The 106404-nt window shown below is 66.4% G+C and carries 123 protein-coding genes and 3 pseudogenes (2 of these 126 cut by a window edge); 54 read left to right on the forward strand and 72 right to left on the reverse strand.

The annotated features are described in order from the left end of the window. From ACUTAF_RS01395 to ACUTAF_RS01420, 6 genes are all read left to right on the forward strand, one after another. Positions 1-329, forward strand: partial view of an IclR family transcriptional regulator gene (locus tag ACUTAF_RS01395; protein ID WP_445578290.1) — the final stretch only. 448 nt of this gene lie to the left of the window's left edge; the window shows 329 of its 777 coding nt (coding positions 449-777); its start codon lies beyond the left edge, outside the window; the stop codon is at positions 327-329. 235 nt (positions 330-564) lie between these two features. Then, positions 565-1614, forward strand: coding sequence for a Gfo/Idh/MocA family protein (locus ACUTAF_RS01400; protein ID WP_445578291.1), 1050 nt, complete (start codon positions 565-567; stop codon positions 1612-1614). Between the two features lie 13 nt (positions 1615-1627). Beyond that, entirely contained in the window at positions 1628-2443 is an 816-nt protein-coding gene (locus ACUTAF_RS01405) for a sugar phosphate isomerase/epimerase family protein (RefSeq protein WP_445578292.1), read from the forward strand. A 128-nt stretch (positions 2444-2571) separates the two neighbouring features. Further along, positions 2572-3447 (forward strand): DMT family transporter, encoded by an 876-nt coding sequence (locus ACUTAF_RS01410; RefSeq protein WP_445578293.1) that lies wholly within the window; start codon positions 2572-2574, stop codon positions 3445-3447. 293 nt (positions 3448-3740) lie between these two features. Beyond that, positions 3741-5648, forward strand: coding sequence for a 3-dehydroshikimate dehydratase QuiC (quiC, locus tag ACUTAF_RS01415; protein ID WP_445578294.1), 1908 nt, complete (start codon positions 3741-3743; stop codon positions 5646-5648). Between the two features lie 77 nt (positions 5649-5725). Beyond that, on the forward strand, positions 5726-6397 hold the full coding sequence (locus ACUTAF_RS01420) for a TetR family transcriptional regulator (RefSeq protein WP_445578295.1): 672 nt from the start codon (positions 5726-5728) through the stop codon (positions 6395-6397). A 220-nt stretch (positions 6398-6617) separates the two neighbouring features. On the opposite strand, the gene ACUTAF_RS01425 is transcribed toward ACUTAF_RS01420, so the two are convergent. Continuing rightward, positions 6618-7469: a shikimate dehydrogenase gene (locus tag ACUTAF_RS01425; RefSeq protein ID WP_445578296.1), complete on the reverse strand. Its 852-nt coding sequence runs from the start codon at positions 7467-7469 to the stop codon at positions 6618-6620. Between the two features lie 4 nt (positions 7470-7473). After that, positions 7474-7914, reverse strand: coding sequence for a type II 3-dehydroquinate dehydratase (gene aroQ, locus ACUTAF_RS01430; protein ID WP_445578297.1), 441 nt, complete (start codon positions 7912-7914; stop codon positions 7474-7476). A gap of 445 nt (positions 7915-8359) precedes the next feature. Here aroQ and ACUTAF_RS01435 point away from each other — a divergent pair, with 445 nt between their 5' ends. The 14 genes from ACUTAF_RS01435 to ACUTAF_RS01500 all read left to right on the forward strand — a co-directional run bounded on the left by ACUTAF_RS01435 (position 8360) and on the right by ACUTAF_RS01500 (position 15601). Further along, positions 8360-9607, forward strand: coding sequence for a tyrosine-type recombinase/integrase (locus ACUTAF_RS01435; protein ID WP_445578298.1), 1248 nt, complete (start codon positions 8360-8362; stop codon positions 9605-9607). Positions 9608-9687: 80 nt separating this feature from the next. Continuing rightward, positions 9688-9924 carry a hypothetical protein gene (locus ACUTAF_RS01440; RefSeq protein WP_445578299.1) on the forward strand — a complete coding sequence of 79 codons (237 nt, stop codon included), beginning with the start codon at positions 9688-9690 and terminating at the stop codon, positions 9922-9924. A gap of 18 nt (positions 9925-9942) precedes the next feature. Then, a complete protein-coding gene (locus ACUTAF_RS01445) occupies positions 9943-10206 on the forward strand; it encodes a hypothetical protein (RefSeq protein WP_445578300.1) in 264 nt (87 codons plus the stop codon). 56 nt (positions 10207-10262) lie between these two features. Next, positions 10263-10673, forward strand: coding sequence for a hypothetical protein (locus ACUTAF_RS01450; protein ID WP_445578301.1), 411 nt, complete (start codon positions 10263-10265; stop codon positions 10671-10673). Between the two features lie 78 nt (positions 10674-10751). Then, positions 10752-10943, forward strand: a complete 192-nt coding sequence (locus ACUTAF_RS01455; protein ID WP_445578302.1) for an AlpA family phage regulatory protein — start codon at positions 10752-10754, stop codon at positions 10941-10943. A 191-nt stretch (positions 10944-11134) separates the two neighbouring features. Next, positions 11135-11419 (forward strand): virulence-associated protein E, encoded by a 285-nt coding sequence (locus ACUTAF_RS01460; RefSeq protein ID WP_445578303.1) that lies wholly within the window; start codon positions 11135-11137, stop codon positions 11417-11419. Continuing rightward, complete coding sequence (locus tag ACUTAF_RS01465; protein WP_445578304.1) at positions 11403-12635, forward strand: AAA family ATPase; 1233 nt, start codon at positions 11403-11405, stop codon at positions 12633-12635. Before ACUTAF_RS01460 ends, ACUTAF_RS01465 begins: the two co-directional genes overlap by 17 nt. Continuing rightward, positions 12635-12928 carry a hypothetical protein gene (locus ACUTAF_RS01470; RefSeq protein WP_445578305.1) on the forward strand — a complete coding sequence of 98 codons (294 nt, stop codon included), beginning with the start codon at positions 12635-12637 and terminating at the stop codon, positions 12926-12928. The genes ACUTAF_RS01465 and ACUTAF_RS01470 overlap by 1 nt, the downstream gene beginning before the upstream one ends. Beyond that, a complete protein-coding gene (locus tag ACUTAF_RS01475; protein ID WP_445578306.1) occupies positions 12925-13176 on the forward strand; it encodes a hypothetical protein in 252 nt (83 codons plus the stop codon). The genes ACUTAF_RS01470 and ACUTAF_RS01475 overlap by 4 nt, the downstream gene beginning before the upstream one ends. A gap of 85 nt (positions 13177-13261) precedes the next feature. Beyond that, entirely contained in the window at positions 13262-14212 is a 951-nt protein-coding gene (locus ACUTAF_RS01480; RefSeq protein WP_445578307.1) for a phage major capsid protein, read from the forward strand. Between the two features lie 5 nt (positions 14213-14217). After that, positions 14218-14499 (forward strand): hypothetical protein, encoded by a 282-nt coding sequence (locus ACUTAF_RS01485; RefSeq protein WP_445578308.1) that lies wholly within the window; start codon positions 14218-14220, stop codon positions 14497-14499. Then, on the forward strand, positions 14496-14726 hold the full coding sequence (locus ACUTAF_RS01490; RefSeq protein WP_445578309.1) for a hypothetical protein: 231 nt from the start codon (positions 14496-14498) through the stop codon (positions 14724-14726). Before ACUTAF_RS01485 ends, ACUTAF_RS01490 begins: the two co-directional genes overlap by 4 nt. Further along, the gene (locus ACUTAF_RS01495) at positions 14723-14968 is read left to right on the forward strand and encodes a hypothetical protein (RefSeq protein WP_445578310.1); all 246 of its coding nucleotides are present in this window, start codon (positions 14723-14725) and stop codon (positions 14966-14968) included. The genes ACUTAF_RS01490 and ACUTAF_RS01495 overlap by 4 nt, the downstream gene beginning before the upstream one ends. Before the next feature lie 384 nt (positions 14969-15352). Further along, positions 15353-15601: an HNH endonuclease gene (locus tag ACUTAF_RS01500; RefSeq protein ID WP_445582380.1), complete on the forward strand. Its 249-nt coding sequence runs from the start codon at positions 15353-15355 to the stop codon at positions 15599-15601. A 680-nt stretch (positions 15602-16281) separates the two neighbouring features. Here the strand turns inward: ACUTAF_RS01500 and ACUTAF_RS01505 are convergent. From ACUTAF_RS01505 to ACUTAF_RS01515, 3 genes are all read right to left on the reverse strand, one after another. After that, positions 16282-16674 (reverse strand): hypothetical protein, encoded by a 393-nt coding sequence (locus tag ACUTAF_RS01505; RefSeq protein WP_445578311.1) that lies wholly within the window; start codon positions 16672-16674, stop codon positions 16282-16284. A 391-nt stretch (positions 16675-17065) separates the two neighbouring features. Further along, a complete protein-coding gene (gene ppa / locus ACUTAF_RS01510; RefSeq protein ID WP_013717208.1) occupies positions 17066-17593 on the reverse strand; it encodes an inorganic diphosphatase in 528 nt (175 codons plus the stop codon). Positions 17594-17670: 77 nt separating this feature from the next. Beyond that, positions 17671-18498, reverse strand: a complete 828-nt coding sequence (locus ACUTAF_RS01515; protein WP_445578312.1) for a M90 family metallopeptidase — start codon at positions 18496-18498, stop codon at positions 17671-17673. 115 nt (positions 18499-18613) lie between these two features. On the opposite strand from ACUTAF_RS01515, the gene ACUTAF_RS01520 reads away from it, so the two are divergent. Continuing rightward, positions 18614-20206 carry a protein kinase gene (locus ACUTAF_RS01520; RefSeq protein WP_445578313.1) on the forward strand — a complete coding sequence of 531 codons (1593 nt, stop codon included), beginning with the start codon at positions 18614-18616 and terminating at the stop codon, positions 20204-20206. Positions 20207-20212: 6 nt separating this feature from the next. Here the strand turns inward: ACUTAF_RS01520 and ACUTAF_RS01525 are convergent, their stop codons facing one another. Beyond that, on the reverse strand, positions 20213-20668 hold the full coding sequence (locus ACUTAF_RS01525; RefSeq protein ID WP_445578314.1) for a GNAT family N-acetyltransferase: 456 nt from the start codon (positions 20666-20668) through the stop codon (positions 20213-20215). Positions 20669-20910: 242 nt separating this feature from the next. Here ACUTAF_RS01525 and mpl point away from each other — a divergent pair, with 242 nt between their 5' ends. Genes mpl through ACUTAF_RS01540 form a run of 3 tightly spaced genes read left to right on the forward strand, consistent with a single transcriptional unit; the run spans position 20911 to position 23185 of the window. Then, positions 20911-22266: a UDP-N-acetylmuramate:L-alanyl-gamma-D-glutamyl-meso-diaminopimelate ligase gene (gene mpl / locus ACUTAF_RS01530; protein ID WP_445578315.1), complete on the forward strand. Its 1356-nt coding sequence runs from the start codon at positions 20911-20913 to the stop codon at positions 22264-22266. Continuing rightward, complete coding sequence (gene ubiX / locus ACUTAF_RS01535; protein WP_445578316.1) at positions 22267-22896, forward strand: flavin prenyltransferase UbiX; 630 nt, start codon at positions 22267-22269, stop codon at positions 22894-22896. It begins immediately after the preceding gene. Next, positions 22889-23185, forward strand: coding sequence for a YceK/YidQ family lipoprotein (locus ACUTAF_RS01540; protein WP_445578317.1), 297 nt, complete (start codon positions 22889-22891; stop codon positions 23183-23185). The genes ubiX and ACUTAF_RS01540 overlap by 8 nt, the downstream gene beginning before the upstream one ends. An 81-nt stretch (positions 23186-23266) precedes the next feature. Here ACUTAF_RS01540 and ACUTAF_RS01545 read toward each other — a convergent pair whose 3' ends face one another. The 5 genes from ACUTAF_RS01545 to ACUTAF_RS01565 form a co-directional block, all read right to left on the reverse strand. Beyond that, a complete protein-coding gene (locus ACUTAF_RS01545) occupies positions 23267-24133 on the reverse strand; it encodes an MBL fold metallo-hydrolase (RefSeq protein WP_445578318.1) in 867 nt (288 codons plus the stop codon). Between the two features lie 89 nt (positions 24134-24222). Continuing rightward, the gene (locus ACUTAF_RS01550) at positions 24223-25401 is read right to left on the reverse strand and encodes an acetyl-CoA C-acetyltransferase (protein ID WP_445578319.1); all 1179 of its coding nucleotides are present in this window, start codon (positions 25399-25401) and stop codon (positions 24223-24225) included. Between the two features lie 131 nt (positions 25402-25532). Beyond that, positions 25533-27305 (reverse strand): acyl-CoA dehydrogenase C-terminal domain-containing protein, encoded by a 1773-nt coding sequence (locus ACUTAF_RS01555; protein WP_445578320.1) that lies wholly within the window; start codon positions 27303-27305, stop codon positions 25533-25535. Between the two features lie 57 nt (positions 27306-27362). Further along, the gene (locus tag ACUTAF_RS01560) at positions 27363-28736 is read right to left on the reverse strand and encodes a xanthine/uracil/vitamin C permease (RefSeq protein WP_445578321.1); all 1374 of its coding nucleotides are present in this window, start codon (positions 28734-28736) and stop codon (positions 27363-27365) included. Positions 28737-28836: 100 nt separating this feature from the next. Continuing rightward, positions 28837-30456, reverse strand: a complete 1620-nt coding sequence (locus tag ACUTAF_RS01565) for an acyl-CoA synthetase (protein ID WP_445578322.1) — start codon at positions 30454-30456, stop codon at positions 28837-28839. A 141-nt stretch (positions 30457-30597) separates the two neighbouring features. On the opposite strand from ACUTAF_RS01565, the gene ACUTAF_RS01570 reads away from it, so the two are divergent. Both ACUTAF_RS01570 and ACUTAF_RS01575 read left to right on the forward strand, forming a co-directional pair. Next, a complete protein-coding gene (locus tag ACUTAF_RS01570; RefSeq protein ID WP_445578323.1) occupies positions 30598-32526 on the forward strand; it encodes a sensor histidine kinase in 1929 nt (642 codons plus the stop codon). A gap of 30 nt (positions 32527-32556) precedes the next feature. Beyond that, positions 32557-33195 carry a response regulator transcription factor gene (locus ACUTAF_RS01575; protein WP_445578324.1) on the forward strand — a complete coding sequence of 213 codons (639 nt, stop codon included), beginning with the start codon at positions 32557-32559 and terminating at the stop codon, positions 33193-33195. 4 nt (positions 33196-33199) lie between these two features. Here ACUTAF_RS01575 and ACUTAF_RS01580 read toward each other — a convergent pair whose 3' ends face one another. The 6 genes from ACUTAF_RS01580 to ACUTAF_RS01605 form a co-directional block, all read right to left on the reverse strand. Beyond that, positions 33200-35806, reverse strand: a complete 2607-nt coding sequence (locus tag ACUTAF_RS01580; RefSeq protein WP_445578325.1) for an EAL domain-containing protein — start codon at positions 35804-35806, stop codon at positions 33200-33202. Between the two features lie 99 nt (positions 35807-35905). After that, on the reverse strand, positions 35906-36517 hold the full coding sequence (locus ACUTAF_RS01585) for a class I SAM-dependent methyltransferase (RefSeq protein ID WP_445578326.1): 612 nt from the start codon (positions 36515-36517) through the stop codon (positions 35906-35908). A 3-nt stretch (positions 36518-36520) separates the two neighbouring features. Further along, complete coding sequence (locus ACUTAF_RS01590) at positions 36521-36862, reverse strand: DUF5629 family protein (RefSeq protein WP_445578327.1); 342 nt, start codon at positions 36860-36862, stop codon at positions 36521-36523. Positions 36863-36878: 16 nt separating this feature from the next. Then, positions 36879-37520: an oxidoreductase gene (locus ACUTAF_RS01595; RefSeq protein ID WP_445578328.1), complete on the reverse strand. Its 642-nt coding sequence runs from the start codon at positions 37518-37520 to the stop codon at positions 36879-36881. Positions 37521-37569: 49 nt separating this feature from the next. Next, positions 37570-39294, reverse strand: a complete 1725-nt coding sequence (locus tag ACUTAF_RS01600) for a C13 family peptidase (protein ID WP_445578329.1) — start codon at positions 39292-39294, stop codon at positions 37570-37572. A gap of 77 nt (positions 39295-39371) precedes the next feature. Continuing rightward, positions 39372-39827 carry a MaoC family dehydratase gene (locus ACUTAF_RS01605; protein WP_445578330.1) on the reverse strand — a complete coding sequence of 152 codons (456 nt, stop codon included), beginning with the start codon at positions 39825-39827 and terminating at the stop codon, positions 39372-39374. Positions 39828-40066: 239 nt separating this feature from the next. Here ACUTAF_RS01605 and ACUTAF_RS01610 point away from each other — a divergent pair, with 239 nt between their 5' ends. From ACUTAF_RS01610 to lipA, 4 genes are all read left to right on the forward strand, one after another. Continuing rightward, positions 40067-40426: a CidA/LrgA family protein gene (locus ACUTAF_RS01610; RefSeq protein WP_445578331.1), complete on the forward strand. Its 360-nt coding sequence runs from the start codon at positions 40067-40069 to the stop codon at positions 40424-40426. Further along, entirely contained in the window at positions 40423-41139 is a 717-nt protein-coding gene (locus ACUTAF_RS01615) for an LrgB family protein (protein ID WP_445578332.1), read from the forward strand. The genes ACUTAF_RS01610 and ACUTAF_RS01615 overlap by 4 nt, the downstream gene beginning before the upstream one ends. Before the next feature lie 7 nt (positions 41140-41146). Then, the gene (locus ACUTAF_RS01620; protein WP_445578333.1) at positions 41147-41734 is read left to right on the forward strand and encodes an LON peptidase substrate-binding domain-containing protein; all 588 of its coding nucleotides are present in this window, start codon (positions 41147-41149) and stop codon (positions 41732-41734) included. A 214-nt stretch (positions 41735-41948) separates the two neighbouring features. Beyond that, the gene (gene lipA, locus ACUTAF_RS01625) at positions 41949-43001 is read left to right on the forward strand and encodes a lipoyl synthase (protein ID WP_445578334.1); all 1053 of its coding nucleotides are present in this window, start codon (positions 41949-41951) and stop codon (positions 42999-43001) included. 201 nt (positions 43002-43202) lie between these two features. Here lipA and lipB read toward each other — a convergent pair whose 3' ends face one another. From lipB to ACUTAF_RS01680, 11 genes are all read right to left on the reverse strand, one after another. Beyond that, positions 43203-43820 carry a lipoyl(octanoyl) transferase LipB gene (gene lipB, locus ACUTAF_RS01630; protein WP_445578335.1) on the reverse strand — a complete coding sequence of 206 codons (618 nt, stop codon included), beginning with the start codon at positions 43818-43820 and terminating at the stop codon, positions 43203-43205. A 5-nt stretch (positions 43821-43825) separates the two neighbouring features. Then, positions 43826-44104: a DUF493 domain-containing protein gene (locus ACUTAF_RS01635; protein WP_445578336.1), complete on the reverse strand. Its 279-nt coding sequence runs from the start codon at positions 44102-44104 to the stop codon at positions 43826-43828. A gap of 54 nt (positions 44105-44158) precedes the next feature. After that, entirely contained in the window at positions 44159-45319 is a 1161-nt protein-coding gene (locus ACUTAF_RS01640) for a D-alanyl-D-alanine carboxypeptidase family protein (protein ID WP_445578337.1), read from the reverse strand. Between the two features lie 115 nt (positions 45320-45434). Next, complete coding sequence (locus ACUTAF_RS01645) at positions 45435-46448, reverse strand: septal ring lytic transglycosylase RlpA family protein (RefSeq protein ID WP_445578338.1); 1014 nt, start codon at positions 46446-46448, stop codon at positions 45435-45437. After that, positions 46445-47449, reverse strand: coding sequence for a lytic murein transglycosylase B (gene mltB / locus ACUTAF_RS01650; protein WP_445578339.1), 1005 nt, complete (start codon positions 47447-47449; stop codon positions 46445-46447). Before mltB ends, ACUTAF_RS01645 begins: the two co-directional genes overlap by 4 nt. Positions 47450-47466: 17 nt before the next feature. Beyond that, on the reverse strand, positions 47467-48570 hold the full coding sequence (gene rodA / locus ACUTAF_RS01655) for a rod shape-determining protein RodA (RefSeq protein WP_445582381.1): 1104 nt from the start codon (positions 48568-48570) through the stop codon (positions 47467-47469). Between the two features lie 38 nt (positions 48571-48608). Next, complete coding sequence (gene mrdA / locus ACUTAF_RS01660; protein ID WP_445578340.1) at positions 48609-50498, reverse strand: penicillin-binding protein 2; 1890 nt, start codon at positions 50496-50498, stop codon at positions 48609-48611. A 13-nt stretch (positions 50499-50511) separates the two neighbouring features. Next, entirely contained in the window at positions 50512-50979 is a 468-nt protein-coding gene (rlmH, locus tag ACUTAF_RS01665) for a 23S rRNA (pseudouridine(1915)-N(3))-methyltransferase RlmH (protein WP_445578341.1), read from the reverse strand. 9 nt (positions 50980-50988) lie between these two features. Beyond that, on the reverse strand, positions 50989-51342 hold the full coding sequence (rsfS, locus tag ACUTAF_RS01670; RefSeq protein WP_445582382.1) for a ribosome silencing factor: 354 nt from the start codon (positions 51340-51342) through the stop codon (positions 50989-50991). A 67-nt stretch (positions 51343-51409) separates the two neighbouring features. Next, positions 51410-52087 (reverse strand): nicotinate-nucleotide adenylyltransferase, encoded by a 678-nt coding sequence (gene nadD / locus ACUTAF_RS01675; protein WP_445578342.1) that lies wholly within the window; start codon positions 52085-52087, stop codon positions 51410-51412. After that, positions 52087-53352, reverse strand: coding sequence for a glutamate-5-semialdehyde dehydrogenase (locus ACUTAF_RS01680; protein ID WP_445578343.1), 1266 nt, complete (start codon positions 53350-53352; stop codon positions 52087-52089). The genes nadD and ACUTAF_RS01680 overlap by 1 nt, the downstream gene beginning before the upstream one ends. Positions 53353-53929: 577 nt before the next feature. Here ACUTAF_RS01680 and ACUTAF_RS01685 point away from each other — a divergent pair. After that, positions 53930-55159, forward strand: a complete 1230-nt coding sequence (locus ACUTAF_RS01685) for an alpha/beta fold hydrolase (RefSeq protein ID WP_445578344.1) — start codon at positions 53930-53932, stop codon at positions 55157-55159. 83 nt (positions 55160-55242) lie between these two features. On the opposite strand, the gene dauA is transcribed toward ACUTAF_RS01685, so the two are convergent. Beyond that, positions 55243-56970 carry a C4-dicarboxylic acid transporter DauA gene (gene dauA, locus ACUTAF_RS01690; RefSeq protein WP_445578345.1) on the reverse strand — a complete coding sequence of 576 codons (1728 nt, stop codon included), beginning with the start codon at positions 56968-56970 and terminating at the stop codon, positions 55243-55245. Positions 56971-57143: 173 nt separating this feature from the next. Between dauA and ACUTAF_RS01695 the strand changes: the two genes are divergently transcribed. Continuing rightward, on the forward strand, positions 57144-57431 hold the full coding sequence (locus ACUTAF_RS01695) for a PA4642 family protein (RefSeq protein WP_445578346.1): 288 nt from the start codon (positions 57144-57146) through the stop codon (positions 57429-57431). Positions 57432-57659: 228 nt separating this feature from the next. Here ACUTAF_RS01695 and yjeH read toward each other — a convergent pair whose 3' ends face one another. Beyond that, positions 57660-58922, reverse strand: a complete 1263-nt coding sequence (yjeH, locus tag ACUTAF_RS01700) for an L-methionine/branched-chain amino acid transporter (RefSeq protein ID WP_445578347.1) — start codon at positions 58920-58922, stop codon at positions 57660-57662. 124 nt (positions 58923-59046) lie between these two features. Here yjeH and ACUTAF_RS01705 point away from each other — a divergent pair, with 124 nt between their 5' ends. The 7 genes from ACUTAF_RS01705 (at position 59047) to ACUTAF_RS01735 (ending at position 67698) form a co-directional block, all read left to right on the forward strand. Then, positions 59047-59466, forward strand: coding sequence for an Lrp/AsnC family transcriptional regulator (locus ACUTAF_RS01705; protein WP_445578348.1), 420 nt, complete (start codon positions 59047-59049; stop codon positions 59464-59466). 2 nt (positions 59467-59468) lie between these two features. Then, a complete protein-coding gene (gene sbcD, locus ACUTAF_RS01710; protein WP_445582383.1) occupies positions 59469-60683 on the forward strand; it encodes an exonuclease subunit SbcD in 1215 nt (404 codons plus the stop codon). A gap of 162 nt (positions 60684-60845) precedes the next feature. Further along, entirely contained in the window at positions 60846-61205 is a 360-nt protein-coding gene (locus ACUTAF_RS01715) for a hypothetical protein (RefSeq protein WP_021444210.1), read from the forward strand. Between the two features lie 167 nt (positions 61206-61372). Then, the gene (locus ACUTAF_RS01720) at positions 61373-64807 is read left to right on the forward strand and encodes an AAA family ATPase (protein WP_445578349.1); all 3435 of its coding nucleotides are present in this window, start codon (positions 61373-61375) and stop codon (positions 64805-64807) included. A 2-nt stretch (positions 64808-64809) separates the two neighbouring features. Next, positions 64810-65352 (forward strand): isochorismatase family protein, encoded by a 543-nt coding sequence (locus ACUTAF_RS01725; RefSeq protein WP_445578350.1) that lies wholly within the window; start codon positions 64810-64812, stop codon positions 65350-65352. A 301-nt stretch (positions 65353-65653) separates the two neighbouring features. Continuing rightward, positions 65654-66367, forward strand: coding sequence for a type 1 glutamine amidotransferase domain-containing protein (locus ACUTAF_RS01730; protein ID WP_445578351.1), 714 nt, complete (start codon positions 65654-65656; stop codon positions 66365-66367). Between the two features lie 86 nt (positions 66368-66453). After that, positions 66454-67698, forward strand: coding sequence for an SLC13 family permease (locus tag ACUTAF_RS01735; RefSeq protein WP_445578352.1), 1245 nt, complete (start codon positions 66454-66456; stop codon positions 67696-67698). Positions 67699-67780: 82 nt separating this feature from the next. Here ACUTAF_RS01735 and rlmF read toward each other — a convergent pair whose 3' ends face one another. The 8 genes from rlmF to ACUTAF_RS01775 form a co-directional block, all read right to left on the reverse strand. Further along, entirely contained in the window at positions 67781-68782 is a 1002-nt protein-coding gene (gene rlmF, locus ACUTAF_RS01740) for a 23S rRNA (adenine(1618)-N(6))-methyltransferase RlmF (RefSeq protein ID WP_445578353.1), read from the reverse strand. Positions 68783-69070: 288 nt separating this feature from the next. Then, positions 69071-70900: an SLC13 family permease gene (locus ACUTAF_RS01745; RefSeq protein ID WP_445578354.1), complete on the reverse strand. Its 1830-nt coding sequence runs from the start codon at positions 70898-70900 to the stop codon at positions 69071-69073. A 30-nt stretch (positions 70901-70930) separates the two neighbouring features. Next, positions 70931-71227 (reverse strand): winged helix-turn-helix domain-containing protein, encoded by a 297-nt coding sequence (locus tag ACUTAF_RS01750; protein WP_445578355.1) that lies wholly within the window; start codon positions 71225-71227, stop codon positions 70931-70933. A gap of 38 nt (positions 71228-71265) precedes the next feature. Continuing rightward, positions 71266-72642, reverse strand: coding sequence for a sodium:proton antiporter NhaD (gene nhaD, locus ACUTAF_RS01755; protein ID WP_445578356.1), 1377 nt, complete (start codon positions 72640-72642; stop codon positions 71266-71268). Positions 72643-72950: 308 nt separating this feature from the next. Beyond that, positions 72951-75782 (reverse strand): valine--tRNA ligase, encoded by a 2832-nt coding sequence (locus ACUTAF_RS01760; RefSeq protein WP_445578357.1) that lies wholly within the window; start codon positions 75780-75782, stop codon positions 72951-72953. Positions 75783-75956: 174 nt separating this feature from the next. Then, positions 75957-76391, reverse strand: coding sequence for a DNA polymerase III subunit chi (locus ACUTAF_RS01765; protein WP_445578358.1), 435 nt, complete (start codon positions 76389-76391; stop codon positions 75957-75959). A gap of 61 nt (positions 76392-76452) precedes the next feature. Continuing rightward, positions 76453-76872 (reverse strand): DNA polymerase III subunit chi, encoded by a 420-nt coding sequence (locus ACUTAF_RS01770; RefSeq protein ID WP_445578359.1) that lies wholly within the window; start codon positions 76870-76872, stop codon positions 76453-76455. 64 nt (positions 76873-76936) lie between these two features. Next, positions 76937-78424 (reverse strand): leucyl aminopeptidase, encoded by a 1488-nt coding sequence (locus tag ACUTAF_RS01775; RefSeq protein ID WP_445578360.1) that lies wholly within the window; start codon positions 78422-78424, stop codon positions 76937-76939. A 142-nt stretch (positions 78425-78566) separates the two neighbouring features. On the opposite strand from ACUTAF_RS01775, the gene lptF reads away from it, so the two are divergent. Then, positions 78567-79688, forward strand: a complete 1122-nt coding sequence (gene lptF, locus ACUTAF_RS01780; RefSeq protein WP_445578361.1) for an LPS export ABC transporter permease LptF — start codon at positions 78567-78569, stop codon at positions 79686-79688. Then, positions 79681-80745, forward strand: a complete 1065-nt coding sequence (gene lptG / locus ACUTAF_RS01785) for an LPS export ABC transporter permease LptG (RefSeq protein ID WP_445578362.1) — start codon at positions 79681-79683, stop codon at positions 80743-80745. The genes lptF and lptG overlap by 8 nt, the downstream gene beginning before the upstream one ends. A 60-nt stretch (positions 80746-80805) precedes the next feature. Here lptG and ACUTAF_RS01790 read toward each other — a convergent pair whose 3' ends face one another. The 33 genes and pseudogenes from ACUTAF_RS01790 to ACUTAF_RS01950 all read right to left on the reverse strand — a co-directional run bounded on the left by ACUTAF_RS01790 (position 80806) and on the right by ACUTAF_RS01950 (position 98448). Then, positions 80806-81303 carry an RDD family protein gene (locus ACUTAF_RS01790; protein ID WP_445578363.1) on the reverse strand — a complete coding sequence of 166 codons (498 nt, stop codon included), beginning with the start codon at positions 81301-81303 and terminating at the stop codon, positions 80806-80808. A 105-nt stretch (positions 81304-81408) separates the two neighbouring features. After that, on the reverse strand, positions 81409-81621 hold the full coding sequence (locus tag ACUTAF_RS01795) for a cold-shock protein (protein ID WP_003246255.1): 213 nt from the start codon (positions 81619-81621) through the stop codon (positions 81409-81411). Between the two features lie 430 nt (positions 81622-82051). Further along, entirely contained in the window at positions 82052-82249 is a 198-nt protein-coding gene (locus ACUTAF_RS01800) for a hypothetical protein (RefSeq protein ID WP_445582503.1), read from the reverse strand. Between the two features lie 46 nt (positions 82250-82295). Further along, positions 82296-82595: pseudogene (locus ACUTAF_RS01805) on the reverse strand (DUF4406 domain-containing protein); the annotation flags it as partial. After that, positions 82592-82765: a ribosome modulation factor gene (locus ACUTAF_RS01810; protein ID WP_445578364.1), complete on the reverse strand. Its 174-nt coding sequence runs from the start codon at positions 82763-82765 to the stop codon at positions 82592-82594. The gene ACUTAF_RS01810 and the pseudogene ACUTAF_RS01805, both read right to left, overlap by 4 nt. Further along, positions 82762-82995, reverse strand: a complete 234-nt coding sequence (locus tag ACUTAF_RS01815) for a hypothetical protein (protein ID WP_445578365.1) — start codon at positions 82993-82995, stop codon at positions 82762-82764. Before ACUTAF_RS01815 ends, ACUTAF_RS01810 begins: the two co-directional genes overlap by 4 nt. Further along, positions 82985-83149, reverse strand: coding sequence for a hypothetical protein (locus tag ACUTAF_RS01820; RefSeq protein WP_445578366.1), 165 nt, complete (start codon positions 83147-83149; stop codon positions 82985-82987). Before ACUTAF_RS01820 ends, ACUTAF_RS01815 begins: the two co-directional genes overlap by 11 nt. Continuing rightward, positions 83146-83553 (reverse strand): hypothetical protein, encoded by a 408-nt coding sequence (locus ACUTAF_RS01825; RefSeq protein ID WP_445578367.1) that lies wholly within the window; start codon positions 83551-83553, stop codon positions 83146-83148. The genes ACUTAF_RS01820 and ACUTAF_RS01825 overlap by 4 nt, the downstream gene beginning before the upstream one ends. Continuing rightward, entirely contained in the window at positions 83550-83906 is a 357-nt protein-coding gene (locus ACUTAF_RS01830; RefSeq protein WP_445578368.1) for a hypothetical protein, read from the reverse strand. The genes ACUTAF_RS01825 and ACUTAF_RS01830 overlap by 4 nt, the downstream gene beginning before the upstream one ends. 3 nt (positions 83907-83909) lie before the next feature. Beyond that, complete coding sequence (locus tag ACUTAF_RS01835) at positions 83910-84563, reverse strand: hypothetical protein (RefSeq protein WP_445578369.1); 654 nt, start codon at positions 84561-84563, stop codon at positions 83910-83912. Positions 84564-84641: 78 nt separating this feature from the next. Next, positions 84642-85094: a hypothetical protein gene (locus ACUTAF_RS01840; protein WP_445578370.1), complete on the reverse strand. Its 453-nt coding sequence runs from the start codon at positions 85092-85094 to the stop codon at positions 84642-84644. A 91-nt stretch (positions 85095-85185) separates the two neighbouring features. Then, positions 85186-85650 carry a hypothetical protein gene (locus tag ACUTAF_RS01845; protein WP_445578371.1) on the reverse strand — a complete coding sequence of 155 codons (465 nt, stop codon included), beginning with the start codon at positions 85648-85650 and terminating at the stop codon, positions 85186-85188. Beyond that, positions 85647-87455, reverse strand: a complete 1809-nt coding sequence (locus ACUTAF_RS01850; RefSeq protein WP_445578372.1) for a DNA cytosine methyltransferase — start codon at positions 87453-87455, stop codon at positions 85647-85649. The genes ACUTAF_RS01845 and ACUTAF_RS01850 overlap by 4 nt, the downstream gene beginning before the upstream one ends. Before the next feature lie 9 nt (positions 87456-87464). After that, positions 87465-88691 (reverse strand): phosphoadenosine phosphosulfate reductase domain-containing protein, encoded by a 1227-nt coding sequence (locus tag ACUTAF_RS01855; protein WP_445578373.1) that lies wholly within the window; start codon positions 88689-88691, stop codon positions 87465-87467. Further along, entirely contained in the window at positions 88688-88945 is a 258-nt protein-coding gene (locus ACUTAF_RS01860; RefSeq protein WP_445578374.1) for a hypothetical protein, read from the reverse strand. Before ACUTAF_RS01860 ends, ACUTAF_RS01855 begins: the two co-directional genes overlap by 4 nt. Next, entirely contained in the window at positions 88942-89190 is a 249-nt protein-coding gene (locus tag ACUTAF_RS01865; RefSeq protein WP_445578375.1) for a hypothetical protein, read from the reverse strand. The genes ACUTAF_RS01860 and ACUTAF_RS01865 overlap by 4 nt, the downstream gene beginning before the upstream one ends. Beyond that, on the reverse strand, positions 89184-89561 hold the full coding sequence (locus ACUTAF_RS01870) for an Arc family DNA-binding protein (protein WP_445578376.1): 378 nt from the start codon (positions 89559-89561) through the stop codon (positions 89184-89186). The genes ACUTAF_RS01865 and ACUTAF_RS01870 overlap by 7 nt, the downstream gene beginning before the upstream one ends. Next, a pseudogene (locus ACUTAF_RS01875) lies at positions 89554-89754 on the reverse strand (DNA translocase FtsK); the annotation flags it as partial. The gene ACUTAF_RS01870 and the pseudogene ACUTAF_RS01875, both read right to left, overlap by 8 nt. A 120-nt stretch (positions 89755-89874) precedes the next feature. Further along, a pseudogene (gene rdgC, locus ACUTAF_RS01880) lies at positions 89875-90789 on the reverse strand (recombination-associated protein RdgC); the annotation flags it as partial. 10 nt (positions 90790-90799) lie between these two features. Beyond that, a complete protein-coding gene (locus tag ACUTAF_RS01885; protein ID WP_445578377.1) occupies positions 90800-91426 on the reverse strand; it encodes a hypothetical protein in 627 nt (208 codons plus the stop codon). Between the two features lie 13 nt (positions 91427-91439). Beyond that, positions 91440-91955 (reverse strand): hypothetical protein, encoded by a 516-nt coding sequence (locus ACUTAF_RS01890; protein ID WP_445578378.1) that lies wholly within the window; start codon positions 91953-91955, stop codon positions 91440-91442. Between the two features lie 347 nt (positions 91956-92302). Next, positions 92303-93070: a lambda exonuclease family protein gene (locus ACUTAF_RS01895; protein WP_445578379.1), complete on the reverse strand. Its 768-nt coding sequence runs from the start codon at positions 93068-93070 to the stop codon at positions 92303-92305. Then, positions 93057-93827: an ERF family protein gene (locus ACUTAF_RS01900; protein WP_445578380.1), complete on the reverse strand. Its 771-nt coding sequence runs from the start codon at positions 93825-93827 to the stop codon at positions 93057-93059. Before ACUTAF_RS01900 ends, ACUTAF_RS01895 begins: the two co-directional genes overlap by 14 nt. Before the next feature lie 8 nt (positions 93828-93835). After that, positions 93836-94903, reverse strand: coding sequence for a coiled-coil domain-containing protein (locus tag ACUTAF_RS01905; RefSeq protein WP_445578381.1), 1068 nt, complete (start codon positions 94901-94903; stop codon positions 93836-93838). Between the two features lie 22 nt (positions 94904-94925). Then, positions 94926-95153, reverse strand: coding sequence for a helix-turn-helix transcriptional regulator (locus ACUTAF_RS01910; protein WP_445578382.1), 228 nt, complete (start codon positions 95151-95153; stop codon positions 94926-94928). Positions 95154-95265: 112 nt separating this feature from the next. After that, the gene (locus ACUTAF_RS01915) at positions 95266-95451 is read right to left on the reverse strand and encodes a hypothetical protein (protein WP_445578383.1); all 186 of its coding nucleotides are present in this window, start codon (positions 95449-95451) and stop codon (positions 95266-95268) included. Beyond that, positions 95448-95756, reverse strand: coding sequence for a hypothetical protein (locus ACUTAF_RS01920; RefSeq protein ID WP_445578384.1), 309 nt, complete (start codon positions 95754-95756; stop codon positions 95448-95450). Before ACUTAF_RS01920 ends, ACUTAF_RS01915 begins: the two co-directional genes overlap by 4 nt. After that, complete coding sequence (locus ACUTAF_RS01925) at positions 95753-95893, reverse strand: hypothetical protein (protein WP_445578385.1); 141 nt, start codon at positions 95891-95893, stop codon at positions 95753-95755. Before ACUTAF_RS01925 ends, ACUTAF_RS01920 begins: the two co-directional genes overlap by 4 nt. After that, on the reverse strand, positions 95886-96137 hold the full coding sequence (locus ACUTAF_RS01930; RefSeq protein ID WP_445578386.1) for a hypothetical protein: 252 nt from the start codon (positions 96135-96137) through the stop codon (positions 95886-95888). Before ACUTAF_RS01930 ends, ACUTAF_RS01925 begins: the two co-directional genes overlap by 8 nt. Then, positions 96130-96282 carry a hypothetical protein gene (locus tag ACUTAF_RS01935; RefSeq protein WP_445578387.1) on the reverse strand — a complete coding sequence of 51 codons (153 nt, stop codon included), beginning with the start codon at positions 96280-96282 and terminating at the stop codon, positions 96130-96132. Before ACUTAF_RS01935 ends, ACUTAF_RS01930 begins: the two co-directional genes overlap by 8 nt. Then, complete coding sequence (locus ACUTAF_RS01940) at positions 96279-96638, reverse strand: hypothetical protein (RefSeq protein ID WP_445578388.1); 360 nt, start codon at positions 96636-96638, stop codon at positions 96279-96281. The genes ACUTAF_RS01935 and ACUTAF_RS01940 overlap by 4 nt, the downstream gene beginning before the upstream one ends. Before the next feature lie 159 nt (positions 96639-96797). After that, entirely contained in the window at positions 96798-97355 is a 558-nt protein-coding gene (locus ACUTAF_RS01945) for a hypothetical protein (RefSeq protein WP_445578389.1), read from the reverse strand. Positions 97356-97719: 364 nt separating this feature from the next. Then, on the reverse strand, positions 97720-98448 hold the full coding sequence (locus ACUTAF_RS01950; protein WP_445582384.1) for a S24 family peptidase: 729 nt from the start codon (positions 98446-98448) through the stop codon (positions 97720-97722). A 117-nt stretch (positions 98449-98565) separates the two neighbouring features. Here ACUTAF_RS01950 and ACUTAF_RS01955 point away from each other — a divergent pair, with 117 nt between their 5' ends. Then, a complete protein-coding gene (locus ACUTAF_RS01955; protein ID WP_445578390.1) occupies positions 98566-98760 on the forward strand; it encodes a Cro/CI family transcriptional regulator in 195 nt (64 codons plus the stop codon). Here the strand turns inward: ACUTAF_RS01955 and ACUTAF_RS01960 are convergent. Beyond that, positions 98699-98956, reverse strand: a complete 258-nt coding sequence (locus ACUTAF_RS01960) for a hypothetical protein (RefSeq protein ID WP_445582504.1) — start codon at positions 98954-98956, stop codon at positions 98699-98701. The two genes, ACUTAF_RS01955 and ACUTAF_RS01960, sit on opposite strands and share 62 nt — an antisense overlap. 62 nt (positions 98957-99018) lie before the next feature. Between ACUTAF_RS01960 and ACUTAF_RS01965 the strand changes: the two genes are divergently transcribed. From ACUTAF_RS01965 to ACUTAF_RS02020, 12 genes are all read left to right on the forward strand, one after another. Continuing rightward, positions 99019-99636: a hypothetical protein gene (locus ACUTAF_RS01965; protein WP_445578391.1), complete on the forward strand. Its 618-nt coding sequence runs from the start codon at positions 99019-99021 to the stop codon at positions 99634-99636. 4 nt (positions 99637-99640) lie between these two features. Further along, positions 99641-100570, forward strand: coding sequence for a helix-turn-helix domain-containing protein (locus tag ACUTAF_RS01970; RefSeq protein WP_445578392.1), 930 nt, complete (start codon positions 99641-99643; stop codon positions 100568-100570). Then, positions 100560-101357 (forward strand): hypothetical protein, encoded by a 798-nt coding sequence (locus tag ACUTAF_RS01975; RefSeq protein ID WP_445578393.1) that lies wholly within the window; start codon positions 100560-100562, stop codon positions 101355-101357. The genes ACUTAF_RS01970 and ACUTAF_RS01975 overlap by 11 nt, the downstream gene beginning before the upstream one ends. After that, positions 101341-101733, forward strand: a complete 393-nt coding sequence (locus ACUTAF_RS01980; protein ID WP_445578394.1) for a phage protein NinX family protein — start codon at positions 101341-101343, stop codon at positions 101731-101733. The genes ACUTAF_RS01975 and ACUTAF_RS01980 overlap by 17 nt, the downstream gene beginning before the upstream one ends. Further along, complete coding sequence (locus ACUTAF_RS01985; RefSeq protein ID WP_445578395.1) at positions 101730-102077, forward strand: hypothetical protein; 348 nt, start codon at positions 101730-101732, stop codon at positions 102075-102077. Before ACUTAF_RS01980 ends, ACUTAF_RS01985 begins: the two co-directional genes overlap by 4 nt. Continuing rightward, on the forward strand, positions 102070-102492 hold the full coding sequence (locus tag ACUTAF_RS01990; protein WP_445578396.1) for a hypothetical protein: 423 nt from the start codon (positions 102070-102072) through the stop codon (positions 102490-102492). The genes ACUTAF_RS01985 and ACUTAF_RS01990 overlap by 8 nt, the downstream gene beginning before the upstream one ends. Beyond that, positions 102485-102922, forward strand: coding sequence for a hypothetical protein (locus tag ACUTAF_RS01995; protein ID WP_445578397.1), 438 nt, complete (start codon positions 102485-102487; stop codon positions 102920-102922). Before ACUTAF_RS01990 ends, ACUTAF_RS01995 begins: the two co-directional genes overlap by 8 nt. Next, on the forward strand, positions 102915-103502 hold the full coding sequence (locus ACUTAF_RS02000) for a DUF1367 family protein (RefSeq protein WP_445578398.1): 588 nt from the start codon (positions 102915-102917) through the stop codon (positions 103500-103502). Before ACUTAF_RS01995 ends, ACUTAF_RS02000 begins: the two co-directional genes overlap by 8 nt. After that, a complete protein-coding gene (locus ACUTAF_RS02005) occupies positions 103499-104245 on the forward strand; it encodes a metallophosphoesterase (protein WP_445578399.1) in 747 nt (248 codons plus the stop codon). The genes ACUTAF_RS02000 and ACUTAF_RS02005 overlap by 4 nt, the downstream gene beginning before the upstream one ends. Then, complete coding sequence (locus tag ACUTAF_RS02010; protein WP_445578400.1) at positions 104242-104838, forward strand: recombination protein NinG; 597 nt, start codon at positions 104242-104244, stop codon at positions 104836-104838. The genes ACUTAF_RS02005 and ACUTAF_RS02010 overlap by 4 nt, the downstream gene beginning before the upstream one ends. Next, positions 104835-105521, forward strand: a complete 687-nt coding sequence (locus ACUTAF_RS02015; RefSeq protein WP_445578401.1) for a hypothetical protein — start codon at positions 104835-104837, stop codon at positions 105519-105521. The genes ACUTAF_RS02010 and ACUTAF_RS02015 overlap by 4 nt, the downstream gene beginning before the upstream one ends. 539 nt (positions 105522-106060) lie before the next feature. Beyond that, positions 106061-106404 carry the beginning of a hypothetical protein gene (locus ACUTAF_RS02020; protein ID WP_445578402.1) on the forward strand. Its footprint extends 418 nt past the window's final position, so the window shows 344 of its 762 coding nt (coding positions 1-344); it begins with the start codon at positions 106061-106063; its stop codon lies off the right edge, out of view.

Consider the following 106404-nt stretch of genomic DNA (forward strand, 5'->3'; position numbering starts at 1 on the left):
AGGCGCTGGCGCTGGTGGCGCGCCAGGGTATCGCCGACCCGGCCGAGTTCGGCCCCAATGCGCCGCGCAGCGAAGGGGAGCTGCTCGAACGGCTGTCCCTGGCCCGCGAGCTGGGTTACGCCTGGGTGGTGGAGAGCGCCTCGCTGGGCACCTCGGCGCTGGCCGCGGTGGTGCGCCATCCGCTGGACGGCCGGGTGATCGGCGTGCTCAGCATCGCCGGGCCCAGCGCGCGCCTGCCGCTGGCGCGCATCCACCAGCTGGCGCCCGAGCTGCTGGCCGCCGCGGCGGAGCTGTCCGCCGCCAGCCCGGCTTCCGAATTGTTCGTCTGAGCGGGTAGCTCGGTATCGCTGGTGCGCACGGCGCACCCTACGCGGTGTCCGGCTGTAGGGTGCGCCGTGCGCACCAATTGCCAACCCGTATCCTCGCTTACTGCCTCGCTAACTTCGGAGCGACGGCAATCCATTGGCGCGATTTTCGTCTTGCGTAATTTTTGGAACTGAGTTCTAAATTAAAAAAGAGGTCAGCTCGGCCTCCCGCTTCGACGACGAAAAGAGGATCGCCCGCGTGACTTCACCCCTGCGTATCGCCCTGATCGGCGCCGGCGTCATGGGCCGCCAGCATCTGCAGCACCTGCGCCAGCTGCCTGAGGCGCAGCTGTGCGCCATCGCCGACCCCGGCCCGCAGGCTGGCGATTTCGCCGCGCAGTGCGGCGTGGCGCATTTCGCCGAGTACCGGCGGATGCTGGCCGAAGTGCGTCCCGAGGCGGTGATAGTCGCCAACCCCAATGCCCTGCACGTCGCCACCGCGCTGGATTGCCTCGCCGCCGGGGTGCCGGTGCTGCTGGAGAAACCGGTGGGCGTGCACCTGGACGAGGTGCGCGAGCTGGTCGCCGCCAGCCGCGCCAGCGGCGTGCCGATACTGGTCGGCCATCACCGCCGGCACAACCCGCTGATCGCCCGCGCCCGCGAGCTGATCGAGGCGGGCGCGCTCGGCCGCCTGACTACCGTCACCGCGCTGTGGCAGCTGCGCAAGCCCGACAGCTACTACGACATTCCCTGGCGCCGCGAGGCCGGCGCGGGGATGCTGCTGACCAACCTGATCCACGACCTCGACCTGCTGCGCCACCTGTGCGGCGAAGTGCGCCAGGTGCAGGCCTTCACCAGCAACGGCGTGCGTGGCTTCGCCAACGAGGACAGCGCCGCCATCCTGCTGCAGTTCGCCGGCGGCGCCCTGGGCAGCCTGACCGGCTCCGACGCGGTGGCCGCGCCCTGGAGCTGGGAGCTGGATTCCGGCGAGAACCCGGACTACCCGCGCCAGGCCGAGCAGCCCTGTTACCTGCTGGCCGGCACCGCGGGCGCTCTGAGCATCCCCCAGCTCAAGCGCTGGCATTACGCCGAGGCCGGCGCCGGCTGGCACGAGCCGCTGCTGCAGGTGCAGGAGCCGTGCGCCGCCGGCGAGGCGCTGCGCCGCCAGCTGCAGCACTTCGTCGAGGTCGCCCGCGGCCAGGCCGCGCCGCTGGTCAGCGCCGAGGACGCCGGGCGCACCCTGGCACTGGTCGAAGCCATCCGCCAGGCAGCCGAGAGCGGCCGCGCCTGCGCCCCACAGATCATCTGAGCGAGACACCAGCATGAGCGAACGCATTCTGTCCCTGGCCGCCCTCACCGTGCTCGAGCTGTCGCCGCCGCAGATGGTCGAGGTGGCCGCCCGCGCCGGCTACAGCCACGTCGGCCTGCGCCTGGTGCCGGCCACGCCGGAGGAGCAGCACTTCCCGCTGGTGGCCGACGCCAGGCTGCGCGCGCAGACCCGCCAGCGCCTGCGCGACACCGGCATCCGCGTGCTCGACGTGGAAATCCTGCGGCTGAAGCCCGAGACTCGCGTCGCCGAGTTCGAGGCCATCCTCGCCGTCGGCGCCGAGCTGGGCGCCAGCGAGCTGCTGGTGGCCGGCAACGATGCGGACGAGGCGCGCCTGACCGCCAACTTCGCCGCCCTGTGTGACCTGGCCGCGCCCTATGGCCTGCATCCGCACCTGGAATTCATGCCCTGGACCGATGCGCGCGACCTGAGCCAGGCCGTGCGCATCGTCGCCGCGGCGGATCGCGCCAACGGTTGCGTGCTGGTCGATGCCTTCCACTTCGACCGCAGCGCCTCGCGCCTGGAGGATCTCGCCACGCTGCCGGCCGCGCGCCTGCGCTACGCCCAGCTGTGCGACGTGGCCGGGCCGCGGCCGGCCGACATGGCCGAGATACTGCGTCAGGCGCGCAACGAACGGCGCTTTCCCGGCGACGGCGACTGCGACCTGCTCGGCCTGCTGCGCGCCCTGCCGGCGAACATCCCGCTGAGCCTGGAGATTCCCACGCGGCAGCTGCTGGAGCGGGGCGTCGGTGCCTACGAGCGGGCGCAGCTGGCGCTGGCCAGGACTCACGCGCTGCTCGCCGGGTTGTAGCCGGTGGCGACCGGCTGTCGTGCCGAGACCTTTGCCTGCCGCGTTCGGCATAGGCGGCGAGGGGGCTCGATCTGTATAGTTAGTTGTCTTGCTATCTTTTTGCGGCACGACCGCCCCGCGGGTACTCCATGAGTTCCACCCCGTTGTCCGGCGCCAATCATCCATTCAGGGGGATCGGCCTGATGGTGCTGGCGACCTTCCTGTTTGCCAGCCACGACGCCATGGCCAAGCACCTGGCCGGTTTCTACCCGATCGTCCTGATCGTCTGGGTGCGTTATCTGGTGCACACCCTGCTGATGGCCGGCATCTTCCTGCCGCAGTCCGGCCTGCGCGTACTGCGCAGCAAACGTCCCGGCTTGCAGGTGCTCAGGGCGTTGTGTCTGCTGGCGGTCAGCCTGCTGTTCACCGCGGGGCTGATGTTCATTCCGCTGGCCGAGGCCACCGCGGTGATCTTTCTCGCGCCGCTGCTGGTCACCGCGCTGTCGGTGCCGCTGCTCGGCGAGCGGGTCAGCCGCGGACAGTGGGCGGCGGTGAGCGCCGGTTTCATCGGCGTGCTGGTCATCGTCCATCCCGGCGGCAGCCTGTTCACCCCGGCGGTGCTGCTGCCGCTCGCCGCGGCGCTGTGCTTCAGCTTCTACCAGCTGCTGACCCGGCGCCTGAGCGAGGTGGACAGCGCCACCACCAGCAACTTCTTCGCCGGAGTGGTCAATACCCTGGCGATGAGCCTGCTGGTGCCCTTCGTCTGGCAGCTGCCTAGCCTGGCGCATGGCCTGATGATGCTGGCCCTGGGCGGCTGCGGCATGCTCGCCCATCTGCTGCTGACCCATGCCTTCCGCCATGCCGCGCCGGCGCTGCTGGCGCCGTTCGGCTACGTGCAGATCGTCTTCGCCGGCCTGCTGGGGTGGTTGGCGTTCCGCCACACGCCGGATGCCACGGCGCTGGTCGGCATCCTGATCATCTGCCTGAGCGGGCTGGCGGCGGTCTGGCAGAACCGCCGCGGCTAAGCGCCGACAGCGCTGGAATGCGGGAGCGGCTACAGCCGCGACGGGCCTCGAAAGCGCGCAGCGCTTCGCGGCTGAAGCGCAATGCCGCCGGCCTCCCACGGGCGCCATGCCGCAACGGGTGATTGCGGTCTACCACCTGGGCGTGTGGCTTCATGGGATCTGTTCGATTATCGAACGGAAAACTAACCGGTTCGTCCATTTTGCGTTGCCGGCTTGCGGATCGCTGCCAATAATCCAGGCTACGAACAATTCATGAGCGCCGCCCACGGCGCCGTTTCTTGCCGGAGTCGAACATGCAGCGTTCCATTGCCACCGTATCGTTGAGCGGTACCCTGCCGGAAAAACTCGAAGCCATCGCCGCCGCCGGGTTCGACGGCGTGGAGATCTTCGAGAACGACCTGCTCTACTACGACGGCAGTCCCGGCGAAATCCGCAAGCGCTGCGCCGACCTCGGCCTGGCCATCACACTGTTCCAGCCGTTTCGCGACTTCGAGGGCTGCCGCCGCGACCGCCTGGCGCGCAACCTCGACCGCGCCGAGCGCAAGTTCGACCTGATGCAGGAACTCGGCACCGACCTGGTGCTGGTGTGCAGCAACGTCGCCGCCGACTCCCTGGGCGACGAGGACATCCTCGTCGACGACCTGCGCCTGCTGGCCGAACGCGCCGGCGCCCGTGGCCTGCGCATCGGCTACGAGGCCCTGGCCTGGGGCCGCCACGTCAACACCTGGCAGCAGGTATGGAAGCTGGTGCGCCAGGCCGATCATCCGGCGCTGGGGGTGATCCTCGACAGCTTCCACACCCTGTCGCTCAAGGGCGACCCGGCGGCCATCGCCGAGATTCCCGGCGACAAGATCTTCTTCGTGCAGATGGCCGACGCGCCGATCCTGGCCATGGACGTGCTGGAGTGGAGCCGGCATTTCCGCTGCTTCCCGGGGCAGGGCGAGTTCGACCTGGCCGGTTTCCTCGCGCCGATCCTGCGCAGCGGCTACCGCGGGCCGCTGTCGCTGGAGATCTTCAACGACGGCTTCCGCGCCGCGCCGCCGCGGCAGAACGCCGCCGACGGCCTGCGTTCGCTGCTGTACCTGGAAGAGAAGACCGCCAAGCGCCTGGAAAAGGAGGGCGTGGCGATCGAGCCGGGCGTGCTGTTCACCCCGCCGGCGGCCAGCCGCTACGACGGCCTGGAGTTCCTCGAATTCGCCGTCGACGAGGCGGTCGGCGCGCGCCTGGCTGGCTGGCTGGAGCGCCTGGGCTTCGCCCGCGCCGGCCAGCACCGCTCCAAGGACGTCAGCCTGCTGCGCCAGGGCGACATCAATATAGTGCTCAACGCCGAGCCCTATTCCTTCGCCCACAACTTCTTCGAGGCCCACGGCCCTTCGCTGTGCGCCACCGCGCTGAGGGTCAAGAACGGTGCGAGCGCACTGCAGCGCGCCTGCGACTACCGCGGCCAGCCCTATCGCGGCCTGGTCGGTCCCAACGAGCGGGAAATCCCCGCGGTGCGCGCCCCGGACGGCAGCCTGATCTACCTGGTGGAGCAGGCAGGCGAGGGGCAGACCATCTACGACACCGACTTCAAGCTCGATCCGAACGCCGAGGCCGCCGGCGGCCTGCAACGCATCGACCACATGGCCCTGGCCCTGCCGGCCGAGTCGCTGGATAGCTGGGTGCTGTTCTACAAGAGCCTGCTGGACTTCGAGGCCGACGACGAGGTAGTGCTGCCCGACCCCTACGGCCTGGTCAAGAGCCGCGCGCTGCGCAGTCGCTGCAGCTCGGTGCGCCTGCCGCTGAACATCTCGGAAAACCGCAACACCGCCATCGCCCATGCGCTGTCGAGCTACCGCGGCTCCGGCGTGCACCATATCGCCTTCTCTTGCGACGACATCTTCGCCGAGGTGGCGCGGGCCAAGGAGGCCGGCGTGCCGCTGCTGGAAATCCCGCTGAACTACTACGACGACCTGGCCGCGCGCTTCGACTTCGACGACGAGTTCTTGAGCGAGCTGGCCTACTACAACGTGCTCTACGACCGCGACGCCCAGGGCGGCGAGCTGTTCCACGTCTATACCGAGCCGTTCGAGGAGCGCTTTTTCTTCGAGATCATTCAGCGCAAGAACGGCTACGTCGGCTACGGCGCGGCCAACGTCGCGGTGCGCCTGGCGGCCATGGCCAAGGCGCGCAGCGGCGCGGCCAGGCGTCCGCGGCTGTGAGCGCCGGGGCGCCGGCTTCCCAGCGCCCCCGCCGCCACGGATAATCCGCCCATTCCAATAAGAAACCGTGAGTCCGTATGAGCGATACCGCAGTCAGCCTCGCCGTCCCCGTCACCGAGGCGGCGCGCAAGGGGCGCAAGAACAACCCGGAGAAGACCCGCGAGAGCATCCTTCTGGCGGCGGTCGACGAATTCGTTCGCCACGGCCTGTCCGGCGCGCGGGTCGACGCCATCGCCGAGCGCACCCACACCTCCAAGCGGATGATCTACTACTACTTCGCCAGCAAGGAGCAGCTCTACCTGGCGGTACTGGAGAAGCTCTACGGCGATATCCGCAATACCGAGGGCAAGCTGCATCTCGGCGAGCTGAGCCCGCCCGAAGCGATCCGCCGGCTGATCGAGTTCACCTTCGACCACCACGACCGCAACGTCGACTTCGTGCGCATCGTCAGCATCGAGAACATCCACCACGGCGAGCACATCACCCGCTCCGCGGTGATCCCGACGCTGAACAACTCGGTGCTCGAGGCCATCGCCGACATCCTCCGTCGCGGCGAGGCCGAAGGATTGTTCCGCAGTGGCCTGAACCCGCTGGACATCCATATGCTGATCAGCTCGTTCTGCTTCTACCGGGTGTCCAACCGCCACACCTTCGGCACCATCTTCCAGATCGACCTGTCCGCCGAGGACACCAAGCAGCGGCACAAGCAGGTGATTTGCGAATCGGTGCTGCGCTATATGCAGGCCTGACGTTCGTCGGGTCGCCGCCTTAGGGGGCGCCGCGCGCGCCGACCGGAAGCAGGCGTACCGCTATGCGAGCGGTACGCCTGAACTCGAGCCCCTCCCTTCGCGGGGGAGAGGGATAAATGATCGTCGGCACGGAACTGGTGGTGCGCACCACCTAGGCGGCCCCGCGACACCCTACGGGCGGTGCGGCCCAGACCTTAGGGTGCGCAGCGCGCACCGCCCTTCAGAAACTGGCGAAATGCGCCAGCATGCGCTGGGCATCGGCTTGCCGGCCGCTAAACAGCTCGAACGCCTTGACCGCCTGGAACACCGCCATATTGCCACCGTCCTGGGTCGGGCAGCCGAGGGCGCGGGCGTCGCGCAGCAGCTCGGTCTGCAGCGGGAAGTAGACGATCTCCGCCACCCACAGCGCCGGGCGCAGCAGTTCCTTCGGCACCGGCGTGCCGGGCAGCTTGGCCATGCCCATCGGCGTGGTATTGACCAGACCGTCGGCCACCGCCATGGCGGCGGCCAGGTCGCTGCCGACCAGGGCGCGGCCGGCGCCGAAGTGCTGGTTGAGGTTGTCCGCCAGGGCCTGCGCGCGCGCCGGCTCGACGTCGAAGATGCTCAGTTGCTCGACCCCTTCGCTGAGCAGCGCATGGGCCACCGCGGCACCGGCGCCGCCGGCGCCCATCTGCACCACGCGCTGGCGCGCCACGCCCGGCAGGCCGCGGCGCAGGCCTTCGGCGAAGCCCAGGCAGTCGGTGTTGTGGCCGATGCGCTTGCCGTCCTTGAACACCACGGTGTTCACCGCGCCGATGCCGCGCGCCTCGTCCGACAGCTCGTCGAGCAGCGGGATGATCGCCTGCTTGCAGGGAAAGGTGATGTTCAGCCCGGTGAAACCCATGCGCTCGGCGGCGCCGAGCAGCTCGGGCAGGGCGCTACTGTCGAGGCCGAGCTGGTCCAGGTCGATCAGCCGGTAGAGGTAGCGCAGACCCTGGGCATCACCCTCGCGTTCGTGCATGGCCGGCGTGCGCGAGCCCTGGATGCCGGCGCCGATAAGGCCGGCGAGGATGCTGGATGTGGCGGAGGACATGGCGTTATCCCTTGAGCAACTGGCTGAAGTATTGCAGCCCCAGGCGATAGCCCTGGCTGCCGAGACCGCAGATCACCCCGACGGCGATCGACGAGACGAAGGAGTGATGGCGGAAGGCCTCGCGCTTGTGCACGTTGGACAGATGCACCTCGAGCACCGGCAGCTCGCTGGCCACCAGGGCGTCGCGAATCGCCACCGAGGTGTGGGTCCAGGCCGCCGGGTTGATCAGGATGCCGGCGCAGCGACCGCGTGCCTTGTGAATCCAGTCGAGCAGCTCGCCTTCATGATTGGTCTGGCGGAACTCGATGGCCAGGCCGCACTCGGCCGCGGTGTCGGCGCACAGGCGGGAGATATCGGCGAGGGTCTCATGGCCGTAGGTGGCCGGCTCGCGGGTGCCGAGCAGATTCAGGTTGGGGCCGTTGAGCACCAGGATGCAGGGGGACATAGGGGCGATCTCTTGTTGTTGTGGCAACGGGCGATAAGCCGTTTCGGAAAAATGTACTAACTAGTTAATACGGTCAACCGAGCGAGCCACTTACGGCGGGGAGCAACAACCAGAGAGAGTCCGGTGGAAAGGCTGAAAGCCAGTAGTGGCGTAGCTTTCAGCCACAGGACGGGGAGAAATGGCGGGCGACGAAACTGGGCGATTACCGGCTAGGCGCTGGGGCGATAAGCGGGGATTGGCGGCGAGCGGCCAATAAAAAAGCCGGCTTGTGGCCGGCTTAACCAGCATCCATTAAAAATCCGCAATGTTCAGTGAAGCCTAGTATTTACGGGGCTTGCAGCCTATCATCTGTCCATTGCTTTCCGGTAATCATCGCTTAAATCCGCTTCCAAGGTGTGGGTCAAGGTGTGGGTCGGGAGGTGTGGGTCAGGATTTGGAGGGCTGTATGGGCAAGCTCACAAGCAAGACGGCCGAGTCGCTGGCAAGGGCAGGGATTCCGGGCAAAACCAACGATGGCGATGGGCTGTATTTCCAGATAAGCAAAGCCGGCGCATCTAGCTGGATTTTCCGCTACAAGCTGGACGGCAAGAGCCGAGAGATGGGGCTAGGCCCATACCCAGCTGTGACCCTTGCCGAGGCCCGACAACTCGCAGCAGACCAGCGCAAGGTGTTGGCGGCCGGCGCTGATCCACTCGCTGCTCGTGACGCTGCCCGCGAGCAGAAGCGCGAGGCCGAACGTCAGGCGCAGGCCCGCCGCATTACTTTCGAGACGCTGGCGATCGAGTATCAGCAGGCGCACGGCGCGAGCTGGTCGGAGAAATGGCGCAAGGGCTGGCTGCGGAAGCTGGAGCTGTACGCTTTCCCGGTCATCGGCAAGATGCCTGCCGGCGAGATTCAAACCGAGCACGTCCTGAAGCTACTGCAGCCGATCTGGGCAACCAAGACCCGCACCGCCGATGAGGTTCGAGGCCAGATTGAGCAGGTTCTAGATGCCGCCAAGGCGCGCCGTTTGCGTGATGGCGACAACCCGGCCCGCTGGCGCGGCCACTTGGACAACCTACTGTCGAAGGCCGAGAAGAAGAAGGCCCGACAGCGGCAGCACTTCCCCGCTATGAAATGGCAGGACGTGCCCGCGCTAATGCTCAAGCTGGCACAGAACGAAGCCCGTGTAGCGGTCGCCGCCAGGCTGATGATTCTGACCGGGGCCCGTGCGCAGATGGTGCGCTTTGCTGCCTGGAATGAGCTCGACCTAGATGCCGGCCTCTGGTCCCTTCCGGCCGCCCGGATGAAGATGCGCAAAGCCTTCTACATTCCGCTGGCTGCCGAGGTTGTCGAAATGCTCGAGGCTCTGCCTCGAATTGAGGGCAGCCCGTACCTGTTCCCGGGCCAGGGCAAGACAGGGGTCATGCACGCAAACGCTATTCGCAACCTGCTACACGATCTGGGGCATGACGACGTGACCCGCCATGGTTTCCGTTCGAGCTTTCGAGATTGGGCGAATGAAGCTACCCATTACCCGCGGGAGGTGTGCGAGCTGGCACTGGCTCACGACGAGCGCGACCAGACCGAGGCCGCCTATTCGAGATCTGATTTTCTGGAAAAGCGCCGCGCCTTGATGGCCGACTGGGCAGCTTATTGCACTAGCACGCCAGCGACCAACGTAGTGCCACTGCATCCAAGAAACCGCGCCTGACGGACTCAGGCAAGCGGGCCTGCCGGTATTCGCAGTACGGGCAGGCCCTGACCACAATAAGACCCCAGGAGGTCTAAATCATGGCTACTGAAAGTGTACTGGATTCACAGCAAGCCTTGGCTGCACGCATCAAGCGGGATCGGCTTCGCACTGCTCTGCAGGCGCCAATTTCCGCGCCCATGTACTGCGTCCTCTATCTGAGAAATGGACGCGAGCACCGTTCACCCTGGCTGTATCGCCGCGACCACGCACAAACTGCACTTGAGCTGATGCAGGCCAAGTACGGCGAAAAGAACGCAATCATCTACATGGACTGACTACAGGGGGGATTCGCCATGCAATTCCAGCAGCTCGAAACGTTTATGCAGTTCTACACCGTGCAACGTAGCGACGTCATGCGCGGCCCGTTTGGCTTTCTTGGGCCTTTTCCTGGTAAGGATGAAGCTCAGTCGGCGTGCGACTTTTTCAACGCGAATAGCAGTCGGTACACGTTTGCCGTCGCCCAGTGCGGATTGGCCGACGACATGACCAGCCAGGAAGAATTGGCTGATGAGTACGCGAAAGCGAAGGCCAAGCTGGCTGAGTGGCAGCAGCTCTAAGCTAGATGCCGGCCCCGTTAGCCGGGGCCGGCACTGGCCATACTGAGGGCGTGTTGATGAGCAAGAAGAAGGCCCAGGCGGCCTTATGGAAGTTCAAGTGTGAGCACGACGACGCACTAGTTCCCGCCATAGACGTGGCGTTTCAGGAAATTGTCCAGTGGGCGCTGCTCTACCGCACTGGCGATGCCATAAGCAGGGAGAATTGCCGCAAGAGGCTAGTGGAAGTATCCGAAGCATGGTTAGCCTGGAAATTTGAGGAAGCGCAGAACACCCGTAACGGCTTCAGCGGTGCCGAGCAACGTCGCGGAGAACGGAAACCGGAATGGGACAGATGGCAGAGGCTCGCTGATGCTCAGTGGGCTGCCAATCCCCGCTTGAGCATACGCGACGTTGCTGGGCGGATAGCTGGACCCGGAGAGAAGACCGAGACCATCCGAAGGCACATCTGCAAGCCCTCCAGTAATTAATGGGTGGGAAGCTCCCGCATACCCAAAAACACGTGCGTAATTTCCATAACCGTCCATTCCACACCGAGGAAGACGGTTATGAATCAATCCCGCCGCATCATGCGCCTGCCGGAAGTTATTTCGGCTACCGGCTACAAGCGCAGCTCCATTTACCTGTTCATGGATCGGGGCGAGTTCCCGAGGTGTCGCCGCATCGGCCCGCGTGCTGTCGGCTGGGACTCGCTCGAAATTGAAAATTGGGTGGCCGAAAAGCTGGAGGGTCGCAAATGAGCCTCCAGACACGAAAAAGCCCCGGTGGGACGGGGCTCAGTCGAAACAACAATCAGCCGTTACAGCATACCGGATCGATCAACAATTGCGACCCTCTCGGCCTGCTGTTGTCGCGCCTGGACAAGGTGATGGCGGCAGGCTCTGGACGCTGGAAAGCCTGCTGCCCTGCGCATAAAGACACCAACCCCAGCTTGAGCATCCGCGAGGCCGACGACGGCAAGGTGCTGCTGCACTGCTGGGCCGGCTGCACCACCCGCGACATTCTCGCGGCGATTGGACTGGAGCTGCGCGACCTGTTCCCCGGCGACAAGCCGGTTCGCCGGGGGCCGAGCCGGGCCGCCATTGAGCATGAGCGCACCGTCTACCGAATCGGCCTGGCGCAGCAGCAACAGGGCCACCAGCTGACCGCCGAAGACCAGGCCCGTTTCGATCTGGCCAAGCAGCGCCTGGGGGTGACCAATGACCGCGCCCAGTGATCGTTTCGCCAAGGAGTGGGAGGGCGTCGCCGTCCTGCCCAAACCGCCGGCTTCGCCGAAGTGGCGCGCCGAGCTGACGTCGGCAGCCTCTATCACGCCGGTTCCCATTCGCTGGCTCTGGCCTGGCTGGGTCGCCCGCGGGAAATTGACGGTGCTGGCCGGCGCTGGCGGTAGTGGCAAGACGACGCTCGCCGTGGGCCTGATCGGCACGATGACCAGCGGAGGCCGCTGGCCTGATGGCGAAGCCTGCAGCGAAAAAGGCAATGCCCTGATCTGGTCGTCGGAGGACGACCCCGCCGACACCCTGGTGCCGCGGTTGATGGCGGCCGGCGCCGACCTGACCCGGGTTCACATCATCCAGGGCCGAGTGAACGCCGCCGGCGAGCGTGAGCCCTTCGACCCGGCCACGGACTTCGACCTGCTGAAGGAGGCCGTCGAGGAGATCGGCGGCGCCTCCCTGCTGCTGCTCGACCCGGTGGTCAACGTGGTAAAGGGCGACATGCACCGCGCCAACGATGTGCGGCGCGCCCTGCAGGCGGTGATCGACTTCGCCGAGGCTCACTGGTGCGCCGTGCTGGGCATCACGCACTTCAGCAAGGGCAGCGCCGCCTCCTCGCCGGCCGACCGGGTGATCGGCAGCCAGGCCTTCGGGGCGCTGGCGCGGGCGGTGCTGGTGGCCGCCAAGCAGGAAGACACCGAAACCAGGGTGCTGGCGCGGGCGAAATCCAATATCAGCGATGACCAGGGCGGCGTGGGCTACGTAGTCGAGCCATGCACCGTCGGCGACGGCATAGAGACGACCCGGGTGCTCTGGGGTGAGCGCATCGAGGGCAGCGCGCGGGACATCCTGGCCGATGTTGAGAGCACTGGTGATGACGACCAGCGCAGCGAACTTGAGGAGGCCTGCGACTTCTTGCGGGACACGCTGCAGGGTGGCCCAGTGCCCACGCGGCAGATCAAGTCGGAGGCTGCTGACGCCGGTTTGTCCTGGGCAACTGTCCGGCGCGCCCAGAAGGTAATCGGGGCCGAGGCGGTCAAGGAAGGTGGTCGGCTGGGTGAAGGGAAGCAGCAATGGGTATGGCAGCTTTCGGCAGAAGGTGCTCAGAAAACGCAGAAGGTGCTCACAAAAAACAGTGAGCACCTTCTGGAAAACGTGAGCACCTTCTGCGCCCCGCCGCCTCCTCCTTTCGACGAATCGGACGCGGAGGAACTGTGATGGCTGCCATCGACTATCTCACCGCCCGCGGCTTCTCCGCCCGGGTCGCCGGTAAGCGGCTGGTCGTTTCGCCGGCCAGTCGGCTCTCCGACGACGTGCGCAAATACATCAAGGCCCACCGCCTGGAGTTGCTCGCCGAGCTGGCCGCCAATGACGGCCAGGAGCGCCGCAGCAACTGGTGCATCACCCGCGACGGCAAAACGCTCTGCACGATGATCGGCGAGCCAATGACCTACTCGGAAGCCTTGGAGGCGGCCCGCTGGCGATGGCCTGACGTGGAGGTTCTGCGATGAGCAACCACGACACCGACGACCGAGTCGAGTTGCTGCGCCGTTGGTGCCTGGATCGCGGCTTTTGGGTCGGCCCGTTTGACGAAGTCGCCGAAGCAACAGCCGCCGCCCTGTGCGACCGAGCCCCCGAAACCCTGCGCTACTGGCGCGGAACCGACCGCCGCTTGCCATGCCGCAAGACTCGCGCGGGCTGGCGCTATGCCCTGCGCGACCTGGCTGAGTTCCTCAACGATGACGCCGAAGACCGCTGAAAACCGTTGAACCGCGCTCGCTGTCGTCGGGGAGGCGACGCGGGTATGGCGGGACACTCTCTGCCATACCCAACAGGAGAACACCATGCACAACAATGCACGTCACCTGATCCAAGCGCTGCAAGAACTCGCCCGAGCAAACGGCCACCGAGAAAATGCCAAGGCTGCCGCAACCTCTGGCGCGGTTCTGTCGATTTTGAAGCAAATCGGCACCGGCACCGGCAACATCAGCGGCGACCTTGGGCTGGCCTATCGCGAGATCCTGCAACTGGCACAGCGTCGTTCGCTGATCAGCAAGATCGACGCCGCGTCGCCGTTCCGCAAACTGCCGTCCGAGCTTCCGGCCTTGGAACAGTCCGCCGGCTCTATCATCGGTTTTATCGGTGAGGGCCAAGCAATTCCGGTCGGCGAGTTGGATTTCACTGCTCGCAAGCTGCCCCGCCGCAAGCTGAGTGGCATCGTGCCTGTCACCCGTGAGATGGCATCCGCTATGCCTGCAGAGTCGGCGCTTTCTCGCGATCTGATCCGCGCCGTTGCCGACGGCGAGTCTGCAGCGTTCTTCTCGAATGCAGCAGCGGCCCCTGAGGCGCCTGCTGGCATTCTTGCCGGCGTGACTCCAGGCACCGGCTCGAACAACCCGGCAAACGACATTGCCGCGCTGATTGACGCCTTTACCGGTGACCTCGACGGCGCCGTGATCCTGACCAGCCCGCGCAATGGTGTGAAGCTGGCGCCGCTGTATGATGGCACCGGCGCGCGCGGCGGCGAGTTGGCAGGCGTCGGGCACGTCACCCATGCCGAGATCCCCGACGGCGAGATCGCGATCATCGAGCCGGGCCGCATCATGCTGGCCGACGATGGCCTGGAGATCGACTATTCGAATCAGGCAACTATCGCGACGCTCGACAGCAACGGCGATCCGGCGGTCGACGTGAGCCTGTGGCAGCACAACCTGAGCGCCTACCGCCTGACCCGCTGGCTCAACTGGCACGCTGCTGCCGGTTCTGTGGCCTGGCTCAACAGCGTGAACTGGTGATCGCCATGAACTACGCGAGCTTGATTGACGCCGAGCGCCTGGCCTTCGCCAGGCTGGCAACCGAGGCAGCCCGCCGCAATGGTGGTCGGACTGTCAGCAACGCGGAAGTGATCCGCTGCTCTGGCGGCCTCTCCCTCATCTGTGCCGACATCGGCGGCGAGACCGTAACGCACGGCCTGGAGCTGCCTCCTGGAGCCTGGACGCCAGCCCTAGAGGTCGAGCTTGTAAGGCTGTTTCGAGGTTCGGCAGAAATCGCACTGCGCCAAATCGGGGGGATAGCTGCATGACCCTGAAACCCTTCGCGAGCACCTCAGACCGCGCCGAGGCGCTGGTTCAACGGATCAATCAGTTGGCACGGGATTTCGCAAAAGATGGCGCCAAGGAAGCTTTCGCGCTGGCTGGCGCCGGTATTCTCGCCGGCCAACTGGTCAAAGCGCTCGAGCGCATCGAGCGCTTGGAGGGCGATATTCAACTGCTGACCGACCTCCTGGCGGGCCTGGAGAAAACTCGATGACTGACGCCGAAATTCTTGCAACTGTGGCTCGCATCGTCGCCCAGCGCGACCCCAGCGAAGACCCGGTACCTGGCAACCCGCAGATTGCCGCGCGCATCGCTGAGTTGCGTAAGGAAGGCGGCCTGGCGCTGCGTGTGGTCAAGGCTCAACCCGACGCCGCCATCGTGCTGGTAGAGAACGGCGCGGACGGCCCCTTCCTGATGGTTGTGAGCGCCGACAATCTCCCGATGACCAAGCACTGAGGGCCAACCAATGCCAGGATTCCGTTGGACGGGAGCGGCCGGCGATGAAGCGCCCGCAGGCCAAAAACAGAACTGGGCGGCTCCGCTTCCGCCGCCGCCACGCGAGGTTTATGCGCTCTGCGATCAAGCCGAGCGGCGTGGCCTGTGGCTGAAGTGGTGCCGCGATCCTGTAGCGCTTCGCCGGTTCGGCACGCGCTACAGGCTGGTTAGGGCTAGCAGCAACGTGATCGTTTATGCGAGCGATGACCTGGCGGATATCGCCGCCTGCATTCGCGAATTTGAGGGCACGGCATGAAGAGATCCCGACTGACCACCATCAAGCCCAGGCTGCAGGAGGTTGGGGGTCGGCAAGTCCAGCAACTGCCCACCACCAAGGCGCGCAGGATGACAGGCAGGAAGCTCCAGGAGCGGCGCCTTAAGGTATGGGCACGCAACCCCAACTGTGCCCAATGCGGCAAACTCTGCGACTTCCCGGCCGGCTTTGAGCTAGATCACAAGGTGCCGTTGCACCAGGGCGGCGAGGATACTGAGGCGAACTGTCAGGTTCTCTGCGTTCGATACGAGACCATCAACGGACAGTTGGTAAAGGTTGGGTGCCACGCCCGGAAGACAGCGCAAGACGCCAAGGCCTGAGCCAAGTTTCGTCCCTGAAACAGACCCTCTACACCCCCGACCACCATGGCGCCGATTGGCTCCATGAGCACGAAGGCCGGACCCTCGATGCTCACCCCCAACGGGGATCAACACGCCACGCTTTGCCAGACGCTCGATGGAGCGCTTCTGCGCCATCGTCTGCGTAGCAGTGGGATTTCCTCATATTGAGGAAATGCGGGTTCATCCGCCATTGGCGGTCGAGGTATTCCCCGGTGGGGTTGAACGAATCGTTCACCCTCCAATGCGGTGATCGCCTGGCTTGTGGAGGGTTATGGGGGAAATCCTCCCGTAACCCCAAAGCGCCCTGTTCCTGCACTTCTGCGAAAAGAGCGCGGACCAGTCATGGCGGGCGTTTCCGCTGATTCTTGAATTTCTATGTGGAGAGGGTGAAGGAACGAGCGCGCCGGAGACGGCCAGGGGGGGGTAGTCAAACAATTTTCAGGCCTTCGAAGCGGAAACCGCCCCCGAACTCATTCGCAGAAAAAATCCCCCCTTTCAAAGTTGTTAATCAGCAAATGAGGTTAACAACCCAGCCGGAACCCTTGCGGCGCCTGGCTCGCAGCCATTTGAAAACGCCATTTGATTTGCTGAATAGCCCCCAGCAAACGTTAACTGTTAACGACCGAAACGAAGAGCCCCGCTCGATGGCGGGGCTTGTCTCAGTATCGCTTGAAGAGCATCTGTCGCTCTGGGATTAAGAAGGGGTTGTGTGAGCCGTAGTCGACCAGTGCAATGTACTCATGGCTGAACCTCTGGAAGTGCACCATGTACTCCGAGGTCATGTAAGTTCCATAGGGATTCCGGCACGGCTGCCAGGCGGGATAGCCTATGTGCACATGATGGAGATGGTGCTTATTGGCCCACCAGATCTTGTGGATACGGTCTGGATCGACCTGAGGGACGTTATCGGTTTTGGCGACTTTGCCACAGTAGCCGTTCAGGCCAAACTGGCGAAAGTGGAATACGAAATCGTCAATTAGCGCCCGCTCAGGATCGCTGATGTCGTCGTATTTCTGCGTGAAGTGTTCGCTGAACTCTACCTTGAACGGCATCTACGAGCATTCCCTCGCATCCACTCGCGAAACTCCTCGCGAGTCATTCCTTCGGGCATGACAAAACGATCACCAGAGAGCGCCTTTTCCATGCGCTTGAGGTCAAAATTCACCTCGTCATGTGAGGAGCCGTGCTTGGGATTCGCGAAGTCAACGCCTTTCATATGCTCGCCCTCTCGGGGCCTTCAGTGCTGCGAAGAAACTGTATAGCCAGTATACAGGCAATCGGCAACCTTATAATTTTCGCCACTACCGCCCGTCAGGCCACGCAAGCCAAAGTGTGGGTCAGAGTGTGGGTCACCGGCATTTGTTTGCGCGAAGCCCTTTGCTTACGCGATTTTCAGGCATAAAAAAGCCGGCTTGTGGCCGGCTTTTAGGGGGTGGTCAGGGCTTATTTTTGGTAAGCCGCGACTGCCTTGTTGATCAGGCCGCGGGCCTCTTCGGCGCCGCCCCAGCCTTCGACCTTGACCCACTTGCCCTTCTCCAGATCCTTGTAGTTCTCGAAGAAGTGCTTGATCTGCTCGATCAGCAGGGCCGGCAGGTCGGTGTATTCCTGAACGTCCTTGTACAGCACGGTCAGCTTGTCGTGCGGTACCGCGACCAGCTTGGCGTCGCCGCCGGCTTCGTCGCTCATGTGCAGCACGCCGACCGGACGGGCGCGGATCACCGAACCCGGGGCGACCGGGTAGGGGGTCACGACCAGCACGTCCAGGGGATCGCCGTCGTCGGCCAGGGTATGGGGAATAAAACCGTAGTTGGCCGGGTAGAACATCGGGGTGGCCATGAAGCGGTCGACCATCAGGCAATCTGTGTCGTGGTCGATTTCGTATTTGATCGGCGCGTGGTTGGCCGGGATCTCGATAGCAACGTAGATGTCGTTCGGCAGGTCTTTGCCAGCCGGGATCTTGCTGTAGCTCATGGGGTTACTCCCAGGGAGGGCCAAAAAAGTGGGGCGGATTATAGGCACATTCGCGCGGGGTGACTACGCCGGCTTACTCAGCCATTGGTCGTGTTTTCGACTATCCGGTAGTCGCGGTGTTCGGCCTGCAGGCGTTGCAGCCGGGTCAGCGGGTCCTGGCGGTAGAACAGCGCCAGCTGCCGGTAGACCTCGGGAAAGGCCTCGGCCAGCAGGTCCGGGGCGCTGAAGAAGTACTCGCTGGTCACCGCGAAGAACTCCGCCGGGTCTTCCGCGGCGTAGGGATCGATGGCGGTTTCGGCGTCGAGGTCGGCATCCAGCTCGGCGCCCAGCGCATCGAAGGCGCCCTGCATGGCCTGCGCCCAGTCCTGCACGCGCATGTCGCGGTGCAGCGGCGGCAGGCCGTTGGCCCCACCGTCGAGCATGTCCAGCTTGTGCGCCAGTTCGTGGATGACCAGGTTGTAGCCGTCCCAGCCGCCGCTGGCCTCGACCCCGGGCCAGGCGAGGATCACCGGGCCCTGCTGCCAGGCCTCGCCGCTGCGTGCATCGTCCCATTCGTGCTCGACCCCGGCGGCGTCGCGGTGGCGCTGCGGGCTGAGGAAGTCGTCGGGGTACAAGACGATCTCGTGAAAGCCGCGGTACCAGTCCAGCTCGTCCAGATGCAGCAGCGGCAGCTGCGCCTGCGCCGCCAGCAGCAGGCGCTCGACCGCGCCCAGCTCGACGCCGGGCAGGGCGCTCAGGCGCTTGTCGGCGAGAAACAGCACGGCGCGTTCGCGCAGGCGCAGCAGCTCGGCCTCGTCCAGTCCGTCGAGGATCGGCAGGCGCCGGCATACCTCGGCCCAGTGCGCCGGATCGACCGGGTGGCGTTCGAGGGTACGGCGACGGCGCCAGGCCTTGTAGGACCACATGCTGAAAGGCTCGCGGGGAAGATGCGGCCACCTTAAGTGGCGCAGCCGTTCGCCACAAGTCGGCACAAAGACTGCAGCGCCGGTGTCGGATGCCGTTTGTGCGGGAGGGCCGACCATGACCTTGCAACTGCTCGAACACCCGGCGATCAGCCTGGCCCTCGGCGCCGGGCTGGATCTGCCGCAGCAGGCCGCACGGGCGCGGGCCGTGTGGCTGGCCGGGCGCCCGGGACGGCCGCCGCTGCTGCTGGTGGCGCTACTTTGGGCCCGCCATTGCGCCGATGTGGTGCAGAACGTCGAGCATCATCTCGATGCCCTGTTCGCCGACTACCGCTGCACGCCGGAGGGCTGGAGCGAGACCCAGGCCGCGCGCCAGGTGCTGGCGGCGCTCAATCTGCAGCTGTTTCGCCGGCGCCGGGCCGGTCGGGACATCCCCGAGCTCTGCGCCGGTCTGCTGCTGGTGCAGGACGGTGCGCTGCAGTTCCTCCAGGCCGGCAACGTCGGCCTGCTGCGCATTGGTAACGGCAGCCTGCACGGGCTCAGCGGTCGCGCCGGCATGGCCCTGGGCACGCAGGCCGAGCTGGCGCTGGTGCAGCACAGCCTGACCCTGACGGATGCCGAGCTGTTGCTGCTGGCGCCGCAGCCCCTGCTCGATGTCAGTGACATGCGACCGTTGGGCTTCGCCGTCGAATCGCGCGACGCGGCCGGTCTCGGCCAGGCGCTGCGTCCGCTTCTGCAGGCGCCGGGGGCGGCGGTGCTGCTGCGTCCGGGGCTCGGAGAATGCCTGCCGCCGGCACCGCCCGTGCAGCGGCGCACGGCATTGCCGGAGGCTGCGCCGGGCCTGCGCGTGGATGGCTGGACGCTGCTGCAGGAATGTCCCTACGGCCCGCCGGGACGGCTGTTCCTGGCCCGTGACGAGGCCGCGCGCGAGGCGCTGCTGTGGTTCGCCGAGGAGGATGCCGACGAGGCCTTCTGGCAGCGCGAATGGGCTCTGCGGCGCAGCTCGCAACGCGCCCTGGCGCAGGTGCTGTCGCCGCTGCGCGCGCGCAGTCACGCCTATCTGCTGCTCAGCGTACCGCCAGCGGGCATGCGCAGTCTGCTGGACTGGGCGGCGGCCCATGACGCGCCGGATGCGCAGACCCTGCTGAGCCTGCTGACGCAGTTGATCGGCGCCGTACGCGCGCTACAGCGCCGCGGCATGCAGGGGCTGTGGCTGAACCCGCGGCAGATCCTGGTCGGTGACGATGGTCGCCTGCTGCTGTTGCCGGAGCACGCGGCGATCCTGCCTGGCGTGGCGCGCCAGCCGCTACCGGCGCAGGCCGTACCGCTGGCGCCGGAGTTGCGCAGCGGCCGCGCCGTGGATGGTCGGGCCGATCAGCTGGCGCTGGCGGCACTGGCCTACTGGCTGCTGTGCGGGCAGTGGCCGGAGGTGGCGCGCGGCGAGGTGCGTCCGGGGCATTGCTACGTGCCGCTGGCGCATTTCTCCGCACGCATTCCGCAAGGCTGGGACGGTGTGCTGGCGCGCGCCCTGGCGCCGCAGCCGCAGGCGCGTTTCGAGGCGTTGTCGGAGTTCGAACTGGCGTTGCGGCAGCCTCTCGAGCAACGCCGCAGCGCGCGGCGCTCGCGCCCGCCGTTACGGCCGGCGCGTGTGGCGCTGCTGGGGCTGTTCGCCCTGCCGTTGCTGCTCGGACTGCTGCTCAGTCTGGGCTGAGGCGGCTCAGTCGACGTTGAGCGGCAGCACGTAGTTCTTGAACTGTTCGTCTTCGACGAAGCCGATGGATTCGTAGACCTTGTGCGCCACCTCGTTGTCGCGGCTGGTGGCCACGCGCATACGCACGGCGTTGGTTTCCTTGGCCATCTTCTTCGCGGTCTGCAACAGGCGGTCGGCCACCAACTGGCGGCGGGCTTCCTCGGCGACGTAGATATCGTTGAGGATCCACACGCGCTTGAGCGACAGCGAGGAGAAGCTCGGGTAGAGCTGGCAGAAGCCGAGCAGCTTGTCGTCGTCGTCGGCCAGCGCCAGGTAGATCACCGATTCTTTGCGGCGCAGGCGCGTCTCGAGGAACTTGCGCGACGATTCGGGAAAGGGCAACTCGCCATAGAACTCGCGGTATTTGACGAACAGCGGGGTCAACAGGTCCAGATGCTCCAGGGTGGCTTGGACGATGCGCATGGCGGGCCTCGGCTTCTGTAAATGGACTGGATGGACGATGCAGCTGTTGTGCCAGCAGGCCAGGCGATGCTGCCTCAAAGCCAGTTGAAAGCGCAATCCAAGCAAGCGTTTGATTTTTCGCTGCGGAGCAACTTGGTCTTCGCGCCTCGGTCTGAACAGGGCGCAGCAGTCGCCTGGCGGGCGCTGTGCTAACCTGCCGCCATCGCGTCCAGGCCCGGTGTGGCCATCTTCAGAGGGCATCCATGCATATCCATATTCTCGGCATCTGCGGCACCTTCATGGGTTCGCTCGCGGTGCTGGCCAAGGAACTCGGCCATCGCGTCACCGGCTCCGATGCCAACGTCTACCCGCCCATGAGCACCCAGCTCGAGGCCCAGGGCATCGAGTTGCTGCAGGGCTACGATCCGGCGCACCTGCAGCCGGCGCCCGATCTGGTGGTGGTGGGCAACGCCATGAGTCGCGGCAATCCGGCGGTGGAGTACGTGCTGAACCAGGGCCTGCCCTACGTCTCCGGCCCGCAGTGGCTGGCCGATCACGTGCTGCAGGGGCGCTGGGTGCTGGCGGTGGCCGGCACCCACGGCAAGACCAGCAGCTCGAGCATGCTGGCCTGGGTGCTGGAGCACGCCGGCATGAGCCCAGGCTTTTTGATCGGCGGGGTGCCGCAGAACTTCGGCATCTCCGCGCGCCTGGGCACAACGCCGTTCTTCGTGGTCGAGGCCGACGAGTACGACAGCGCCTTCTTCGACAAGCGCAGCAAGTTCGTCCACTACCGCCCGCGCACGGCGATCCTCAACAACCTGGAATTCGACCACGCGGACATCTTCCCCGATTTGGCGGCCATCGAGCGGCAGTTCCACCATCTGGTGCGGACCATTCCCGGCGAGGGGCTGGTCATCCATCCTGCCGGCGAACGCGCGCTGGCGCGGGTGATCGAGATGGGCTGCTGGACGCCCGTGCAGACCACCGGTGAGGGCGGCCAGTGGCAGGCGCGCCTGCTCGCCGCCGACGGCTCGCGCTTCGAGGTGAGCTTCGAGGGCAAGGTCGAGGGCATCGTGCAGTGGAACCTGACTGGTCGCCACAACGTCGCCAACGCCCTGGCCGTGCTGGCTGCGGCGCGCCACGTCGGCGTGGTGCCGGCGCTGGGCATCGAGGCGCTGGGGCTGTTCATCAATGCCAAGCGGCGCATGGAGAAGGTCGCCGAGGTGGCTGGTGTGACCATTTTCGATGATTTCGCCCACCACCCGACCGCCATCGCCACCACCCTCGATGGTCTGCGCCAGCGCGTCGGCGAGAACACCCAGGTGATCGCGGTGATCGAGCCGCGCTCCAACTCGATGAAGCTCGGCGCCCATCGCGACGGCCTGGCCGAATCTGCCGAACAGGCCGATGCGGTGTTCTGGTATGCACCGCCGAACCTCGGCTGGGACCTGGCGGTCACCGTGGCGCAGGCGCGCAACCCGACCCGCGTGTGCGACTCGCTGGAATCGATCATCGATGGCGTGAAGGCGCTGGCGCGCCCCGGCACCCAGGTGGTGATCATGAGCAACGGCGGCTTCGGCGGCCTGCATGGCAAGCTGGCCGCAGCTCTGGAGGGATAGATGTCAGGCCCGGAACGCATCACCCTGGCGATGACCGGCGCCTCCGGCGCGCAGTACGGCCTGCGCCTGCTCGACTGCCTGGTGCAGGAGGAGCGCGAGGTGCACTTTCTGATCTCCAAGGCCGCGCAACTGGTGATGGCCACCGAGACCGACGTGGCGCTGCCGGCCAAGCCGCAGGCCATGGCGCAGTTCCTCACCGAATACACCGGCGCCGCGCCGGGGCAGATTCGCGTCTACGGCAAGGAGGACTGGCTGGCGCCTGTGGCTTCCGGTTCCGGCGCGCCGGCAGCCATGGTGGTGGTGCCGTGCAGCACCGGCACCCTGTCGGCCATCGCCAGCGGCGCCTGCAACAACCTGATCGAACGCGCCGCCGACGTGGCGCTGAAGGAGCGCCGCCAGCTGATCCTGGTGCCGCGCGAGGCGCCGTATTCCAGCATCCACCTGGAGAACATGCTCAAGCTGTCGAACCTGGGCGTGACCATACTGCCCGCGTCCCCCGGCTTCTATCACCAGCCGCAGACGCTGGACGACCTGGTGGATTTCGTCGTGGCGCGCATCCTCAACTGCCTGGACATCCCGCAGGACATGCTGCCGCGCTGGGGCGAGCATCATCTGGTGTCGGATGAATAGAACCCAGCGCCTCACCGCCTGCTCGCTGGCTCTGCTGAGCCTGACCGGCTGCGCCAGCGTGCGCACGCTGGATGCGGCCAAGGCTGGTGCCCCGCTGGTCTACGCCGGCACGCGGCTGGACTGGTACGCGCTCAACGGCGGCTGCTGCCCGCTGGATCGTTTCGGTGCCGAGGCGCCGCGCTATCCGGGGTTGGACCTGCCGGCCAGCGCATTGCTCGACACCCTGCTGCTGCCGTTTTCCCTGGCCGCCGCGCTGGGGTTGCAGCTGGGCGTCAGCGGCGGGCTGTAGAACGGCTGGTGCGCGCGGCGCACCCTATGGGAGAAGGCACAGGCACCGTAGGGTGCGCCATGCGCACCGCGTCTTCACCCTTTATTCAGCCAACTCGCATACGGCAGCCAGGCTGGCGTCCAGGCCATAGTGGCCCTTGGCGTCGCACACCACCCGACCCATGGCCACTTCGGGATCGTGGGTGAACACCAGGCGCCCGCCGCGGGAGACGAGATCGGCCAGCAGCGCCTCCTTCTCCTCGATCAGGCCTTCGGGAAAGCGGTCGTAGCCCATGGTGATCGGCAGATGCACCCAGGGCGCGCCGGGGATCAGGTCGGCGGGAAACACCACCGGCCCGTCCGGCATGGCCACTTCCGGCAGCAGCTGGCCCGGCGTATGACCGTCGCTCCAGTGCAGGCGCCAGTCCGGGCCGAGCAGTGCGCAATGCTCGCTGTCGTCGATCAGCTCTAGGCGACCGCTGGCTTCCAGCAGATCCAGCAGTTCGGGGATATAGGAGGCGCGGTCGCGGGCATGGGGCTGGCGTGCCCGCTGCCACTGGCGGCGGCCGGTGACGAAGCGGGCGTTGGGAAACAGCAGGCGTGCCGGCTGGCCTTCTTCCCAGGCGGCGAGCAGGCCGCCGGCATGGTCGAAGTGCAGGTGGGTGAGCACCACGATATCGATATCGGCGTCGCTCAGGCCCACGGCGGCCAGGCTGTCGAGCAGCACGTGGCGATCTTCCTGCACGCCGAAGCGCTGCTTCAGCTCGGGGCTGAAGAAGGCGCCGATGCCGGTTTCCACCAGGATATTGCGCGCCTCTTCCTGCACCAGCAGGGCGCGGCAGCCGAGGTCGATACGGTTCAGTTCGTCCGGCGCCATCCAGCGTTGCCAGAGGGCCTTGGGCGCGTTGCCGAACATGGCGCCGCCGTCGAGTTTCTGGCTGTTGCCGGTCAGGGTGGTCAGGGTTCGCATGGGCTTGCTCTTGTTCTTGGCGTTCACGGCATTCACTTTTCCACGGCAGGGCGGATCGGTAAAGCCCGATCCGCCCTGGGGCGCGTCGCTCAGCGTTCGATGGCCAGGGCCACGCCCTGGCCCCCGCCGATGCACAGGGTGGCCAGGCCGCGACGGGCATTGCGGCGCTGCATCTCGTGGATCAGGCTGACCAGGATGCGGCAGCCGGAGGCACCGATGGGGTGGCCGAGGGCGATGGCGCCGCCGTTGACGTTGACCTTGGCGCTGTCCCAGTGCAGTTCGCGGCCGACCGCGATGGACTGGGCGGCGAAGGCTTCGTTGGCCTCGATCAGGTCGAGCTGCTCCAGGCTCCAGCCGGCGCACTCCAGCGCCCTGCAGCTGGCGAACACCGGGCCGATGCCCATCACCGCCGGGTCGACCCCGGCGCTGGCATGGGCGGCGACACGCGCCAGCACCGGCAACTGCAGTTCGTCGGCCTTCTCCGCGCTCATTAGCAGCACCGCGGCGGCGCCATCGTTGAGAGTCGAGGCGTTGCCGGCGGTCACCGTGCCGTCGTGCTTGAAGGCCGGGCGCAGCTTGCCCAGGCTGTCCAGGCTGGTGCCGGCGCGCGGCTGCTCATCCTCGGCGAAGCGCAGCGGCTCGGCGCCGCGTCGGGGAATTTCCAGCGGAACGATCTCGCCCGCGAAACGCCCGGCTTCGATGGCGGCCTGGGCGCGCTGCTGCGAGCGCAGGGCGAAGGCGTCCTGCTCGGCGCGCGTGATGCCGTACTGCTCGGCCAGGTTCTCCGCGGTGATGCCCATGTGGTAGTCGTTGAAGGCGTCCCACAGGCCGTCCTGGATCATCGTGTCGACCAGCTGCGCATGGCCCATGCGCAGGCCGCTGCGCGCGCCGGGCATCACATAAGGCGCCAGGCTCATGTTCTCCTGGCCGCCGGCGATGACGATCTCGGCATCGCCGCCGCGAATGGCCTGGGCGCCGAGGATCACCGCCTTGAGGCCGGAGCCGCAGACCTTGTTCAGGGTCATCGCCGGCACCGTGTGCGGCAGGCCGGCGAGCAGCACGCTCTGCCGGGCCGGGTTCTGTCCGCTGCCGGCGCTAAGCACCTGGCCGAGAATCACCTCGTCGACCTGCTCGCCTGCAATGCCGGTGCGGGCGAGCAGTTCACGGATCACCGCGGCGCCTAGCTGCGGGGCAGGAATGCGGCTCAACGCGCCCTGGAAGCTGCCGATGGCGGTACGGCAGGCGGCGACTATCACGACTTCACGCATAAAGACTCCTCGTCGGCTGGGCAGGGCCAGCCGAGGCTCGAATAAAAAAGCGCGGCGCCGAAGCGCCGCGCAACACGCTCAACCTTGCAGGGTCGCCGGCTCGGCGGCGGCGGGTTGCACCCGCCCTACGCTTAGAACTGCTCGGCAGCCAGACCGTAAAGCGGCTGGCTGCCGGCACGAATGCTCGCCTCCAGGCTCAGGGTGCGTGGCAGCAGACGAGCGAAGAAGAACTCGGCGGTGGCCAGCTTGCCGCCATAGAAGGCCTCGTCTTCGCCCTGCTTGCCCTGCGCCACCGCCGCCATGCGCGCCCACATGTAGGCATAGGCGACGTAGCCAAACAGGTGCAGGTAGTCCACCGAGGCGGCGCCCACCGCGTTGGGCTCCAGCTTGGCCTGCTCCAGCAGCCAGCCGCTGACCGCTTCCAGGCGCTCCAGGGCCTCGACCAGACGATCACCGTAGGGCGACTCGTGGGCATGGGCGAAGTCGCGCACCTCGGCAGCGAACAGGCGCAGTGCGGCGCCGCCGTTGGCCACCACCTTGCGCCCGAGCAGGTCGAGTGCCTGGATACCGTTGGTGCCCTCGTAGATCTGTGCGATGCGCACGTCGCGCACCAATTGCTCCTGGCCCCACTCGCGGATGTAGCCGTGGCCGCCGAATACCTGCTGGCCGTGCACGCAGCTTTCCAGCCCGGTATCGGTGAAGAAGGCCTTGGCCACCGGTGTCAGCAGGGCGACCAGGGCTTCGGCGTTGTGTCGCTCGTCGGCGTCCTCGGCGTACTTGGCCAGATCCAGCTGCTGACCGACGTAGCAGGCGAAGGCACGGCCACCTTCGTTCAACGCCTTCATGCACAGCAGCATGCGGCGCACGTCGGCATGCACGATGATCGGGTCGGCGATCTTGTCCTGGTTCACCGGGCCGGTGGCGGCGCGGCTCTGGATACGTTCGCGGGCGTAGCTGACGGCCGACTGGTAGGACGCCTCGGCGCAGCCGATGCCCTGGATGCCGATGGACAGGCGCTCGTAGTTCATCATGGTGAACATCGCTGCCAGGCCCTTGTTCACTTCGCCGATCAGGTAGCCGGTGGCGCCGTCGAAGTTCATCACGCAGGTAGCCGAGGCCTTGATGCCCATCTTGTGCTCGATGGAGCCGCAGCTCACCGCGTTGCGCGCGCCGAGGCTGCCGTCGGCATTGACCATCACCTTGGGCACCAGAAACAGCGAGATGCCCTTGGGCCCGGCCGGCGCGTCCGGCAGCTTGGCCAGCACCAGATGGATGATGTTCTCCGTTAAGTCTTGTTCCCCGCCGGTGATAAAGATCTTGCTGCCGGTGACCTTGTAGCTGCCATCGGCCTGCGGCTCGGCGCGGGTGCGGATAATGCCCAGATCGGTGCCGGCATGGGCCTCGGTCAGGCACATGGAGCCTGCCCAGCGGCCTTCGTACATCGGCGGCAGGTAGGTGGTTTTAAGGTCTTCGCTGGCGTGGGCGTCGATGGCCAGGCAGGCGCCGGAGCTCAGCGCCGAGTACAGCGCGAAGCTGGAGCCGGCGGCGTAGAGCATCTCCTCGAAGGCCACGGCGAGCATCTTGGGCATGCCCATGCCGCCGTAATTCGGGTTGCCGGACAGGCCCACCCAGCCGCCTTCGGTGTAGGTGGCGTAGGCCTCGCGAAAGCCGGTAGGGGTGCGCACGTCGCCATCGATCCACTGCGCGCCTTCCTCGTCGCCGCTGCGGTTGAGCGGAGCGATCAGGGTGCCGGTGACCTTGGCCGCTTCTTCGAGTATGGCGTCGGCGGTGTCGGCATCGACGGTCTCGGCCAGGGCCGGCAGGCGTGCCCACAGGCTCGGCGCCTGGAACACCTCATGAAGGACGAAGCGCATATCGCGCAGCGGGGCGTTGAATTCGGGCATGGTGCAACCTCGCAAGCAGTGGCGCCGCGACAGGCGCGGCGCGTGGAACGAAATGCGTCAGTCGGCCTCGGCCGGCTCGCGCGTCTTATCCTTGATGCTGGTGAATTTAAGCAGATGGGTGCGTTCGACCAGGATGTACAGCGCCGCGCCCGCGGCCAGGCCCCAGCCCGCGCCGTAGACGGCGAGCACCACTCCCATGGTGCCGGCGATGCCGCGCTCGGTGTTGTTGTTCAACTGCTCGAAGCCGACCATCAGGCAGATGTAGCCGGTGAGGATCAGGGTCAGCGACAGGGCGATCGGCAGCACCGGCTGGAAGAAACTGACCAGCGGCAGCATGAACAGCGCGGCGAAACCGGTGATCCAGAAGGTGCCGGCGCCGCTGTAGATCGAATCCATCGCCTTGCGCCCGTACTTGTAGCGCTCGGCCATGGTCGCCGCCACGGCGGTCCACAGTGGGCCGGCGAGGCCAGGGTAGGGCGCGAAGAAGGCGTGCAGGGCGTTGCGGATGGCGGTCACCAGGTGGATGCGGTCGACGTTGTTCTCGATCACCTCGTCGGTACGCAGTTCATCGGCGCGCTGCATCAGCGACTGGCCGACGATGATGTCGCCGAAGGCGATCACGTAGGCGATCACCGCGGTGGGCACGGCCAGCAGGAACACGTCGAGGCCGGGGAAGCCGACGTTGAACGGCAGGTAGTTCCACATCTCGCCGAAGGCCGGTGCGGTGATGCCCCATTTCACGTCCGGCATCTTGTACTCGCCCACGCCGATGCCGATGAAGATGGCGATCAGCATGCCCGGCACCATGCCGTAGTTGACGATCTTGCGCGCCAGCGGCAGGCGTTCGGTCAGGCCCTTGAACGACACCGAGAACATCAGGTACAGGCAGATCAGGCTGCCGAGCACCAGGGAAATCGGCGTGTTGGCCAGACGGCCACCGGCGCTGATCTCGCCCATCAGCGCGGCGATGCCGGCGCCGATGATGATGCCGCCCTTCATCGAGTTGGGGATCAAGCGCACCAGCGCGCTGCCCAGGCGGGTGACGCCGAGGAAGAGGAAGATCACGAACACCAGGAACTGCAGGGCGAACAGCGCCTGGATCGCCTGCGGGCCGGGTTCGAAGTTGCCGAGAAACAGCAGCACCACCGGGATGCCGGGAGTGATCCAGCCGGGCACCAGCGGCACGCCGAGCAGCGCCGGCAGCATGAAGCCGATGCCGCATACCACCACGTAGGCCAGGGCCACGTCGTAGGGCAGGCCGAGGTATTTCTCCAGCAGCGGGATCATCGCCAGGCTGACCACGAACATGATCAGCGCCTGCAGCATCTCCGCGGTTTCCCAGCGGTAATGCACGAAGGGCAGGCGCAGCTTGAACGGGCCGAGGGGCCAGTGCGGTTGTTCGTCGCCGTCGCGGCGCTTGAAAATTTGCATGAGGGTTCTCCGTCGGCCGCCTGGGCCGGTTCTTGTTGTTGTGCAAACGGTTCATTCACCCCTCTCCCACCGGGAGAGGGGCCGGGGGTGAGAGCCGCTTCTACAGCGCCTTGGCCATATCGCGCAGGACGAACTTCTGGATCTTGCCGGTGCTGGTCTTGGGCAACTGGGTGAAGACCACGGTCTTGGGCACCTTGAAGCCGGCCAGGTGTTCGCGGCAGAAGGTCATGATCTCGCTGTCGCTGGCCTGCTGGCCGGTCTTCAGGGTGATGAAGGCGCAGGGCGTCTCGCCCCATTTCTCGTCCGGGCGGGCGACCACGGCGGCCTCCAGCACTGCCGGGTGGCGATAGAGCACGCCCTCGACCTCGATGGTGGAGATGTTCTCGCCGCCGGAGATGATGATGTCCTTGAGCCGGTCGCGGATTTCCACGTAGCCGTCGGCGTGGCACACGCCCAGGTCGCCGGTATGGAACCAGCCGCCTTCGAAGGCCTCGGCGGTGGCGCTGGGGTTCTTCAGGTAGCCCTTCATCACGGTGTTGCCGCGCATGAAGATCTCGCCGATGGTCTGGCCGTCACGCGGCACCGGCTCCAGGGTCTTCGGGTCGGCCACCATCACCCCTTCCAGGGTCGGGTAGCGCACGCCCTGGCGCGCCTTGATGGTGGCGCGCTCTTCCAGCGGCAGCTCGTCCCATTCCGCGTGCCAGGCGCACAGGGTCACCGGGCCGTAGACCTCGGTCAGGCCGTACACATGGGTGACATGGATGCCCATCTCCTCCACCGCGCCGATCACCTTGGCGGGCGGCGCGGCACCGGCGACCATGGCCTTGACCGGATGATCGATGGCGGCCTTGGCCTCGGCCGGCATGTTCACCAGGGCGTTGAGCACGATGGGCGCGCCGCACAGGTGGGTGACCTGCTCGTCGCGGATCAGGCGGAGGATCTTCGCCGGGTCGACGCGGCGCAGGAACACGTGCACGCCGGCCAGCGCGGTGACCGTCCAGGGGTAGCACCAGCCGTTGCAATGGAACATCGGCAGGGTCCACAGGTAGACCGGGTGGTTGCCCATGGCCCAGGTCATCTGGTTGCCCAGCGCGTTGAGGAAGGCGCCGCGATGGTGATAGACCACGCCCTTGGGGTTGCCGGTGGTGCCGGAGGTGTAGTTGAGGCTGATGGCCTGCCACTCGTCCGTCGGCCACTGCCAGGCGAATTCCGGGTCGCCCTCGGCAAGGAAGGCCTCGTAGTCCAGCTCGCTGACCGCCTGGCCTTCGCCGTACTCGGGGTCGTCGACGTCGATCACCAGCGGCGGATGGTCGAGCATGCCGATGGCGGCGTGGATCACGTCATGGAACTCGCGGTCGGCGATCACCACCTTGGCCTCGCCGTGCTGCAGCATGAAGGCGATGGCCTCGGCATCCAGGCGCACGTTGAGGGTGTTGAGCACCGCGCCGATCATCGGCACGCCGAAATGCGCCTCAAGCATGGCCGGGATGTTCGGCAGCATCACCGCCACCGTGTCGCCCTGGCCGATGCCGCGGCCGGCCAGGGCCGAGGCCAGGCGCCGGCAGCGCGCGTAGGTCTCGGCCCAGTTGCGACGAATCGAGCCATGCACCACGGCCGGGTAGTGCGGGTACACCGCCGCGGTGCGTTCGATAAAGCTCAGCGGGCTGAGGGCGACATGGTTGACGGCGGCGCGGCCGAGGCCCTGTTCGTAGATCGACATGGCGGATACACCTTTGGCTGATTGTTAGCTCTGGTTATTCCGGTAATGATGCAGGCATTACCGAAGCTTGCTGGCGGTTATTTATAGGTCATTTCTAATCGATATGGAAGTTGTACCAAGGTTTTATAGAATAATTACTATATGACTCTATCGAGCGATCAGGCGGCCGTGCCGCTGCAGGCCTGGCTGCGTATCCAGCGCGAAGCGCCATCCCTCAACGAGCGGGCGGCGGCCCTGCGCCGCGCCGTGCTCGGCTGCCCGCAGGTGCGCCAGGCCTGGTACCTGGCCTGGCAGCCGGCCAGCCGCACCTATGCCCAGGAAGGCGGCGGCCCGCGCCTGCCGCCGGGGCAGGGCGATCCCCTGGCCGCCAGCGACCAGGCGCTGTTCGAGGCGCTGGCGATCCGTCCCTGCCTGAGCCTGGAGGCAGTGCGTCAGCTGCCCTGCTGGCTGGCCGGGCGCCTGCGCCGCGCGGCCATCCATCACGGCCAGGCGCTGGCGCTGAGCCTGGAGGAGGGTGGCGCCGGCCTGTTGCTGCTGCAGGTCGACGAAGACGCCGGGCTGGAGTGGCTGCCCTGGCTGCGCGAGCTGCTGGCGCAACTGGTCGGCCTGGCGGGCGGCATGAGCCGCAGCGCGCCGCTGCTGTCGGCCGACCCGCAGCCGGCGCTGCTGCTCGATGAGCGGGCGCGCCCGCTGGAATTCAACCCGGCATTGCAGGCGCTGCTCGGCGAGCGTTCGCTGACGCAGGTTGAACAACTGCTGCCGGTCAACCATCTGCCGCTGGTGCGTGCCTGCCTGCAGCAGGCTCGGGCCATCGAGGCGGTGGAGGCGCAGGACGGCGAGCGCATCCTGATCTGGAGTTTCATTCCCGATGTCACCGAGCGGCGGGTGCTGGCGCGCTGCCGCGAGGCCACCCGTGAGGTTCGCGAGCAGCGCGAGGCCGCGCGTGCGCGGCGCTTGTATCGGCTGATCACCGAGAACACCACCGACCTGATTTCCCGCCACACGCCGGATGGGGTGTTCCTCGACGCCACGCCTGCCAGCTGGACGCTGCTCGGCTACTGGCCGGAGGAGCTGCGCGGGCGCAGCGTCGACAGCCTGTTGCATCCGCAGGATCAGGGCCAGCAGGCGCGCCAGGCCCGCGAGGCGCTGGAGCAGGACGGCTACCACACCATGACCTATCGCATTCGCCATCGCGACGGCCATTACCTGTGGTTCGAGACCGCCAGCCGCGCCATCCGCGAGACCTATACCGGCGCGGTGGTGGAGGTGGTCAGCGTGTCGCGCGACATCACCGCGCGCATCCAGGCCGAGGACAACAAGCGGCGCCTGGAGGACGAACTGGCGCATACCGCGCGCCTGGTCACCCTGGGTGAGCTGGCCTCCGGCATCGCCCACGAGATCAACCAGCCGCTGGCGGCGGTGGTCAACTACGCCGGCGCCAGCCAGCGCTACCTGCAGGGCTTCGGCGGCGACCCGGCGGCGGTGGACAAGGTGAGCCAGGGCCTGGCGCGCATCACCGAGCATGCCAACCACGCCGCGGCGGTGATCAAGCGCCTGCGCGCCTTCCTGCGCAAGGGCCAGCGGCGCGTGCAGGCGCTGAACCTGGCTGAGGTGGCTCGCGAGGCGGTGCGCCTGTGCAACTGGGAAGCGGGCGCGGCGCAGGTGGCGGTCAGCGACGCCTTGCCGGACAATCTGCCGCCGGTACTCGCCGACCGCGTGCTGCTTGAACAGGTGCTGCTGAATCTGCTGCGCAATGCCATCGAGGCCAATCGCGACCAGCATCCGGGCGCGCCGTCGCAGATCCGCCTGGAGGCCCGCGAGCGCGACGGCAGCCTGGCGATCCGGGTGATCGACCAGGGACCGGGCGTTGGCGAGGAACAAATGGGCAAGCTGTTCACCCCCTTCTACACCAGCAAGGCGGACGGCCTGGGGCTGGGCCTGTCCATGAGCCGCAGCATCGTCGAAGGCTTTGGCGGGGCGCTGGAAGCCTTGCCGGCCGAGGGCGGCGGGCTGTGCCTGGAATGCCGTTTGCCCTTGGGCAGAGGCGACGAACCCTTGCCGACCAATTAGCGCCATAACAACAAGAGGAGCTGCACGCAGATGCAACAACTGGTTTACGTGGTCGACGACGATCAGGGCATGCTCGACTCGACCCTCTGGCTGCTGGAGTCGGTGGGCCTGACCGGCGTGCCCTTCACCAGTGGCCGGGCCTTTCTCGAGGCCTGCGACCCGACTGCCAATGCCTGCGTGCTGCTCGATGTGCGTATGCCGGGCATGGGCGGGCTGAACGTGCAGGAAGAGATGCGCGCGCGCGGCATCGAGCTGCCGGTGATCTTCGTCAGCGGCCATGCCGACGTGCCCATAGTCGTGCGCGCGTTCAAGGCCGGCGCGGTGGATTTCATCGAGAAGCCCTACAACGAGCAACTGCTGCTCGACAGCGTGCAGCAGGCGCTGGAGCGTCGCTCGCCGCCGCGGCGCCACGACCCGCGCCTGGCCGAGGTGCAGGCGCGCCTCGACCAGCTCACCCCGCGCGAGCGCGACGTGCTGCTGCCGCTGGTGCGCGGCTATACCAACCGCGAGGTGGCCGAGCAGCTGAATATCAGCGTGAAGACCGTCGACCTGTATCGTTCGCGGGTGATGAAACGCATGCAGGCCGAGACCCTCGCGGAACTGGTGGGCATGGCCATCGCCGCCGGGCTGCTGGACCCGCTGGCGCTACGCGGCGGCGCCGCAGGCTGAGGGCTCAGGCCGACCCCAGACCCACTTCGAGCGGAGTCTGGCTGTGCAAGGCGAGCTGTTCCGCCGCTTGCGGCGCGCCGTACAGGTAGCCCTGGAAGTAACGGCAGCCGAGGCGCAGCAGGGCGTCGCGCTGCGCCTGGCTCTCCACCCCCTCGGCGATCACCCGTAGCTCCAGTGCCTGGCCCAGGGCCAGGATGGTGCGCACGATGGCGGTGTCGCTGGCACTGTCCTGCAGGTCGCGGACGAAGCTGCGGTCGATCTTCAGTTGATCCAGCGGCAGGCGCTTGAGGTAGCTGAGGGAGGAGTAGCCGGTACCGAAATCGTCCAGCGAGAAGCGCACGCCATGGGCCTTGAGCTGGCCCATTTTGTCGATCAGCGCCTCGATGTCCTGCACCAGCTGGCTCTCGGTCAGCTCCAGCTCCAGGCGCTGCGGATTGGCGCCGGTCTCCTTCAGTACCGCGAGCACGTCGGCGACGAAATCCGGATGGTGGAATTGGCGCGCGCTGACGTTGATCGCCAGGGTCAGCCCGGCCCGGCGCGGGTCGTTCGCCCAGCCGGCCAGCTGGCAGCAGGCGGTATGCATGATCCAACGCCCCATTGGCAGGATCAGCCCGCAGCTCTCGGCCAGGGCGATGAAATCGCCTGGCGGCACCAGGCCGCGTTGTGGGTGTTGCCAGCGCACCAGCGCTTCGACTCCGAGCAACTCGCCGTGCTGGTCCACCTGGCGCTGGTAATGCAATAGCAGCTGGCCATCGGCCAGGGCGCGGCGCAGCTCGTGTTCCAGCGCCACGCGCGCGGCCAGCGCCTGCTGCATGCGTGGGTCGAAGAAGCGCAGGGTGTTGCGTCCGGCGGCCTTGGCTTCGTACATCGCCAGATCGGCGTGCTTGAGCAGTTCCTCCGGCTTGTCATGCGGTTGGGAGAACAGCGCTACGCCAATGCTGGCGCTGCTGTTGTGGCTCTGTCCGGGCAACTCGAAGGGCCTGGCCAGGGCCGCCAGCAGTTTTCCCGCGACCTGCTCGATGGCGGCGATGGCCGCCAGCGGATCGGGCTCCAGGTTCTCCAGCATCAGCACGAATTCGTCGCCGCCCAGGCGCGCCAGGCTGTCGTCCTGGCGCAATTGCTCGAGCAGGCGTTCGCTGACCTGCTGCAGCAGCAGGTCGCCCATGTCATGGCCGAGGGTGTCGTTGAGGCTCTTGAAGTTGTCCAGGTCGATGAACAACAGCGCCCCTTCGCGGCGGTTGCGCGCGCAGCGCGCCAGGGCGAACTGCAGGCGTTCGAGCAGCAGGCGACGGTTGGGCAGGCCGGTGAGTGCATCGTAGTAGGCCAGTTGATGGATCTGCTCGAGATTCTGTTTGTGCTCGGTGATGTCGGTGGAAATGCCGCACAGGGCGTAGATGCTGCCGTCGGCGGCCCGCAGCGGCAGCTTGACCGAGAGGTAGGTGCGTTCAGGGCCGCCGCTGCGCTCGCGGTTGGTTTCCTCGGTCTCGATGCGTTCACCGGCGAGTACGCGGCTATCGTTGTGCTGCAGGGCCTGCACGGTGTCGGCATCGAAGAAGGCGGCATCGGTCTGGCCGACGACCTGCTCGGGCGAGCGGCCGAACAGTTCGCAGACCTTGCGGTTGGCGTACTGGTAACGCAGCTGCAGATCCTTGATGTAGATATAGGCCTCGACGCTGTCGAGAATGGTGTTCAGGCGCTCTTCGCTGGCCTTGAGATGACGGGTCTTGTCCGCTACCTGGCGACGCAGCAGCAGGCTGCCGCCGACGGCCAGGGCCAGCAGCAAGCCGAGTGCCGCCATCCCCCACCAGAACAGCTCCGGCACACGCCAGCGCGGCTGCTGGCCACTCCAGCGCTGCAGCACCCGGTGGTAGATCGAGTCGGGCTGCGCCTGCCAGGCCTGCAGGTGGCGGTCGATGGCGCTCAGCAGGTCGCCATTGCCGCCCTTGCGGGTGGCGTAGAACAGCTGCGCCGGCTGGAACATGATCGGCGTGCCGGTCAGGCGGTAGGTGGGCGCGTGGAAGTCGCCGAACAGGTGGTTGGCCACCACGGCATCGGCCAGGCCAGCCGCCACCAGCTCGAAGCCCTGGCGCAGGTCGCGCAGCGGAATCATCTGCGCCTGCAGGCCGAATCCCTGCAGCAGGCTCTGCAGGTATTGGTACTGGATCGAGCCTTCCAGGGCGGCGATGCGCAGGCCACGCAGGTCGAGCACGCTCTGCAGGCGCAGCTCTTCGAGACTGTACAGCTGCGACCAGCTCAGCAGCGACGGCACCCGGTGAAAATCCAGCACGCCAGCGCGCGCTTCGCTGAAGGCGACGTCCGGCAACAGGTCGATATCGCCGTCCTGGGCCAGCTGCAAGCACTGCTGCCAGGTGCAGGGCACGGCCTGAAGCTGCCAGCCTTCTTCCTCGGCGATGGCCAGCAGCAGCTCGCCGAGTATGCCGGCAGGCTGGCCCTCGTCGTTCTGGAAGAGTTTCGGTTCGTTGGCGTAGAGACCGACGCGCACCGTGCGCGCCTCGGCCAGCAGCGGCAAGACACCTGCCAGCAGCGCGAGGCACAAGGCCAGGTGCCGGGTGAGCCGGCGGATACGGATGGGCGGCGTGGCGGGCTTCATGCGCGAGTCGGCTTCCCTTCGGTGGAGATCCAACAACCTGAGTTGCAGTATGGCCCGCCCCGGCCAGTATGCGAGCCGGGCAGTGAATCCGGGGGATGGTCAGTCCGCCCAGCCGCGATAGACATGGGTCATCGGCCGTGGGCCCTTGAGGTAGCCGGTGCTCAGCTCGCGGATACGGAAGCCGCCAGCCTGGATCAGGGCGGGGATATCGCGGTCGAGGTGGCAGCCACCGGCCAGCGGTTTCCATACCGGGGTCAGGCGCCGTTGCCAGCGTTCAACGGAGAGGTCCGGCGCCAGGCCGTGCTCGCAGAACAGCAGGCGACCGCCGGGCTTGAGCACCCGGCGCATCTCGCGCAACGCCGCCAGCGCATCGGGGATGGTGCACAGGGTGAAGGTGCAGACGATATCGTCGAAGCTGGCGTCCTCGGCCTTTATCTGCCCCAGCTCCAGGGCGATCATCTCGACCGGCACCCGACAGCGTGCGGCACGCTCGCGGGCCAGGGCCTGCATCTCGGCGGACGGGTCGACGCCGACCACCGCGCTGACCCGCTGCGGGTCGTAGAAGCCGAGGTTGAGGCCGCTGCCGATGCCGATCTCCAGCACCCGTCCGCGGGCCAGTGGCACGATCTGCGCGCGCGCCTGCATCACCTCGCCCATGCCGCAGGCCAGGTCGATCAGGTGCGGCAGGACATGGCGGTCGTAGAAACCCATGGTTCAGTCGTCGTGGGAGTCGTCGGCGTCTTCGTTGTCGCCGCGGAAGGCGGCGAAGCATTTGAGGCGGTGGCTGGCATCGCTGCCGTCGAGTTGCCAGCTGTCGTCCTCCTCGACATGCCGGGCGCCCTGTACCGCGGCCAGGGAGAACTGCCACAGGCGGCGTTCGCGGCCGTCGACACAGTGCACCTGCAGCAGGGGCTTGGCGGCGCTGTCGGTACCGCCGGTGCCGGCGCTGACCTGGGCCAGCAGTTCGGTGTCGAGGTCGAACTGCCAGGCGTGCAGGCCGTCGACCTCCAGCATGTCGGCATCTTGCAGGGCTTCGATCAGGCTTGTCGGTTTCATCGGCTTGTCCACGGCGTCAGCGCCCCAGGCGGCGCAGGTCGGAGGACTCTATCACGCGCACGCCACTTTCTTCCTCCAGGGCCAGGCGCCACAGCGCCCGGGCCAGGGTGCAGGCGTCGATACCGCGGTATCTGCCGGGCAGCCAGCGCAGCAGAGGCGCGGCCAGGCGCTCGCCGAGGCGAAATTCGCGGCGTGCGCCGAGCAGTAGCGAAGGCCGGGCGATGGTCAGCTGCGGCCAGTCCATCGCCATCAGCGCCTGTTCGGTCTCGCCCTTGACACGGTTGTAGAACAGCGACGAGCGCGGGTCGGCACCGAGGGCGCTGACCACCAGCAGGTGGCGCGCGCCGAGCTCGCGGGCGCGGCGGGCGAAGGCCAGCACCAGGTCGTGGTCGATGGCGCGGAAGGCTTCCCGCGAACCGGCCTGCTTGAGGGTACTGCCCAGGCAGCAGAAGGCGGTGTCGACCGGGCCGGCCAGTGGCGGCAGCAGCGTCGCCAGGTCGCCGACCGGGTTGTCCAGGTGGGCGTGGGCGGCCAGCGGCCGGCGCGTCGGCGCCAGCACGCGGGCCACCGTCGGCTCGCTGAGCAGACGGTCGAGCAGGTGTTCGCCGGTGAGGCCGGTGGCGCCGGCGAGCAGGATGTGCTGCGGGGTCAGGTACATGCAGTCGTCTCTTGTCCGTTACAGCTGAGCTTAGATCGTAAATGGCGTCCTAGTCGCGCGGGGCGCTGTTGGCCACTGCGCCGAGGGCGCGCTCGGCCTGGCTCTGGCGCAGGCTGCGCCAGTGCTGGAGCACGCCGCGCGGGGCCCAGATCTGCGGTTCGGAGGGTTGATGGTCATCGGCCTGTTCGCGTTCGGCGACGCGTTCCTTGGCCAACTCGAAGGCGCGCTCGAGGTTGTCGGTTTCGCCGAGGGCCTCGGCGAACAGGGCGCGGCCGAAATAGGTGAAGTCGTTTTCTTCCGCGCAGCCGAAGGATACCCGGTCGGCGCGCGCGGCGGTCATCACCAGGGTCCTGGCGTCCTTGAGCAGCGGGATGAAGCCGCCGGAATAGCAGGCCGAGATCACCACCACCTTGCTGCGCTGCTTGAGCGGGGCGAGCAGGGCAGCCAGCTCGCTGGCGGGCAGGTCGGCCAGCTGCAGGCGCGGCTGGTCGAGGTTGAGCTCGTGCTCGCGCGAGCCGTGGCTGGTCAGGTAGATGAACACCAGGTCTTCCTCGCCGCTGCGCTCGGCCAGGGCCTGCACGGCGCGGGTGAGGGTCTCGCGGGTGGCCAGCGGGCGATCGGCCAGGTGGTCGCGGTGGTTGATCAGGCTGATGCTGCCATGGGCGCCGAAACGCTCGCGCAGCAGGCGGCTGACGTAGTCGGCCTCGCGCATGAATACGCTCTGCTTGCCGTCGCCGGCCAGGGTCAGGGTGTAGAGCTCGCGCGCGGGGGTGGAGGCGGGCAGCGCGGCGATGGCTTCGTCGAGCAGCCGTCCCTGCTGCAGCAGGCCCAGTTCCAGGGCATCGGGCAGGGCCTGGCCGTGCTCGTCGCGCACGCGCCGGCCGCGTTGCCAGGTACCGGCCTGGCGGCTGCCGTCGGCCAGGGTCAGGGTGCCCGCGCCGGCATAGTCGCCGGCGACGAACTGGCCCTGGTAGTGACTGCCATCGGCCAGGGTCAGCAGCCCCTCGCCCTGGTAGCGCCACTCCTCGAACTGGCCGACATAGCGGCTGCCGTCGCTGCCGATGTACTCGCCGGGGCCGCTGAGCGCGCCATCGACGAACTCGCCGCTCCAGACATCGCCCGCGGCGTTCTGATAGCGTCCCTTGCCGTGAAACTCGTCGTCCTTGAAGCCGCCGCTGTAGGTATCGCCGTCGGCACCGGTGTAGCTGCCCTGGCCGTTGAGCCGGCCCTGGCTGAACAGGCCGCTGAACTGGTTGCCATAGGCGTCACGGCGCACCCCCTGGCCTTCGGGCTGACCCGCCGCGAACCGGCCCTGGAAGCTGCTGCCGTCACCCTGCTCCAGGTGACCCAGGCCATGGAAACGATCATCGAGAAACTCGCCCCGATAGCGCTGGCCATCTTGCTCCAGGCGTCCTTCGCCGTTGAAACGGCCCAGCGCGAAGCCGCCCCGATAACTGCTACCGTCGCCGTAGGTGAGGGTGCCGCTGCCGTGGAACAGGCCGTCGCGGAATTCGCCCTGGTAGTGCTCGCCGCTTGGACCCTGCCATTCGCCGGGACCATCCAGCAGGCCGTCCTTGAACTGACCGACGAACCGGCTGCCGTTGCGGTAATCCAGGCGCCCCGGGCCTTGCAGCAGGCCGTCGATTATCTCGCCGCGGTACTGCGCGCCGTCGGGCAGCACGGCATCGGCCGGCAACAACTGGCGTGCGTCGTCGCAGCCGGCGAGGAGCAGGGACAGGCAGAGGGGGAGCAGGCGCGGCGCGAGCGGCTTCATGACGGACATCCGAGTCGGAGCAATGCCCGCCAGTATGCCGCAAGCGCGGGCGGGGCGGCAGGGCGCCCCGCGGCGGGTCACACGAAGCAGAGGGTCAGCGGTTCGGCGACATAGGCCGGTTTCTCCTGGCCTTCGATCTCCAGCACGGCGCGCGCCTTGAGCAGCCACTGGCCAGGATTCTTCTCGCTGGCATCGGTCAGGCTCAGCGTCAGGCGAACCCTGGAGTCGACCTTGACCGGCTGGATGAAGCGCACGCTGTCGAGGCCGTAGTTGACCGCCATCTTCAGGCCCTGAGGCATGATCATGATGTCTTCCATCAGCATCGGCACCAGCGACAACGACAGGAAACCGTGGGCGATGGTAGTGCCGAAGGGGGTCAGCTTGGCCTTCTCCGGATCGACGTGAATGAACTGGTGGTCGCCGGTGCATTCGGCGAACTGGTTGATGCGTTGCTGGTCGATGGTCAGCCACTCGGACTTGCCGAGTTCCTTGCCAACATAGTCCTTGAGCTCTGCTACGGGTACGAACGGCATAGTTCCTCCTTGAGGACGCGGGGTGTTGTTATTTTTGCGTGGAACCGTTGCAGGCTAGATCACCACGCGGCCAGCAGCGGGTCAAGCCTACCTGGGCGCGCTGAATGGCGCGGTATGAACGGGCAGGCGAGGCACTGCAGGGGCCATCGCGCCTATAATGGCCGGCATGCCCTCAAGATTGCCTGGATACCCCTGTCATCGGCAGCGGTGCCGGGTGCGCACGTTTCGGAGATGTTCCCATGCTGCTTCGCGGCCTGTCCTGGCTGGTGTTGTGCCAGTTGCTCGGTACCGCCCTCAACGTCCTGCTGCTGCCCATGCTGCCGGGGCCGATCATCGGCATGCTGCTGCTGTTCGCCTTTCTCCTGCTCCGCGGCGAGGTGGGCGAGCCGCTCAGCATCGCCTCCAGCAGCCTGCTCAAGTACCTGCCGCTGATCCTGGTGCCACCGGCGGTGGGCGTGATGGCCTATGCCAGCGCCATTCTCGCCGACTTCTGGGCGGTGGCCGGTGCGCTGCTGCTGTCGCTGCTGCTGTCGGTGGCCTTCGCCGGCTGGCTGATGCAGAAGCTGATCGAGCGCCAGCAACGGCGGGAGGACGCATGAATCCGGATTGGCTGGGCGCCTGGCAGGCGCTGATCCACCACCCGCTGTTCGGCGTCGGCATCACCCTGGGCGCCTATCAGCTGGCCATCGCCGCCTATGAGAAGACCCGCTGGGTATTCCTGCAGCCGGTGCTGGTATCCATGCTCACGGTGATCGCCATCCTGCTGGTCTGCGGGCTGAGCTTCGCCGAGTACAAGAGCAGCGTCGCGGTGCTGACGCTGTTGCTCGGCCCGGCGACCGTGGCCCTGGCGATACCGCTGTACCTGAACCTGCGGCGCATCCGTCAGCTGTTCTGGCCGATCGTGCTGACCCTGCTGCTCGCCGGTACCCTGGCCACCGTGCTGGGTGCCGGGCTGGCCTGGCTGTTCGGCGCCGAGCGGCTGATGCTGATGAGCATGGCGCCGAAGTCGGTGACCTCGCCGATCGCCATGCTGGTGGCCGAGCAGATCGGCGGCATCGCCGCGCTGGCGGCGGTGTTCGTGATGCTCACCGGGGTCATCGGCGCGATGATCGGGCCAGCGCTGCTGCGCCTGTGCGGCGTGCGCCATCCGGCGGCGCTGGGCATGGCCCTCGGCATTACCGCCCATGCGGTGGGCACGGCGCGGGCGCTGCAGGAGAGCGACGAATGCGGCGCCTTCGCCGCCCTGGCCATGAGCCTGATGGGGGTGATCACCGCGGTGCTGTTGCCGCTGGCCATTGTTCTGCTGCTGTGAGGTGACGATGACTCTGCCGCTGTTCCCTCTCAACACCGTGCTGTTCCCCGGCTGCATGCTCGATCTGCAGATATTCGAGGCGCGCTACCTGGACATGATCAGCCGCTGCATGAAACAGGGCAGCGGTTTCGGCGTGGTGTGCATCGTTGAGGGCGAGGAGGTCGGCGAGGCCGCCAGCCGCTTCGCCGCACTCGGCTGCGAGGCGCTGGTGCGCGACTTCCAGCAGCGGCCCAACGGCCTGCTGGGCATTCGCGTCGAGGGCGGCCGGCGCTTCATGGTGCGCAGCGCCCAGGTGCTGCCGGACCAGTTGACCATCGCCGAGGTGGACTGGTTGGCAGAGGTCGGGGATTGCCCCTTGCAGGCCCGGCATGCCGATCTCGCCGCGCTGCTGACGGCGCTGGCCGAGCATCCGTTGGTGGCGGGGCTGGGCATGGGCGGTGCCGTCGGCGGCCAGCAACAGTTGGCCAACCAGCTGGCCTACCTGTTGCCGCTGGAACCGGGACAGAAGCTGCAGCTGTTGCAGCAGGACGACCCCGGACAGCGTCTCGAGCAGCTCCAGGCCATGCTGGAGCAGTTGCAGGGCGATGCGTCGTAGCTGGCATCGTGCGCGCCGGCCTCGGCCTTGTGCGGCGGTCGCCCGGAGATGTGGCAGGTGTCTCAAGGCATGGTTGATGCAGCCAGGCGCAAGGCTCCTGTGAATGCGACGTCCGGCCGGCGCGGGCCAAGCTTTGACCGGGGCCATCTGTGGTAGACTGCGCGGCGGCCCACAAGCCCCGCCTACTGAGCCTCTACCGGAGTCCAGATTTCCGATGTCAGATACGTCCTCGCCCAAACCCGTTGCCAGCGGCGACAAGTTCCGCACCGCTCAGGGCATCACCGCGATCAAGGATGGCCAGAAGCGCCGCACCTCGGCCGAACCCCAGGTGTTCGAACCCAAGCCCAAGTGGCTGCGAGTCAAGGCGCCCGGCGGCAGCCGCTTCGAGGCGGTCAAGCGCAACGTCGGCGAACATCGCCTGAGCACCGTGTGCCAGGAGTCGCACTGCCCGAACATGGGCGAGTGTTGGTCCAACGGCACCGCCACCATCATGCTGATGGGCTCGGTATGCACCCGCGCCTGCCGCTTCTGCGCGGTGGATACCGGCAACCCCAATGGCTGGCTGGATCTGGAAGAGCCGCAGAACACCGCCAAATCGGTGGAGCTGATGGCGCTGCGCTACATCGTGCTGACCTCGGTGGACCGCGACGATCTGGAGGACGGCGGCGCCAGTCACTATGCGGCCTGCGTGCGGGCGATCAAGGAAAACACCCCGCAGGTGGTGGTCGAAGCCCTGACCCCGGACTTCGACGGCGACCAGCAGGCCATCGAGCGCGTGGTGGATTCGGGCCTCGAGGTATTCGCGCAGAACGTCGAGACGGTCAAGCGCCTGACCCATGTGGTACGCGACCCGCGTGCCGGCTACGAGAAGACCCTCAAGGTCCTCGAGCATGCCAAGAAGCACCGGCCGGACGTGCTGACCAAGACCAGTCTGATGCTCGGCCTGGGCGAGACCGACGAGGAAGTTCTGGAGACCATGGACGACCTGCGCGCCATCGGCGTGGACATCCTCACCCTGGGCCAGTACCTGCAGCCGACGCGCAACCACCTGCCGGTCAAGCGCTGGGTCAGCCCGGAAGAGTTCAACCGTTTCCGCGACATAGGCCTGGAAAAGGGCTTCATGGAAGTCGCCGCCGGCCCGCTGGTGCGCTCCAGCTACCGCGCCGACCGGGTGTTCGAGAAGAACAACCTGGGTCTGGCCGCACCGGTGCCGGTACCGGGCCAGGAAGTCGACGCCAGCCTGATTCCGGCACTGAACCTGAACTGAGCCGGATCTTCAGGACAAACGAAAGGGACGCCTCGGCGTCCCTTTTTCGTTGCAACGGACCTTAGGGAGAGCCGCGAGCTTATTGGTGCGCGCGGCGCACCCTACGCATGGCACCTTCGGCTAACCCTGACGTCCCGTAGGGTGCGCCGTGCGCACCGAGAAATCGCTGATATCGAACCGCCCAGGCGGCCCCGCGACATCCTAGGCGTAACCCAATCTTTTGCGTAGCGCCTGCTCCAGGCGCTGCGCCACCTCATCGAGAGCAGGCGGAGTGGCGAGCAGATCACGCATCTGCACCATCTTCAGCCCGGCATAGCCGCACGGATTGATACGCAGGAAGGGCGTCATGTCCATGTCCACGTTGAGCGCCAGGCCGTGGAACGAGCAGCCGCGGCTGACCCGCAGGCCCAGCGAGGCGATCTTGTCGCCTGCCACATAGACACCCGGCGCGTCGGCCTTGGGCGCCGCCTCGATGCCATAACCGGCCAGCAGATCGACCAGGCTCTGCTCCATGGCGGTGACCAGATCGCGCACGCCCAGGTCCAGGCGGCGCAGATCGAGCATCAGGTAGGCCACCAGCTGGCCGGGGCCGTGATAGGTCACCTGGCCGCCGCGCTCGACCTGCACCACCGGGATGTCGCCCGGTGCCAGCAGGTGCTCGGCCTTGCCGGCCTGGCCCTGGGTGAATACCTTCGGGTGCTGCAGCAGCCAGATCTCGTCGGGCGTCTGCGCGTCGCGCTCGACCGTCAGCTGGCGCATGGCCTCCAGCGTTGGCTGATACTCGACCAGCCCCAGGTGACGAACGACGAGCTCGGCCATGGGTATCACAGCACCATATGCACGCGGCCGGTGGCGCGCAGATCGACGTGAATCGCCTGCAGCTGCTCGACGCTGGTGGCGGTGATCAGCACCTGCACCGAGAGGAAGTTGCCGTTGCGGCTGTCGCGGATCACCAGGCTGGAGGCATCCAGGTCCGGCGCATGGCGCTGGATCACTTCGATCACCAGGTCGGAAAAGCCTTCGCCGGCGGTGCCGATCACCTTGATCGGGTAACGCTCGCAGGGGAATTCGATTTTCGGAGCTTGAACGTCGCTATCGGTCATGGCTTGTGCCCATCGCAAAAAAGGGCCGTTCCGGATTGGAACGGCCGGGCGCTATCAGTTGAACAGGCCGAAGAAGAACAGCCTGATGCTGTCCCACAGGCGACGCAGCAAGCCGCCTTCCTCGACACCTTCCAGGGCCACCAGGTCGGCGCTGTGCACCACCTCGTCACCCAGCTTGACCTCCACCTTGCCGATCACGTCGCCCTGTTGAATCGGCGCGATCAGCTGCGGGTTGACGGTCATGCTCGCCTGCAGCTTCTCCAGCTGGCCTTTCGGCAGGGTCATGGTCAGGTCCTCGGCCAGGCCGGCCTTGACCTGACGGCTGACGCCCTTCCACACGTCGGCCTGGGCCAGCTCGGCGCCCTTCTGGTAGAAGGTGCGGGTCTCGAAGAAGCGGAAGCCGTAGGTCAGCAGTTTCTGCACCTCGGCGGCGCGGGCCTGTTCGCTGACGGTGCCGAACACCGCGGCGATCAGGCGCTGGCCGTCGCGCACGGCGGACGCCACCAGGCAGTAGCCGGCTTCCTCGGTGTGGCCGGTCTTCAGGCCGTCGACGGTCTTGTCGCGCCACAGCAGCAGGTTGCGGTTGGGCTGCTTGATGCCGTTCCAGAGAAATTCCTTCTGCGCGTAGATGGCATAGTGCGCCTGGTCCTCGAAGATGATCGCGCGTGCCAGCTTGGCCATGTCATGCGCCGAGGAATAGTGCTCCGGGTCCGGCCAGCCGGTGGCGTTCATGAAGTGGCTGTTGTTCAGGCCGAGGCGCTGGGCGTGGCTGTTCATCATGTCGGCGAAAGCCTCTTCGCTGCCGGCGATGTGCTCGGCCAGCGCCACGCTGGCATCGTTGCCGGACTGGATGATGATGCCGTGCAGCAGATCGTCGACCGAGACCTCCTTGCCCACCTCGATGAACATCTTGGAGCCGCCCATGCGCCAGGCCTTCTCACTGATGCGCACCATGTCGCTTTCCTTGATCTGCCCGCGGTTGATCTCCAGCGTGGCGATATAGGCGGTCATCAGCTTGGTCAGGCTGGCCGGCGGCAGACGCTTGTCGCCGTCGCTCTCGACCAGCACGTTGCCGCTGGCGGCGTCCATCAGCACATAGGAGGTCGCCGCCAGTTGCGGCGGCGCAGGAATCACCTGCTGGCTGGCCCAGGCGAGCGGCGCGGCCAGGAGGGTCAGGAACAGGGAAGCACGTTGCGCGAAGCTGGTGATGTTCATCCGTCTCTCGAAAGTCGTTGCTTTGGGTTGTGAAGCGGCCCACCTGGGGCCATCGCTCGGTTCGCCGCGAGCGGCGAATCCGGGATTTAGTCCGGCCAATGCCGGTTTAGTGCCGTCAGTCGGCGCGCACCAGGGTCGGTTGGCCCAGATTGGCCAGGCGCACGCTGCTCTGCAGTTGCTCAACCTCGCCCTGGCTGGCGATCGGTCCCAGCCGTACGCGGTGCAGAATCTGCTGGTCGCGCACCACTGAGCTGATGAACACCGGGGCACTGATCGTCTGGCTCAGCTTGGCCTTGAGCAGCTCCGCAGCGTCCGGATTGGCGAAGGCTCCCACTTGGAGATACAGGCCAGAGGCTGCGAGTGAATCGTTTTTTTTTGCGTCGATCTGCACCGGCACCACGGCCGCGGCGTGCTGCTGCGGCGGCGGCGAATACTGCTCGACCACCTGCGCGACCGGCTGGGCGACCGCTTGTGCGGTGATGCCCTTGGCCGGCTGGTTGCTGGCCAGTACCAGCGGCACCGGGCGTCCCTGCTGCGCCCACCATTCATGCGGATCGATGCCCTCGACCTTGACCCGCGCGGTGCCCTTCTCGGCATAGCCGAGCTTCTTCGCCGCGGCGAAGGACAGGTCGATGATGCGGTCGGAGTAGAACGGGCCACGGTCGTTGACCCGCAGGATCACCGTCTTGCCGTTTTCCAGGTTGGTCACCCGCACGTAGCTGGGCAGCGGCAGGGTCTTGTGCGCCGCGGTCATGCCGTACAGGTCGTAGGTTTCGCCGTTAGCGGTGGCCTGGCCGTGGAATTTGGTGCCGTACCAGGAAGCCGGGCCTACCGCCTGGTAGCGCCGGGCGTCCTGGATCGGGTAGTACTGCTTGCCGAACACCACGTAGGGGCTGGCCTTGACCGGCCCGTAATGCGGCATGGGGATGGCGTCGGGAATCCGCGACACGTCGACGTCCCACCAGGGCGCGCCGTCCTTGTGCGGCCGGCTGAAGTCACCGGGGCCGGAAATTCCCGCGCTCTGGCCCTGGGCAGGCACGCTCTGCGGTGCGCGGTTGGACGAGCAGCTGGCCAGCAGCAGCGCGGCGGCCACGCAGGCTGCCAGGGACAACAGTGGCTGACGGTTCATCGCGTACCCCGCGCTTCGACCAGGAGTTCGGCCAGTTGGTTGACCGCCATGGCATACATCACGCTGCGGTTGTAACGGGTGATGGTGTAGAAGTTGGGTAGACCCAGCCAGTACTCGTCGCCCTCGGCGCCTTCCAGGCGGAAGGCGGTCACCGGCAGGTCATCGGCCAGTTGCTCCTGCGGCTGCCAGCCCAGCGCGCGCAGTTCGGCGACGTTCTTCGCCGGATCGAGGCCCTCGCTCAGGCCCTCGGCGATGCGCGCACCGCTGACCTGGGCGCGACTGGCCACCTGGCCGCCGGCCTGCCAGCCGTGGCGCTTGAAATAGCTGGCGACGCTGCCGATGGCGTCGGTGGGGTTGCCCCAGATATTGATATGGCCGTCGCCGTCGAAATCCACCGCGTAGGCGCGGAAGCTGCTCGGCATGAACTGCGGCAGGCCCATGGCGCCGGCGTAGGAGCCCTTGAGCGTGAGCGGGTCGACCTGCTCCTCGCGGGTCAGCATGAGGAACTCGCGCAGCTCCTTGCGAAAGAACGGCGCGCGCGGCGGGTAGTCGAAGGCCAGGGTCGACAGCGCGTCCATCACCCGCCAGCTGCCGGTGTTGCCGCCATAGAAGGTTTCCACGCCGATGATGGCGACGATGAACTGCGCCGGCACGCCGTATTCGGCTTCGGCCTTGTCCAGCGCGGCCTGGTGCTCTTTCCAGAACGACACACCCTGGGCGATACGCTTGTCGGTGATAAAGATCGGCCGATAGTCCTTCCACGGCTTGGTCTTCTCCGCCGGGCGCGAGATGGCATCGAGAATCGCCTGCTTGCGCTCCACTTCGGCGAACAGCGCGAGCAGTTGCTCGCCGGCGAAGCCGTAGTCGCGGGTCATCTCCTCGACGAATTCGGCCACCTGCGGCGAGCCGTCGTAATCGGCGGCCAGCGCCTGTGCGCCACACGCCCCCGCCAGGCCGATCCCCACAAGCGTCCGAGCTGCCCAGCCGCGCAGTAGATACATTGAATTCGTTACCCCAATCAAACCTGTGCGATCCACTTTCTATGGGTGTGGATCGCCATCAAGACCCCAAAACCGGACAGCAGCGTCACCAGCGAAGTTCCGCCGTAGCTAATGAACGGCAGCGGCACCCCCACTACTGGCAACAGGCCGCTGACCATGCCGATGTTGACGAACACGTAGACGAAGAAGGTCATGGTCAGCGCGCCCGCCAGCAGCTTGCCGAACAGCGTCTGCGCCTGGGCGGTGATCACCAGGCCGCGCGCGATCAGCAGCAGGTACAGCAGCAGCAGCAGGCAGACGCCGACCAGGCCGAACTCCTCGGCGAGCACGGCAATGATAAAGTCCGTATGGCTTTCCGGCAAAAAATCCAGGTGCGACTGGGTGCCCAGCAGCCAGCCCTTGCCCAGCACGCCGCCGGAGCCGATGGCCGCCTTGGACTGGATGATGTTCCAGCCCGAGCCCAGCGGATCGCTCTCCGGGTTGAGGAAGGTCAGCACGCGGCGCTTCTGGTAATCGTGCATGACGAAGTACCACATGCCCACCGCGATCGGTACCACCGCCGCCACGGCGCCGACGATCCAGCGCCACTGCAGGCCGGCCATGAACACCACGAAGGCGCCCGAGGCGAGGATTAGCAGCGAGGTGCCCAGGTCCGGCTGCTTGAGGATCAGCACGAAGGGCACGCCGATCATCGCCAGGCAGACGAGAACATGCTTCGGCCGCGGCGGCAGGCTGCGCTTGGCCAGGTACCAGGCAACGGTCATCGGCATGATGATCTTGAGGATTTCCGAGGGCTGGAAGCGGATCACCCCGGGGATGTTGATCCAGCGCGTGGCGCCCATCGCGGTGTGGCCCATCACTTCCACCACCATCAGCAACGCCACCCCGACCACGTAGGCCAGCGGTACCCAGCGCGCCATGAAGCGCGGGTCGAACTGGGCGATCACCAGCATGCCGGCCATGCCGATGCCGAACGAGGTGGCCTGCTTGAGCAGCAGGTCGAGGTTCTTGCCGCTGGCCGAATAGAGAATGAACAGGCTGCCGGCGCCGAGGATCAGCAGCAGCAGCAGCAGCCAGCCATCGATGTGCAGGCGCTGCAACAGGCCGGCGCGGCGACGCAGCACGTCCTCGTCGGACAGGGTACGGTCGAAATTGCTCTTCATCGCTGGCTGACCTCGGCACTCGTCGGCGGTGCGTATTCGGCCTTGAGCTGGCCGCTGTCGTCCAGCAGCCAGGCGTCCATCACCTGCTTGACCACCGGTGCGGCCACGCCGGAGCCCGACTCGCCGTTCTCCACCATCACCGCCACGGCGATCTGCGGGCTCTCGGCCGGAGCGAAGGCGACGAACAGGGCGTGGTCGCGGTGGCGTTCCTGCAGTTTCTCGCGGTCGTACTTCTCACCCTGCTTGATCGCCACCACCTGGGCCGTGCCGCTCTTGCCGGCGATGCGATAGACCGCGCTGTCGCCGACCTTGCGTGCGGTGCCGCGTGGGCCGTGCAGCACCTGCTCCATGCCGTGGCGGCCGTAGTCCCAGAACTTCGGGTCGCGCAGGACGATATCCGGCATGGGGTTGGGGTCGTTCGGCTGCGCGCCATCGATGCTCCTGGCCAGGTGCGGGCGAATCCACTTGCCGCGGGTGGCCATCAGCACGGTGGCCTGGGCCAGTTGCAGCGGTGTGGTCTGCATGTAGCCCTGGCCGATGCCGAGGATCAGCGTCTCGCCCGGGTACCAGGGCTGGCGATAGCGCGCCCGCTTCCAGTCGCGCGAGGGCATCAACCCGGCGGTTTCCTCGAACATGTCCAGCGCCACGCGCTGGCCCAGGCCGAAGCGACTCATGTAGTCGTGCATGCGGTCGACGCCCATCTTGTGCGCCAGGTCGTAGAAATAGGTGTCGTTGGAGCGGGAAATGGCCAGGTCGAGGTCGACCCAGCCATCGCCGCTGCGGTTCCAGTTGCGGTACTTGTGGCTGTGGTTGGGCAACTGGTAGAAGCCGGGGTCGAACACCCGCGAGGTGGGCGTGACTACGCCGGCATCCAGACCGGCCACCGCCACCATCGGCTTGATGGTCGAACCCGGTGGGTAGAGACCGCGCAGCACGCGGTTGTACAGCGGCTGGTCGATGGAATCGCGCAGCTCGCCATAGGCCTTGAAGCTGATGCCGGTGACGAAGGGGTTGGGATCGAAGCTGGGCTGGCTGACCATCGCCAGCACCTCGCCGGTCTGCGGCTGGATCGCCACCACCGCGCCGCGGCGCCCGCCCAGGGCCTGCTCGGCGGCCTCCTGCAGGCGCACGTCGAGGCTCAGCACTATGTCCTTGCCCGGCTTCGGGTCGATCCGGTTAAGCACCCGCAGCACACGGCCGCGGGCGTTGGTCTCGACTTCCTCGTAGCCGACCTCGCCGTGCAGTTCGTCCTCGTAGAAGCGCTCGATGCCGGTCTTGCCGATATGGTGGGTGCCGGCGTAGTCGGTGGGGTCCAGGCGCTTGAGCTCCTGCTCGTTGATCCGTCCGACGTAGCCCACCGAATGGGCGAAGTGCTCCTTCTGCGGGTAGTGCCGCACCAGCTGCGCCGCCACCTCGACGCCGGGCAGGCGGAACTGGTTGACCGCGATGCGGGCGATCTGCTCCTCGGACAGCTCGAACAGGATCGGTACCGGCTCGAACGGCCGCCGCCCCTGGCGCACGCGCTTGTCGAACAGCGCACGCTCGTCCGCCGACAGCTCCAGCACCTCGACCACCACGTCGAGCACCTGCTGCCAGTCGCCGGCGCGCTCGCGGGTCACGGTGAGGCTGAAGCTGGGGCGGTTGTCGGCGATGATCACGCCGTTGCGGTCGAAGATCAGCCCGCGGGTTGGCGGAATCGGCTGCACGTGGATGCGGTTGTTCTCCGCCAGGGTGGTGTGATGCTCGAACTGCACCACCTGCAGGTAGTACATGCGCGCCACCAGCGCAGCAGTCGCCAGCAGGATCGCGCAGGCGCCGACCAGCACGCGGCGGCGCACCAGGCGGGCGTCCCTTTCGTGGTCCTTGAGGCGAATCGGCTGCGGCATCGGCTACGGCTGGCTATTTGTGATAGGGATGGCCGGACAACACGGTCCAGGCCCGGTATATCTGCTCGCCGAGCAGGATGCGCACCAGCGGGTGCGGCAGGGTCAGCGGCGACAGCGACCAGCGCTGCTGGCTGCGCGCACAGACCTCAGGCGCCAGCCCCTCGGGGCCGCCGACCATGAGGTTGACGTTGCGTGCATCCAGGCGCCAGCGCTCCAGCTCCGCCGCCAGCTGCTCGGTGCTCCATGGCTTGCCATGGACCTCCAGCGTGACGATGCGTTCGCCCGGCTGCACCTTGCTCAGCATGGCCTCGCCCTCCTGACGGATCAGGCGGGCGACGTCGGCGTTCTTGCCGCGCGTGTTCAGCGGGATTTCCACCAGCTCCAGCGGCAGCTCGGCCGGCAGGCGCTTGACGTACTCCTGCCAGCCCTCCTCGACCCAGCGCGGCATGCGCGAACCGACGGCGATCAGCTTGATCCGCACGGCTTGCGTTTACTCGGCCGAGTGCTGGGCGCGGCTCTGCTCGGCGCCCTGCCACAGGCGCTCGAGATCGTAGAACTGGCGCGCGGTGGGCAGCATCACGTGGACGACGATGTCGCCCAGGTCGAGCAGGGCCCATTCGCCGGCGTCCAGGCCTTCGCTGCCGATCGGGCGCACGCCGCGTTCCTTGACCTTCTCCAGTACGTTGTCCACCAGCGACTTGACCTGGCGGCTGGAGCTGCCGCTGGCGATCACCATGAAATCGGTGATGCTGGTCTTGTCCTTGACGTCGATCACGGTGATGTCGGTCGCCTTGATCTCTTCCAGCGCCGCGACGGCGATCTTGACCAGCTCTTCGCTGGGCATCTGTTGCTTCTTCATAAATGACCCGTTTGCCTCGTGTAATGGGACGCCTGCGCAACCGCGCGACGCTTCAAGCATGGAGCGCAGGGTACAGCCCCTGCGCCTGGATATAGGCCAGTACCGCATCCGGCAGCAGGAAACGCACCGAGCGCCCGGCCGCCAGCAACTGGCGAATCTGCGTGGCGGACACCGCCAGCGGCGTCTGCCAGATGAAACTGATGTGCCCGCCGGGCCCGTTAAGGCTCAGCGGGTCGCTGACGCTGCGCGCCGCCAGCAGGTCGCGCAGCGCCTCGGGCGCCTCGCTGTCGGCGTCCGGGCGCTGCAGCACCAGCAGGTGGCAGTGCTCGAGCAGCTCCTGCCAGCGGTGCCAGCTCGGCAGGCCGCAGAAGGCATCCCAGCCGAGCAGGAGAAACAGCTGGTCGTCCGCCGCCAGCTCGGCGCGCAACGATTCCAGGGTATCGATCGTGTACGACGGCTTGTCCCGTCTGAGCTCGCGGTCGTCGACCTTGAGCCGCGGCTCGCCGGCCACCGCCAGGCGGACCATGGCCAGACGCTGCTCGGCGCTCACCTGCGGCGCCTGGCGATGCGGCGGGCGCGCGCTGGGCACCAGGCGCAGCTCGTCCAGGTCCATGAACTCGGCAACCTCCAGCGCCGCGCGCAGGTGGCCGATATGCACCGGGTTGAAGGTGCCGCCGAGCAGGCCGATGCGTCGGGCGCCGCTGCACCGGGCGTCGTCGGGCTTGGCCATCAGGTGCGAATGTGTCCGTCGCCGAACACCACGTACTTCTCGCTGGTCAGCCCCTCCAGGCCGACCGGGCCGCGGGCGTGCAGCTTGTCGGTGGAAATGCCGATCTCCGCGCCCAGGCCGTACTCGAAGCCGTCGGCGAAGCGGGTCGAGGCGTTGACCATCACCGAGGCGGAGTCCACCTCGGTGAGGAAGCGCCGCGCATCGCTGAAGTTCTCGGTGATGATCGCGTCGGTGTGTTGCGAACCGTAGTGGTTGATGTGCTCGATGGCCGCCTCCAGCGACTCGACGATGCGAATCGCCAGGATCGGCGCGTTGTACTCGGCGAACCAGTCGTCCTCGCTGGCCACCAGCACATCGCTGCCGAGCAGTTCGCGGGTAGCAGCGTCACCCCGCAGTTCCACCCCCTTGTCGCGGTAGATGGCGGCCAGCGGCGGCAGCACGCGGGCGGCGATATCCTTGTGCACCAGCAGGGTTTCCATGGCGTTGCACGGCGAATAGCGCTGGGTCTTGGCGTTGTCGCAGACGCGGATGGCCTTGTCGAGGTCGGCGGCCATGTCCACATACACATGGCAGACGCCGTCCAGATGCTTGATCACTGGCACCTTGGCATCACGACTGATGCGCTCGATCAGGCCCTTGCCGCCGCGCGGCACGATCACGTCGACGAATTCCGGCATGGCGATCAGCTCGCCCACCGCGGCGCGGTCGGTGGTCTCCACCACTTGCACGCAGGCGGCCGGCAGCCCGGCCTCGGCCAGGCCCTGCTGGATGCAGGCGGCGATGGCGCGGTTGGAGTGGATCGCCTCCGAGCCGCCACGCAGGATGGTGGCGTTGCCGGACTTCAGGCACAGGCTGGCGGCGTCGATGGTCACGTTGGGCCGCGACTCGTAGATGATGCCGATCACCCCCAGCGGCACGCGCATCTTGCCGACCTGGATGCCGGACGGCAGGTAGCGCATGTCACGGATCTCGCCGATCGGGTCGGGCAGGGTCGCCACCTGGCGCAGGCCCTCGATCATGCCGTCGATCACCGCCGGCGTCAGCGCCAGACGGTCGAGCATGGCCGGTTCCAGGCCACTGGCGCGGCCGGCGGCCAGGTCCAGCTCGTTGGCGGCGGTCAGTTCGGCGCGGGCGGCGTCGAGGGCGGCGGCGGCGGCCTGCAGGGCGCGGTTCTTCTGCGCGGTGCTGGCGCGGGCGAGCACCCGCGAGGCCTGGCGGGCGGCCTGGCCCAGGCGGGTCATGTAAGCGTGCACGGACTCGGTCATGGCGGCGGAGGTCTGGCAGTTGAAAAAAGGGGCTGATTATAGCGAGCCTGCAAGCCCGCGCCCAGCGGCGTCCGGTAAGCGGTCGGCGTCTGGGGCATGGCGGGGGCTTTGTCAGCGACGCCGGCCCATCCACCTGGCTACCAGGGATCGCCGCCAACGCGCCTCCCGCAGGCGACCGCCTGTGCCTGCGAACAGCTGTCGCCGGTAGACAGCGCGTCCGCCGGCGCGCGCCGGTAACCACGACCATCGCGTGGCGGCAGGCCCCAGGGCGCAACGGTGACATCCGCCGGCGCGGCCCGCCCGAAGGTTGGGTAAACAAAAAACGCCGCGGTGTTTACCTTCGAGCCAGGCTCCATCCGAGATGCTCGCTTGGCTGCAGCGTGCGGCCCTCGGCTGGCGAGGCTTCGATCGGGCTGTAGGAGCCAATCCATGGGTTATGTCCTGGTCGCTGCTGCACCGATCCGGCCTCTGCGGGAACGATATCATCGCGAATATCGCGGATGAGGCGCGGCGCCGCCCGCCACCGCGACCGCCCTGACCTGGCTCGAGAACAACAAGAACTGCCGGAGTGCATGCCATGCGTTACCGCACCGACTACAGCCCAGCCCTGCTCGCCGATACGCCCCGGATCATGGATATCGGCACCTGGCGCCTGCACTACCAGGCCTATGCGCGCCGCGAGCGGGATGCGCGCGCGCCGGTGCTGCTGCTCGGCGGCGCGTTCCAGAGCTTTCGCTCCTTCGCCGCCGAGGTCGACGAGCTGCTCGCCGGGCATCCGCTGATCCTGCTCGACCTGCCCAGCCAGGGCGGCAACCTGCAGCTGGCGCCGGAACTCGGCCTGGAGCAACTGGCCGACCTGATCGCCGCCTTCGCCGAGCAGCTGCAACTGCCGCCGCTGATGCCGATCGGCCTGTCCTACGGTTCGGCGCTGGCCGCCCTGTTCGCCGCGCGCCACCCGCAGCGTTGTGCGCGCCTGTTGCTGGCCGGGATCACCGCCTTTGGCCGCCCCGGTGCGCGACTGATGCTGGAAGAGGGGCTGGCGCTGCTCGCAGAGGGACGCGTCGGCGAGTTCGCCCAGGGCGCGCTGAGCGGCCTGCTCAATCCGCTGCACCTGGACGACACCGGCGTCGCGCCGGTATTTCGCAAGGCACTGCTGCGTCAGCTGCAGCGCCTGAGTCCGGCCGAGGTGGAGCGCTACCGGCAGAACAGCCGGCGCCTGCTGGACTTCCAGGGTTTCCGCCGGCATCCGCAGTGCCCGACCCTGGTACTGGCCGGTGAGCACGATCATTTCACCCAGCCCTGGGAGCACGCCCATTTCGCCGCGGCCTGCGCTCAGGCCGAGTGCGCCGTGGTGCAGCGGGCCGATCATCTCGCCCAGTTCGAGCGCCGCGAAGCCTGTGCCGCGCTCTATCGGCCGTTTCTCGGCGCGCGCGCGCTGCCGCGTCGCAGCCCGGGCAGCATGGTGCTGCCGCGCGAACGACTGCTGGGTCTGGAAAAACGCTGCGAGCCGCGCCTGGCGCCGCGCCAGCGTCAGGCACTGCTGCGTCACGCCAGCGGCCAGCAGTGGCCGGTGGAGTTGAGCGAACTGGGCTTCTTCGGCGGGCGCCTGCAGGGCGATCTGCCGGCCGAACTGCCCTGGCGCGGCTGGCAGCTGTTGACCGGCGCACTGCCGCCGCTACACCTGTTGCCGCTGCGGCGCGACGGTCAGGGGCTGGCCTTCGTCTTTCCACACACCGGGGCCGAAGCCAGCCAGGCCCTGGCCGAGCTGACCCGGCCGGTAGCGCTGGCAGCCGTCGCCTGCGCCTAGAAGCGGTCTGGCCCGCATCGCCGCGCCTGTCCCGATTCGTCGTCCTGCGGATGCCCGGCCGGCGCGCGGGACGCCCCCCGCGGTCACACGCCGTCGCCAGCGTCCAGCCAGCGCAGCGCCTTCTCCCGCGCCTGCGGCAGGTCGCGCACGTAGGCCAGTTCGTTCTCGCGGCGGTGCACGCCGGCGCGGCGCAGCTGCAGGCGCACCTGCGCGGTCGGGCCGCTGAGGATCAGCGCCACGCCCTGCTGGCGATAGTCGCGCAGCACGTTGTCCAGCGCGGCGATGGCGGTCATGTCCAGCAGCGGCACCGCGCTGATGTCGACTATCACCACCCGCACCCCCGGAGTGAGGCGGCGCAGCACGCTCAGCGCCTTCTCCGCCGCACCGAAGAACAGCGGCCCGCGAATGGCGTAGGCCAGCACATGCTCGGGCAGGTCCTGCAGAACCTGGCGCTGGCGCCGGCTCAGGGCGGCGGTATCGGTCAGCTCGCTCATGCGCTTGATGAACAGCCCGGCGGCCAGCAGCAGGCCGACGCCGACCGCCAGCACCATGTCGAACAGCACCGTCAGCAGCAGGCAGGTGAGCAGCACCAGCACGTCGCCGCGCGGGGCGATGCGCAGGGTGTGGGCGACGTGATGCGGCTCGCTCATGTTCCACGCCACCATCAGCAGCAGGGCCGCCAGCGCCGCCATCGGCAGGTAGCTGAACAGCGGCGCCAGCAGCAGGATCGCCGCCAGCACCACGCCGGCGTGGATCAGCGCCGCCAGCGGCGAGAAGGCGCCGGCGCGCACGTTGGCGGCGGTGCGGGCGATCGCCGCGGTGGCGGTGATGCCGCCGAAGAAAGGTGCCGCCAGGTTGCCCAGGCCCTGGCCGATCAGCTCGGCGTTGGGATCGTGCTTGCTGCCGCTCATGCCGTCGGCGACCACGGCGCAGAGCAGCGATTCGATGGCGCCGAGCATGGCGATGGCGAAGGCCGGCGCCAGCAGTTGGCGAATCAGCTCGAACGATAGCGTCAGCGGCTCACCGTCCGCACCGGGCAGCAGCCAGGGCAGGCTCAGGCTGGGCAGGAAGGGCGGAATGCCGGGGTGCTCGACGCCCTCGACCATATAGCTGAAGCGCTCGCCCAGGGTCGCCACCGGCAGGCCGAGGCGTTCCAGGGCCAGCGCCAGCAGGGTACCGAGGGTCAGGGCGACCAGGTGCGCGGGAATCCGCGGCGCCAGGCGCGGCCACAGCAGCAGGGTGAGCAGGCAGACGATGCCGACCAGGCTGTCGCCCGGCTGCAGGCTGGGCAGCGCGCCGGCCAGCAGGCCGAGCTGCTCGAGCGGGTGCTGCGGCGAGCCGGCGAGCTGGAGGCCGAGCAGATCCTTGATCTGCAGGATGGCGATGACGATGCCGATGCCGGCGGTGAAGCCCAGGGTCACCGGATAGGGCACGAACTCGATCAACCGCCCGGCGCGCAGCAGGCCCATGGCGATCAGGATCAGCCCGGCCAGCAGGGTGCACAGCAGCAGGCCGCCGAGGCCGTACTGCTGGGTGATCGGCAGCAGGATCACCACGAAGGCCGCGGTCGGCCCGGAGATGTTGAAGCGCGAGCCGCCGCACAGGGCGATCAGCGGCGCGGCGATCAGCACCGTGTACAGGCCGTGCTGCGGCGCCACGCCGACGGCGATGGCCAGCGCCATGGCCAGCGGGATGGCGATGATGCCCACCGTCAGCCCCGCGCTCAGGTCGCCGCGCAGGGCCTTCCAGGAATAGCCGGCGCGCAGGGTCTGGCGCCAGGCGGCGAACAGCGGCAGGGAATGGCGAGACATGATGGCTCCGGGATAGCTCGGCGCATTATAGGAGCGCGGTGCGGCGCAGCGGTATGACCTAGGTCGGCTGTCGCGCGCGTTGCATGCGTGTTAGCGTGCGCTGCTGCGCGTTGAGCCGCGCCGGTCTCGGCGGTAAACTGCCGGCCCTCTGAAATGCTTGGCGGGAGCGGGCGATGCGTAAAGACAAGAAGCAGGTGATTGGCGAAGAGATCGGCGACGAGTCCATCAAGCTGTTTCTCGCGGTGGAGCCGGCAGACGCCACGCCGCCCTCGTTGCACAAGCTGATCAAGGCCTATCGCGGCCTGCGCATCGACGATTTCGAGCGCTTCGTCGGCTTCTTCGTCGCGGCCGGCTACGATCTGTCGGCCACCGACGCCAAGGGCCACGACTTCGTCGCGCTGATCCAGGATCAGCGCAACGCCGAGCCCTATATCGAAGTGATCAAGGCCGCGCGCGGCTGATCGAGCCGGCGCGGTTAATGCCGCGCCGACGTCTTTTCAGGGCCCTTCTAAAAACGTAGGCGACGACTGCATGGATGCAGGAGGTAGAGCGAAGCAGGAAGCCCGAGCCGAGGCAGTCAGCGCAAGGCAAAAACAGGCGAAGAAGCGGAGTTTACGAGCTGTAAATGAGCATTTTGAGCCTGTTTTTAACGCAGCGATGACCACGCAGGTAGTTTTTAGATGTGCCCTTCAGCGGCTCGGCAGACGCAGGCCATGCGCCGCGCGCAACTGATCGAGTAGCAGCAACAGCCCGAGCAGGGCCAGCGCATAGAGCGCGTCGCCGCCGAGCATCGCCAGCACCGCGGCGCACAGCAGCGTGGCGAGCCCGCCCAGCCAGCGCCACACCCCGCGCAGCAGCACCGTGCCTGCGGCCATGCTGAGCAGATAGATCAGCACGAAGTTGCCGTTGGCGTAGCGGATCAGGTCGTCTACCGACAGCTGCAGCACGCTCGCCAGCCCCGCGCACAGCGCGCAGCTGATCACCACCAGCAGCATGGCGCGTCCCGGCACGCCGTGGCCGTTGCGCCTGGCCAGCGGCGCCGGCAGCTTGCCCTCGTCGGCCAGGCTCCAGATCAGCCGGGCGAAACCCTGGATATACACGTTCATCGAGGCGAAGCAGGCCAGGTAGCCGACCACCGCCACCAGCACGCGGGCACGCTCGCCCAGCAGCAGTTCGAACAGCCGCGGCAAGGCGGTGGTGTCGCTGTGCACGTCGCCGTAGGTGGCGAAGCTCAGTACCGCCACCGAACAGGCCCAGTACACCAGCCCGGCGAGCAGCACGCCGAGCAGCAGGGCCAGGGGGAAATCGCGCTCGGGCCGCTTGAACTCCTCACCCAGGTGGGTGAAGGCCTCGATGCCGACGAAGCACCAGAACATCACCCCCAGCGCCGCCGGCAGCAGCTGCCACTGGCCGCCCAGCGGCGGCAGCAGCGGTTGGCTGGCGCGTGGCAGGTCGCCGACCCACCAGACCAGCGCCACGCTGGCGACTATCGCCACCGCGATCAGCCCCTGCAGCACGCCCGAGGCCCTGGCCGGGCGCTGGCCGAGCAGCAGGATTACGCCGAGGGTGGCCAGCTGGATCGCCAGCAGCCCGGCGCTGGAGAGGTCGAACAGGGCCAGCCAGAAGCCGCTGGCGATATGCAGCGCGGCAGGCAGGCCGACCGGCAGCACGGCGAGAAACAGCAGCGCGCTGACCCCTTCCAGGCGCTGGCCGAAGGCGCGGCCGATCAGGTGCGGCGCGCCGCCGGCATGGGGGAAGCGCTTGCCCAGCTGGGCGAAGGTGAAGGCCACCGGCAGCACCAGGGCGATCAGCACCAGCCAGGCCCATAGCGAAGCCTGCCCGGCGGCGGTGGCGGCCAGCGCCGGCACCACGAAGATGCCGGTGCCGAGCAGCGAGGTGCTGAGCAGGGCGATGCCCTGCAGCAGGCCCAGTTCCTTGTTCAGTCGACTCATGGGGTATGCTCGTGTCCTTGCGCAGAATCCCGCCATGGTAAGCCGGCGCTCCCGTGCAGGGCGTCGGCTTTTGCCGGCGAAACGGCGGTTCTGTCCTTCAATCCGATTGCCGCCCGAGAGCCCCGTGGACAAGTTCGACCGCCAGATCCTCGCCCTGCTGCGCCGCGATGCGCGCACCCCCGTCAGCCAGATCGCCCGCGAGGTGAATCTCTCGCGTTCGGCGGTCAGCGAGCGCATCCGCCAACTGGAAGACGGTGGGGTGATCCGCGGCTACCACGCCCAGGTCGCCGAGCCGGGGGCGGACGCGGTCAAGGCCTTCTTCGAGCTGTTCTACAAGGATGGCCGCTGCCAGGACTACGTCGAGCGCATGCGCCTGTACCCGGAGATCCGCCGCTGCTGCGGCATCAGCGGCGAGACCGACATGCTGGTGTACGTCGAGGCGGCCTCGATGACGCGCCTGAGCGAGATCCGCGACGCCCTCGAGGCCTTCCCGCAGATGCAGCGGGTCAAGACCCATATGGTGGTGCAGGAGTGGCCGCTGTGAGCCTGCGCCTGCTGCACAGCTCCGACTGGCACCTGGGCCAGCACTTCATGGGCAAGACCCGCCAGGCCGAGCATCAGGCATTCTGCGCCTGGCTGCTGGAACAGGTGCGGGCGCACGCGGTGGACGTGCTGCTGATCGCCGGCGACGTGTTCGACACCGGCGCGCCGCCCAGCTATGCGCGCGAGCAGTACAACCGCCTGGTGGTCGAGCTGCGCGACGCCGGCTGCGCGCTGATCGTGCTCGGCGGCAACCACGACTCGCCGGCCATGCTCGGCGAGAGCAGAACCCTGCTGGCCCAGCTCGGCGCGCGGGTGGTCCCCGGCGTCGGCCTCGACCCCGCCGAACAGCTGCTGGTGCTGCACGACCGCGCCGGCGCGCCGGGCGCCATCCTCTGCGCCATTCCCTTTATCCGCCCGCGCGAGGTGCTGGCCAGCCAGGCCGGGCAGAGCGCGCAGGAAAAGCAGCAGTCGCTGCAGCAGGCCATCGCCGAGCACTACCAGACGCTGTTCGCCCTGGCCGAGGCCCGCCGTGCCGAACTGGGCCTGGCCCTGCCGATCATTGCCAGCGGCCACCTCACCACGGTCGGCGCCAGCGCCAGCGAATCGGTGCGCGAGATCTACGTCGGCAGCCTGGAGGCCTTTCCCACCAGCGCCTTCCCGCCGGCCGACTACATCGCCCTGGGCCATATCCACCGGCCGCAGAAGGTCGCCGGCCTGGAGCAGATCCGCTACTGCGGCTCGCCGATCGCATTGTCCTTCGACGAGGCGCGGCAGCAGAAGGAAGTGCTGCTGGTCGAGTTCGGCGCCGGCGCTTTGCAGGCGGTCACGCCGCTGCCCGTACCCTGCTTCCAGCCCCTGGCCAGCCTGCGCGGCTCGCTCGCGGAACTCGCGGGTGCCATCGTCGAACAGGCCGCCCAGGGCAGTGTCGAGCGGCCGGTATGGCTGGAGGTGCAGGTGCGCGGCGACGACTACCTGAACGACCTGCAGAGCCGCATCGCCGCGCTGTGCGAAGGGCTGCCGGTGGAGGTGCTGCGCATCCGCCGCGAACGCGGCAACGCCGCCGCCAGCCTGGCCAGCGAGGCGCGCGAGACACTGGACGAACTGTCCGCCGCCGAGGTGTTCGACAGGCGCCTGCAGCAGGAGCAACTGGGCGAGGAAGAGACGCAGCGCTTGCAGGGGCTGTATCGCCGGGTGCTGGACGAGTTGACGGGGGATTGAAGTCGGCCGCTCCAAGCGTCGTCGGGCATGACGGTCCAAGTACGACTACCCTGCAAGGCTCGGGGGCTCGCCAGCGATCCGCAGAATTTAGTCCATGCAGTTTGGCTCAGGGATGCTGCTCGCCGCCAACTCACCATGATCAGGTTATTCAAGGAGCGAAGCATGGCTTTAAATCCAAACATCAACGATGAGGGGGCGCCTACCGGTGGGCGTGGTCTCGAGGACATCAGTATCGAGCCGCGCTTGTTTCAAGAGGCGCAGGAGCTTATCGACTCGATTGACGACACTTCCAAGATCTTTAGAAATCGGACGAAGAACTCGCAGTACGAGAGCGACAAATTGCACGTCGATGCGGTGCCGATTGGTAACAGGACTTATCCCTACAAGATCGAGGTGCAACGAAAGAAGGGCTCGAAGAACACCGTTGCCGTCTGCATAGCTGCTGCTAGCGCATCCGCCGGCGATGTCAGGGCCGCACTGCATGCCAGCCTTGGCGATCACCATATATGGTCGGCCCAATAAGGATAATCTTGGCGCACCGTTGCGATAGCCACAGGGTGAAACGTGTCGCGGTATTTGACTCTGTGGTTATCGTTGGGCGATAGCGCCATCTGTCCAGTCCACCGCGCCTGCACAACCCTGCCAACAATGCCAGAATGCCCGCCTGATTCCCGGCTAGCCATTCCCGCATGAAAATCCTCAGCCTGCGCCTGAAGAACCTCAACTCGCTCAAGGGCGAGTGGAAGATCGATTTTTCCGCCGCGCCCTTCGCCGACAGCGGCCTGTTCGCCATCACCGGGCCCACCGGGGCGGGCAAGACCACCTTGCTCGACGCCATCTGCCTGGCCCTGTATCACCGCACGCCGCGCATGGGAACGCTGTCGGCCAGCGGCAACGAGCTGATGACCCGGCACACCGCCGACTGCCTGGCCGAGGTCGAGTTCGAGGTCAAGGGCCAGGGCTACCGCGCCTTCTGGAGCCAGCGCCGCGCGCGCGACAGGGTCGACGGCGCGCTGCAGGCGCCCAAGGTGGAGCTGGCGCGCATCGCCGGCGGCGAGATCCTCACCGACAAGATCCGCGAGAAGGAGAGCCTGACCGCCGAGCTCACCGGCCTGGACTTCGAGCGCTTCACCAAGTCCATGTTGCTGGCCCAGGGCGGTTTCGCCGCCTTTCTCGAGGCGGGTGCCAACCAGCGCGCCGAGCTGCTCGAGGAGCTGACCGGCACCGAGGTGTACGGGCGGATTTCGCAGCAGGTCTACGAGCGCACCAAGGCCGCCGAGCAGGCGCTGAACCTGCTGCAAAGCCGCGCCCAGGGCATGGAACTGCTCGACGAGGCGCAGCGCGGCGAATTGCAGGCCGAGCACCAGCGCCTGAGTCAGGAGGAAGCGCCGCTGCTGGCCCGGCAACAAAGCCTGCAGGCCCAGCGCCGCTGGCGCGAGGCCCTGCAACAGGCCGAGCAGCAGTGCCATCAGGCGCAGCTGGGCCTGGAGCAGGCGCAGCAGGCTCAGGCGCAGGCGGCTGGCGAGCTGCAACGCCTGGCCGCCAGCGAGCCGGCGGCGCGGTTGCAGCCGCTGTACCAGGGCTGGCAGCAGGCGCAGCAGGACAGGCAGCAGGCGCACGAGGGGCTGGACGAGCTGCAACGGCAGCAGCGCGGCAGTGCCGAGCGCGAGCGCCAGCAACTCTGGCTGGCCAGCCGCTATGCCGAGCAGGCCTTGAGTCTGCGTCAGGGCGAATTGCAGGCTCTGCTCGATCGGCGGCAAAGCCTGCAGGCGCGCCTGAACGCTGCCCCGCAGCGGGCGCGGCTGGGCGAGTTGCTCGGCGGCTGGCGCGCGCAGTTCGACCAGCGCGGGCAACTGCTCAGGGAGCAGCAGGCGCTGCAGACGCGCCTGGCGCAGGAGGCCGAGCAACTCGTCGCCCTGCAGCGTCAAGGCGGGGAGTTCTCGGCGCAGCATGAGCAAGCCGCCGCGCGCCTGGAGCAGGCGCGCGCCAGCGAAGCCCGGCAGCAGGGCGAGCTGCAGGTCTTGCTCGGCGACAGCGGCGAGGCTGGGCTGCGCGAGCGCTGGCAGCAGCTGCAGGTGCAGGGCAGGGCGCTGGACCGTCTGGAGCAGCTGGCGCAGACGCGCGAGCGCCTGGCCGGGCAGCTCGCCGAGCTGAGCCCGCGGCTGGCGCAGCTGCAGCACCAGCACGCCGGTAAGCACGACGAAATCGGCGGCCTGCGCGAGCGCTACAAGTTGCTCAAGCAGCAGTTGGCCGACAAGGAAAAGCTGCTGGAGCAGGAGCAGCGCATTCAGGATCTGGAGGCCTACCGCGCCCGCTTGCAGCCGGGCGAGGCCTGCCCGCTGTGCGGCTCGCACGAGCACCCGGCGGTCAGCCAGTACCAGGCGCTCGACGTCTCGGCCACGCGCCAGGCGCTGGAGCAGGGCCGCAACGATCTGGCGCAGCTGGAAAACCAGGGCGCCAGCCTGCGCGACGAGCTGACCCGCCTGACCACGCAGATCGCCCAGCTGCAGCAGCAGCTGGAGCAGGTCCGCGAACAGGCCGCCCAACTGGATGGGCAGTGGCAGCAGCAACTGGCCGAGCAGGCGTTGTCGCTGGCCGATGGCGCGGCCCTGGCCGAGCTGCAGCGCAGCCATGAACAGAGCCTGGCGCAAGTGCAGAGCCGGCTGGCCCAGGTCGAGAGCCGGCAGGCCGAACTGGCGCAGGCGCGCGGCGCCCGCGAGGTCGCCGAGCGGGCCCTGGCTTATACGCAGCAACGCCAGGCGCTGCTGGCGCGCGATCTGGACAACCTGCAGGCGCGCCAGGCCGAGCAGCAGGGGCGTCTGCAGCAGCTGGAGCGGGAGCTGCAGCACCAGGGGCAGAGGCTGCTGGCCAGCCTGGACGGCTTCGCCAACCAGTTGCCGGCCGATGGCGCCGCCTGGCTGGCCGAACAGCAAAACGCCTGGCGCGACTGGCAGCAGGCCCAGGCGCAGGATCAGCAACTGCAGGAGCTGCAGCGCGAGGCGCAGCGCCTGCTCGCCGAAGCCGAGGCGCAGGCCGCTCAGTGGCGGCAGCGCTGGCAGGCCGCAGGCGCCTCGGCATTGACCGAGCCCGAGCCTGTGGCGCAAGCCGAGCAGGCCCTGCACGATGCGGCCGCCAGCCTGGCCAGCGCCCAGCGCGAAGGCGATGCCCTGCGTGGCCGGGAGCAGAGCCAGCAGGCGCTGCTGCAGCAACTGCAGGCGCGCCTGAACGACGCCGAGCAGCGTTGGCAGCAGGCGCTGGCGGCCAGCCCCTTCGCCGACCTGTCGGCGTTTCTCGCCGCGCTGCTGGCCGAGGACGAACGCGAACGCCTCGCCGCCTTGCAGGCGCGGTTGCAGCGCGCCCTGACCGAGGCCGCGACCCTGCTGGCTGCCGCCGAGACGCAGGTGCAGCAGTTGCGCGCCACGCCGCAGACCGAGCTGGCGCTGGCCGAGCTGGACGAGCAGTTGCAGGCGCTGCAGGGCGAAGTGCGCGCGCTGAGCCAGCGCCAGGGCGAACTGCGCGCCCAGTTGCAGGCCGACGATGCGCGGCGCAGCAGCCAGCAGGCGCTGTTCGCCGAGATCAAAGCGCAGCAGAGCGAGCATGCGCTGTGGCAGCAGCTCAACGGCCTGATCGGTTCGGCCGACGGCGCCAAGTTCCGCAAGTTCGCCCAGGGCCTGACCCTCGATCACCTGATCCACCTGGCCAACCGCCAGCTGGCGCGCCTGCACGGCCGCTACCAGTTGGCGCGCAAGGGCAGCGGCGAGCTGGAGCTGGAAGTGCTCGACACCTGGCAGGCCGACGTGGCGCGCGACTGCCGCACGCTGTCCGGCGGCGAGAGTTTCCTGGTCAGCCTGGCGCTGGCCCTGGCGCTGTCGGACCTGGTCAGCCACAAGACCAGCATCGACTCGCTGTTTCTCGACGAGGGCTTCGGCACCCTGGACGGCGAGACCCTGGAAGTGGCGCTGGACGCGCTGGACAACCTCAACGCCAGCGGCAAGACCATCGGCGTGATCAGCCACGTCGAGGCGATGAAGGAGCGCATCCCGGTACAGCTGCGCGTATACAAGGGCGTCGGCCTCGGCTACAGCCGGCTCGACGCGCGTTTTGCGGTGAAGGAAGGAGCATAGCGATGTTGATGCAAGCCGAAGATTCCACCCTGCTGCTGATCGACCTGCAGGAGCGCCTGCTGCCGGCCATCGACGGCGCCGCCGAGCTGGCCGAGCAGGCCGCCTGGCTGCTGCGTCTGGCGCAGCGCCTGCAGGTGCCGGTGATCGCCACCGAGCAATATCCCAAGGGCTTGGGGCCGACCCTGGCGCCGCTGCGCGAACTGCTGCCGGCAGGCGCGGTGCGCGAGAAGATCCACTTTGCCGCCACGGCCGGCGCCGGGCTGTTCGACCTGCCCGGCGGCGAGCGTCGGCAGTTCGTGGTGATGGGCGCGGAAACCCACGTCTGTGTGCTGCAGACGGTGCTCGGCCTGCTTGCCGCCGGGCGCGAGGTGTTCGTGGTGGACGAGGCGGTGGGCTCGCGCACGCCGCGCGACAAGGCGTTGGGCCTGGCGCGGATGGAGCGCGCCGGGGCGGCGATCGTCTCGCGCGAGATGGTCGCCTTCGAGTGGCTGGAGCAGGCCGGCAGCGAGCTGTTTCGCCAGGTCAGCCGCGAGTTTATCCGCTAGCGTTATCACGCGGCTTTCTGGGTTCCCGCCTGCGCGGGAATGACCAATCCAACTCCCGTCATCCCCGCGAAGGCGGGGATCCACTCGTGTCGCGATACGAATGATCTGTCGCTTTCCGGGGCAGCGCTGAGGGTGGATCACGCTTCACCGATCCACCGCTCTGGTGGATGTGGAAAGCGACATCCACCCTACCGCCTGGGGCCGTCCGTCCGCTGGCGGGGAAAGGGCCGGCAACTGTTCTACTGTGGTGGGGTATGCGCCGCGCGGGCGGCGCCCTTCACCCGCTACAGGAGCAGATGCGATGGGCAAGAAGATCCTGGTGGTGCTGACCAGCGTGGCCAAGTATCCCAACCTCGACCGGGCCACCGGCCTGTGGCTGGGCGAGGCGGTGCATTTCGTCAAGAAACTGCAGGCGGACGGTCACACGGTCGACTACGTCAGCCCGCTGGGCGGCTACACGCCCATCGACCCGCACAGCCTGGCCATGGCCGAGCCGGTGGACTGGCGCTGGTATCAGGACAAGGCCTTCATGAACCGCCTCGGCGCCACCCTGCGCCCGGATCAGGTCAAGGCCGAGGACTACGCGGCGATCTACTACGCCGGCGGCCACGGGGTGATCTGGGACTTCCCCGACAACGCCGCGCTGCAGGCGCTGGCCCGCGACATCTACGAGGCCGGCGGGGTGGTGTCCTCGGTCTGCCACGGCGCCGTGGGCCTGCTCAATATCAAGCTGTCCGACGGCGCGCTGCTGGTGGCCGGCAAGCGCGTCACCGGCTTCTCCAACACCGAGGAGAAACTCGCCCAGCTGGACCAGCACGTGCCCTTTCTCACCGAAACCGAACTGGTTCGGCGTGGCGCCCACTACGAGAAGGCGCCGGAGCCCTGGCTGCCGTTCGCCATCGCCGACCAGCGCCTGATCACCGGGCAGAACCCGGCCTCCGGCGGGCCGGTGGCCGATCTGGTGCTGGCCGAGTTGCAGCAGGGCGCCGCACCTGAGGGCATGGTCGGCGCCTGAGGCGCCCCATTCCCTTGCAGCACCGCTGGCGCTAGAGTGCGCCGCTACTGCCACAGGGCAGTGGCGGCGCATCTGACGGAGCGGGCATGACGATCACTTCCTGGCTGGTTATCGGCCTGTTCTTTCTCACCTACCTGGGCATGGCCGCCGGCGGCGTGCGCGGGCTGCGCATCGACCGCAGCTGGATCGCCGGCTGCGCCGCGGTGCTGTTGCTGGTCAGCGGCGCGCTGAGCATGGACGAGGCAGCGGGGCATCTGGACGCCGGGGCGCTGCTGCTGTTGCTGGCGCTGATGCTGATCTCCGCGCAGTTCGACTTCTCCGGCGTCTATGCCTGGCTCACCCAGTACCTGACCCACCATGCCCAGCGCCCGGCGCTGCTGCTGGCCGGGGTGGTGCTGCTCGGCGGCGGACTGTCGGCGATCCTGGTCAACGATATCGTCGCCTTCGCCCTGACCCCGCTGCTGTGCCACAGCCTGCAGCTACGCGGCCTCGACCCGCGGCCGTTTCTCCTGGCCCTGGCGCTGTCGTGCAACGCCGGTTCGGCCGCCAGCCTGATCGGCAACCCGCAGAACATCCTCATCGGCCAGGCCGGCGGCCTGGATTTCTGGGGCTACCTGGCCCTGGCCGCGCCGGTGGCGCTGCTGGCCATGGCCATCGTCTACGCCGTGCTCTGGCTGCAGTGGCGCAACCGCTGGGGCACGCCGCAGCCGCTGCCGGTGGAGGAAACCCCGGCGGCGCGCATCTACGGCGCGCACAGCTACCTCAAGCCGCTGGCGGCCAGCCTGGCGCTGCTGGCGCTGTTCGCCACGGCGTTGCCGCGCGAGCTGTCGGCGTTGCTGGTGGCGGCGCTGGTGATGGTGTCGCGGCGGGTGGACAGCCGCGACTATGTGCACAAGGTGGATTGGAACCTGCTGCTGCTGTTCGCCGGGCTGTTTCTGGTCAGCGGCGCGGCGCTGGAGCTGCCGGAGCTGGCCGGTGCCGGCCACTGGCTCGCCGCCCACGGCCTGCTGCCGCAGGGCGTGTGGGCGCTGGCCTCGGCCTCGCTGCTGGCCAGCAACCTGATCGGCAACGTGCCCTTCGTGGTGTTGCTGCTGGGCCTGCTGCCGGAACTGTCCGAGCCGGTGCTGGTGGGCCTGGCGCTGATGTCGACCCTGGCCGGCAACCTGCTGCTGATCGGCAGCGTGGTCAACTTGATCGTCGCCGAAGGCGCGAAGCGTCAGGGCGTGCGCATCGGCTTCGTCGACTATGCCCGCAGCGGCGTGCCGGTGACCCTGCTGAGCATGACCGCGGCCGGGCTGTGGCTGGGGCTGGGCGGCTGGTTGCCCTGGTAGCTGGGTCGGTGCGCCCGGCCTAGGCGGCCCCGCGACACCCTAGGGGATAGCCCGTAGGGGGCGCCGTGCGCACCAGCAGGTCTCAGCGCCAACGGGTTTGCCGCCAGGCGCTGCGCTGCTCGGCATCCTTGAAGGTCCAGGCCACCAGGCGGCTCTGCTTCTGGCCCTGGGCCATGCCCAGCACCCGCACCTCACAGGCGCCGGCCTTGGCCAGCCAGCCTTGCAGCAGTTCGACGTTGCCGCCCTTGGACACCAGGCTGCTGAACCACAGCAGCTGCTCGGCCACCCGCGCGCTCTCGCTGGCCATGCGCTTGAGGAAGGCCGCCTCGCCGCCCGGGCACCACAGCTCGGCGGCCTGGCCGCCGAAGTTGAGCACCGGCAGCTTGCGCTTGGGGTCGAGCTTGCCGAGGTTGCGCCACTTGCGCGTGCTGCCGCGGCTGGCGTCGGAGGCCGAGGCGTGGAAGGGCGGGTTGCACAGGCTCAGGTCGAAACGTTCGCCGGGCTGCAGCAGCCCCTGGAAGATGTGTTCGGCATTGGCCTGCTGGCGCAGCTCGACGGCGCCGGCCAGCTGCGGGTTGGCGGCGACTATGGCGCGCGCCGAGGCCAGCGCCTCGGCGGCGATTTCGGCACCGGTGAAATGCCAGCCGTATTCGCAGTGGCCGATCAACGGGTAGATGCAGTTGGCGCCGACGCCGATATCCAGCGCGCGGATGGCGCCGCCTCGCGGGATCTGCCCGGCATTTTCGCCGGCCAGCAGATCGGCGAGGTTGTGCAGGTAGTCGGCGCGCCCGGGGATCGGCGGGCACAGGTAGCCGTCGGGAATGTCCCAGTGCTCGATGCCGTAGAACTGCTTGAGCAGGGCGCGGTTGAATACTTTCACGGCGGCCGGATCGGCGAAGTCGATGCTCGGCTTGCCGTAGGGGTTGGTGATGACGAAGCGGCCCAGATCGGGGCTGAGGCGGATCAGCGCGGGAAAGTCGTAACGGCCCTGGTGGCGATTGCGCGGGTGCAGCTGGCCCTTGGCCGGAGCGGTCTTGACGGCGGGCGGGGCGGGCTTGCGCGGGCGTTTCGGCGGCTGGGGCATGAACGGGCATCGGCGAGTCGGGCGCGGGATTTTCCCATAGTCGGGCCGGGCGCGCACAGTTCGCGCCCGGCGGAGGCATGTATCGAGGGACTTGCCGGGACGCCGGACCGCAGCATGCCGGCTCCTGCAGGTGCTGTGCCCGGTCTGTTAGCCAGTACAAAAAAGCTTCGCCCCGAGGCGGGGCTCCCACAGGTGCGGTACACGAGTCTGCGTTTGTAGGGGCCGCGCCTCGCGGCGAATGGGATCGTGCTGCGCGTCGACGGACTGGTCGGGCTGCTGTCGTCCGGGTCAGAGCGGAAAGATCAGCGGCACCAGCAACACGCTGACCAGCATCACCAGCAGGGTGAAGGGTACGCCGATGCGCACGAAGTCGCCGAAGCGGTACTGCCCGGGGCCGAGCACCAGGGTGTTGACCGGCGAGGAGATCGGCGTCATGAACGCCGCCGAGGCGGCCAGCGCCACGGTCATGGCGAAGGGCAGCGGCGAGGCGTCCAGCGCCTGCGCGGTGGCGATGGCCACCGGCGCCATCAGCACCGCGGTGGCGGTGTTGGAGATGAACAGGCCGATCAGCGCGGTCAGGGTGAACAGGCTGGCGAGGATCAGGTAGGGCCCGGCGCCGCCCAGGCCGCTCACCAGCAGCTGGACCGCCAGCTCGACGCCGCCGGTCTGCTGCAGGGCCTGGGCGAAGGGCAGCATGCCGATGATCAGGATCAGCGTCGGCCAGTGGATGGCGCGGTAGGCGCTATCGAGGTCGATGCAGCGAAACGCGCCCAGCAGCAGGCAGGCGATCAGCGCGGCCAGCACGTTGGGCACCAGGCCGGAAACCATCAGCGCCACCATCACCGCCAGGCTGAGCAGGGTGTAGGGCGCCTTGCGCGCGGCCGGCGCCACCTCGGCCACTTCCGCCGGCAGGCTGAGTACCAGGAAGTCGCGGCTCAGCGCCTGCAGGCGGTGGATGGCCTTCCACTCGCCAGCCACCAGCAGGCAGTCCGAGGCCTTGAGCTTCTCGTCCACCAGCAGGCCTTCCAGGGCCCGGCCCTGGCGGCGCAGGCCGACCACGTTGAGCTTGTGCCGCGAACGAAAGCCCAGCTCCTGGATGGTCTTGCCCGGCAACTGCGATTCCGGGGGCAGCGCCACCTCGGCCAGGCCCAGCTGGTGGGCGTGCAGGCTGAAGTAGGAGTGCGGCAGCGGCATGGGTTCCAGACCGAGTGCCTGGTACGCGCCGAGTAGGCCGATGGCGGGGCTGGCGATATCCACCAGCAGCACGTCGCCGGGCTCCAGCTGGGTGTTGCCGCTGGCCACCAGCAGCAGGGTGCGCAGGCGTCGGCGGCGCTCGACGGCGATCACGTTGATGCCGTAGTCGCGGCGCAGCGCCAGCTCGTTGAGCACCTGGTTGGCCAGCGGCGAGTCGGCGCGCAGGCGCAGGCGCCGCTCGCGCTCGCCGAGGCGGTAGCGCTCGGCCAGGTCGGCGAGGGTCAGGCGTGGCGGCTCATCGCCCTTGCCGGCCTCGTTGCGCACCAGCCAGCGCCGCGCCAGCAGCATATAGCCGATACCGAGCAGCAGCACGGCGAGGCCGATGGGGGTGAAATCGAAGAAGCCGAAACCGTCCAGGCCGGCGCGGCGCAGCTCGGCATGCACCACCAGGTTCGGCGGGGTGGCCACCAGGGTCAGCATGCCGCTGATCAGTCCGGCGAAGGCCAGCGGCATCATCAGACGCGCCGGGGCGATGCGCAGGCGCGCGGCGACGCCGAGCACCACCGGGATGAAGATCGCCACCACGCCGGTGGAACTCATCAGCGAACCCAGGCCAGCCACGGCCAGCATCAGCAGGATCAACAGGCGCGTCTCGCTGCTGCCGGCCCGGATCACCAGCCAGTCGCCCAGGCGGTAGGCGATGCCGGTGCGCACCAGGCCATCGCCGATGACGAACAGCGCGGCGATCAGGATCACGTTGGCGTCGCTGAAACCGGCCAGGGTCTGCGGCAGGTCGAGCGCGCCGGTCAGCGGCAGGGCGACCAGTACCAGCAGGGCGACCACGTCCATGCGCGGCTTGCCGATGACGAAGAGAGTGACGGCGCCGGCCAACAAACCGAGCACCCAGAGCAGATCCGGATTCATCGCGAGTCCTTGAATGACGGCGCGATTGTCTCAGGGATAGCCGAGGGCGATCTTGATCTGCTGCAGGTTGGCGGCGATCCAGCGCTTGTCGATCGGGCCCCAGTCGCGGATGCGGTAGTGGCCGGCGTTATTGCGCTCGCCCTGGCGCTGCTCGAACTGGCAGTCGATGTCCAGCTCGGCCAGGGCGGCGAGGGTGTCCTGGGCGGTGCGTCGCGGCATGCCGGTCGCCTCCATCAGCGCCGGTACGCTGACGGCCTGGCCGCTGTCGATCAGCCAGGCCACATAGAGGCGGCGGTAGAAGCTGGTGCGGGTCTTGCTCGTTTGCATGATCACTCCCTGTGGCGAGCTCGCCCCGCGCGCGGGGCTCAGGCGGCGAACATCAGCATATAGGTGGCGGCGCCGGACAGGTAGCCGATGAAGGCCAGGCCGGTGATGCGCTTCAGGTACCAGATGAAGTTGATGCGCTCCATGCCCATGGCCGCCACGCCGGCGGCCGAGCCGATGATCAGGCAGCTGCCGCCGGTGCCGGCACAGTAGGCGAGCATTTCCCAGAAATTGCCGTTGACGACGAAATTGCTCAGCCACGGTAGTTCGGTGGAGACCGCGGCGGCCAGGGCTTCCGGGCTGACCAGCGGATACATCTTCATGGCACCGGCGACCATCGGCACGTTGTCCACCACTGCCGACAACATGCCGATGGAGATGGCGATGCTGTAGACGTTGCCGAGACTGTCCTTGAGCAGTGTGGCGACCTGGATCAGGTGGCCGGCGCTGGACAGGGCGGACACCGCCAGTAGGATGCCGAGGAAGAACAGCACGCTGGTGATGTCGATGCGGCGCAGTACGCCGACCACCGACAGCGGGTCCTTGTCCTCGCTGTTCTTGCTGCGGTGGATGATCTCCGTGGTCACCCACAGCAGGCCGAGGCCGAAGAGGATGCCCATGTAGGGCGGCAGGTGGGTGATGGTCTTGAAGATCGGCACGAAGATCAGCGCACCGAGCCCCAGGCTGAACACCAGGTTGCGTTCGAACGGAGTGGTCGGGTCGCGCCGGCTTTCGGCGCTTTCCTTCAGGCGCGGCGGGTTGACGTCGCCCTTGAGCACGAAGCTCATGATGATCATCGGCACCAGCAGGCAGACCAGGCTGGGTACGAGCAGCTTGGTGATGATGCCGGTGGCGGTGATCTGGTTGCCGATCCACAGCATGGTGGTGGTGACGTCGCCGATCGGCGACCAGGCGCCGCCGGCGTTGGCCGCGATCACCACGATGCCGGCGTAGAACCAGCGCTCGTGCTGGTCGGCGATCAGCTTGCGCAGCAGCGAGATCATCACGATGGTGGTGGCCAGGTTGTCCAGCGCGGCGGACAGGAAGAAGGTGATCAGGCCCACCAGCCACAGCAGGTTGACCCGCTTGGTGGTGCGGATGCGGTCGGTGATCACCTTGAAGCCTTCATGGGCGTCGATCAGCTCGACTATGGTCATGGCACCCATGAGGAAGAACAGGATTTCGGAGATCTCGCCCAGGTGGTGGCGCAATTCCTCGACCACATGATGGGTGTTGGTGCTGGCGCCGGCCGTGCCGGTGCCGAGCAGCGGCAGGATGCTGTCGGCGCCCAGTACCAGGATGGTCCAGGCCAGCACTGCGGTCAGCAGCGCGGAGGCCGCCTTGTCGATCTTCAGGGGGTGCTCCAGTGCGATGCACAGGTAGCCGAGGACAAAGACCAGCGCCATCAACGCATACATGTTCAGGGTTCCGATTTTTTTATAAGAGTGGGCGGTCTCGCAGAAAGGCCACCGGGGTCGGCCGCAGAAGATGCCTGAAAAGTTCGACAAATGGGAGGGGGAAAGCCCTAAAACGATGCCTTAGAGAAGTCAAACAGTACTTTATGGCAAGATTTTTACCGGTCATGCCGCCGAGCGCGGCCGCGCACGCATGGGGAGTAACGAGACGCAGGGGCCAGGCTTTGCCCGCGACTGTGCGGTTAAAGCCCCTGGCGCAAAGAGCCATCCCGCGCCGGTGAGGGCGCGGGCCGGCGGGTATTGCAGAGGGATCAGAGCGCGGCGATCTTGCCGCGCTGCTCCACCAGCTTGGCCAGGGCCTGTTCGGCCTCGGCCAGCTTGGCGCGTTCCTTGTCCAGCACTTCGGCCGGCGCCTTGGCGACGAAGCCCTGGTTGGCCAGCTTGCCGCCGACGCGCTGCACCTCGCCCTGCAGGCGGGCGATTTCCTTGTCCAGGCGCGCCAGTTCGGCGTCCTTGTCGATCAGCCCGGCCATCGGCACCAGCACCTGCATCTCGCCGACCAGGGCGGTGGCGGACATCGGCGCTTCCTCGCCTGCGGCCAGCACGCGTACCGACTCCAGCTTGGCCAGCTTGCCGAGCAGCGGCTCGAACTCGGCCAGGCGGCGCAGGTCTTCTGCGCTGGCGTTCTGCACGATGATGTCGATGCGCTTGGCCATGGAGATCTTCATCTCGCCACGGATCTGCCGCACGCCCAGCATCAGTTGCTTGACCCACTCGATATCGCCTTCGGCAGCGGCGTCGATACGCTCATCGGCGGCTACCGGCCAGGGCTGCAGCATCAGGGTGGCGCCGTCCTTGCCGGCCTGGCCCTTGATGCGCTGCCAGATTTCTTCGGTGATGAAGGGCATGAACGGGTGGGCCAGGCGCAGGATCACTTCCAGCACGCGCACCAGGGTGCGGCGGGTGCCGCGCTGGCGCTCGATCGGAGCGTTTTCGTCCCACAGCACCGGCTTGACCAGCTCCAGGTACCAGGCGCAGTACTCGTCCCAGATGAACTCGTAGAGGGCCTGGGCGGCCATGTCGAAGCGGAAGGCGTCGAGGTGGCGGGTGACGTCCTGCTCGCAGCGCTGCAGGGCGGAGGTGATCCAGCGGTCGACCGGCGACAGGTCCACGGCTTCGCCGCCCACGCCGGTGTCTTGGTTATCGGTGTTCTCGATGACGAAGTTGGCGGCGTTCCACAGCTTGTTGCAGAAGTTGCGGTAGCCCTCGACGCGGCCCATGTCGAACTTGATGTCGCGGCCGGTGGAGGCCAGCGCCAGGTTGGTGAAGCGCAGGGCGTCGGTGCCGTAGGCGGCGATGCCCTCGGGGAACTCGGCGCGGGTCTGCTTGGCGATCTTCTCGGCCAGCTTGGGCTGCATCATGCCGCTGGTGCGTTTCTCCAGCAGGGCGTCCAGGCTGATGCCATCGACGATATCCAGCGGGTCGAGCACGTTGCCCTTGGATTTGGACATCTTCTGGCCCTGGCCATCGCGCACCAGGCCGTGCACGTACACGGTCTTGAACGGGATCTGCCCGGTCAGGTGGGTGGACAGCATGATCATCCGGGCGACCCAGAAGAAGATGATGTCGAAGCCGGTGACCAGTACGTCGGTCGGGTGGAAGGTCTTGAGGAAGTCGGTCTGCTGCGGCCAGCCGAGGGTGGAGAAGGTCCACAGACCGGAGCTGAACCAGGTGTCCAGCACGTCTTCGTCCTGGCGCAGGGCGATGTCACCCAGGTTGTGCTGGGCGCGGACTTCCGCCTCGTCGCGGCCGACATAGACGTTGCCGGCCTCGTCGTACCAGGCCGGGATGCGGTGGCCCCACCACAGCTGGCGGCTGATGCACCAGTCCTGGATGTCGCGCATCCAGCTGAAGTACATGTTCTCGTACTGCTTGGGCACGAACTGGATCTCGCCGCTCTCGACCACGGCGATGGCCTTCTCGGCCAGCGGCTTGGTGGAGACATACCACTGGTCGGTCAGCCACGGTTCGATCACGGTGCCGGAGCGGTCGCCCTTCGGTACTTTCAGGGCGTGGTCTTCGATTTTTTCCAGCAGGCCGGCGGCCGCGAAGGCGGCAACGATCTGCTTGCGCGCGACGAAGCGGTCGAGGCCGGCGTATTCGGCCGGCAGGCTGCCGTCGATCTCGGCGTTGACGCTGCCGTCGATATTGAACACTTGAGCGCGAGCCAGTACCGCCGCATCGGCATCGAAGATATTGATCAGCGGCAGGTTGTGGCGCTTGCCGACTTCATAGTCGTTGAAGTCGTGGGCCGGGGTGATCTTCACGCAGCCGGTGCCGAACTCGGGGTCGCAGTAGTCGTCGGCGACGATCGGGATACGCCGGCCCACCAGCGGCAGCTCGATGTAGCTGCCGATCAGCGCCTTGTAGCGCTCGTCTTCCGGGTGCACGGCTACGGCAGAGTCGCCAAGCATGGTTTCCGGGCGGGTGGTGGCGACGATCAGGTAGTCCAGGCCCTCGGCGGTGGTCTTGCCGTCGGCCAGCGGATAGCGCAGGTTCCACAGGTGGCCCTTCTCGTCGTGGTTCTCGACTTCCAGGTCGGAGATGGCGGTGTGGAACTTGGTGTCCCAGTTGACCAGACGCTTGCCGCGGTAGATCAGGCCGTCCTGGTGCAGGCGCACGAAGGCTTCTTTAACCGCTTCGGACAGGCCTTCGTCCATGGTGAAACGCTCGCGCGACCAGTCCACCGAGCTGCCTAGGCGGCGGATCTGCCGGGTGATGGTGCCACCGGACTGCTCCTTCCATTCCCAGACCTTCTCCAGGAACTTCTCGCGGCCCAGGTCGTGGCGGCCGATGCCCTCGGCGGCCAGCTGGCGCTCGACCACCATCTGGGTGGCGATGCCCGCGTGGTCGGTGCCCGGCTGCCACAGGGTGTTGCGGCCCTGCATGCGGCGGAAGCGGACCAGGCAGTCCATGATCGAGTTGTTGAAGCCATGGCCCATGTGCAGGCTGCCGGTGACGTTCGGCGGCGGGATCATGATGGTGTAAGGCTCACCGCTACCTTGTGGGGCGAAGTAGTTGTTCTGCTCCCAGGTCTGGTACCAGTTGGATTCGATGGCGTGCGGCTGGTAGGTCTTGTCCATGCGCGGCGGGACCCTTGTGACGGCTGATCGGAAAAGCCGGCAAGTATACCGCGTATACCAGGCAAGCCATAAGTCTCGCGCTATAGGGGGGCTGAAACCGCCATCTGTGACGTGGCGGGTGGTACCCGCCCTAGGCGGAATCGCAGTCGTAGGGTGCGCCGTGCGCACCGTGCCTCAAGGCTTGCGCGGCGGCAGCAGGCGCGGCAGGCGCGCTTCCAGGCGGCGTTTGAGCTCGGCCTCGATCTGCGGCACGAAGTCGTCGATCACGTCCTGCAGGATCAGCTGGGCGGCGGCGCGCAGCTCGCCATCGAGGTGCTGCAGATTGCGGGCGCTGTCCTGCAGGCGCGGCTCCAGGCGTTCGCGTACGGGGCTTGTGGCAGCCGGCGCGGCCTGTGCAGCTGGGGTCGGTCTGGACGGCGGCGCGGCATGAAAGGGCGGCGGCGGGCCGGGCGGCGCGCTGACGATATCGGACAGCACCGGAATGCTGTCCGGGTCGAGCGAGTCGATCAGCAGCGGCGGTTCATGGCTGTCGTCACCCAGCAGCTCGCGAATCGACTCGAGGTCGTGCAGCAACTGAGCGGGTTTCTGAGGAGGCTTGGGGGTGTCCATGGCGGTCGGCACAGCGGGCAAAAAGGGCAGGGTTGCCTGGATTGTGAACGTCGTTCAACCCTTAAAGTTCGACGCGCTTGGGATCATACCCGCGCTGGCGATAGCTACGGAAATTCTCGCGACAGGCGTTGAGCAGTTCCGGCTGCTGGTTGACGATCTCGATGATGCGGGCGAAGCGCTCGATATGCGGCGACAGGCTGCTGCCGAGGTTGATCAGCACGCCCTGCTCATGGCTCGGCACCTCGTCCACGCCCAGGGTCACCGGCGACTGCGGCGCGTTGCGATGCAGATCATGGGGCACGAAGCGCTCGGCCTTGAACTCCCATAGCAACTGGTCCAGCGCCTCGCACTGCGCCTCGTCGCTGCCGCGCAGGAACACCGGCAGGCCGGCGCTCCAGGCCTTCAGCGCCAACTGGCAGGCGGCGCGCAGCCGGCCTTCGGTATCGCTGGAGGAGAGAACGTAGAACTCGATTCTGGGCATTGCGATTCCGTGTATGAAAGTCGTGGCCCGGATGCAGTCTAACTGCGTCCGGGCTACAGGGACATCAGGCCTTGGCGCGATCCAGCAAATACTGGGTCAGCAACGGTACCGGGCGGCCGGTGGCGCCCTTGTCCTTGCCGCCGCTGACCCAGGCGGTACCGGCGATGTCCAGGTGCGCCCAATGGTAGTTCTTGGCGAAGCGTGACAAGAAACAACCAGCCGTAATGGTGCCGGCCTTCGGCCCGCCGATGTTGGCGATGTCGGCGAAGGGGCTGTCCAGCTGTTCCTGGTACTCGTCGTACAGCGGCAGTTGCCAGGCGCGGTCGTCGGCATGTTCGCCGGCTTTGAGGATCTGCTTGATCAGCGCCTCGTTGTTGCCCATCAGCCCGGAGACGTTGCTGCCCAGGGCGACGATGCAGGCGCCGGTGAGGGTGGCGATGTCGATCACCGCCTGCGGCTTGAAGCGCTCGGCATAGGTCAGGGTGTCGCACAGCACCAGGCGGCCTTCGGCGTCGGTGTTGAGGATTTCCACGGTCTGCCCGCTCATGCTGGTGACGATGTCGCCGGGGCGGGTCGCCCTGCCGCTGGGCATGTTCTCGGCGCAGGCCAGCAGGCACACCAGGTTGATCGGCAGTTGCAGTTCGAGCACCGCCTTGAGGGTGCCGAACACGCTGGCGGCGCCGCACATGTCGTACTTCATCTCGTCCATGCCGGCGGCCGGCTTGATGCTGATGCCGCCGGTGTCGAAGGTGATGCCCTTGCCGACCAGGGCGAAGGGTTTGTCGTCCTTCTTGCCGCCCTGGTAGTGCATGACGATCATCCGCGGTGGCTGCTCGCTGCCCTGGGCCACGGCGAGGAAGGCGCCGGCGCCGAGCTCCCTGAGCTTCTTCTCGTCGAGGATTTCCACCTTGAGGTTCTTGTACGCCTTGCCCAGGGCCTTGGCTTCCTCGGCCAGGTAGCTGGGGTGGCAGAGGTTCGGCGGCAGGTTGCCGAGATTCTTGGTCAGGGCCATGCCGCTGGCGATGGCGCGGGCGTGCTGCACGCCGCGCTCGACCTCGGCCAGCTCGGCCTTGTCGGTGATCAGGGTGATCTTCTTCAGTGCGCGGGCATCGCTCTTCTTGCTCTTGAACTGCTCGAACAGGTAGTCGCCGTCGGCCAGCGTCTCCACCAGCAGGCGCACCTTGCCGTAGGCGTCGCGGCCCTTGACCTTGAGCTCGCCGAGTGCCAGCGCCGCATCGCCGCCGCCGAGGCCCTTGAGCACGCCGTGGGCGGCTGCAACCAATTTGCGCAGCTGACGGTCCGATAGATCGCCCTTGCCGCTGCCAACCAGCAGTACGCGTTCGGCCTTGAGCCCCGGCAGGTCGTGCAGCAGCAGGGTCTGGCCCGACTTGCCGGCGATGTCGCCGCGCTTGAGCAGGGCGGAAAGGGCGCCGCCGCTGGCCATGTCCACGGCCTTGGCGGTTTCGCCCAGCTTGCGGCCTTCGCCGACGGCCAGTACCAGGGTGGCGGTCTTCAGGGTTTCCGGGCGGGTGCTTTTGACGAGGAATTCCATGTGAGCTGTCCCCAAGACAAAGAGTCGGGTTTGGCGGATAATGGCCGCCATTTTTTCGAGGGCTTGCCGCAAGGCGGGCCGGCAAGAGGCGCGGCTAGTTTGAGCGTAGCCGCCTGAGCCTGACAACCCTGGAGCGTCCGGTTTGATCGTCTTCCGTTATCTGTCCCGCGAAGTGCTGGTGACCCTCGGCGCGGTGAGCGCCGTGCTGCTGGTGATCATCATGAGCGGCCGTTTCATCAAGTACCTGGCGCAGGCCGCGCAGGGGGCGCTGGACCCCGGCGTGTTGTTTCTGATCATGGGTTACCGGATTCCCGGGTTCCTCCAGCTGATCCTGCCGCTGGGCCTGTTTCTCGGTTTCCTGCTGGCCTACGGCCGCCTGTATCTGGAAAGCGAGATGACCGTGCTCTCGGCCACCGGCGTCAGTCAGCAGCGGCTGGCCGTCTACAGCATGGCGCCGGCGCTGCTGGTGGCGCTGCTGGCCGGCTGGCTGAGCATGGGCCTGGCGCCGCAGGGGGTGGCCGAGGTCGCGCGCATCCTCAACGAGCAGGACGCGCTGACCGAGCTCGATACCCTGGTGCCGGGGCGCTTCCAGTCGATGAAGGACGGCTCGCGGGTGACCTATTCGCAAGAGCTGTCGGCCGACCGAGGCGAGCTGCGCGGGGTATTCATGTCGGAAAAGCGCTTCTCCACCGACGGCAAATCGGAGCGCGGCATCACCGTGCTGGTGGCCGAGAGCGGGCGCCAGGAAATCCAGGCCGACGGCAGCCGCTATCTGATCCTGGAAAACGGCTACCGCTACGACGGCGAGCCGGGCGAGGCGGACTACCGTGCGGTGCAGTACGACACTTACGGCGTGCTGCTGGCCAAGCCGGAAGTGGTGATCGAGGCCGGCGAGCGCGAGGCGATGCCGACCCGCGAACTGCTGGGCAGCGACGACCCGCGCCTGCAGGCCGAGCTGCAGTGGCGCCTGTCGATCCCCCTGCTGGTATTCGTCGTCACCTTGCTGGCGGTGCCGCTGTCGCGGGTCAACCCGCGCCAGGGCCGCTTCCTCAAGCTGCTACCGGCGATTTTCCTGTACATGGCCTATCTGGGTTTGCTGATCGCCGCCCGTGGCGCGCTGGACAAGGGCAAGCTGCCGCCCGGCCTGGGGCTGTGGTGGGTACACGGCATCTTCCTGGCGATCGGCCTGCTGTTGCTCTACTGGGAACAGCTGAGCCTGTACCGGGCCAGCCGTCGCGCCGCGCTGGAGGTGGCCCATGGCTAAGCTGGATAGGTACATCGGTGCCCAGGTATTCATCGCCATCCTCGCTGTCCTCGGCATCATCCTCGGTCTGGCGCTGCTGTTCGCCTTCATCGACGAACTGGGCGACCTCAACAAGGGCGACTACGGTGTCGGCCAGGCGCTCTGGTACGTGCTCCTGACCGCGCCGCGGCGGGCCTACGAGATGCTGCCGATGGCGGCCTTGATCGGCTGCCTGATCGGCCTTGGCAGCCTGGCCAGCAACAGCGAGCTGACCATCATGCGCGCCGCCGGGGTGTCGATCGGGCGCATCGTCTGGGCGGTGATGAAGCCCATGCTGGTGCTGATGCTGGCCGGCATCCTGATCGGCGAATACGTCGCGCCGCTGACCGAGAACCAGGCCCAGGCCAGTCGTGCTCTGGCCCAGGGCGGCGGTGCCGCGCAGAGTTCCAAGCACGGTATGTGGCATCGCCAGGGCCAGGAGTACGTGCATATCAATGCCGTGCAGCCGGACGGTCTGCTGCTCGGGGTGACGCGTTATCAGTTCGACGACGCGCGCCGCCTGCTGTCCGCCAGCTTCGCTCGTCGTGCCGAGCACCGTGGCGATCACTGGTTGCTGCGCAACGTGGCGACCACTCATTTCCGTGAAGGCGCTACCGAGGTGATCGAGAGTCCCGAGCAGCGCTGGGATATCGAACTGAGCCCGCAACTGCTCAGCACCGTGGTGATGGAACCCGAGGCGCTGTCGGTCACCGGTCTGTGGCAGTACATCCACTACCTGGCCGAGCAGGGGTTGAACAACGCGCGCTACTGGTTGGCGTTCTGGAGCAAGCTGCTGCAGCCGCTGGTCACCGCCGCACTGGTACTGATGGCGATTTCCTTCATCTTCGGCCCGCTGCGCTCGGTGACCCTGGGGCAGCGCGTATTCACCGGCGTGCTGGTGGGCTTCGTATTCCGTATCGCCCAGGATCTGCTCGGGCCGTCCAGCCTGGTGTTCGGCTTCTCGCCGCTGCTGGCGGTGCTGGTTCCTGCGGGCGTCTGCGGCCTGGCCGGGTTCTGGATGCTGCGCAGGGCGGGGTGAGGTTCGCGCATGCACGAAAAAGCCGGCTGTCAGTGCCGGCTTTTTTGTGCATGCGGCGCGTTATTGCTTATGCGTGCCCTTGGGCAGCTGGACCACGCGGCTGTCCGAATAGATGTCGTGCCAGGTGCGGCCCTGCTTGTCCCACAACAGCCAGAGAAAGCCGAGGCCGGCGAACAGCCAGGAACCGATGGCCACCACGAAACGCAGTAGCGCCTGCCAGAGATCGATGGCGCTGCCATCGGCGTTCTGCACGCGCAGTCCCCAGGCCTGCATGCCCAGGGTCTGGCCGTTGTGCGTCCAAAACTTGGCGAAGAAGGCGAACAGGGATAGCAGTACCAGGCTGGCCAGGATGGGGTCGTTGTCCAGGGCGCCGGCTTCGGCCATCGCCAGCAGGTTCTCGCTGCCGTGGATCAGGCGCAGGATGCCCTGCTGGTAGATCAGGGTAACCACCATGATCAGCGCGACGCAAAGCAGGAAGTCGTAGAAGATCGCCGCCAGGCGACGGGTCAGGCCGGCAGTGGGGAATTCCCCCTGCGGGCGCAGCTGGTGTCTCGGCATGATGGGCTCGCTGTGACGATAGGGCGCGCCATTCTAACCGTGACTTTCCTGCAGGAATAAAAAAACCCCTGATGCGAGATCAGGGGTTCTTCAAAGCAGCGGCAATCAGCCCAGGATCTGAACCTGGTCGGCCTGCATGCCTTTTTGACCTTGTACGGCGATGAAGCTGACCTTCTGGCCTTCTTTCAGGCTCTTGAAGCCGTTGCCTTCGATCGCGCGGAAGTGCACGAACAGATCCGGACCGCTCTCGGGAGTGATAAAACCAAAACCTTTCTCGTCGTTAAACCACTTGACGGTACCGTTCTGACGATTCGACATGTCTTTTTCCTTGAAACTAGAGTTGATGACAGCCTCTAACTATAGAGGGCTGAGACTGGTTGCAAGGAGTAATAGAAGTCGAGCGGGATGTAGCGGATCGAATGATCTACTGCATCAGGTCACGATTCACAGCGACCCATGCAAACAGTGCAGTCACTCTACGCTAACTTTTGGGCAATTGCCAACCCCTGCCTACAGCGCTGCCGGCCAGGTTTTACGGGGCTCGCCGAGGAACGGCCAAAGCGCTGGCATGGCGTTGCTGCCGTTACGAAAAAGCCCGCAAGGCAAGGCCTTGCGGGCTCTGATTTGATGGTGCCCCGGGGGAGACTCACATTCTCCTGCTATTGCTTGGCTGAGTCGCTGTTTTCGATTCCGGGATACACGGCGGGATACACAGCGCGTCGTGCTGGCCATCACCCGCGGCTGGCCATTATGCCTCATCTTCAACCGCCTGCCGGTACTGCGCCGAGAACTCCAGCATTTCCCGGCTCAGATCCATGGCGCGGACGCTGCTGGACTGGCCGACATAGCGCCGGGCTTCGTCCAGCAGTTGGACTGCTCGGGCCAGCGTGATGCCCTTGGACTGTGCATTGATCAGTTTCACGGCGTGGGACTGGCTCATGCTCATGGCGCACTCTCCTGTCGATGATTCGGGCGGCTGGGGTGATGGTCATGCCGAGTCGCACGGCCTCCTGCCGTTCTCGCAGTGCACCTCGCGACTCCGACCAGCCAGGCAGCAGGGCGATGGTGTCGCAGGTACGCATCTGCGGGATGCAGACGGCCATGTAGGCTTCCCAGCTATCCTGGCGCGGGTTCTCGGCGGGGTTCTCGACGTGGTAGCCGAGCGCGCGCAGGCGGGCGGCCTCGGCGTTGAACGCGGGATAGTTGAATTCCGGCAGCCCGGTGCAAGGACCGCTCAGGTAGATCCGTTGTGGTGCTGGTGTGAGTGTCTTCAGGGGAATGTAACTGGTCATGCGGATAGCTCCATGTCTGCGTCGTGCCACCCAGCCAGCCACAGGGAGTGGCGAAGCATGTCGTGAAGCCCATATGGGCAGGCGAGCCTGCTTGCGCCTCGCTCGCGCGCCGAGTGGCCGGCCTGATAGGCTGGGTCGTCCTCTGGTTCGTGGTGCAGCATCCGGCTCATTTGTGGTCGCTACCACAGTTCGGGCCGCCCGTGCATTCGAAGCCCTGGCCGCAGCGTTGCGTCATGGCTTGCAGCGATGTAAGGCATGGCATGCAGATGTGGTTCTCCACCTCGGGCGCGGGCTTTTCCGTCCAGCCTTTTGGGAAGGTGGTCCAGTGCAGGCCGACCAGTTGCTTGGGCTCATAGGTGTCGCGGCAAAGGTTGCAGCGGTAGGTGCGTTCAATGCTCATTGCGGGACTCCTGCTCGCGCCGGCGCAGGGCCTGGCGCTTCTTCGAGCACTTCTGGTGGCCACCAGCACTGCGAGGGCGCAGGCAGATATCGCAGGTGGCGTTCCAGTCGTAGACGGTGGGGCGGTAGAAGGCGGGATCGTTGTCAGGGCTCATGACTGCACCTGTACGATGTTGTCCTCGACCCATTTGCGCATGCGCTTCCAGCGGTCTCCGGGTGACTCATTTCGCCAACTGCCTACCTCGTCGTTCTCGAAAACAATCTCAGCGGCCATCGCCGGGGCGATGCCGAAGAGAGCGGCGACCGACTCGCGATCATCTGGATCGACCCCTTTCATGTCGATGCCGCGCTTGGCACCGAGCACGCCCAGGGTGCAGAACTGGCCATCGGCTTGGAGTTCTTCAGTAATCAGGCGTTTTTCCGGCATCGCATCAAGCGCGTCGCGGAGCTCGATCAGAAAGGCCTGACCACGCTTGCCCTTGATGGCCGAGCTCACCGCACCACGCCAGCGGATCAGATCCCAGTTATCGATATCGTCGCAGTATCCGCTCCGGCTCATGGCTGCTGCTCCTGCTGTTCTTCATCGGTGGCAGGGGTGCCGCCCAGGTCGCGGATGGCGACCTCAAGGGCGGCGATCAGGTCGTCCTCTGCCTCGCGGCCGCCCAGCATGATTCCGCCGCCAGGCATGACCACGCCGGAGGCGAAGTACTTGCTGTGCTTGACCCACACGGAGCAGGGCGGCACAGGGTCGCCGCTGCTGTTCTTCAGTTCGTGGGCATGGCCATTGAAAGAAAGGTGCCAGTCATCGTTGATCTGGTGTTCCCAGCAACCGGGAAGGTCCTTGATCGACTTTTGCCCGCAGAGCGTGCCGAGCTGGCAGCAGAGGACGAAGGTTGCGCAGATGCCGTCCATATCTCACTCCCACCCATGCAGGTATGCGGGCTCAGTCAGCTCGGCGAGCTGCTGGCGCAGGGTCTTTTCGAGGGGGATGATCTTGCCTTCGTCTTGGTCGAAGGCCTCAGTGGCATCCAGCACCTTGTCGCTGACCGGCTCGACGTCGCTCTCGTCGAAGTCCTCGCCATAGCCGGCGAAGTCAACCAGCACTTGGATGGCGCCGGCGGGGTCGTAGGCGGCCACGATGTCGTTGTCGCCAACTTGGTAGGCGACCAACCGCTGCACCTCCAGGCTTTTTCCGCAGTGGTGGCAGAAGTAGGCGCTGTTTTCCTCGGGCGTGCTTCCGACGGTGAAGTACCAGACCTGGCCGCAGCTAGTTTCGTAGAAGACGCTATCCTGCTCGCGCTTCCACAGACAGACGGCAGTAGTAAGCTGCTGGTTTACAACTGCAGGTGCTGGCTTATCACGCCTGGCCGGGCAGTCCGGGTTGTCGCAGGGGCCTGGAGAGTAGTCGCCGCACGCGCTGCGGTCGCATTCAGGATCGGCGCTGGCTGCTGCGATCGCCTGTGCCAGGATCTTGTGCGGTGCATCGCCTGGCTGATAGCCGGCAGCGTGCAGTTCTGCCCAGGCGAGTTCGAGTCCGGGCAGGTGTTGCGCATTCGCTTGGATGGTCATGGTTCACCTCACGGTGTGGGATAATCGTTGTCTGGCCTGGCCGGCGGCATCGGGCAGGGAAGTCCGGCCGGGCTGGTTTCAGGCTTCTACGGCGTCTTCGAACTTGATGATCAGTCGGCGGTTGAACGTAGCGGCGTCATCCTGGCCTTCTGGCTTCACGGCATACTTGGCCACGCCGTACTGGTAGATTTCCGTGATGTGGCCGAATCCATCGCGGATGGAGATGCGGGCGCCAATGGGCAGCGGCGGCTGAATGTCGTTGTCGGCGAACCACTTCTCCTCGGCCTCATGCAACAGTTGATCGACGCGGGACTGCATGCCGTCGAGTTCTTCCATATCGTCGCGACTGGTATCCCAGCTGGCCCACTTGTCGAGGGCCTTGGCCAGGTCGAAGCCGTCCATGCCGTAGCCGTAGTTGGCGGCAATGTCGTCGGCGTTGTGCGCGTCCCATCCGACATCTGCGACCAGCGACTGGGCGGCCTGCAGCTTCATTTCTTCGGTGACGGTCGGGCGCTTGGGGATGTTGTTCATGGTCAGTCCTCTTTCGGAGTGGGCGGCCTGCATCGCGGGCACGGGCAGGCGCCGATGCGCAGCCCGGTTTCGCGGCAGTAGGTGGGGGTGTTCATGCGCTCACCTTGAGTTGGCTCCAGGCACCGACCAGGTCGAAGATCCGGTAGGCCTGTTCCTCGGTCAGGGATACCTGGCTGGGAATGGCGATCCAGCCGGACCCGATCAGGTGCCGCGGGTTGCAGGTGGCGCGCTGGTCCATGACGCACGTTTCGATAACGTCCGTCAGGTGCGCGGCCAGGTAGTTGCCATCGGGCATGGCCTCGATGCTCTTCATGTACCGATTGCCCGACTGGTCCACGCACAGGCCGGCGACGTAGATCGTCCAGCGATGCGGGATATCGCAGAGCGCGTTGGCCACCTGGCGCCCGGGCGGAATTCGCTTGGCCAACTTCCAGTTGACCATGCCCTGCCAGCCGCTCGGGCTGATGCTCACCACCGCAACGTGGTTGCTGCTCAGGATGGCCCGGCAGGAACGCTCAAGCCGGGCGCGGGCGTTGTTGGGCTTGCGGCGGCTCACGCCTGCGGTACCTCGGCGACGCTCAGGCCAACGGCTACCGGGCGAACCCAGACCGGCATATTGCTGAGCATGAAGGTCTCGCCCTGAGCGGCCAGCAGCAGGGTGGTGCCCATGACGTGCGCGATCGCCTCGGCGGCGTGCGGTGGCACGGCGTTGCCGATTTGTTCGCTCCATTCCTTGTCGCTCAGGCCGTCGAGAATCAACTGCTCTTCCGGCTCCACCAGGCTTTGCAGCGCTGCCTTCTCCAGGGTGGTGAAGGGGCGGTGCCAGGTGCCGTCGAGACTGCGGATGATGCAGGTCAGGCGGTCATTGGCGGCAGGGATGCGCGGGTCTGCGACGCTGAAGCGCCCGCTGTCGTAGCGCGAGCTGGCGGCGATCGCGCCGCAGTTCTGGTCAAACGGGATAACGCCGTAGTGGCCGCCGGTGAGGTAGTTGTCGCCCTTGCCGCGGTGCAGGATGCGAGGATCTGCTACCGACTGCTGGCCACCCTGCACACCCTTGCCGCCGGCGATGATGGTGCCGGCAGGCTTGTCGAACGGAACAACGCGGTAGTTGCCGCTGTGGCGGTTCCAGTTCGGGCGCGGGTCGGCGATCGACAGGGCGCCGCTGGCCACCTGCTGAGAGCCGGTCACGGTACCGGTGTGGCCGTCCCACTTGCCGACGTGTAGCTTGCGGCTGCTCGCGCCCTGGTGCCAGTTGTGATAGCGCGGATCGGCAACGCTGAAGGTGCCCTGGCCGGGCATGGTTTGCCCGGGGATGGTCGGCGACGAATCGTCCCAGCGAATGACGCCGAACTGCTGGCCGTGATTCCAGTTCGCGGCCTGGCGGTACCGTGGATCGGCAACCGAGAAGGCGCCATTGGTGGGGCTGCTGCGGCCGGCGATGGTGCCGCTGGTATCGCCCCAGCCATGCACGCCCAAATAGCCGGAGCGGTACTCCGGCACGATGATCAGGTCACGAAGGTGGCCATCCTCGATCGCCAGTTCGTTGAGGCTGCGCCAGTCGCTGCCGGCACGCACCAGGGCGAGGCGTACCCAGGTCTGCCACTGCAGCGAGGGCACGCGGTGCATCGGGCCGGCGGCGTCAATATCGCCCGGCAGAGGCATGCGGCCGAGGATATCGCCGACGGCGCGCAGGCTCTTTTTCTCCGGCTCGTACAGGAACGGCGGCACCTTCTCGACGTGGCGCGCTACCAGCAGGAAGCGCTTGCGAGACTGCGCCAGGCCCCCGAGCTCGCCGCAGTCGTGGGTAGTTTCGGCGACGGCATAGCCGAAGTGGCTCAGCAGGCTGTTGATCTGGTCAAGCAGGTGCCGGCCGCGGGTGGCCAGGCGCGGCACGTTCTCGAAGACGATCAGCGGCACCGGGTCGTCCTTCCAGGCTTCGCCCATCAGCCAGATGCAGCGCAAGGTCAGCTCGTTCAGAGCTTGGTACTTCGGGGTCTGGCTCATTTTCTCGGAGAGCAGGCCGCTGGCGCCATTGCACGGGCTGCTGATGAACACCGCGTCGGGGCGCTTGTTCTGCGCAGCGCGACGCACGTCATCGGCCGAGGCCTCGCGCCAGCCTGCAGGCGGCTCTTTCCCGTGAAAGCGGGTGTACTGGTCACGGGTGAACAGGTCAATCAGGGTGCCAGGCACGCCGGCCAGCTGCTCGAAGTCGCGCAGGCCAGCCGGGTCAACGTCGATGCCGCCCAGGCATTCCCAGCGCGCCTGCACGTTGCCGACGATGGGTTTCGCCCGGTTGAAGCCCTTGGCGCCGCCGCCCAGGCCGCAGCAGAAATGGAAGTGGTGCAGGGTTTGCTGAAGCATGGTGGCGTCCTATACGAACAGCAGCGGCTGCACAGAGCCGTCTGCGTTGATTTGATCCATCGGGGTATCTGCGGTGGGTTCGTCGCCATCCCAGCCCTGTGGCCAGGTGCCGGCGGCTATCAGCTCGCGGATGCGCGCTTGTTCTTCGGCGTTGATCAGGTCAACACGCGGACGGCCGAGCCGATCGGCCGCCTCGTTGATCTCGGCCTGAATGGCCAGAATGCGATCAAGCCCCATCAGGCGGGCTTCGAACGTCAGCGGCCCCATGCGCTGGGGATTCGCTGCGGCACTACCGTCCTTCAGGTACTCGAAACCAGCCTTACGCAGGCGGTGCTGGGGCTCGCGCAGTTCTCGCCAAAGCGCCTTGATGCCCTTGAGCGGTGCCAGGTAGGCCCATTGCGGGCTGAGCAGGATGGTATCCAGGGCCTTGTCTTCGCTGGCCAGCGGGCAGCCGGTGCAGCCGGTTCGCGCGTTGATTTCCTCGGCCTCGTCGCCGCCGTAGGCGTCGGCGACGGTAGCGGTCGACCAGTCTCCGAACTCAGCCTGTGGTGCCCAGTGCTTGAGCCACTCCCAGACGTGACACACGCGCCAGTGCAGCAGCGGCGCCAGAGTGGCGAGCCGGCCTTTCAATCCCTTGGCCTCTGGCAGCACCTTCTGGTACCAGCCCTGGCCACATTCGGCGCCGTCCTTGCCGCAGCTCATCTCGATGCGCTTGTCGCGGATCGCGCTTTCGCCCTGGCGCACGCCGGTGATCATCAGCACATTGCCGTCGAGCTCAGCCAGGCGTTGTTCCAGTGCAGCCTGCATCGGGTCGATCTTGATCTGGCGAGTGCACCAGCGGAGCGTATTGTTGTTCGGCGGGGGAACGCCGCGGCCGAGGATGTAGACCATGAATCGTTTGTCGAGCGGCGCGCACACCACATCGACACGGATGCCGCGCTCTTCGAGCTCGTCCATGATCTGCTGGGCAGCGATCGCCAGGGGCGGAAGCTCCTGGCGGGTGTCGGCATAGAACACGGTGAACGTCTTGGGTGCCTTGATCTTCCCGCTGTCGATCAGCCAGATGATCAAGGTCAGCGTGGCGCTGCTGTCCTTGCCGCCCGACCAGGCAATGCCCCAGTGATCGTGATCGGCGCCGTAGGCCTGCAGGGACTGGATCGTCAACTCGATGCTTTCCGTCATCTGCAGGCGCTGTGCGCCGGCGGCGAAGATATCGCCCTGGCGGATTCCACTCATGCCGCACCTTCCTGCTGCTCGGCATCGGGCAAGGCGAAGAGGTCGGGCTGTTCTTCCTTGCGGGCAGCTGTTTGCGCTTGATCCCCAGCAGGGTGGGGGCCCTGGCCTGCCATGTAGAGACAGTTGGCCTCGATGCCGTGCAAACGCTGGGCGTCTGGATGAACGATGGTGATCACGCCGCCGAAGGCTTGCGCGATCAGTGCGTGCTCGGCAGCGACCTTGGCAATGTGGGCGTAGGCTTCTTCGCGGGTCATGCCGAGGCCTCCGCCGGATGGCCAAGACACTGGCCTTTATCGCCGTGGTGGTCGCAGCTGGGGATCATGGTGAATCCGCGCTCTGCGCACGCCAGGGCGACGGTCAGCACCTCTTCGCCAGGAAGAGGGCGGCCGGTGCCGCGCTCTGACAGCAGGTCATCCAGGGCGCGCGGGCGACGTGCGCGCTCGATCACGTAGCTGACGGCAACGCAGACGTGGAAGGTCTTGGCTTCGCTGGTCAGCATGGCGACACCTCGACCGGAACATTCGGCAGCTTGGTGATGGTGTCGCCTTCGAAGATCGGCAGGACTGCGACATTCGGCGCCCAGTTGCTGGCGACCTTATGGTCGTTCGTCTCTTCCAGATAATCGGCGGTACGCCAGCCGATCAGCCGGGGTGCCGCTTGCACCCGGGCGCTGTGAATGCCAGAGGCGGCCTGCTCCAGGGCGTCCAGCAGCAGTTCCTGGCGCTTGGCGCGAGCCAGCTTTTCCTCAATCGCCTGGACCACGAAGGTGTTCATGCTGGTGTGGTCGAGCTGTGCGGCAGCGTCTACGCGGGCGCGGACGCCATCAGGCATGCGGACCACGAACTTGTCGGCGGTGCGAGAGTTACCCATGGCGGATTACCTCGCGCGAGCCGTTGCTGTTCATCGCGGTGACCACGCCGGCCATTTCCATGGATTCGATCAGGCGGGCGGCGCGGTTGTAGCCGATCTTCAGCTTGCGCTGCACAGCGGAAATACTGGCGCGCTGGCTTTCGCGAACGAATGCCACTGCATCGCTGTACAGGGGATCGTCTTCACTGCCGTCGATATGATCGTTCGCCTGGCTCTGGGCGATCGCTTCTTCGATATCCACCTGGCGCGCCAGATTGTTCGAAGTGGCGCGCGCCTCAAGGCGAGATTCGAAGCCGGGGCCTTGCTCTTCGCCGAGGCCCTGCGGGATCTCCTCGCCGCCCAGGACGGTGAGCAGTTCCGGCACGAACTCGCGGAAGGTGCTCATCATCAGGAAGAAGCTGGCGGACTGCTGGGAGAGGGCATCATCGCCGCCGTCCTGCGTGGCCTGGTCGGTCAGCAGGTCTTCGAAGCGCAGGCGCTTGATCTGCAGCTTGTCGTCGAGGTCGAAGGAGAGCTTGTTCTGCCAGGCCAGCGACAGCTGGGTGACCTGCTTGCCGGTGGAGAGGTGCAGCTGGATTTCTTCGCTGGTCAGGTCCTGGTGCTTGGCGGCGATGCTGCCGCCGTCGGCGTGGGTGTCGCGCAGCAGGGTCTGGTCGAGCACGAAGAAGCCTTCGGCCGCGCCTTGCTTGAGCCAGTCGGTGAGGGTGGCGGTCGGCGCGATCTTCACGCACACCGGGCGCACCGGTAGGGAGCCGAGGCATTCGCGCAGGGTGGAAAGCAGATCCTCGGCGCGCTTCGGCGAGCTGGCGTCGACGTAGATCAGGCCGGCGGCCGGGTCGATGCCGGCGAAGGTCGAGACCTTGCGGGTGAAGGCGCGCGGGAGGAAGGCCTGGACGATCTCGTCCTTGAGCTGGTCGCGCTCCTTCTTGTAGACCTTGCGCAGCTGGCTGGCTTCGATCTCGTCGACCTTCTCCTTGAGGGCGTCGCGGACCACATGCCCGGGCAGCATGCGTTCCTCCTTCTGTGCGCGGATCAGCAGCATGCCCTCGACGGCGTGCACCAGGGGCGCGTCGGCGCCCTTGCCGAGCGGTGCGGCAAAGCCGTAGGTGGTCAGCTCCTGGCTTTCGCACGGGCGGGCGGGCTTGCTGGCCAGCGCGACTTCCAGCGCTTCGGCGGCCAGGTCGATGGCTTGGGTGATGCGGTAGATCAGCAGGTTGCGGAACCACATGGCTGAGTCCTCAGGCGACTTTCGGGGATTTGGTGTACTGGGGGATGCCGTGCTTGGCGGCCAGGCGTTCGAGGCGTGCGGTGCCGATCTCCAGGCTCTTCGCGGCGGCATGCTTGGAGAGCCCGATGCCGGCCATGGCCCGTGCGCGCTCGACCAATGCCTCAGGCTCTTCCTCGCCGGCTCGCAGGTAGATGCCGTTCTTGTGCAGCACGCGGATGCAGTAGACGTAGGTCAGGCCAGTAAGCTCGGCGACTTCCTGATAGTTGCTGCACTTGGTCGCGGCCTCGCAGATTTCCTGTTCGCGGTTCTGCGGCAGGCTGTCGGCGAAAGACAGGCCGAATTCGTACTTGAGTTTCTGCAGGCACCAGTAGGGGATATCCAGGCCTAGGGCAGCCTCGCTCATGGTCAAGTGCGAAAGGGCGCGCGCCTGCTCTGCCAGTTCGCGGCGTTCTTCTTTGGCTGCGTTATGGATGGATTTCTTCGACTCGTTGATAGGTGATTTCTGGGCCTTCTCGAACTTCGCCCTGGCCTTGAGCTGTGCTGCCCGGCGAGGGTGCTTCTTCGGGTCCAGCTTTGCCGCGCAGCCCAGGGCTTTGACCTGTTCTGCATGGCTGGTGAAGTGGGGTGTTGGGGTCATGGTTTAGCCCTCATCAATCGGTGTAAGCGATGAACTTGAATTTGCCGCCACCGAATTGCTCGAAGCGGCCACCAAAGGTCCCATCCACGACTTTCCGCACCATCTCCCGGTCTGCCGCATCGTCACCGGACTGCGGATAAACGCCTTCCTTGATCATTGAAAAGTGCGTGTGCGACTTGTCGCGCCAGCTGACCTTCGTGTTGTCCAGTGGCGCGTTTCTGAGGCGTTCCCATTCCTCTTGCTGCGCCTTCCAGAAGGCTCGTTCCTCGTCGCTAATCTTGGGAATTTCGGGGCCTGGCTCGTCGGCCTCGTCCCATTCGCAGGTATCGCAATAACAGCGCGGGGCAGTGCACGCCCCGCACGGAGCGCTTAGGTGGCAGCTGCAGTTGTCTGGTCCGCGCATCTGGATCACGCCAGTGCACCCATCGCGGTCGCACGTTTCGCCTTCGCAATAACCGTAATTTTTCATCTGAACTGCCCTTGCTCTGTTGGCGCATTGGCTGAACGATCTGCTGTCGGGATCGCTCACCGATGCACCCTCTCGGGTGTGTCGGGCCGTCTTTCCGGCTGTCACTGCTCTCTTGGGTGGGGCTGCCAGCTCTTGCTGGCTGATCCGCGGTGAGATCGGCGCCCCGGTTTGCCGCTGCCTGTTATGGTCGCGAGCAGCCTCCAGGCTCCATCTGCTCGCCCGATACGCCTTGTTCTCGCCGGCGCTGGCTGGTCTGTCACATGGCAATGCCCTCGGTTGTGCGCGGCAGTCATAGGCGGCCGCTCGCCGTGCTCTTTGGCCGAATGCCCAGGTGGCCAGCCTGTCGTTGCCCGGCGCGGCTTCTTGCGTTGCCGGGTGGCGCCCCGTGTCGGTTCGGGGAATCGTGGTTAGGCGGCCTTCTCGCGCAGCCGGGCCTCGTACTGGTCAACCAGCAGCTTGAATTGCCAGAGGTCGGCCTCGAGCTGTTCGATGTAGTCGTCGTCGCGCTGGAACTCTTTCCACCAGAGCTGGCGGCCGACTGGCTCAAGGGCAGGGCAGTACAGGCCGATGTGCCAGAACTTGCGCCCGGTGATCCACATGCAGCCCTGCACCTGGTCGAAGATCCCCGAGGCGTCGTTGTCGATGTGGAAAGCGCGGAGCTTTTCAGGGGCCAGGAAGCACTTGTATTCGCTGCCGCCGTCCTCGCCGATCAGGCCGTCCGCGCTGGCGCCAAAGCAGCCGTCGTCGGTGGTCACGAAGCCGGCGCGCATGACCACCAGGCCGGTCTGAATTTCGTGCTCCATCCGCGCTTCGGGCTCCAACTCATGCCCGCGCTTCATCTGCCAGGTTTCAAACCCGCCATCGAGAGGCTTGCCGCTGATTCGCTCCACCGCCAGGTTGAAGGCGTAATTCTTGGCCGCCTCGGAAGGCTCGCCGACCTTCTCGCCGTCCAGGGCGCGCGCGACGGTTTCGGACTTGGGCGCCGCTTTGTAGCCGGCGAGCTCCATCGCCTTCTTCTCGCTGTGTCCAGCGAGAATGGCGTCTACGTAGGTCTTCTGCTGGCTGGTCAAGCCGCCAACCTGACTGCGAGCCACCTCGAACATGCTTGCGGTGACCACGCCGGCGCGCGCCTGGTGCCACTGAGGACTGCCCTGTTCGCATTCAATGAGCAGCATTGGCGGCCTCCAGTTGATTGCCCTTGGCGGCCACCGCCGCTTTCAGTTCTTCGTAACCCTTCGCGTCTCGCGCGGCCCGGAGCACAGTCACGCCGGACTTCCAGATCTTGGTCAGTTCTTCCTGGTCTTCGGCCTCGTCGACTCGGCGCAGCAGATCGCTCATGGCCGCGTCGCGCAGGTCTGCGCCAGATGCCGAATTGCCGTCGTCGTCATCCTCGCCAACGGCCACGTTGAAGATCATCTTCAGCAGGTAGCGCATGCCATAGGAGGCGCCAGACCCGACCGCGTGGGTCTTGGTCATCACGTCGCCACCCTTGGCACCCTTGCCGTCGGCCGGCATGTCGAGCATGTAGCTGCGGGTGTGGCCGTCCGAGTGCGAGACGTAGCAGATGACCCGGATAACGTCCGCCTCGGCCGGCTCGCTGTTGAAGCTCAGGCTGAAGCCGTGGCGGGTGTAGATGGGGCGAAGGGCGCCATCCAGCTTCGCGTAGGTGGCGTACTTGCTGCGGGTCTGCTTGTTGTCCGCATCGGCGCCAACCGGGCGCATTTCCGACTGCGCTGCCGACATGGCCAGGTTGAACTTCGTTTCTGCGTCGCGGGCCTGCATGCGCTCATGCATGGCCATCAGGCGCTCCATCTTCTCGATGTCGCATTGCGGATCGGCGGCGGCGCGTTGGATCACCTGCAGGATGGTTTTCGGCTCGTCGACCACTGCGACGGGCGATGCGTCCTGGCGTTCGATTACTTGACTCTTCATGGCTGGCCTCAGTAGGAAATGCAGACGCGCGGGACGCCGCCGGCGGCGATCAGCTTGATCACCTCACGGGCCTGGTCTTCGGTGATGCCGCAGGTCATGACGGCTTCCTTGGCGGCTTTCAGGACGGCGCCTTTGTGGGCGCGATCAGCCTCACGGGCTTCGGCTTCGGCCTTGATGCGGGCCTGTTCGTCGGCCTGGCGCTGGCGTTCGGCTGCGGCGGCTTGTTCGGCGCGTGCTTGTGCATCCCGCTCTGCCTGCTCGGCGCGACGCTGGGCCTCGACCTTCTCGCGCTCTGCCTGCTCGGCGGCCAGCTTCAGTTCCAGTTCGCGGCGCTCGGCGGCAGCCTTGGCTTCGGCCTCACGGCGGTTGGCAGCGTCGCGCTCCTCCTGGACCCGGCGTTCGGCCGCCAGGCGCTCGGCTTCTGCTGCCTCACGGGCAATGCGCTCCTCGCGTTCTTTCTGCGCGCGGGCGACCGCCTCGGCGCGCAGGCGCTCCAGTTCTGCTTGCTCGGCTTCGTATTTCTCGCGCTTGGCCAGGGCTTCGCGCAGGGTGGCGAGGCTGGCGGCCTTGACCCGATGGGCCTCTGCTTCGAACTCTTCCCACTCGGCGCCGATCTCGACCTGCTCGAGGCGAACAATGCTGTCACGCAGTTCGGCGGCGGAGAGCTGGCTGGACGGGGTCCCCCATGACTTGAGCGCATCGACGTTGGCCTCATGCTTGTTCACGCGTGCTTCTTCCGCCTCTTCCCACTCGGTCAGCGGCTTGCGTACCTCATCGCGCAGGCTGTCCATCTGCTGCACGAAATCGCGCAACTCGGCCTCGATGGCCTTGGGCAGTTCCTTGATGCGTTTCAGGTACTCGCGGCCCGGCTTCTCGACCGCAGTCTTGGAGCGGCTGACCTGGGCGGCCAGGGAGGCGACCCGCTCGCGACCCTTGCGGGTAGTGAGGTCGGGGACTTCGTTCGATGCAGCTCGGGCGACCTCGACGTAGGCGCTCAGCTTGTTGTGGCCATAGATCGACGGCGCCTTGTCAGCGCTGATTTCCTCGATGGCGATAACCTGGGTTTCGGTGCTCATGATGATTCCCTGCTGGTTTCCGTTACTGTTCTTCGCCGTCGTTGGCGGGGTTCTTGCGCTGGTCGATCCAGGCCTGCACCTCGTTGGCCGACCAGGCCACCGGGGCTTTCGGGCCGTCCCCCATCAGCTTCCGCTTCGCCGGGAACTGGCCAGCCAGGCACAGCCGCCGGATGGTTGATTTCGAGAGGCCGGTCGCCCGGATCACTTCGGGCAGTCGGATCAGACGGTCTTCGGTGATGGCTGCTGCCATGGCTGTGCTCATGCTGCTGGTGCTCCGTACTGGATGAACGCAGCGGCCATGGCTGCGCCCCAGATGGCGAGCCAGGCTGCGGCGCTGCGCAGGGTGTCTTTGGTGAAGCGGTTCATGCCGGCAGCTCCTGTTTGCGCGGAGTGAAGCGCGACGGCGACCAGTCGCACGATTCGTCGGCCGGGATGTGGCCGAACATCAGCGTGCAACGGCGGCAATGCGTGCAATCTGCGCAGGTCTTTCCGGCTGGCAGGTCCATGTCATCGCCAGTGCGTGGCAGCGGCTTGCGCTCTTCGCTCATTCCGGCACCTCATGCTCGATGCACAGCAGTCGCTGGATACGTTCGTTGAGCTGGGTGGCCTGCAACTGGGCGTCGGCCAGGATCTGGTCGCGGGCCTTCTCGATAGCGGCGATTTCCGCCTGCACCGGGTTGCACTCGGGGATGTCGACGGTGACCTCGGCGGTGCCTAGAACGATGTAGCCGAGTGCGTTAGATCCGGTTGATGGGTCGAATCCATAGAGGGCGATTTCGTAAGGATCGGTCGGGAAGCACCGGCGGGCGGCGATGAACATCTTCTGGGTGTGGGTTTTCGGCAGGGCGCTCATGCTGGAACCTCGCAGGTGATGAACCAGATGCCGTGGTCGCGCACGACGCGCTTTATCTGGTGGATATGGGTGAGGCCGCCTGCGATGGCGCGGCGGAATGCCTCGTCGTAGCGGTTGCCGGTGAATTGCTTAAGCACGGGACACCTCCAAGCCCAGAAGGGCTGCGTTGCGGTCGGCGCGCAGCTGCTTGCGGCGCGCCGCCACGGCGTTGGCGATCTGGTCGTTCAGCTCGTTCAGTTCGCTGTCGTTCAGCAGGTCGAGCGCGTAGGCCATTTCGATCATCCCTTCGCAGGTCTGGGCGGACGGGAATTGCGCTGCGCCCTCGAAGGCGATCTGGTTGGCGATCAGCTGGCGAGCCTTGGCTTTGCTCCAGTCAGACATGGGCCACCTCCGCATCCTGGGCGCGGCACTCGGCCAGCCAGGCTTCGTCGTCCTCTTGCTCGGCCTGCTCTTCATCGGAGGGCGGGTCGAGGTAGTTGGGATCGCGCGGGTCAAGCGCCCAGCGCCAGGCGTTGGGGTTGTTCATCGCGGCAGCTCCAGGGCCTCGACCTTGGCGGCGAGGATGCGGCGCTCGACTTCCGCCTCTACGAACAGCGGGCGGCACTTCGAGACGTGATCGGCGACCCAGGCGCCCGCCAGGGATTGCATGGCCTTGTCACCGGTGATGCGGGAGAGGCAGAGGCCAAAGCGAGTGTCGTGGTCGAGGCGGTCGGCGCAGAACTGGGCGAAGTCGTTGCAGGTTGCGGGCTCGCCCTGCTGCAGTTCGTTCAGCACCAGGCGCTGCTGAGCAGCGATGGCACGGTTGCGCGCCTGCTCGCGTTCCGGGAGGCCCGGATACGGCAACGGCTTGGCGCTTTTGATCAGGTCGGGATGCAGCATCATCTTCGTTCCCCTCCGTCTGTGTTGTGCTCGGCATGGGGATGATTTAAGCAAGCTTAAAATGCCAGGTCAAGCATGCTGAAGATAAATATTTAGCATGCTGAATCTTCAGGCATAAAAAAGCCCGCACAAGCGGGCTTTGATTGGGCGATTAAGGCTTGGCTACTGCGCCATGATATCGCGATAACGGCGGGTGTACTCTTCGTAGCTAAGTCCTTTCTCGGCCTGCAAGGCGCGAAGCTGCTGCTCTTGCCACTGCGCCTTGCTAATCGCGGATGGGACTGCGCCAACCGGTAGGGCAGATGCAGCAGCCTCAACGGTCGGCTTCATGGTGGCTGCGGCCTTTCTCGGGAGGTTGAACATGGCTCCGGTGGCCGGGTCGATGATCAGCATGCCCAGGACGCCGCCGAGCAGAATATTTCCCCAGTACCACCCGTCAACGCCCGAGTCGATGACGAATTGCTCGTCGTCGAAGCCAGGCTTGCGGAACGTCACGGTGTAGCGCTCGCCGTCGAAGTAGCCGGCGCTGGATGCCAGTTTGACGGTGGCCGGCGTGCTGCCGTTGTAGACCACGTTTCCATCCTCGTCGCGGATCTCGATAGAGGCCCTGGGCGGCTCGGATGTGATCTGGACCGGGTAGGTCTGCTCACTGAAGATGCTGGCGCACCCCGAGAGCAGTACAACAGCGGAAAGGGATGCTGCAATGGCGGTGGCGCGCATGGCGACCTCCTTGTCTGTGGTTGTTACTGGCGTTTCAGAGATGGCGATGGCCCGTGCTTGCGCTCAAAGTCTTGAACCATCTGCCGGCAAGCTTGGTCAGCGATCGCCCGGGCACCGCTGCCAGTTATGATCGTTCTGGCGCGTTTCCAGCATTGCTCAATAGCGGCTCGATCTCTGCTCTTCCCGCTATCAGAGATCAGGACTCCATATGCCAGGAACGCAACGACAGCTCCGACCGGCAGAAGCAGCAGCCAGAGATAGCTAGCCCTGCGTCCCTGCAACGCTCCGCAATGCGGGCATGCCTTTGCCTCTGTCGACACGCCGCCACCGCACTCCAAGCATTTGACGACAGCCATCACGCCTCCTAAATGTCGCCATCGAAGCTGTGGGCAACGTATCTACCTATAACCGCTATCTGCTCTAGCTGCTCAGGGTCGATCGATTCCTCTGGGTACTTGGAGGAGTTGTCTGATCGGATGATCAGGCCGCCGTCAAACCGCTTGAACAGGCGTTTGATGCGCAACTCGTCGCCATACCTGATTCCATAGACTGCCCCGTCTGTGATCGATGTGTTGGAAAGATCGAGAGTGACCTTTGAGGCATCCGGGAGCGTTGGTGACATTGAGTCGCCGCGCACTATGAAGTCGGCCAAGTTCTTCGGGCTAAGGCGCCTGCGCCTGATCCAGTCCATGCGGTAGGCGTTCCCTTGGTCCTGGTGAATTTCTTCTATCACCATCTCTCCTGACCCGGCCGCGAACCTAACCGACAGCCTGGGGGCAATAATGAATTCGTCGTCAGGAAGGTCGTCTGGTGCCTTCCATGCATAGACATTTGCCTTTGGAGTATAAGGTTCTGGCGGCCCTTCGCCAGTAGCAATCCACTTCGCACTGACACCAGTCTCGGACGCCAGGGCGAATAGGTTCTCTGGCCGTATGGCCGCAGTCTCGCCTGATGTCCACTGAGTCACAGCAGAGGCTGATACGCCACATCGAGTGGCGATGTAGCTCTTGGTCTTCCCGCTGTGCTCGATGGCCAGCGCAACGCGCTGGTGTCTGCCCTGGGGCTCAGGTATCTCCCTGCCAAAAAACAGCATCACGACGCCTCCGCAGAATTTAAGAGAGCTTAAATCCGCATCGTTTAAGCATGCAGGCCTCCCTTGCGCGCCTTTATTAAGCATGCTTAAATCGCCGAAAGACAAAAGAGGTGCTCCATGAAAAAGTCAGACGTTCTCGCGCACTTCAACGGTGTGAGCAAGGTGGCTGCGGCTCTCGGCATCAGTCCTGGTGCCGTATCGCAATGGCCGGACGAAGTGCCAGTTCTCCGACAGTTGCAAATCCAGGCGATCACTGGCGGTCAGCTTCGCGCGTCTGCCGATGCGTTGAAGTTCTCTCAACCGTCCGCTTAGCCATCAGTGAAACGACAGCCCGATCAAACCCTTCTTGCCGGTCGCCAGATTGGCAGGGGCGGATCAGCAGTAGGGCGGTTTCCAGCTTCGCGCGGAACCGCAACTGAGAACTCAGGGGCTGCACCTCCATCAGTGCGGCGATGTGGCAACGAAGGGCGAGCAGTTCGCCCTGGAGAGTTTCGACGGTCGGTTGCATGGGGGGTTCCCCTATCGGCTGATCCAGTGATTGCAGGTTATTGGCCTGGAGGCAAACGGAAAATGTCCATCTACAGACAGCAACAGACCCACAGCAGCACGCGCGACATGGTTCTGATAGCGCATGCGGCCGACATGCTCAGCCGCACCTGCATGAGCAAGGAAGATTTCGCCGAGAGCCTGAGCCGCGCGCTTTATTCGCTGGCGCCGGAGAAGGCGAGGGCGAAAGAGGTTCCTGACCTTGAGGCCTTGACGCTCACCGCCGATCACCAGAGCTACTCGCGCGCGGCCGGTGCGTGGCTCAAGCGCGTCCAGCGCTGGCTTGCCGCCGATACCGTCGAGTTCCCAGCGTGGATCGAAGAAGCCTGGGTTCAGTCAATGCTGCCCGAGTGGCGCGAACGCTGCCTGATCGAGTTGGCCGGCCGCTACGGCCTGCTGGCGGTGCGCCCGGTAGGCGTGGAAGGCATGGGGCCGATGAAGGCCTTCTCCGGCCTCATGGGTCACATGGGCGGTGTGGCCGGGCTCGGCGCCCAGGTGTTCGACGACCTGGTGATCGACGAGCAAGACGCCGAGTTCCTCCCGGGATTCGTCAGTGGCCTGCGCGCACTGTCGGCGAAGGCCGAGACCCTGGCCGCCGCGGCCGAGAAGGTCATGGGCGTCTCGGAAAAACAGGGCGCCTGAGCATATGAGCACCCTGGTCTCCTCGGCATGCTGGCAGCTTCAGGGGATGAGCGCGACCCAGAAGATCGTGCTGATCTCGCTTGCCGATCAGGCCAATGATGAGGGTGTCTGCTGGCCGAGCGTCGGTAGCATCGCCAAGCGCACTTGCCTGTCTCCTCGCGCCGTTCAGGACGCCATAGGCTGGCTGGAATCTGCCGGGGCGCTTCGTCGTGATTTCCGGTTCAACAGCAGCACCTCCTACACGGTCACCCCGCATTCGTATTCGGCTGATCTTGCGCCTGCTCCGCGCAAGAGATCGGCCAAGGTAACCCCCGCAAATGGCGCACCCCCCGCAAACGGCGCGGGGGTGCAAATGGCGCACCCCCAGCAAACGGCGCATGAGGGGGGTGCAAATGGCGCAGGGGAGGGGGTGCAAATGGCGCACCCCTCCCCCGCAAATGGCGCACCCAGAACCGTAATAGAACCATCAGTTGAAACGTCAGGAGAACCACCAATCCTTTTGCCGGCACCTGCGGTCCCGCCGAAACGGAAACGTCATGAGAAGCCGCAGGGCGATTCAGAGTCGGAACGCCAGGATGCCTGCCGGGCGATTTGGGCGGCCTACTCGGCGGCCTACCTCGACCGCTACGAAACGTCCCCTGTCCGCAACGCCAAGGTGAACCGCCAGGTTGACGACCTGCGCAAACGGCTGGGCGGCGAGGCGCCGGCGGTGGCCGAGTTCTTCGTATCGATCAACGACCAGTACCTGATCCGCAGTTGCCACGATTTCGGGCTGCTGCTGGCCAAGGCCGAGGCCTACCGGACGCAGTGGGCCACGAACCGGCAAATCACCACGGTGACCGCCCGCCAGGCGGAAAGCACCCAAGCCAACCTATCGGCCGCCGAGCAGGCCCTGGCCGAGCAGCGCGCGAGGAGGGTAGCCAATGCTCAGTGAAGACCAGCAGGACCAGCTGCTCCTTTCCCTGTTCGCCACAGCTGAGGCGATGGGCCTGCAGCTGACCAAGGGCGCCGCTTTGCTGATGGTCGACGACCTGAAGGATCACGACGAGCCGGCGGTGGCTGAGGCGCTGAAGGCCTGCAGGCGCAATGGCGGGCGCCTGAGCGTCGACACCATCCTGAAGCACCTGCACGCCGCCGACGGCCATCCCGAGCCGAACGAGGCCTGGGCAATCGCCCTGCAGTCGTTCGACGAGTCGGAGACTGTGCTGATCACCGACGAGATCCAGCAGGCCGCCGCCGCCGCCGAGCCTGTCATGGCCGGGCGCGACAAGATCGGCGCCCGTATGGCGTTCCTCTCGGCCTACCAGCGGCTGGTCGACGCCGCCCGCCAGAACGCCAAGCCGGTGACCTGGCGGCTCTCCCTCGGCCACAACCCTGAGCGCCGGGTATCTGCGGTGGAGGAGGCTCAGCGCCTGGGACGCCTGCCGGCGCCAGAGGCGCAGCGTCTGCTGGCAGACCTTCGGGACGAGCCAGTGAGCGCAGACGGGAAAGCCATCGCCGGCCTCATCACCGGTAGCGGCGCCATGCCAACCCCAGAGCTGCGCGCCAGGTGGCAGCAGCTGAAATCGGACATCCAGGCGAGCCGGCACCGGAAGGACGTGAAGGCCAGGTGGGACGCGCGACGCACTCGCCGCGACCTGGCCGCGCGCCGCGCCGAGGTGCTCTCCACCGTCGAACAACTCATCGCCCAGCGAGGTGAAACCCATGAACTCTGCGAGTGAAATGATCGAAGTGAAGACAGCAGACCTGACCGGGCCGGCCTTGGATTGGGCGGTTGGCATTGCTGTTGGTGGAGTGCAAAAGCCGCTTCAGTTCGCGGACAACATCGATGCGCCGTTTTGGGATGCCTGGATATTCCCAGACGAATACGCGTGCACGAGGTGGTCGCCATCAACCGAGTGGCACCAGGGCGGCAGGCTAATCGACCAGCACCTGCCTCTGTTCACCTTCTGCCGCGGCCAGGTTCGCGCAGAAATGATTGGCAAAGTCGCTCTGGGAGATACCTACCTGATAGCAGCCTGCCGCGCCATCGTGGCCGCAAAGCTTGGCGAGTCCGTCAGTGTTCCGTCCTCTCTGGTCGAGGGCGGCCCTCAATGAACCTGATAGCCCAGCAAGCCCTGGCCCGGGCGATGGCCAGGGGCGCCAGGCCGGTACCGGCTGCCGAGGTGCTGCCGGCGGCGCCGTTACCCGAGCCGGTGCGCGCGGATTCGCCGGCGGCCAATTCTAACCCAGTCGTCCAGAGCGACCGCCTGTCCTACCTCGAAGGCCGGCGCCACGCCGCCGATATCGTGCGCGCCTCGAAGGTGCTGCTCGAACTGAAGGACGGCCCGCGGCAGATCCTCGATCGCCTGCGCCAGTGCATGCACGGCAAGCCGGTCAGCTTCGCGTGTGGCGTGGCCGAGATCATCGACCTGGTGGAGCAGGAGGTGGCCCGTGGCTGACAAGTACATGCTTGCACTGGCCCGCCATGAGCAGGCAAAGCAGAAGGTCGACGGCCTTTCGCGACGAATCGGACTAGCAATCAGCCGCTGCCAGGTGGTCGTGAAATCCGAGGATTACTCGCTTCCTAACAATGAACGTGCCGAGCTGTGGGACGACAAGACCGGGAAGCACAAAACGCATTTGTGGCAGGCCTTCCAAGTCTTGGAGCCATCAAGCTGTGGGTATGGAGAGGTGCATCTGTGCGAAGACGGAATGCTGGAGTACCTGCGCCCAAGCAATGACGGCTGCCGTCACTGTTACCGCGCCTACATGCTGATCAAGCAGCGAAAGCTGGCACGCGCAGAGCTTGGCCGTGCGCGACTGGCAATCCGAGCGCTTGGCAAGCAAGCGATGAAGGAGGTTGGCAATGTGTGAAGTGCTTGCCTTCCTCGCTGCCCTGCGCGACGTGCACCCGGATATGGCCCGCTGGGGCCTGCATGGCGGCTGCTTCCGAGTGTTCCTGCTGCTGCAGCAGCGATTCCCGACCGCCGAGGCCTGGTACGACGGCGATCACGTCATCACCAAGATCGGCGACCGCTTCTACGACATCCGCGGCGAGGTCGAGCCGATCAGCACCGTCGGCGCCGAGTACCTGCCCATGGATCCGCTGTGCTTCAACCGAGCCTATGGATGGGACCAGCCGGCGCTGAGCACCTACACACCATTCCTCGGCGCCCCGCTTGGCGCCAAGTCACTCGTGGGCAGCGCGGGCATCGGTGTGTCGTTGAGGGGCGCGGCGGGGGCTGGTGAAGGTGTATGGGTAGATGGGTGCCTCGACCCTGATCTGGAGATTGACAATGGCTGATCTCGCCCTGATCCGTACCGCCCATGGACTGGTACCGGCCACCGAGGCCGACCGCGAGCTGGTGCAGAAGTGGAAGGCCGGCCAGGTCGTCCACGGCAAGTTCGCCCGCATGCGCAACGCGCGCTTCCACGGCAAGTTCTTCGCCATGCTGGACCTGGCGTATGAGTACTGGGAGCCGGTGGGCGGGCTGATCCCGCGGCAGGAAATGCGCGGCATTCGCGGGCTGGCCAAGTACTTCGAGGATCTGAACGGGCGCCCCGGCCAGCTGCAGGCCGCCGTCGCAGCCTACGTCGAGAAGCTGGAGGCTGAGCGCGCCGAACGATTCCCCGCCGTCGACAAGAGCCGCGAGGCCTTCCGCGAGTGGGTGACCGTCGAGGCCGGACATTTCCACCTGGTGCAGACCCCTGACGGCATCCGCAAAGAAGCCAAGTCCATCGCCTGGGCGAACATGGACGAGGACGCTTTCGGCCAGCTCTACCGCGACGTGTTCGCGGCGTGCTGGCGCCTGGTGCTGTCGGCACACTTCGAGAGCGAGGCTGATGCCCAGGCCGCTGCGGACATGATGGGGAGCTTCGCATGATCGAGCCCATCCACGCACTTGTGCATCGCTACCCTGCGAACACCGCCGGCCGGGACTTTGCTGTCGGCGACATTCACGGCCACTTCACCCGCCTGGGGCAGGCCCTGGCCGCGGTCAACTTCGACCCTGCCGTCGACCGCCTGTTCTCGGTGGGTGATCTGGTCGACCGCGGGCCGGAGTGCCGCCAGGCGCTCGACTGGCTATCCAAGCCCTGGTTCCACCCGGTGCGCGGCAACCACGACGACTACGTCTGCAGGTTCGACACCTGCGACATCGACAACTGGGTGTACAACGGCGGCGCCTGGTTCGCTGGTCTGGCCTGGGATGAGCAGCGCGAGTTCGCTGTCCAGTTCCGCGAGCTGCCGATTGCCATCGAGGTGGAGACTCCGGGCGGCCTGGTCGGCCTGGTGCACGCCGACTGCCCGCTTGCATCTTGGGCCGAACTCATCGACGGGCTCGGCAGCCCCGAGTCGAGAGGGCACCTAAAGCTGCTCAAGAACTCGATCATGTGGTCGCGCAGCCGCATTGAGAATGGCGTGCATAACCATGTTGATGGACTGCGCGCATTGGTGGTCGGGCATACCCCTGTTCGCCATCCGGTAGTGCTCGGCAACGTCTTCCACATCGATACCGGCGGCTGGCTGCCGGAAGGGCGGGGCGGCTATTTCACTTTGCTGGATATGTGCACCCTGCAGGCCACCACGCCAATTCCTGCAAGGCTGGATTGGGGGTGCTCTGCATGATCGCCACCCGGAAGCCCCTCAAGGCCATCAGCGAGAAGTCGAAGAAGTGCGCCGTGCGCACCTGCCGCGCGCCCTTCGTGCCGAGCCGGCCATTTCAGACCTGGTGCAGCCCTGACTGCGCCGTGGTGATCGCCCGGGCCAAGCAGGACAAGCAGCGCAAGGCCCTGGCTCAGGTCGAGCGTCGAGAGATCCGCGTGCGCAAGCAGCAGATCAAAGGCCGCGGCGAGTATCTGAAAGAAGCGCAACAGGCATTCAACGCCTACATCCGCGAGCGCGATCGCCTGCTGCCCTGCATCAGCTGCGGCCGTCACCACCAGGGCAAGTACGACGCTGGCCACTACCGCACCGTCGGCAGCAACCCGGCGCTGCGCTTCGAGCCCATGAATTGCCACAAGCAGTGCGTGCCCTGCAACCAGCACAAGTCCGGCGACATCGTGAACTACCGGATCAACCTGGTGGCGAAGATCGGCGCCGACGCCGTGGCATGGCTGGAAGGCCCCCACGAACCCAAGAAGTACACCATCGAAGACCTGCAGCAGATCAAGACCGAATACCGGCAGAAGCTGCGCGAACTACAGAGGGCAGAGAGATGAGCGAACAGAAGATGGATGCGGAGCGGGCGGCGTTTGAGTTTTGGTGGTATGCCGACGAGCAGCGCGAACTCCGTATATCGTGCGCGATGGGGTGGGGTGAGTATGTGTGGCTGAAAGCCCGCGCCCGCGCCAGCCTGCCAGTGGGTGTGCCGGATGGCCTGATCGACGAACTGCGCAATCACGCGGCGGCTCGGACTGGATACACATGCGAATTGCTTGGGCGGGCAGCGGATGCGTTCGCCGCCGCCCCTGCCGCCCCAACCGTCAAGGCTGAGCAGGTGGAGTGCAACTGCCCAGGCGGCAGCAAGCCAGACCCAGCTTCGCACGCGCCAAACTGCCCTGTCCGCAACGGTGAGCCATCAACCGCCCTGCCAGTTGCTGGCGTGGAAGAGGTGGAGGTGGTGGGTTACTTCACCTATTGCCACGACAAGAAAGCCTGGAAACAAGGAAAACCGAAGGGCCCTGAGTTTATCCACCTATTTACGCCCCTTATGACCGTCGCCCAGCACAACCGCATCGTGGCCGCCCTTTCCTTGCAGCAGGCTGGAGCGATGAGCGTGCCGGTGGAGTTGCTGCGTCGCGTCTGCTGGCCGGTAGTTAGTGGCTCTGATCGGCACACGCATAGCGAGGCTGTAGCAGAACTCCGCGCCCTCCTCTCCAGCAGCGAGCGGGGTGGTGAGTGATGCGCTTATTCCGAGAGAAGAACGGCCATATCAACGTCAGCCTATGGCACTCGCCGTATAACGGTGGCTGGGTGTGGCTCGATAGAAAACAATGGAAGCGCTTCGGATGCGGGTGGAGGCGCCCGACTCTCTGGTGGTGCTTCGCTGGCTTCTGTGGGCGCATAACGCTCCAGTCAGCGCCATGGGGCGAAGACCCTGGAGCGCGCGCCAGACAGACAGTCCGCGATGCCAAGGTGAAGACCAACACCGCCCAGCAGAAGGAGGGGTAGGCGATGGCAGAAGAGATAGGACCGGACGGAAAGACAGACGCCCAGCGGCATGCAGAGTGGGCCGATGAAGAAGCCCGCCTTGAGGCTAGATTTGCATCGAGAAAGGCTACCGACTATCACACGCGATGCCGTGATTGTGGCGTGTTCGTTAAGAAGTCGAGATGGGTCAAGAAGGATAGTCATGAATCTATTCAGCGCCAGAAGCGACCGCTGTGCGGACCGTGTTTCGATGAATACGACTGCATTTATTGAGTGCGGCAGGAGAGCGAGATGACTGAGCAAGTGAAGCGGTACGACAGCATGCACATCGACCCTGCAAGCGGGAAGATGGCATCGGTAAGTTTTGTATTGGCCAGCGAGCACGACGCGGCAGTAGCCGCCCTGCACCAGCAGGTCGATGGGCTGCTGGCTGAGAATGAAAAGTGGCAACGCAGCCACCGTGACATTCATGAGCCAGCGCTGCGTGAAGCACATGCATACATCCAAGAACTGCGCGCCGAGCTTGAGGCAGCGCGGGGATTGCTGGAATCCGCAGTCGTGCTTTTCGCGTGCCATTGCACTGATGCAACTGCAAAAAACTGGCACGACGCTGCCGGCGCCTTCCTTACCGCCAC

The organism is Pseudomonas sp. SP16.1 (assembly GCF_052682975.1).

Coding starts and splice junctions, on each gene's coding strand:
- ACUTAF_RS01560 (WP_445578321.1), bottom strand. CDS start 28,736: ATGCAAATTTTCAAGCGCCGCGACGGCGACGAACAACCGCACTGGCCC.
- ACUTAF_RS01800 (WP_445582503.1), bottom strand. CDS start 82,249: ATGAGCATGAGCCAGTCCCACGCCGTGAAACTGATCAATGCACAGTCC.
- ACUTAF_RS01555 (WP_445578320.1), bottom strand. CDS start 27,305: ATGCCCGAATTCAACGCCCCGCTGCGCGATATGCGCTTCGTCCTTCAT.
- ACUTAF_RS01850 (WP_445578372.1), bottom strand. CDS start 87,455: ATGCTTCAGCAAACCCTGCACCACTTCCATTTCTGCTGCGGCCTGGGC.
- ACUTAF_RS01435 (WP_445578298.1), top strand. CDS start 8,360: ATGGGCAAGCTCACAAGCAAGACGGCCGAGTCGCTGGCAAGGGCAGGG.
- ACUTAF_RS01480 (WP_445578307.1), top strand. CDS start 13,262: ATGCACAACAATGCACGTCACCTGATCCAAGCGCTGCAAGAACTCGCC.
- ACUTAF_RS01405 (WP_445578292.1), top strand. CDS start 1,628: ATGAGCGAACGCATTCTGTCCCTGGCCGCCCTCACCGTGCTCGAGCTG.
- ACUTAF_RS01770 (WP_445578359.1), bottom strand. CDS start 76,872: ATGCCCAGAATCGAGTTCTACGTTCTCTCCTCCAGCGATACCGAAGGC.
- ACUTAF_RS01825 (WP_445578367.1), bottom strand. CDS start 83,553: ATGAGCCGGAGCGGATACTGCGACGATATCGATAACTGGGATCTGATC.
- ACUTAF_RS01775 (WP_445578360.1), bottom strand. CDS start 78,424: ATGGAATTCCTCGTCAAAAGCACCCGCCCGGAAACCCTGAAGACCGCC.
- ACUTAF_RS01715 (WP_021444210.1), top strand. CDS start 60,846: ATGGCTTTAAATCCAAACATCAACGATGAGGGGGCGCCTACCGGTGGG.
- ACUTAF_RS01965 (WP_445578391.1), top strand. CDS start 99,019: ATGTCCATCTACAGACAGCAACAGACCCACAGCAGCACGCGCGACATG.
- lptG (WP_445578362.1), top strand. CDS start 79,681: ATGGCTAAGCTGGATAGGTACATCGGTGCCCAGGTATTCATCGCCATC.
- ACUTAF_RS01590 (WP_445578327.1), bottom strand. CDS start 36,862: ATGAAACCGACAAGCCTGATCGAAGCCCTGCAAGATGCCGACATGCTG.
- ACUTAF_RS01570 (WP_445578323.1), top strand. CDS start 30,598: ATGACTCTATCGAGCGATCAGGCGGCCGTGCCGCTGCAGGCCTGGCTG.
- ACUTAF_RS01950 (WP_445582384.1), bottom strand. CDS start 98,448: ATGCTGTTTTTTGGCAGGGAGATACCTGAGCCCCAGGGCAGACACCAG.
- ACUTAF_RS01865 (WP_445578375.1), bottom strand. CDS start 89,190: ATGCTGACCAGCGAAGCCAAGACCTTCCACGTCTGCGTTGCCGTCAGC.
- ACUTAF_RS01540 (WP_445578317.1), top strand. CDS start 22,889: ATGAATAGAACCCAGCGCCTCACCGCCTGCTCGCTGGCTCTGCTGAGC.
- ACUTAF_RS01465 (WP_445578304.1), top strand. CDS start 11,403: ATGACCGCGCCCAGTGATCGTTTCGCCAAGGAGTGGGAGGGCGTCGCC.
- ACUTAF_RS02000 (WP_445578398.1), top strand. CDS start 102,915: ATGGCTGATCTCGCCCTGATCCGTACCGCCCATGGACTGGTACCGGCC.
- ACUTAF_RS01680 (WP_445578343.1), bottom strand. CDS start 53,352: ATGACCGAGTCCGTGCACGCTTACATGACCCGCCTGGGCCAGGCCGCC.
- ACUTAF_RS01975 (WP_445578393.1), top strand. CDS start 100,560: ATGCTCAGTGAAGACCAGCAGGACCAGCTGCTCCTTTCCCTGTTCGCC.
- ACUTAF_RS01905 (WP_445578381.1), bottom strand. CDS start 94,903: ATGAGCACCGAAACCCAGGTTATCGCCATCGAGGAAATCAGCGCTGAC.
- ACUTAF_RS01720 (WP_445578349.1), top strand. CDS start 61,373: ATGAAAATCCTCAGCCTGCGCCTGAAGAACCTCAACTCGCTCAAGGGC.
- ACUTAF_RS01835 (WP_445578369.1), bottom strand. CDS start 84,563: ATGACCATCCAAGCGAATGCGCAACACCTGCCCGGACTCGAACTCGCC.
- ACUTAF_RS01445 (WP_445578300.1), top strand. CDS start 9,943: ATGCAATTCCAGCAGCTCGAAACGTTTATGCAGTTCTACACCGTGCAA.
- ACUTAF_RS01885 (WP_445578377.1), bottom strand. CDS start 91,426: ATGACCCCAACACCCCACTTCACCAGCCATGCAGAACAGGTCAAAGCC.
- ACUTAF_RS01900 (WP_445578380.1), bottom strand. CDS start 93,827: ATGAAGAGTCAAGTAATCGAACGCCAGGACGCATCGCCCGTCGCAGTG.
- ACUTAF_RS01685 (WP_445578344.1), top strand. CDS start 53,930: ATGCGTTACCGCACCGACTACAGCCCAGCCCTGCTCGCCGATACGCCC.
- ACUTAF_RS01585 (WP_445578326.1), bottom strand. CDS start 36,517: ATGGGTTTCTACGACCGCCATGTCCTGCCGCACCTGATCGACCTGGCC.
- ACUTAF_RS01600 (WP_445578329.1), bottom strand. CDS start 39,294: ATGAAGCCGCTCGCGCCGCGCCTGCTCCCCCTCTGCCTGTCCCTGCTC.
- yjeH (WP_445578347.1), bottom strand. CDS start 58,922: ATGAGTCGACTGAACAAGGAACTGGGCCTGCTGCAGGGCATCGCCCTG.
- ACUTAF_RS01960 (WP_445582504.1), bottom strand. CDS start 98,956: ATGCAACCGACCGTCGAAACTCTCCAGGGCGAACTGCTCGCCCTTCGT.
- ACUTAF_RS01450 (WP_445578301.1), top strand. CDS start 10,263: ATGAGCAAGAAGAAGGCCCAGGCGGCCTTATGGAAGTTCAAGTGTGAG.
- lipA (WP_445578334.1), top strand. CDS start 41,949: ATGTCAGATACGTCCTCGCCCAAACCCGTTGCCAGCGGCGACAAGTTC.
- ACUTAF_RS01470 (WP_445578305.1), top strand. CDS start 12,635: ATGGCTGCCATCGACTATCTCACCGCCCGCGGCTTCTCCGCCCGGGTC.
- ACUTAF_RS01580 (WP_445578325.1), bottom strand. CDS start 35,806: ATGAAGCCCGCCACGCCGCCCATCCGTATCCGCCGGCTCACCCGGCAC.
- quiC (WP_445578294.1), top strand. CDS start 3,741: ATGCAGCGTTCCATTGCCACCGTATCGTTGAGCGGTACCCTGCCGGAA.
- ACUTAF_RS01930 (WP_445578386.1), bottom strand. CDS start 96,137: ATGTCTGACTGGAGCAAAGCCAAGGCTCGCCAGCTGATCGCCAACCAG.
- aroQ (WP_445578297.1), bottom strand. CDS start 7,914: ATGTCCCCCTGCATCCTGGTGCTCAACGGCCCCAACCTGAATCTGCTC.
- ACUTAF_RS02015 (WP_445578401.1), top strand. CDS start 104,835: ATGAGCGAACAGAAGATGGATGCGGAGCGGGCGGCGTTTGAGTTTTGG.
- ACUTAF_RS01605 (WP_445578330.1), bottom strand. CDS start 39,827: ATGCCGTTCGTACCCGTAGCAGAGCTCAAGGACTATGTTGGCAAGGAA.
- ACUTAF_RS01840 (WP_445578370.1), bottom strand. CDS start 85,094: ATGAACAACATCCCCAAGCGCCCGACCGTCACCGAAGAAATGAAGCTG.
- ACUTAF_RS01520 (WP_445578313.1), top strand. CDS start 18,614: ATGACCTTGCAACTGCTCGAACACCCGGCGATCAGCCTGGCCCTCGGC.
- ACUTAF_RS01575 (WP_445578324.1), top strand. CDS start 32,557: ATGCAACAACTGGTTTACGTGGTCGACGACGATCAGGGCATGCTCGAC.
- ACUTAF_RS01815 (WP_445578365.1), bottom strand. CDS start 82,995: ATGAGCATTGAACGCACCTACCGCTGCAACCTTTGCCGCGACACCTAT.
- ACUTAF_RS01725 (WP_445578350.1), top strand. CDS start 64,810: ATGTTGATGCAAGCCGAAGATTCCACCCTGCTGCTGATCGACCTGCAG.
- ACUTAF_RS01645 (WP_445578338.1), bottom strand. CDS start 46,448: ATGAACCGTCAGCCACTGTTGTCCCTGGCAGCCTGCGTGGCCGCCGCG.
- ACUTAF_RS02010 (WP_445578400.1), top strand. CDS start 104,242: ATGATCGCCACCCGGAAGCCCCTCAAGGCCATCAGCGAGAAGTCGAAG.
- ACUTAF_RS01945 (WP_445578389.1), bottom strand. CDS start 97,355: ATGCGCGCCACCGCCATTGCAGCATCCCTTTCCGCTGTTGTACTGCTC.
- ACUTAF_RS01515 (WP_445578312.1), bottom strand. CDS start 18,498: ATGTGGTCCTACAAGGCCTGGCGCCGTCGCCGTACCCTCGAACGCCAC.
- ACUTAF_RS01595 (WP_445578328.1), bottom strand. CDS start 37,520: ATGTACCTGACCCCGCAGCACATCCTGCTCGCCGGCGCCACCGGCCTC.
- ACUTAF_RS01525 (WP_445578314.1), bottom strand. CDS start 20,668: ATGCGCATCGTCCAAGCCACCCTGGAGCATCTGGACCTGTTGACCCCG.
- ubiX (WP_445578316.1), top strand. CDS start 22,267: ATGTCAGGCCCGGAACGCATCACCCTGGCGATGACCGGCGCCTCCGGC.
- ACUTAF_RS01620 (WP_445578333.1), top strand. CDS start 41,147: ATGACTCTGCCGCTGTTCCCTCTCAACACCGTGCTGTTCCCCGGCTGC.
- ACUTAF_RS01420 (WP_445578295.1), top strand. CDS start 5,726: ATGAGCGATACCGCAGTCAGCCTCGCCGTCCCCGTCACCGAGGCGGCG.
- ACUTAF_RS01995 (WP_445578397.1), top strand. CDS start 102,485: ATGTGTGAAGTGCTTGCCTTCCTCGCTGCCCTGCGCGACGTGCACCCG.
- ACUTAF_RS01640 (WP_445578337.1), bottom strand. CDS start 45,319: ATGAACATCACCAGCTTCGCGCAACGTGCTTCCCTGTTCCTGACCCTC.
- ACUTAF_RS01910 (WP_445578382.1), bottom strand. CDS start 95,153: ATGGCAGCAGCCATCACCGAAGACCGTCTGATCCGACTGCCCGAAGTG.
- dauA (WP_445578345.1), bottom strand. CDS start 56,970: ATGTCTCGCCATTCCCTGCCGCTGTTCGCCGCCTGGCGCCAGACCCTG.
- rlmF (WP_445578353.1), bottom strand. CDS start 68,782: ATGCCCCAGCCGCCGAAACGCCCGCGCAAGCCCGCCCCGCCCGCCGTC.
- ACUTAF_RS01505 (WP_445578311.1), bottom strand. CDS start 16,674: ATGCCGTTCAAGGTAGAGTTCAGCGAACACTTCACGCAGAAATACGAC.
- ACUTAF_RS01410 (WP_445578293.1), top strand. CDS start 2,572: ATGAGTTCCACCCCGTTGTCCGGCGCCAATCATCCATTCAGGGGGATC.
- ACUTAF_RS01485 (WP_445578308.1), top strand. CDS start 14,218: ATGAACTACGCGAGCTTGATTGACGCCGAGCGCCTGGCCTTCGCCAGG.
- ACUTAF_RS01790 (WP_445578363.1), bottom strand. CDS start 81,303: ATGCCGAGACACCAGCTGCGCCCGCAGGGGGAATTCCCCACTGCCGGC.
- mltB (WP_445578339.1), bottom strand. CDS start 47,449: ATGTATCTACTGCGCGGCTGGGCAGCTCGGACGCTTGTGGGGATCGGC.
- ACUTAF_RS01895 (WP_445578379.1), bottom strand. CDS start 93,070: ATGCTGCTCATTGAATGCGAACAGGGCAGTCCTCAGTGGCACCAGGCG.
- nhaD (WP_445578356.1), bottom strand. CDS start 72,642: ATGTATGCGTTGATGGCGCTGGTCTTTGTCCTCGGCTACCTGTGCATC.
- ACUTAF_RS02005 (WP_445578399.1), top strand. CDS start 103,499: ATGATCGAGCCCATCCACGCACTTGTGCATCGCTACCCTGCGAACACC.
- ACUTAF_RS01475 (WP_445578306.1), top strand. CDS start 12,925: ATGAGCAACCACGACACCGACGACCGAGTCGAGTTGCTGCGCCGTTGG.
- ACUTAF_RS01490 (WP_445578309.1), top strand. CDS start 14,496: ATGACCCTGAAACCCTTCGCGAGCACCTCAGACCGCGCCGAGGCGCTG.
- ACUTAF_RS01495 (WP_445578310.1), top strand. CDS start 14,723: ATGACTGACGCCGAAATTCTTGCAACTGTGGCTCGCATCGTCGCCCAG.
- rsfS (WP_445582382.1), bottom strand. CDS start 51,342: ATGCCCAGCGAAGAGCTGGTCAAGATCGCCGTCGCGGCGCTGGAAGAG.
- ACUTAF_RS01695 (WP_445578346.1), top strand. CDS start 57,144: ATGCGTAAAGACAAGAAGCAGGTGATTGGCGAAGAGATCGGCGACGAG.
- ACUTAF_RS01795 (WP_003246255.1), bottom strand. CDS start 81,621: ATGTCGAATCGTCAGAACGGTACCGTCAAGTGGTTTAACGACGAGAAA.
- ACUTAF_RS01860 (WP_445578374.1), bottom strand. CDS start 88,945: ATGACCCGCGAAGAAGCCTACGCCCACATTGCCAAGGTCGCTGCCGAG.
- ACUTAF_RS01970 (WP_445578392.1), top strand. CDS start 99,641: ATGAGCACCCTGGTCTCCTCGGCATGCTGGCAGCTTCAGGGGATGAGC.
- ACUTAF_RS01955 (WP_445578390.1), top strand. CDS start 98,566: ATGAAAAAGTCAGACGTTCTCGCGCACTTCAACGGTGTGAGCAAGGTG.
- ACUTAF_RS01610 (WP_445578331.1), top strand. CDS start 40,067: ATGCTGCTTCGCGGCCTGTCCTGGCTGGTGTTGTGCCAGTTGCTCGGT.
- ACUTAF_RS01985 (WP_445578395.1), top strand. CDS start 101,730: ATGAACCTGATAGCCCAGCAAGCCCTGGCCCGGGCGATGGCCAGGGGC.
- ACUTAF_RS01870 (WP_445578376.1), bottom strand. CDS start 89,561: ATGGGTAACTCTCGCACCGCCGACAAGTTCGTGGTCCGCATGCCTGAT.
- ACUTAF_RS01635 (WP_445578336.1), bottom strand. CDS start 44,104: ATGACCGATAGCGACGTTCAAGCTCCGAAAATCGAATTCCCCTGCGAG.
- ACUTAF_RS01855 (WP_445578373.1), bottom strand. CDS start 88,691: ATGAGTGGAATCCGCCAGGGCGATATCTTCGCCGCCGGCGCACAGCGC.
- ACUTAF_RS01440 (WP_445578299.1), top strand. CDS start 9,688: ATGGCTACTGAAAGTGTACTGGATTCACAGCAAGCCTTGGCTGCACGC.
- ACUTAF_RS01565 (WP_445578322.1), bottom strand. CDS start 30,456: ATGTCGATCTACGAACAGGGCCTCGGCCGCGCCGCCGTCAACCATGTC.
- ACUTAF_RS01810 (WP_445578364.1), bottom strand. CDS start 82,765: ATGAGCCGGATGCTGCACCACGAACCAGAGGACGACCCAGCCTATCAG.
- ACUTAF_RS01615 (WP_445578332.1), top strand. CDS start 40,423: ATGAATCCGGATTGGCTGGGCGCCTGGCAGGCGCTGATCCACCACCCG.
- ACUTAF_RS01500 (WP_445582380.1), top strand. CDS start 15,353: ATGACAGGCAGGAAGCTCCAGGAGCGGCGCCTTAAGGTATGGGCACGC.
- ACUTAF_RS01745 (WP_445578354.1), bottom strand. CDS start 70,900: ATGAATCCGGATCTGCTCTGGGTGCTCGGTTTGTTGGCCGGCGCCGTC.
- ACUTAF_RS01915 (WP_445578383.1), bottom strand. CDS start 95,451: ATGAGCGAAGAGCGCAAGCCGCTGCCACGCACTGGCGATGACATGGAC.
- ACUTAF_RS01425 (WP_445578296.1), bottom strand. CDS start 7,469: ATGTCCTCCGCCACATCCAGCATCCTCGCCGGCCTTATCGGCGCCGGC.
- ACUTAF_RS01550 (WP_445578319.1), bottom strand. CDS start 25,401: ATGCGTGAAGTCGTGATAGTCGCCGCCTGCCGTACCGCCATCGGCAGC.
- mrdA (WP_445578340.1), bottom strand. CDS start 50,498: ATGCCGCAGCCGATTCGCCTCAAGGACCACGAAAGGGACGCCCGCCTG.
- ACUTAF_RS01820 (WP_445578366.1), bottom strand. CDS start 83,149: ATGAGCCCTGACAACGATCCCGCCTTCTACCGCCCCACCGTCTACGAC.
- ACUTAF_RS01545 (WP_445578318.1), bottom strand. CDS start 24,133: ATGCGAACCCTGACCACCCTGACCGGCAACAGCCAGAAACTCGACGGC.
- ACUTAF_RS01735 (WP_445578352.1), top strand. CDS start 66,454: ATGACGATCACTTCCTGGCTGGTTATCGGCCTGTTCTTTCTCACCTAC.
- ACUTAF_RS01455 (WP_445578302.1), top strand. CDS start 10,752: ATGAATCAATCCCGCCGCATCATGCGCCTGCCGGAAGTTATTTCGGCT.
- ACUTAF_RS01920 (WP_445578384.1), bottom strand. CDS start 95,756: ATGAGCGCCCTGCCGAAAACCCACACCCAGAAGATGTTCATCGCCGCC.
- ACUTAF_RS01750 (WP_445578355.1), bottom strand. CDS start 71,227: ATGCAAACGAGCAAGACCCGCACCAGCTTCTACCGCCGCCTCTATGTG.
- ppa (WP_013717208.1), bottom strand. CDS start 17,593: ATGAGCTACAGCAAGATCCCGGCTGGCAAAGACCTGCCGAACGACATC.
- ACUTAF_RS01760 (WP_445578357.1), bottom strand. CDS start 75,782: ATGGACAAGACCTACCAGCCGCACGCCATCGAATCCAACTGGTACCAG.
- ACUTAF_RS01935 (WP_445578387.1), bottom strand. CDS start 96,282: ATGAACAACCCCAACGCCTGGCGCTGGGCGCTTGACCCGCGCGATCCC.
- ACUTAF_RS01830 (WP_445578368.1), bottom strand. CDS start 83,906: ATGGACGGCATCTGCGCAACCTTCGTCCTCTGCTGCCAGCTCGGCACG.
- nadD (WP_445578342.1), bottom strand. CDS start 52,087: ATGGCCAAGCCCGACGACGCCCGGTGCAGCGGCGCCCGACGCATCGGC.
- ACUTAF_RS01940 (WP_445578388.1), bottom strand. CDS start 96,638: ATGATGCTGCATCCCGACCTGATCAAAAGCGCCAAGCCGTTGCCGTAT.
- ACUTAF_RS01730 (WP_445578351.1), top strand. CDS start 65,654: ATGGGCAAGAAGATCCTGGTGGTGCTGACCAGCGTGGCCAAGTATCCC.
- lipB (WP_445578335.1), bottom strand. CDS start 43,820: ATGGCCGAGCTCGTCGTTCGTCACCTGGGGCTGGTCGAGTATCAGCCA.
- ACUTAF_RS01765 (WP_445578358.1), bottom strand. CDS start 76,391: ATGGACACCCCCAAGCCTCCTCAGAAACCCGCTCAGTTGCTGCACGAC.
- mpl (WP_445578315.1), top strand. CDS start 20,911: ATGCATATCCATATTCTCGGCATCTGCGGCACCTTCATGGGTTCGCTC.
- ACUTAF_RS01980 (WP_445578394.1), top strand. CDS start 101,341: ATGAACTCTGCGAGTGAAATGATCGAAGTGAAGACAGCAGACCTGACC.